This window comes from Mycobacterium lehmannii (genome assembly GCF_001499925.1).
Taxonomy (GTDB): Bacteria; Actinomycetota; Actinomycetes; order Mycobacteriales; family Mycobacteriaceae; genus Mycobacterium; species Mycobacterium lehmannii.
Genome location: NZ_LQIR01000012.1, coordinates 54302 through 167181, shown reverse-complemented (window position 1 = coordinate 167181; position 112880 = coordinate 54302). Strand labels below are relative to the sequence as shown.

At 66.6% G+C, this 112880-nt stretch carries 117 protein-coding genes, 4 tRNA genes and 3 pseudogenes (1 of these 124 cut by a window edge); 58 read left to right on the top strand and 66 right to left on the bottom strand.

Annotated elements, in window-relative coordinates:
• On the bottom strand, window positions 1-484 hold the 5' portion of the coding sequence (locus tag AU192_RS08770) for an Rv2578c family radical SAM protein (RefSeq protein ID WP_064395390.1). Its footprint begins 536 nt before the window's first position; only the first 484 of its 1020 coding nucleotides appear in the window; its start codon is at window positions 482-484; the stop codon falls past the left edge of the window.
• An 81-nt stretch (window positions 485-565) separates the two neighbouring features.
• Here AU192_RS08770 and helR point away from each other — a divergent pair, with 81 nt between their 5' ends.
• Window positions 566-2740, top strand: a complete 2175-nt coding sequence (gene helR, locus AU192_RS08765; protein WP_242656920.1) for an RNA polymerase recycling motor ATPase HelR — start codon at window positions 566-568, stop codon at window positions 2738-2740.
• Between the two features lie 27 nt (window positions 2741-2767).
• Here the strand turns inward: helR and AU192_RS08760 are convergent, their stop codons facing one another.
• A complete protein-coding gene (locus AU192_RS08760) occupies window positions 2768-3187 on the bottom strand; it encodes a hypothetical protein (protein WP_120275537.1) in 420 nt (139 codons plus the stop codon).
• Window positions 3188-3443: 256 nt separating this feature from the next.
• Between AU192_RS08760 and urtA the strand changes: the two genes are divergently transcribed.
• The 7 genes from urtA to AU192_RS25915 all read left to right on the top strand — a co-directional run bounded on the left by urtA (window position 3444) and on the right by AU192_RS25915 (window position 9422).
• Entirely contained in the window at window positions 3444-4709 is a 1266-nt protein-coding gene (gene urtA / locus AU192_RS08755) for an urea ABC transporter substrate-binding protein (RefSeq protein WP_064395388.1), read from the top strand.
• Between the two features lie 36 nt (window positions 4710-4745).
• On the top strand, window positions 4746-5630 hold the full coding sequence (urtB, locus tag AU192_RS08750) for an urea ABC transporter permease subunit UrtB (RefSeq protein WP_064395387.1): 885 nt from the start codon (window positions 4746-4748) through the stop codon (window positions 5628-5630).
• On the top strand, window positions 5627-6745 hold the full coding sequence (gene urtC, locus AU192_RS08745) for an urea ABC transporter permease subunit UrtC (protein ID WP_064395386.1): 1119 nt from the start codon (window positions 5627-5629) through the stop codon (window positions 6743-6745). Before urtB ends, urtC begins: the two co-directional genes overlap by 4 nt.
• A complete protein-coding gene (urtD, locus tag AU192_RS08740; protein ID WP_064395385.1) occupies window positions 6742-7560 on the top strand; it encodes an urea ABC transporter ATP-binding protein UrtD in 819 nt (272 codons plus the stop codon). Before urtC ends, urtD begins: the two co-directional genes overlap by 4 nt.
• Window positions 7560-8252, top strand: coding sequence for an urea ABC transporter ATP-binding subunit UrtE (urtE, locus tag AU192_RS08735; protein ID WP_064395384.1), 693 nt, complete (start codon window positions 7560-7562; stop codon window positions 8250-8252). The genes urtD and urtE overlap by 1 nt, the downstream gene beginning before the upstream one ends.
• A 100-nt stretch (window positions 8253-8352) precedes the next feature.
• Window positions 8353-8883: a hypothetical protein gene (locus AU192_RS25785; protein WP_174522772.1), complete on the top strand. Its 531-nt coding sequence runs from the start codon at window positions 8353-8355 to the stop codon at window positions 8881-8883.
• Entirely contained in the window at window positions 8880-9422 is a 543-nt protein-coding gene (locus tag AU192_RS25915) for a hypothetical protein (protein ID WP_064395383.1), read from the top strand. The genes AU192_RS25785 and AU192_RS25915 overlap by 4 nt, the downstream gene beginning before the upstream one ends.
• A 94-nt stretch (window positions 9423-9516) precedes the next feature.
• Here the strand turns inward: AU192_RS25915 and hisS are convergent, their stop codons facing one another.
• The gene (gene hisS, locus AU192_RS08720; protein ID WP_064395382.1) at window positions 9517-10782 is read right to left on the bottom strand and encodes a histidine--tRNA ligase; all 1266 of its coding nucleotides are present in this window, start codon (window positions 10780-10782) and stop codon (window positions 9517-9519) included.
• A gap of 9 nt (window positions 10783-10791) precedes the next feature.
• A complete protein-coding gene (locus AU192_RS08715; protein ID WP_064395619.1) occupies window positions 10792-11478 on the bottom strand; it encodes an MBL fold metallo-hydrolase in 687 nt (228 codons plus the stop codon).
• Window positions 11479-11581: 103 nt separating this feature from the next.
• Between AU192_RS08715 and AU192_RS08710 the strand changes: the two genes are divergently transcribed.
• Window positions 11582-12451: a peptidylprolyl isomerase gene (locus tag AU192_RS08710; RefSeq protein WP_064395381.1), complete on the top strand. Its 870-nt coding sequence runs from the start codon at window positions 11582-11584 to the stop codon at window positions 12449-12451.
• Window positions 12452-12455: 4 nt separating this feature from the next.
• Window positions 12456-13451, top strand: a complete 996-nt coding sequence (locus AU192_RS08705; protein WP_064395380.1) for a peptidylprolyl isomerase — start codon at window positions 12456-12458, stop codon at window positions 13449-13451.
• A 4-nt stretch (window positions 13452-13455) separates the two neighbouring features.
• On the opposite strand, the gene AU192_RS08700 is transcribed toward AU192_RS08705, so the two are convergent.
• The 7 genes from AU192_RS08700 to yajC all read right to left on the bottom strand — a co-directional run bounded on the left by AU192_RS08700 (window position 13456) and on the right by yajC (window position 22005).
• Entirely contained in the window at window positions 13456-13749 is a 294-nt protein-coding gene (locus tag AU192_RS08700) for a DUF4333 domain-containing protein (protein WP_064395379.1), read from the bottom strand.
• Window positions 13750-13839: 90 nt separating this feature from the next.
• On the bottom strand, window positions 13840-16194 hold the full coding sequence (locus AU192_RS08695) for a RelA/SpoT family protein (RefSeq protein ID WP_064395618.1): 2355 nt from the start codon (window positions 16192-16194) through the stop codon (window positions 13840-13842).
• Window positions 16195-16277: 83 nt separating this feature from the next.
• The gene (locus AU192_RS08690; RefSeq protein WP_064395378.1) at window positions 16278-16844 is read right to left on the bottom strand and encodes an adenine phosphoribosyltransferase; all 567 of its coding nucleotides are present in this window, start codon (window positions 16842-16844) and stop codon (window positions 16278-16280) included.
• Window positions 16811-18502: an ABC transporter substrate-binding protein gene (locus AU192_RS08685; protein WP_082694951.1), complete on the bottom strand. Its 1692-nt coding sequence runs from the start codon at window positions 18500-18502 to the stop codon at window positions 16811-16813. Before AU192_RS08685 ends, AU192_RS08690 begins: the two co-directional genes overlap by 34 nt.
• Before the next feature lie 4 nt (window positions 18503-18506).
• Window positions 18507-19778 carry a protein translocase subunit SecF gene (secF, locus tag AU192_RS08680; protein ID WP_064395377.1) on the bottom strand — a complete coding sequence of 424 codons (1272 nt, stop codon included), beginning with the start codon at window positions 19776-19778 and terminating at the stop codon, window positions 18507-18509.
• A 3-nt stretch (window positions 19779-19781) separates the two neighbouring features.
• Window positions 19782-21590 (bottom strand): protein translocase subunit SecD, encoded by a 1809-nt coding sequence (gene secD, locus AU192_RS08675; protein WP_064395376.1) that lies wholly within the window; start codon window positions 21588-21590, stop codon window positions 19782-19784.
• 79 nt (window positions 21591-21669) lie between these two features.
• A complete protein-coding gene (yajC, locus tag AU192_RS08670) occupies window positions 21670-22005 on the bottom strand; it encodes a preprotein translocase subunit YajC (protein ID WP_064395375.1) in 336 nt (111 codons plus the stop codon).
• A 372-nt stretch (window positions 22006-22377) separates the two neighbouring features.
• Between yajC and AU192_RS08665 the strand changes: the two genes are divergently transcribed.
• Entirely contained in the window at window positions 22378-23820 is a 1443-nt protein-coding gene (locus tag AU192_RS08665) for a gamma-aminobutyraldehyde dehydrogenase (RefSeq protein WP_064395374.1), read from the top strand.
• A gap of 24 nt (window positions 23821-23844) precedes the next feature.
• Here AU192_RS08665 and AU192_RS08660 read toward each other — a convergent pair whose 3' ends face one another.
• Window positions 23845-24153, bottom strand: a complete 309-nt coding sequence (locus AU192_RS08660; RefSeq protein WP_064395373.1) for a cytochrome P450 family protein — start codon at window positions 24151-24153, stop codon at window positions 23845-23847.
• 340 nt (window positions 24154-24493) lie between these two features.
• Window positions 24494-25234 (bottom strand): hypothetical protein, encoded by a 741-nt coding sequence (locus tag AU192_RS08655; protein ID WP_064395372.1) that lies wholly within the window; start codon window positions 25232-25234, stop codon window positions 24494-24496.
• 73 nt (window positions 25235-25307) lie between these two features.
• On the opposite strand from AU192_RS08655, the gene AU192_RS08650 reads away from it, so the two are divergent.
• Together AU192_RS08650 and AU192_RS25035 are read left to right on the top strand one after the other, a co-directional pair.
• On the top strand, window positions 25308-25934 hold the full coding sequence (locus tag AU192_RS08650; RefSeq protein ID WP_064395371.1) for a maleylpyruvate isomerase N-terminal domain-containing protein: 627 nt from the start codon (window positions 25308-25310) through the stop codon (window positions 25932-25934).
• Window positions 25935-25952: 18 nt separating this feature from the next.
• Window positions 25953-26532: pseudogene (locus AU192_RS25035) on the top strand (carboxylic acid reductase); the annotation flags it as partial.
• A 34-nt stretch (window positions 26533-26566) separates the two neighbouring features.
• Here AU192_RS25035 and AU192_RS08635 read toward each other — a convergent pair.
• From AU192_RS08635 to AU192_RS08610, 6 genes are all read right to left on the bottom strand, one after another.
• On the bottom strand, window positions 26567-26953 hold the full coding sequence (locus AU192_RS08635; RefSeq protein WP_064395368.1) for a DUF1304 domain-containing protein: 387 nt from the start codon (window positions 26951-26953) through the stop codon (window positions 26567-26569).
• On the bottom strand, window positions 26953-27591 hold the full coding sequence (locus AU192_RS08630) for a hypothetical protein (protein ID WP_064395367.1): 639 nt from the start codon (window positions 27589-27591) through the stop codon (window positions 26953-26955). Before AU192_RS08630 ends, AU192_RS08635 begins: the two co-directional genes overlap by 1 nt.
• A gap of 12 nt (window positions 27592-27603) precedes the next feature.
• Window positions 27604-28668, bottom strand: a complete 1065-nt coding sequence (gene ruvB, locus AU192_RS08625) for a Holliday junction branch migration DNA helicase RuvB (RefSeq protein WP_064395366.1) — start codon at window positions 28666-28668, stop codon at window positions 27604-27606.
• The gene (ruvA, locus tag AU192_RS08620; RefSeq protein ID WP_064395365.1) at window positions 28665-29252 is read right to left on the bottom strand and encodes a Holliday junction branch migration protein RuvA; all 588 of its coding nucleotides are present in this window, start codon (window positions 29250-29252) and stop codon (window positions 28665-28667) included. The genes ruvB and ruvA overlap by 4 nt, the downstream gene beginning before the upstream one ends.
• Complete coding sequence (gene ruvC, locus AU192_RS08615; protein WP_064395616.1) at window positions 29249-29815, bottom strand: crossover junction endodeoxyribonuclease RuvC; 567 nt, start codon at window positions 29813-29815, stop codon at window positions 29249-29251. Before ruvC ends, ruvA begins: the two co-directional genes overlap by 4 nt.
• A gap of 75 nt (window positions 29816-29890) precedes the next feature.
• On the bottom strand, window positions 29891-30199 hold the full coding sequence (locus AU192_RS08610; protein WP_082694950.1) for a hypothetical protein: 309 nt from the start codon (window positions 30197-30199) through the stop codon (window positions 29891-29893).
• Between the two features lie 128 nt (window positions 30200-30327).
• Between AU192_RS08610 and AU192_RS08605 the strand changes: the two genes are divergently transcribed.
• Window positions 30328-31554 carry a mechanosensitive ion channel family protein gene (locus tag AU192_RS08605; RefSeq protein ID WP_064395364.1) on the top strand — a complete coding sequence of 409 codons (1227 nt, stop codon included), beginning with the start codon at window positions 30328-30330 and terminating at the stop codon, window positions 31552-31554.
• 6 nt (window positions 31555-31560) lie between these two features.
• Here AU192_RS08605 and AU192_RS08600 read toward each other — a convergent pair whose 3' ends face one another.
• Window positions 31561-31878, bottom strand: a complete 318-nt coding sequence (locus AU192_RS08600) for a hypothetical protein (RefSeq protein WP_233151224.1) — start codon at window positions 31876-31878, stop codon at window positions 31561-31563.
• Window positions 31879-31939: 61 nt separating this feature from the next.
• Here AU192_RS08600 and AU192_RS08595 point away from each other — a divergent pair, with 61 nt between their 5' ends.
• Complete coding sequence (locus AU192_RS08595; protein ID WP_064395362.1) at window positions 31940-32341, top strand: YybH family protein; 402 nt, start codon at window positions 31940-31942, stop codon at window positions 32339-32341.
• Here AU192_RS08595 and AU192_RS08590 read toward each other — a convergent pair.
• Together AU192_RS08590 and AU192_RS08585 are read right to left on the bottom strand one after the other, a co-directional pair.
• Window positions 32338-33096, bottom strand: a complete 759-nt coding sequence (locus AU192_RS08590; protein WP_064395361.1) for a YebC/PmpR family DNA-binding transcriptional regulator — start codon at window positions 33094-33096, stop codon at window positions 32338-32340. The genes AU192_RS08595 and AU192_RS08590 overlap by 4 nt on opposite strands.
• Window positions 33097-33181: 85 nt before the next feature.
• Complete coding sequence (locus AU192_RS08585; RefSeq protein WP_064395360.1) at window positions 33182-33616, bottom strand: hypothetical protein; 435 nt, start codon at window positions 33614-33616, stop codon at window positions 33182-33184.
• An 80-nt stretch (window positions 33617-33696) separates the two neighbouring features.
• On the opposite strand from AU192_RS08585, the gene AU192_RS08580 reads away from it, so the two are divergent.
• The gene (locus tag AU192_RS08580) at window positions 33697-34908 is read left to right on the top strand and encodes an acyl-CoA dehydrogenase family protein (protein ID WP_064395359.1); all 1212 of its coding nucleotides are present in this window, start codon (window positions 33697-33699) and stop codon (window positions 34906-34908) included.
• A 60-nt stretch (window positions 34909-34968) separates the two neighbouring features.
• Here AU192_RS08580 and pdxT read toward each other — a convergent pair whose 3' ends face one another.
• Genes pdxT through pdxS form a run of 3 tightly spaced genes read right to left on the bottom strand, consistent with a single transcriptional unit; the run spans window position 34969 to window position 37321 of the window.
• Window positions 34969-35559, bottom strand: coding sequence for a pyridoxal 5'-phosphate synthase glutaminase subunit PdxT (gene pdxT, locus AU192_RS08575; protein WP_064395358.1), 591 nt, complete (start codon window positions 35557-35559; stop codon window positions 34969-34971).
• Window positions 35556-36392, bottom strand: coding sequence for an acyl-CoA thioesterase II (tesB, locus tag AU192_RS08570; protein ID WP_064395357.1), 837 nt, complete (start codon window positions 36390-36392; stop codon window positions 35556-35558). Before tesB ends, pdxT begins: the two co-directional genes overlap by 4 nt.
• An 8-nt stretch (window positions 36393-36400) precedes the next feature.
• On the bottom strand, window positions 36401-37321 hold the full coding sequence (pdxS, locus tag AU192_RS08565) for a pyridoxal 5'-phosphate synthase lyase subunit PdxS (RefSeq protein WP_064417048.1): 921 nt from the start codon (window positions 37319-37321) through the stop codon (window positions 36401-36403).
• 369 nt (window positions 37322-37690) lie between these two features.
• Between pdxS and AU192_RS08560 the strand changes: the two genes are divergently transcribed.
• Window positions 37691-38410: a cysteine peptidase family C39 domain-containing protein gene (locus AU192_RS08560; RefSeq protein ID WP_064395356.1), complete on the top strand. Its 720-nt coding sequence runs from the start codon at window positions 37691-37693 to the stop codon at window positions 38408-38410.
• A gap of 7 nt (window positions 38411-38417) precedes the next feature.
• On the opposite strand, the pseudogene AU192_RS08555 reads toward AU192_RS08560, so the two are convergent.
• The 9 genes and pseudogenes from AU192_RS08555 to AU192_RS08515 form a co-directional block, all read right to left on the bottom strand.
• Window positions 38418-39442: pseudogene (locus tag AU192_RS08555) on the bottom strand (NUDIX hydrolase).
• Window positions 39442-40629: a glycosyltransferase family 4 protein gene (locus tag AU192_RS08550; RefSeq protein WP_064395355.1), complete on the bottom strand. Its 1188-nt coding sequence runs from the start codon at window positions 40627-40629 to the stop codon at window positions 39442-39444. The pseudogene AU192_RS08555 and the gene AU192_RS08550 overlap by 1 nt, the downstream one beginning before the upstream one ends.
• A complete protein-coding gene (locus tag AU192_RS08545; protein WP_082694949.1) occupies window positions 40626-41564 on the bottom strand; it encodes a phosphatidylinositol mannoside acyltransferase in 939 nt (312 codons plus the stop codon). The genes AU192_RS08550 and AU192_RS08545 overlap by 4 nt, the downstream gene beginning before the upstream one ends.
• Complete coding sequence (gene pgsA / locus AU192_RS08540; protein WP_064395354.1) at window positions 41561-42238, bottom strand: phosphatidylinositol phosphate synthase; 678 nt, start codon at window positions 42236-42238, stop codon at window positions 41561-41563. Before pgsA ends, AU192_RS08545 begins: the two co-directional genes overlap by 4 nt.
• Window positions 42235-42822 (bottom strand): ATP adenylyltransferase, encoded by a 588-nt coding sequence (locus AU192_RS08535; protein ID WP_064395353.1) that lies wholly within the window; start codon window positions 42820-42822, stop codon window positions 42235-42237. Before AU192_RS08535 ends, pgsA begins: the two co-directional genes overlap by 4 nt.
• Window positions 42819-44873, bottom strand: coding sequence for a threonine--tRNA ligase (gene thrS, locus AU192_RS08530; RefSeq protein WP_064395352.1), 2055 nt, complete (start codon window positions 44871-44873; stop codon window positions 42819-42821). The genes AU192_RS08535 and thrS overlap by 4 nt, the downstream gene beginning before the upstream one ends.
• A gap of 77 nt (window positions 44874-44950) precedes the next feature.
• The gene (locus tag AU192_RS08525; RefSeq protein ID WP_064395351.1) at window positions 44951-45370 is read right to left on the bottom strand and encodes a TIGR02611 family protein; all 420 of its coding nucleotides are present in this window, start codon (window positions 45368-45370) and stop codon (window positions 44951-44953) included.
• A complete protein-coding gene (locus AU192_RS08520; protein ID WP_064395350.1) occupies window positions 45367-45984 on the bottom strand; it encodes a PaaI family thioesterase in 618 nt (205 codons plus the stop codon). Before AU192_RS08520 ends, AU192_RS08525 begins: the two co-directional genes overlap by 4 nt.
• A 21-nt stretch (window positions 45985-46005) precedes the next feature.
• Entirely contained in the window at window positions 46006-46872 is an 867-nt protein-coding gene (locus AU192_RS08515) for an aldo/keto reductase (protein WP_064395349.1), read from the bottom strand.
• Window positions 46873-46910: 38 nt separating this feature from the next.
• On the opposite strand from AU192_RS08515, the gene AU192_RS08510 reads away from it, so the two are divergent.
• Window positions 46911-47408, top strand: a complete 498-nt coding sequence (locus AU192_RS08510) for a DUF1990 family protein (RefSeq protein WP_064395348.1) — start codon at window positions 46911-46913, stop codon at window positions 47406-47408.
• Window positions 47409-47538: 130 nt separating this feature from the next.
• On the top strand, window positions 47539-48234 hold the full coding sequence (locus AU192_RS08505; RefSeq protein ID WP_064395613.1) for a GAF and ANTAR domain-containing protein: 696 nt from the start codon (window positions 47539-47541) through the stop codon (window positions 48232-48234).
• A 13-nt stretch (window positions 48235-48247) separates the two neighbouring features.
• Here the strand turns inward: AU192_RS08505 and AU192_RS08500 are convergent, their stop codons facing one another.
• Together AU192_RS08500 and AU192_RS26265 are read right to left on the bottom strand one after the other, a co-directional pair.
• Window positions 48248-49114, bottom strand: a complete 867-nt coding sequence (locus AU192_RS08500; RefSeq protein WP_064395347.1) for a L,D-transpeptidase — start codon at window positions 49112-49114, stop codon at window positions 48248-48250.
• Window positions 49115-49341: 227 nt separating this feature from the next.
• A complete protein-coding gene (locus tag AU192_RS26265; protein ID WP_423202678.1) occupies window positions 49342-49647 on the bottom strand; it encodes a hypothetical protein in 306 nt (101 codons plus the stop codon).
• Window positions 49648-50183: 536 nt separating this feature from the next.
• On the opposite strand from AU192_RS26265, the gene AU192_RS08495 reads away from it, so the two are divergent.
• The gene (locus AU192_RS08495) at window positions 50184-50585 is read left to right on the top strand and encodes a phage holin family protein (RefSeq protein WP_207544917.1); all 402 of its coding nucleotides are present in this window, start codon (window positions 50184-50186) and stop codon (window positions 50583-50585) included.
• Window positions 50582-50911, top strand: a complete 330-nt coding sequence (locus AU192_RS08490; RefSeq protein WP_064395345.1) for a DUF3618 domain-containing protein — start codon at window positions 50582-50584, stop codon at window positions 50909-50911. The genes AU192_RS08495 and AU192_RS08490 overlap by 4 nt, the downstream gene beginning before the upstream one ends.
• A gap of 8 nt (window positions 50912-50919) precedes the next feature.
• Here AU192_RS08490 and AU192_RS08485 read toward each other — a convergent pair whose 3' ends face one another.
• Window positions 50920-51327 carry a pyridoxamine 5'-phosphate oxidase family protein gene (locus AU192_RS08485; protein WP_064395344.1) on the bottom strand — a complete coding sequence of 136 codons (408 nt, stop codon included), beginning with the start codon at window positions 51325-51327 and terminating at the stop codon, window positions 50920-50922.
• Between the two features lie 83 nt (window positions 51328-51410).
• Window positions 51411-51482: transfer RNA gene (locus AU192_RS08480), tRNA-Val, on the bottom strand.
• A 140-nt stretch (window positions 51483-51622) separates the two neighbouring features.
• Here AU192_RS08480 and AU192_RS08470 point away from each other — a divergent pair.
• The 5 genes from AU192_RS08470 (at window position 51623) to AU192_RS08450 (ending at window position 53914) form a co-directional block, all read left to right on the top strand.
• Entirely contained in the window at window positions 51623-52147 is a 525-nt protein-coding gene (locus AU192_RS08470; RefSeq protein WP_233151222.1) for a DUF6636 domain-containing protein, read from the top strand.
• A gap of 105 nt (window positions 52148-52252) precedes the next feature.
• Window positions 52253-52325 (top strand) — tRNA-Gly (locus AU192_RS08465).
• A 27-nt stretch (window positions 52326-52352) separates the two neighbouring features.
• A tRNA-Cys gene (locus tag AU192_RS08460) sits at window positions 52353-52423 on the top strand.
• 13 nt (window positions 52424-52436) lie between these two features.
• Window positions 52437-52511 (top strand) — tRNA-Val (locus AU192_RS08455).
• A gap of 968 nt (window positions 52512-53479) precedes the next feature.
• On the top strand, window positions 53480-53914 hold the full coding sequence (locus tag AU192_RS08450) for a hypothetical protein (RefSeq protein WP_064395341.1): 435 nt from the start codon (window positions 53480-53482) through the stop codon (window positions 53912-53914).
• A 1369-nt stretch (window positions 53915-55283) separates the two neighbouring features.
• Here the strand turns inward: AU192_RS08450 and AU192_RS08445 are convergent.
• The gene (locus tag AU192_RS08445) at window positions 55284-55946 is read right to left on the bottom strand and encodes a hypothetical protein (protein ID WP_064395340.1); all 663 of its coding nucleotides are present in this window, start codon (window positions 55944-55946) and stop codon (window positions 55284-55286) included.
• An 83-nt stretch (window positions 55947-56029) separates the two neighbouring features.
• Window positions 56030-56338, bottom strand: coding sequence for a hypothetical protein (locus tag AU192_RS08440; RefSeq protein WP_064395339.1), 309 nt, complete (start codon window positions 56336-56338; stop codon window positions 56030-56032).
• Between the two features lie 324 nt (window positions 56339-56662).
• Between AU192_RS08440 and AU192_RS08435 the strand changes: the two genes are divergently transcribed.
• Window positions 56663-57088: a hypothetical protein gene (locus tag AU192_RS08435; RefSeq protein ID WP_064395338.1), complete on the top strand. Its 426-nt coding sequence runs from the start codon at window positions 56663-56665 to the stop codon at window positions 57086-57088.
• A gap of 3 nt (window positions 57089-57091) precedes the next feature.
• On the opposite strand, the gene AU192_RS08430 is transcribed toward AU192_RS08435, so the two are convergent.
• The gene (locus AU192_RS08430) at window positions 57092-57445 is read right to left on the bottom strand and encodes a helix-turn-helix transcriptional regulator (RefSeq protein WP_064395337.1); all 354 of its coding nucleotides are present in this window, start codon (window positions 57443-57445) and stop codon (window positions 57092-57094) included.
• A 76-nt stretch (window positions 57446-57521) separates the two neighbouring features.
• Here AU192_RS08430 and AU192_RS08425 point away from each other — a divergent pair, with 76 nt between their 5' ends.
• The 6 genes from AU192_RS08425 to AU192_RS08400 all read left to right on the top strand — a co-directional run bounded on the left by AU192_RS08425 (window position 57522) and on the right by AU192_RS08400 (window position 60968).
• Complete coding sequence (locus AU192_RS08425; protein WP_064395336.1) at window positions 57522-58010, top strand: SRPBCC family protein; 489 nt, start codon at window positions 57522-57524, stop codon at window positions 58008-58010.
• Between the two features lie 33 nt (window positions 58011-58043).
• Entirely contained in the window at window positions 58044-58769 is a 726-nt protein-coding gene (locus tag AU192_RS08420; RefSeq protein WP_064395335.1) for a Clp protease N-terminal domain-containing protein, read from the top strand.
• Window positions 58770-58810: 41 nt separating this feature from the next.
• Window positions 58811-59284, top strand: coding sequence for an RNA polymerase sigma factor (locus AU192_RS08415; RefSeq protein ID WP_064395334.1), 474 nt, complete (start codon window positions 58811-58813; stop codon window positions 59282-59284).
• The gene (locus AU192_RS08410) at window positions 59281-59874 is read left to right on the top strand and encodes a methylated-DNA--[protein]-cysteine S-methyltransferase (RefSeq protein WP_064395333.1); all 594 of its coding nucleotides are present in this window, start codon (window positions 59281-59283) and stop codon (window positions 59872-59874) included. The genes AU192_RS08415 and AU192_RS08410 overlap by 4 nt, the downstream gene beginning before the upstream one ends.
• Before the next feature lie 65 nt (window positions 59875-59939).
• Window positions 59940-60431 carry a hypothetical protein gene (locus AU192_RS08405; RefSeq protein ID WP_064395332.1) on the top strand — a complete coding sequence of 164 codons (492 nt, stop codon included), beginning with the start codon at window positions 59940-59942 and terminating at the stop codon, window positions 60429-60431.
• Between the two features lie 6 nt (window positions 60432-60437).
• Window positions 60438-60968 (top strand): GNAT family N-acetyltransferase, encoded by a 531-nt coding sequence (locus AU192_RS08400; RefSeq protein ID WP_064395331.1) that lies wholly within the window; start codon window positions 60438-60440, stop codon window positions 60966-60968.
• Between the two features lie 67 nt (window positions 60969-61035).
• Here AU192_RS08400 and zapE read toward each other — a convergent pair whose 3' ends face one another.
• Window positions 61036-62055 carry a cell division protein ZapE gene (gene zapE, locus AU192_RS08395; RefSeq protein WP_064395330.1) on the bottom strand — a complete coding sequence of 340 codons (1020 nt, stop codon included), beginning with the start codon at window positions 62053-62055 and terminating at the stop codon, window positions 61036-61038.
• A gap of 34 nt (window positions 62056-62089) precedes the next feature.
• Between zapE and AU192_RS08390 the strand changes: the two genes are divergently transcribed.
• The 6 genes from AU192_RS08390 to msrB all read left to right on the top strand — a co-directional run bounded on the left by AU192_RS08390 (window position 62090) and on the right by msrB (window position 75644).
• Window positions 62090-62872: a pyrimidine reductase family protein gene (locus AU192_RS08390; RefSeq protein ID WP_120275523.1), complete on the top strand. Its 783-nt coding sequence runs from the start codon at window positions 62090-62092 to the stop codon at window positions 62870-62872.
• A gap of 25 nt (window positions 62873-62897) precedes the next feature.
• Window positions 62898-64463, top strand: coding sequence for an alpha/beta fold hydrolase (locus AU192_RS08385; RefSeq protein WP_064395611.1), 1566 nt, complete (start codon window positions 62898-62900; stop codon window positions 64461-64463).
• A 36-nt stretch (window positions 64464-64499) separates the two neighbouring features.
• Window positions 64500-65813, top strand: a complete 1314-nt coding sequence (gene aftC, locus AU192_RS08380) for an arabinofuranan 3-O-arabinosyltransferase (RefSeq protein WP_082693875.1) — start codon at window positions 64500-64502, stop codon at window positions 65811-65813.
• A 130-nt stretch (window positions 65814-65943) separates the two neighbouring features.
• Window positions 65944-67011: an oxidoreductase family protein gene (locus AU192_RS08375; RefSeq protein WP_064395329.1), complete on the top strand. Its 1068-nt coding sequence runs from the start codon at window positions 65944-65946 to the stop codon at window positions 67009-67011.
• A gap of 2 nt (window positions 67012-67013) precedes the next feature.
• Window positions 67014-75221: an AAA family ATPase gene (locus tag AU192_RS08370; protein WP_064395328.1), complete on the top strand. Its 8208-nt coding sequence runs from the start codon at window positions 67014-67016 to the stop codon at window positions 75219-75221.
• A 9-nt stretch (window positions 75222-75230) separates the two neighbouring features.
• The gene (gene msrB, locus AU192_RS08365) at window positions 75231-75644 is read left to right on the top strand and encodes a peptide-methionine (R)-S-oxide reductase MsrB (RefSeq protein ID WP_064395327.1); all 414 of its coding nucleotides are present in this window, start codon (window positions 75231-75233) and stop codon (window positions 75642-75644) included.
• Between the two features lie 82 nt (window positions 75645-75726).
• Here the strand turns inward: msrB and AU192_RS08360 are convergent, their stop codons facing one another.
• Genes AU192_RS08360 through hemE form a run of 4 tightly spaced genes read right to left on the bottom strand, consistent with a single transcriptional unit; the run spans window position 75727 to window position 79182 of the window.
• Window positions 75727-76038: a hypothetical protein gene (locus tag AU192_RS08360; RefSeq protein WP_099047989.1), complete on the bottom strand. Its 312-nt coding sequence runs from the start codon at window positions 76036-76038 to the stop codon at window positions 75727-75729.
• Window positions 76039-76065: 27 nt separating this feature from the next.
• Window positions 76066-76761 (bottom strand): hydrogen peroxide-dependent heme synthase, encoded by a 696-nt coding sequence (gene hemQ / locus AU192_RS08355; RefSeq protein WP_064395326.1) that lies wholly within the window; start codon window positions 76759-76761, stop codon window positions 76066-76068.
• A gap of 4 nt (window positions 76762-76765) precedes the next feature.
• On the bottom strand, window positions 76766-78121 hold the full coding sequence (locus tag AU192_RS08350) for a protoporphyrinogen oxidase (RefSeq protein ID WP_064395325.1): 1356 nt from the start codon (window positions 78119-78121) through the stop codon (window positions 76766-76768).
• On the bottom strand, window positions 78118-79182 hold the full coding sequence (hemE, locus tag AU192_RS08345; RefSeq protein ID WP_064395324.1) for a uroporphyrinogen decarboxylase: 1065 nt from the start codon (window positions 79180-79182) through the stop codon (window positions 78118-78120). The genes AU192_RS08350 and hemE overlap by 4 nt, the downstream gene beginning before the upstream one ends.
• A 164-nt stretch (window positions 79183-79346) precedes the next feature.
• On the opposite strand from hemE, the gene AU192_RS08340 reads away from it, so the two are divergent.
• Both AU192_RS08340 and AU192_RS08335 read left to right on the top strand, forming a co-directional pair.
• On the top strand, window positions 79347-79883 hold the full coding sequence (locus AU192_RS08340; RefSeq protein WP_231744895.1) for a DUF3000 domain-containing protein: 537 nt from the start codon (window positions 79347-79349) through the stop codon (window positions 79881-79883).
• 2 nt (window positions 79884-79885) lie between these two features.
• Complete coding sequence (locus tag AU192_RS08335) at window positions 79886-81184, top strand: HRDC domain-containing protein (RefSeq protein ID WP_064395322.1); 1299 nt, start codon at window positions 79886-79888, stop codon at window positions 81182-81184.
• On the opposite strand, the gene AU192_RS08330 is transcribed toward AU192_RS08335, so the two are convergent.
• The 3 genes from AU192_RS08330 to nhaA are packed head-to-tail and all read right to left on the bottom strand — an operon-like array spanning window position 81181 to window position 85409.
• A complete protein-coding gene (locus AU192_RS08330) occupies window positions 81181-82095 on the bottom strand; it encodes an alpha/beta fold hydrolase (RefSeq protein WP_064395321.1) in 915 nt (304 codons plus the stop codon). The genes AU192_RS08335 and AU192_RS08330 overlap by 4 nt on opposite strands.
• A 43-nt stretch (window positions 82096-82138) precedes the next feature.
• Window positions 82139-84052 carry a 1-deoxy-D-xylulose-5-phosphate synthase gene (dxs, locus tag AU192_RS08325; RefSeq protein WP_064395320.1) on the bottom strand — a complete coding sequence of 638 codons (1914 nt, stop codon included), beginning with the start codon at window positions 84050-84052 and terminating at the stop codon, window positions 82139-82141.
• A gap of 28 nt (window positions 84053-84080) precedes the next feature.
• On the bottom strand, window positions 84081-85409 hold the full coding sequence (gene nhaA / locus AU192_RS08320) for a Na+/H+ antiporter NhaA (protein ID WP_064395319.1): 1329 nt from the start codon (window positions 85407-85409) through the stop codon (window positions 84081-84083).
• Between the two features lie 205 nt (window positions 85410-85614).
• Between nhaA and AU192_RS08315 the strand changes: the two genes are divergently transcribed.
• Together AU192_RS08315 and AU192_RS08310 are read left to right on the top strand one after the other, a co-directional pair.
• Window positions 85615-86538 (top strand): ABC transporter ATP-binding protein, encoded by a 924-nt coding sequence (locus AU192_RS08315; RefSeq protein ID WP_064395318.1) that lies wholly within the window; start codon window positions 85615-85617, stop codon window positions 86536-86538.
• A complete protein-coding gene (locus AU192_RS08310) occupies window positions 86535-88166 on the top strand; it encodes a hypothetical protein (protein ID WP_064395317.1) in 1632 nt (543 codons plus the stop codon). Before AU192_RS08315 ends, AU192_RS08310 begins: the two co-directional genes overlap by 4 nt.
• A gap of 29 nt (window positions 88167-88195) precedes the next feature.
• On the opposite strand, the gene AU192_RS08305 is transcribed toward AU192_RS08310, so the two are convergent.
• The 3 genes from AU192_RS08305 to AU192_RS08295 are packed head-to-tail and all read right to left on the bottom strand — an operon-like array spanning window position 88196 to window position 90566.
• Window positions 88196-88951, bottom strand: coding sequence for a hypothetical protein (locus tag AU192_RS08305; protein ID WP_064395316.1), 756 nt, complete (start codon window positions 88949-88951; stop codon window positions 88196-88198).
• A complete protein-coding gene (locus AU192_RS08300) occupies window positions 88951-89664 on the bottom strand; it encodes a fluoroquinolone export ABC transporter permease subunit (RefSeq protein WP_064395315.1) in 714 nt (237 codons plus the stop codon). The genes AU192_RS08305 and AU192_RS08300 overlap by 1 nt, the downstream gene beginning before the upstream one ends.
• Window positions 89661-90566 (bottom strand): ABC transporter ATP-binding protein, encoded by a 906-nt coding sequence (locus tag AU192_RS08295; RefSeq protein ID WP_064395314.1) that lies wholly within the window; start codon window positions 90564-90566, stop codon window positions 89661-89663. Before AU192_RS08295 ends, AU192_RS08300 begins: the two co-directional genes overlap by 4 nt.
• A gap of 179 nt (window positions 90567-90745) precedes the next feature.
• Here AU192_RS08295 and AU192_RS08290 point away from each other — a divergent pair, with 179 nt between their 5' ends.
• Both AU192_RS08290 and AU192_RS08285 read left to right on the top strand, forming a co-directional pair.
• A complete protein-coding gene (locus tag AU192_RS08290; protein ID WP_082694958.1) occupies window positions 90746-91150 on the top strand; it encodes a GbsR/MarR family transcriptional regulator in 405 nt (134 codons plus the stop codon).
• Window positions 91147-91449, top strand: a pseudogene (locus AU192_RS08285) (hypothetical protein); the annotation flags it as partial. The gene AU192_RS08290 and the pseudogene AU192_RS08285, both read left to right, overlap by 4 nt.
• A gap of 12 nt (window positions 91450-91461) precedes the next feature.
• On the opposite strand, the gene AU192_RS08280 reads toward AU192_RS08285, so the two are convergent.
• Complete coding sequence (locus AU192_RS08280) at window positions 91462-92685, bottom strand: ISL3 family transposase (protein ID WP_120275504.1); 1224 nt, start codon at window positions 92683-92685, stop codon at window positions 91462-91464.
• Window positions 92686-92858: 173 nt separating this feature from the next.
• Here AU192_RS08280 and AU192_RS25660 point away from each other — a divergent pair, with 173 nt between their 5' ends.
• On the top strand, window positions 92859-93002 hold the full coding sequence (locus AU192_RS25660; protein WP_165593281.1) for a hypothetical protein: 144 nt from the start codon (window positions 92859-92861) through the stop codon (window positions 93000-93002).
• Window positions 93003-93004: 2 nt separating this feature from the next.
• On the opposite strand, the gene AU192_RS08275 is transcribed toward AU192_RS25660, so the two are convergent.
• Genes AU192_RS08275 through AU192_RS08265 form a run of 3 tightly spaced genes read right to left on the bottom strand, consistent with a single transcriptional unit; the run spans window position 93005 to window position 96714 of the window.
• Window positions 93005-93484 carry an MSMEG_6728 family protein gene (locus AU192_RS08275; RefSeq protein ID WP_064395312.1) on the bottom strand — a complete coding sequence of 160 codons (480 nt, stop codon included), beginning with the start codon at window positions 93482-93484 and terminating at the stop codon, window positions 93005-93007.
• Window positions 93485-93502: 18 nt separating this feature from the next.
• On the bottom strand, window positions 93503-94693 hold the full coding sequence (locus AU192_RS08270; protein WP_242656923.1) for a class I SAM-dependent RNA methyltransferase: 1191 nt from the start codon (window positions 94691-94693) through the stop codon (window positions 93503-93505).
• A 26-nt stretch (window positions 94694-94719) separates the two neighbouring features.
• Complete coding sequence (locus tag AU192_RS08265) at window positions 94720-96714, bottom strand: APC family permease (RefSeq protein ID WP_064395310.1); 1995 nt, start codon at window positions 96712-96714, stop codon at window positions 94720-94722.
• An 85-nt stretch (window positions 96715-96799) separates the two neighbouring features.
• On the opposite strand from AU192_RS08265, the gene AU192_RS08260 reads away from it, so the two are divergent.
• Together AU192_RS08260 and AU192_RS08255 are read left to right on the top strand one after the other, a co-directional pair.
• A complete protein-coding gene (locus tag AU192_RS08260; protein ID WP_082694947.1) occupies window positions 96800-97471 on the top strand; it encodes a potassium channel family protein in 672 nt (223 codons plus the stop codon).
• Window positions 97468-98133, top strand: a complete 666-nt coding sequence (locus tag AU192_RS08255; RefSeq protein WP_064395309.1) for a potassium channel family protein — start codon at window positions 97468-97470, stop codon at window positions 98131-98133. Before AU192_RS08260 ends, AU192_RS08255 begins: the two co-directional genes overlap by 4 nt.
• A 2-nt stretch (window positions 98134-98135) precedes the next feature.
• Here AU192_RS08255 and AU192_RS08250 read toward each other — a convergent pair whose 3' ends face one another.
• On the bottom strand, window positions 98136-98819 hold the full coding sequence (locus AU192_RS08250; RefSeq protein WP_064395308.1) for a DUF3159 domain-containing protein: 684 nt from the start codon (window positions 98817-98819) through the stop codon (window positions 98136-98138).
• Window positions 98816-99187: an OB-fold nucleic acid binding domain-containing protein gene (locus AU192_RS08245; RefSeq protein ID WP_064395307.1), complete on the bottom strand. Its 372-nt coding sequence runs from the start codon at window positions 99185-99187 to the stop codon at window positions 98816-98818. The genes AU192_RS08250 and AU192_RS08245 overlap by 4 nt, the downstream gene beginning before the upstream one ends.
• A gap of 135 nt (window positions 99188-99322) precedes the next feature.
• Here AU192_RS08245 and AU192_RS08240 point away from each other — a divergent pair, with 135 nt between their 5' ends.
• Window positions 99323-100021 carry a serine aminopeptidase domain-containing protein gene (locus AU192_RS08240; RefSeq protein WP_064395306.1) on the top strand — a complete coding sequence of 233 codons (699 nt, stop codon included), beginning with the start codon at window positions 99323-99325 and terminating at the stop codon, window positions 100019-100021.
• An 85-nt stretch (window positions 100022-100106) separates the two neighbouring features.
• Here the strand turns inward: AU192_RS08240 and AU192_RS08235 are convergent, their stop codons facing one another.
• Together AU192_RS08235 and dut are read right to left on the bottom strand one after the other, a co-directional pair.
• A complete protein-coding gene (locus AU192_RS08235; RefSeq protein ID WP_064395305.1) occupies window positions 100107-100883 on the bottom strand; it encodes a DUF3710 domain-containing protein in 777 nt (258 codons plus the stop codon).
• Between the two features lies 1 nt (window position 100884).
• Window positions 100885-101349: a dUTP diphosphatase gene (dut, locus tag AU192_RS08230; RefSeq protein WP_064395304.1), complete on the bottom strand. Its 465-nt coding sequence runs from the start codon at window positions 101347-101349 to the stop codon at window positions 100885-100887.
• Between the two features lie 25 nt (window positions 101350-101374).
• On the opposite strand from dut, the gene AU192_RS08225 reads away from it, so the two are divergent.
• Window positions 101375-101851: a DUF3093 domain-containing protein gene (locus tag AU192_RS08225; protein ID WP_064395303.1), complete on the top strand. Its 477-nt coding sequence runs from the start codon at window positions 101375-101377 to the stop codon at window positions 101849-101851.
• Between the two features lie 17 nt (window positions 101852-101868).
• On the opposite strand, the gene AU192_RS08220 is transcribed toward AU192_RS08225, so the two are convergent.
• On the bottom strand, window positions 101869-102171 hold the full coding sequence (locus AU192_RS08220) for a DUF4193 domain-containing protein (protein WP_064350907.1): 303 nt from the start codon (window positions 102169-102171) through the stop codon (window positions 101869-101871).
• 165 nt (window positions 102172-102336) lie between these two features.
• Between AU192_RS08220 and cei the strand changes: the two genes are divergently transcribed.
• Complete coding sequence (gene cei, locus AU192_RS08215; protein WP_064395302.1) at window positions 102337-102993, top strand: envelope integrity protein Cei; 657 nt, start codon at window positions 102337-102339, stop codon at window positions 102991-102993.
• Between the two features lie 22 nt (window positions 102994-103015).
• Here cei and AU192_RS08210 read toward each other — a convergent pair whose 3' ends face one another.
• On the bottom strand, window positions 103016-103864 hold the full coding sequence (locus AU192_RS08210) for an inositol monophosphatase family protein (RefSeq protein WP_064395301.1): 849 nt from the start codon (window positions 103862-103864) through the stop codon (window positions 103016-103018).
• A gap of 135 nt (window positions 103865-103999) precedes the next feature.
• Between AU192_RS08210 and ppgK the strand changes: the two genes are divergently transcribed.
• Together ppgK and AU192_RS08200 are read left to right on the top strand one after the other, a co-directional pair.
• Entirely contained in the window at window positions 104000-104806 is an 807-nt protein-coding gene (ppgK, locus tag AU192_RS08205) for a polyphosphate--glucose phosphotransferase (protein WP_064395300.1), read from the top strand.
• A gap of 172 nt (window positions 104807-104978) precedes the next feature.
• Entirely contained in the window at window positions 104979-106475 is a 1497-nt protein-coding gene (locus AU192_RS08200; RefSeq protein WP_082694957.1) for an RNA polymerase sigma factor, read from the top strand.
• 3 nt (window positions 106476-106478) lie between these two features.
• Here the strand turns inward: AU192_RS08200 and AU192_RS08195 are convergent, their stop codons facing one another.
• On the bottom strand, window positions 106479-106967 hold the full coding sequence (locus AU192_RS08195) for a hypothetical protein (RefSeq protein WP_133148016.1): 489 nt from the start codon (window positions 106965-106967) through the stop codon (window positions 106479-106481).
• A gap of 245 nt (window positions 106968-107212) precedes the next feature.
• Here AU192_RS08195 and AU192_RS08190 point away from each other — a divergent pair, with 245 nt between their 5' ends.
• Window positions 107213-108277 carry a methyltransferase gene (locus AU192_RS08190; RefSeq protein WP_082694263.1) on the top strand — a complete coding sequence of 355 codons (1065 nt, stop codon included), beginning with the start codon at window positions 107213-107215 and terminating at the stop codon, window positions 108275-108277.
• 13 nt (window positions 108278-108290) lie between these two features.
• Here the strand turns inward: AU192_RS08190 and AU192_RS08185 are convergent, their stop codons facing one another.
• Both AU192_RS08185 and AU192_RS08180 read right to left on the bottom strand, forming a co-directional pair.
• The gene (locus AU192_RS08185) at window positions 108291-109073 is read right to left on the bottom strand and encodes a hypothetical protein (RefSeq protein WP_064395297.1); all 783 of its coding nucleotides are present in this window, start codon (window positions 109071-109073) and stop codon (window positions 108291-108293) included.
• Between the two features lie 109 nt (window positions 109074-109182).
• Entirely contained in the window at window positions 109183-109542 is a 360-nt protein-coding gene (locus tag AU192_RS08180; RefSeq protein WP_064395296.1) for a DUF952 domain-containing protein, read from the bottom strand.
• Window positions 109543-109672: 130 nt separating this feature from the next.
• On the opposite strand from AU192_RS08180, the gene AU192_RS08175 reads away from it, so the two are divergent.
• Together AU192_RS08175 and AU192_RS08170 are read left to right on the top strand one after the other, a co-directional pair.
• A complete protein-coding gene (locus tag AU192_RS08175) occupies window positions 109673-109867 on the top strand; it encodes a DUF7455 domain-containing protein (RefSeq protein WP_064395295.1) in 195 nt (64 codons plus the stop codon).
• A 64-nt stretch (window positions 109868-109931) separates the two neighbouring features.
• The gene (locus AU192_RS08170) at window positions 109932-110948 is read left to right on the top strand and encodes a YihY/virulence factor BrkB family protein (protein ID WP_064395294.1); all 1017 of its coding nucleotides are present in this window, start codon (window positions 109932-109934) and stop codon (window positions 110946-110948) included.
• Here the strand turns inward: AU192_RS08170 and AU192_RS08165 are convergent.
• Window positions 110938-111174: a DUF3039 domain-containing protein gene (locus tag AU192_RS08165; RefSeq protein WP_064350987.1), complete on the bottom strand. Its 237-nt coding sequence runs from the start codon at window positions 111172-111174 to the stop codon at window positions 110938-110940. The genes AU192_RS08170 and AU192_RS08165 overlap by 11 nt on opposite strands.
• Window positions 111175-111240: 66 nt before the next feature.
• Here AU192_RS08165 and AU192_RS08160 point away from each other — a divergent pair, with 66 nt between their 5' ends.
• Window positions 111241-111642 (top strand): DUF3099 domain-containing protein, encoded by a 402-nt coding sequence (locus AU192_RS08160; protein ID WP_094285826.1) that lies wholly within the window; start codon window positions 111241-111243, stop codon window positions 111640-111642.
• Between the two features lie 147 nt (window positions 111643-111789).
• The gene (gene sigB / locus AU192_RS08155) at window positions 111790-112749 is read left to right on the top strand and encodes a sigma-70 family RNA polymerase sigma factor SigB (protein WP_064395292.1); all 960 of its coding nucleotides are present in this window, start codon (window positions 111790-111792) and stop codon (window positions 112747-112749) included.
• Window positions 112750-112880 lie beyond the last annotated feature (131 nt).

The following is a 112880-nucleotide window of genomic DNA, read 5'->3' as shown; positions in this document are numbered from 1 at the left end:
GCAGCAGCGTGCCCTTGGTGAGGATGGAGAACGGGGTGCGGGAATCGGTCAGGGCCGAGATGATCCCGGGCATGAGCGCATAGCGGCCCTCGGCCCGCTGGTAGGGATCGGTGTTGGTGCCCAACGCCACCGTCTCACGCTGCCACGACCGCCGCGACAGTTCGCGGCGTAGCACGTCGGCCACGTTGGTCTTGACCACGACCTGACTGTCGAAGTCGCTGCCGGAGTCCAGATCGAGATATTCGTGGGTGGGCCGCGCGAAGCAGTAGCGACAGGCGTGCGAGCATCCGCGGTAGCCGTTGACCGTGAACCGGAACGGCAGCATGGCCCCGTTGGGCACCTTGTTGAGCGCCGATTTGCACAGCACTTCGTGGAATGTGATGCCCTCGAACTGCGGCGTCCGCACGCTGCGCACGAAACCGATACGCTGCAGGCCGGGCAGCGCACCGTCGTCGACGCCGACACCCTGACCATCCCACCGCATACACTCGATTCGAACTCACGTTCGATGGGTTGTCAAGGTCGACGCGCGCGAGCGCTTTGCAGGACAGAAATTGGGGGCGATGTGGCGAGCGAGAGCCACGAGGACGAGCTGCGCTCCGAGCAGCGCTACATCGACGGGTTGTACGCGCGACTCGACGCCGAACGCGCAGGGGTGCGGGCGCACTACGACGCGGCGCTGCGCGGTGACGGCGGCTCACTGGTCGACCGTGATGCCGAGGTGCGCGCGGTGGCCAAGCGGATGAACCGGCTCAACGTGGCCGACCACGGGCTGTGCTTCGGTCGGCTGGACAGCGTCACGGGCGATCGTCTCTACATCGGTCGTATCGGGTTGCTGGACGAGGCCAACGAGTACGAGCCGCTGCTTCTCGACTGGCGGGCTCCCGCGGCGCGCCCGTTCTACGTCGCCACCGCGGCCCACCCCGAGGGCATGCGCCGCCGGCGCCAGTTCCACTCCATCGGGCGTCGCATCACCGATTTCACCGACGAGACCCTGGGCAGGCCCACCGAAGGTGCGCAGGGTGACGCCGCGTTACTCGCAGCGGTCAACGCGCCCCGCGGCGAGGGCATGCGCGACATCGTCGCGACCATCCAGTCCGAACAGGACGAGATCATCCGGCTCGAGCACCCGGGCGTCCTGGTGATCGAGGGCGGCCCGGGCACGGGCAAGACCGTCGTCGCACTGCACCGTGTCGCCTACCTGCTCTACACGCAGCGGGAGCGGATGGAACGCCACGGCGTGCTGGTGATCGGCCCGAACACCGCGTTCCTACGGCACATCGACCGGGTGCTGCCCTCGCTCGGTGAGACCAACGTCGTGTTCATGACGACCGGTGACCTCGTTCCCGGCCTGCGGGTCACCGCCGAGGACACTCCCGACGCGGCACGGGCGAAGGGGTCGCTGACGATCTTGGACGTGCTGGCCGCGGCGATCGCCGACCGGCAACGGGTCCCCGAAGAACCGGTGCCGATCAAGCTGGCCGACGTCACGGTGCGGATCGATGCCGAGACGGCCGAGTGGGCGATCCAGGAAGCCCGCGACAGCGGCTTGCCGCACAACGACGCGCGCGCGGTGTTCGTCGACGTCATCACCTGGGCGCTCACCGAGCGGGCGATCGCCCGCATCGGCAAGGGCTGGCTGACCCGCGACGACAAGGCGGCGTGGGAACACCTGCGCGCCGAGCTTCTCGACGAACTCGGTGACCACGACGCGTTCAACACCGCCCTCGACGAGCTGTGGCCGCAGCTGACACCGGAGGCCTTGCTGGCCGGGCTCTACGAATCGGTTGAACGACTCAGCGCGGTAGGCGCCGACGAGTCCCTGCTGCGCGCCCAAGGCGATGCCTGGACGGTGTCGGACGTGCCGCTGCTCGACGAGCTGGTCGACATGCTGGGCGGCATCAAACCGGACCCCGCGGCCGAGACTCAGCGGCAGGAGGAGGCCGCGTACGCCGCCGGCGTGCTGGACCTGATGGTGGCCCGCGAGGACCTGATGGCCGACGAGGATCACCTGCTCGCCACCGACCTCATCGGCGCCGAAGACCTCGCCGACCGGTTCGTCGAGCGCGACAACCGTGACCTCGCTGAACGTGCTGCGGCAGACCGTGATTGGACATACCGGCACGTCGTCGTCGACGAGGCGCAGGAGCTTTCGGAGATGGACTGGCGGGTGCTGATGCGTCGGTGTCCCAGCAAGTCCTTCACCGTGGTGGGCGATCTGGCGCAACGCCGATCAGCAGCGGGCGCCACGTCGTGGGGCTCGATGCTCGATCCGTATGTGCCCGGGCGCTGGGTGTATCGGCCGCTGTCGGTGAACTACCGCACGCCCGCCGAGATCATGGACATCGCCGCGGGCCTGCTCGCCGAGTTCGCGCCCGACGTGCGGCCACCCGAATCCGTTCGCGCATGCGGTGTTCGGCCATGGGCGCGCCTCATCGAAACCGACGAACTACCCGGCGCGATCGAGGAGTTCCGGCGCGACGAAGACAGCCGCGACGGGACCAGCATCGTGATCGGGCCTGCGGGAATGGCGGGGACCATGTCACCGTCGGAGATCAAAGGATTGGAGTTCGACGCGGTTCTCGTCGTCGAGCCGGGCCGAATCCTGGCCGACGGTCCTCGCGGGGCGGCCGACCTCTACGTCGCGCTCACCCGCGCGACACAGCGGCTCGGTGTGCTGCACACCGAGCCGCTGCCACCCACGTTGAAATTGTCCGAGCTCCAGAGCGTGGCCGACTGAGCGGCCGCGATACCTACCGCGGTGCGGTCACCACTGGCTGAGCTGGCACTGCACCGTGTACGTGCCGTCCTGCTGCACCGCCACCTCACCGTCGATCGCGATCTCGCAGTGTGGGTTCGGGGAGGCTTGCATGGCGTGGACGCCCGTGCTCGCGGTGAGGATCGCCCACTGCGGGTCGGCCATCGTCGTCTCGAACACCCACGGCACGCCCGGCTGCAAGACCACTTCTTCCTTCTTCAGGTACGCATACGCGTCGGCGTTGTAGGCCTCCTTGTTCGGAGGCTGAGCCGTCAGATAGTTGAGTTGGAAGTCGGCAGGAGCCGTTGACGTCAGCGTGTACCGGACCACGTGGCCTTCCGACTGGGCATTCGCCGTCGCATGGCTGACCGCGACTGACGCCGCCGCCACCATGAGAGCCGCCCCGACCTTGGTTGTAGCTGTTCGCATGTTCGTCACATCGCCGGACGGTACCAAACCGTTACAGCCGCGGCGGCACCGCGACCGAGCGCCGTTTGTGCGCCGCTTAACGGCGAACGACCTGCGGAGAAGTCACAGGTTAATTTGTTCGTCACACGCAGACATTTCCCAGAAACACCGTCGCTCTAACGTCCCGATTCGACAACCACGCGACGTCGGGACCCTCGCGCCCGACTCGACGCTCATCGACCGATGTGCGCTGCGGATATATAGGGAAAGGCTGTTCATGCGACTACCACGACGGTCCTCCGTGAGACGTTCAGCCCTTGTTGCCGGCGGAATCGTCGCCGCGACAAGCTTGGTGCTGGCCGGCTGCGGAAGCAAGGCGACCGAGTCGGATTCGACGAACGCCCAATCGTGCGTCGACACCTCGGGCCCGACGATCAAAGTGGGTGCGCTGAACTCGTTGTCGGGCACGATGGCCATCTCCGAAGTGACCGTCCGCAACGCCATCGACCTCGCGGTGGAGCAGATAAACGCCTCCGGCGGTGTGATGGGCAAGCAGATCCAGCTCGTCGGCGAGGACGGCGCGTCCGAGCCGACGGTGTTCGCTGAGAAGGCCGAAAAGCTCATCAGCAGTGACTGCGTCGCAGCGGTGTTCGGCGGGTGGACCTCGTCGTCGCGCAAGGCGATGCTGCCGGTCTTCGAGAGCGCCAACTCGCTGCTGTATTACCCCGTGCAGTACGAAGGCCTGGAGTCGTCGAAGAACATCTTCTACACCGGCGCTACCACCAATCAACAGATCGTGCCCGCGCTGGACTACCTCAAAGAAAAGGGCGTCAAGTCGCTTTATCTGGTCGGCAGCGACTACGTGTTCCCGCAGACCGCCAACCGGATCATCAAGGCATACGCGGGCGCCAACGGCATCGAGATCAAGGGCGAGGACTACACGCCGCTGGGCTCGACGGATTTCTCGACCATCGTCAACAAGGTCCGCACCGCCAATGCCGACGCCGTGTTCAACACGCTCAACGGGGATTCGAACGTGGCCTTCTTCCGGGAGTACCGCAACGTCGGCCTGACCCCGGAGGCGATGCCGGTGGTGTCGGTGTCGATCGCCGAGGAAGAGGTCGGCGGCATCGGCATCGGCAACATCACCGGCCAACTCACCGCCTGGAACTACTACGAGACCGTCGACAACCCGGTCAACAAGGCGTTCGTCAAGGCCTACAAGGACAAGTACGGCGCCAACAAGCCGACGTCGGATCCGATGGAGGCCGCCTACGTCTCGGTGTACCTGTGGAAGAACACGGTGGAGAAGGCGAAGTCGTTCGACGTCAAGGCGATTCAGGACAATGCGGGTGGCGTGACGTTCGACGCCCCGGAGGGCCTGGTCACCATCGACGGGGAGAACCACCACATCACCAAGACCGCGCGTATCGGCGAGATCCGGCCCGACGGGCTGATCTACACGGTCTGGGAGTCGCCGGGACCGATCGAACCCGACCCCTATCTCAAGTCGTATCCGTGGGCGGCCGGCCTGTCCAGCTGAGGCTCCGGGCGAGCGAAGCGACGGGAGTATGTCGTAGTGGATGTCCTGATCGGGCAGCTGGCAACGGGATTGAGCCTCGGCTCGATCCTGTTGCTGGCCGCGCTGGGGTTGTCGCTGACGTTCGGCCAGATGGGCGTCATCAACATGGCGCACGGCGAGTTCATCATGGCCGGTTGCTACACCGCCTACGTGGTGCAGCAGATCGTGTCGAGCGCCGGTGCGTCGCTGTTGATCTCGCTGGCTGTCGGATTTGTGATCGGTGGCGCGATGGGTGCGCTTCTGGAGACCACGCTGATCCGCCGGATGTATCACCGGCCGCTGGACACACTGCTGGTCACCTTCGGTGTCGGGTTGATTCTTCAGCAGGTCGCTCGCGACGTCTTCGGGGCTCCCGCGGTCAACGTGGTGGCGCCGGCGTGGTTGTCGGGCGGGGTGGAGATGTTCGGGGCGGTGGTGCCCAAGACCCGGATTTTCATCCTGGTGCTGGCCGTCGTCTGCGTCGCGACGCTGGCCGCCGCGCTCAAGGCCAGCCCGATGGGCCGGCGGATCCGGGCGGTCGTCCAGAACCGCGACCTCGCCGAAACCAGCGGAATTTCGTCCCGGAAGACCGACATCACAACGTTTTTCATCGGTTCGGGGCTGGCCGCGGTGGCCGGTGTCGCGTTGACGCTGATCGGGTCGACCAGCCCGACCATCGGGCAGAGCTATCTGATCGACGCCTTCCTGGTGGTCGTGGTCGGCGGACTCGGCCAGATCAAGGGCACGGTGATCGCGGCGTTCGCGCTGGGCTTCTTGAACTCGTTCATCGAATACAACACCACCGCGTCGCTGGCCAAGGTGATCGTGTTCGTGATCATCGTGATCTTCCTGCAGGCTCGGCCGCAGGGCCTGTTCACCGTCCGGACAAGGAGTCTCGCGTGAGAACCTTCGTTGGCCGCTGGCAGACCTGGGCCGGTTTCGCGGTGGCCGCGGTGCTGCTGTTCGCCGTGGCGCCCGCGGTGCTGTCGGATTTTCGGCTCAGCCTGCTGGGCAAGTTTCTGTGCTTCGCGATCGTCGCGGTGGGGATCGGACTGGCCTGGGGCCGCGGCGGCATGCTCGTGTTGGGTCAGGGCGTGTTCTTCGGGCTCGGCGGCTACATGATGGGCATGCATCTGAAGATCGCCGACGCGCAGATATTCGGCAACGACGTGCCGGACTTCATGCAGATCGCCGGTGTGCGCGAATTGCCCGGCTACTGGCAGCCGTTCGCCTCCCCCGTCTTCACCCTGGCGGCAATCGTGGTGGTGCCGACGGCGATCGCGGCTGCGCTCGGGCTCGGCGTGTTCAAGCGCCGCGTCAAGGGTGCCTATTTCGCCATCCTGTCGCAGGCGCTGGCCGCCGCGCTGGCGATTCTGCTCGTCGGGCAGACCAGCCTGGGTGGCAGCAACGGGCTCAACAGGTTTCGCACGTTCTTCGGGTTCACGCTCAACGACCCGGCCAACCGGCGCATGCTGTACTTCATCGCCGCCGGCGTGTTGCTCGCCGTCGTCGCGGTGGTCGGCCAACTGATGCAGAGCCGGTACGGCGAGCTGCTGGTCGCGGTTCGCGACGGTGAGGAGCGTGTCCGCTTCCTCGGCTACGACCCGGCGAACATCAAGGTGGTCGCCTACACCGTGGCGGCGTTGTTCGCCAGTATCGCGGGCGCGTTGTTCGCCCCGATCGTCGGGTTCATCGCACCCTCGCAGGTGGGCATCCTGCCCTCGATCGCGTTCCTGATCGGCGTGGCGATCGGCGGGCGCACCACGCTGCTGGGGCCGGTGCTCGGCGCGATCGGGGTCGCGTGGGCGCAGACGCTGTTCTCCGAACGCTTCCCCTCGGAATGGACCTACGCACAGGGCCTGCTGTTCATCGTCGTGGTCGGCTTCTTCCCGGCCGGGCTGGCCGGTCTGGGCGTGCTGTTGAAACGGCGCCGGATCCGCAGGCGCCCGAAACCCGCCGCCGTCGAACCCCTACCGCAGGCCGATCCCGACACCGAGAAGGTGGGTGCAGCCACATGACGCTGGAAGCGGAACCGATTGCCGGCGGCAACGTCGGCATGGGCACCGAGTACCTCGAAGTACGCGGACTCACAGTGGATTTCGATGGCTTCAAGGCGGTCAGCGATGTCGACTTGACGCTGTTTCAGGGCGACCTGCGCTTCCTGATCGGCCCGAACGGTGCGGGCAAGACGACGGTCATCGACGCGATCACCGGCCTGGTCGACGCCGCCGGGTCGGTCAACAAATCCGGCGTCGAACTGCTCGGCAAGAAGGTGCATCAGATTGCCCGGCTCGGGGTGGGGCGCACGTTCCAAACGGCCACCGTCTTCGAACAGCTGACCGTGCTGCAGAACCTCGACATCGCGGCGGGTGCCGGACGGTCGGCGTGGACGTTGTTGCGGCGCCGCAAGGGTGTGCTTCCCGCGATCGAAGAGGCGCTCGACACCATCGGGTTGAACGACCTGGCCGACAAGCCGGCCGGGGTGCTGGCCCACGGGCAGAAGCAGTGGCTGGAGATCGGCATGCTGCTCGTGCAGAACGCCGACGTGCTGCTGCTCGACGAACCCGTCGCGGGCATGAGCCACGAGGAACGCGAGGAGACTGGAAAGCTGTTGCGCCGCATCGGGGCCCAGCGCACAGTGGTCGTCGTCGAACACGACATGGACTTCATGCGCGCGTTCGCCACGTCGGTGAGCGTGCTCGCGCGCGGACAGGTGATCGCCGAGGGCTCTGTCGCCGAGGTGCAGGCCAACCCCAAGGTGCAAGAGGTCTACCTCGGCACCGCCGCGGCGGGCACTGCCGATGTCCCCGCCGAACTCATCGAGGAGTCCTGATGCTGTCACTGGTCGACGTGCGTTGCGGGTACGGCCGGTCCGAGGTCATCCACGGGGCCAGCGTCGACGTGCCCTCCGACGGGGTGGCCGCGGTGATGGGCCACAACGGAGCGGGTAAGACCACGCTGCTGCGTGCCGCGGTCGGATTGTTGCGATGCAGTGCGGGCAAGGTGCTCTTCGACGGCGACGACATCAGCAGGCTGCGCCCGAGTGCGCGCGTCGCGCGTGGACTGGCCTACGTGCCGCAGGGCCAGCAGTCGTTCGGCCAGCTCACCACGATGGAGAATTTGCAAGTCGTCGCGGACGGGCGCAAGAACGGTAAGCGGCTCATCGACGAACAACTCGACCTGTTTCCCGCGCTGAAGGAGTTGTTGACGCGCCGCGCCGGTCTGCTGTCGGGGGGTCAGCGCCAGCAGTTGGCGATCGCCCGCGCGCTGATCACCACGCCGAAGTGCCTGATCCTCGACGAGCCGACCGAGGGCATCCAGCCGTCGGTGGTCGCCGAGATCGAGGCCGCGATCACGTCGCTGACCCAGCGGGGTGACATGGGCGTGCTGCTGGTCGAACAGCACATCGGTTTCGCGCTGGAGTCCTCACAGCACTACTACGTCCTCGAGTCGGGCCGGGTGACGTCCAGCGGCGCGGGCGGCTCGTCCTCTGAAGCCGACGTCCGCGCCGCGATGGCCATCTAGTGCTGTCTCCTTCCGCGAGCGCGCGCGTCTGCCTACGACACGCCGCGCATTTCCAGCAGTTTGCGCACGCTCGCGGCCACCGAAGTGGCACAGTGCACCCGTGAACACAGCTTCGGAGCCGCAGGTACTGGCCGACACCGGCGGTCTTGTCGTCACCGACGACGGTCGTCGGGTGCTGGTCGTGGACCGAGGCACCGGGGCGCTGACGGTGCTGGCGTTCGTGCTCGGCGTCTTGACGCTCGTCGTCGGCGGGTTCGGGCTGATCACGCTGATCGGCGGTGCCCCGTCGCGGGCGCTGGGTGCCGTCTTCCTCGCCGTGGGCGTGGTACTGGCGGTATCCGCATTTCTCGTCGTCCGCAGGATCCGCAAGTACCGCAGCCGACCGCTGAACGAGTGCCGGCCCGCCGCGGTGCTCGACCGCAAGCTCGAGCTGTTCAGCTATCGCGGCGGCGCACTGGTACAGCTGGATCAGGTGCGTTTCGCCCGCAAGTTCCAAATCGGTTCCAGCTCACCGAAGCTCGTCGCCGTCACACCCGGGGGCACGAAAACACTCAAACGCGGCAACCCGTTCGACGGCGGTGTCGGGCATATCGACGAACTCTTGAACTCGGTCGCCCGCGGCTCTGCGTGAGCGCCCCGCTCGAGCCGATACCGCTGGCGGATCAGGGGCCTGTCGTCGTGGCCGAGCGCGGTTTTGAGGTCCTGCTGATCGACCGAGGACGCGCGCCGACGGAGATGACGGTGCTGCTGTTGACGATGTCGGCGCTGATCTTCGGCGGCTTCGGCGTCGTGTCGATCTTCTACGCGTTCGCGTATTCGATGGTGTGGCCCTCGGCGGCGATCGGGGTGACGCTGCTCGTCATCGGCCTCGTGGCGTTCCGGGCAATGATCCGCGGCGGCGCAGCACTTCGACACATGCGGATGACACCGCTGAGCGCGTATCCCGCAGTGGCCGTCTTCGACCGCCGGAACCAGACCTACCGCGACGGCACCGGTGAGATCGTGGCACCGCTGAACCAGGTGCAGTTCGAGCGGCGGTCGCGGTTGCTGACGTCGACTCTGGTCGCGGTCACCCCGTCATCGACGCGAGTCCTCATGCGCGGCAACGTGTTCAGCGGGGGCGTCGGGATGCTCGACCGGGTGCTCGCCGACGCCGTACACCGCGCTTGAGCACGCTCGATAGGCAGCCAGTGTGCGCAAACTGCCGAAAATTCGCGGTGTGTCGTGTGCAGACCCGCACGCTCGCGCCACCAGGGGCAAGGAGTCAGGCGCGGTTGAGGCGGGCCAGCACCTCGGCCAGCACGTCGTCCACCGCTACGTCCGTCTGCTGCCCGGTCGCCAGATTCTTCACACCGATGGTGCCCGCCTCGATGTCGCGGTCACCAGCGACCAGCGCAAGCGCCGCACCCGAACGGTCCGCGGCGCGCATCGCCCCCTTGATCCCGCGGTCGCCGTAGGCAAGGTCGACGCGCACACCTGCGGCACGCAGTCGCGCGCCCAGCACCGACAGCGTCACCTTGGCCTGTTCGCCCAGCGGCACGCCGAAGACATCGACCCGCGCCGTCCCGCCGACGGTCTTGCTCTCGGCTTTCAACGCCAGCAACGTGCGGTCGACACCCAGGCCGAACCCGATGCCCGACAGGTCTTTTCCGCCGAGCTGTGCCATCAGGCCGTCGTAGCGTCCGCCCCCGCCGATACCCGACTGTGCGCCGAGCCCGTCGTGGACGAACTCGAAGGTGGTCTTGGTGTAGTAGTCCAGCCCGCGCACCATCCGCGGGTTGATGACATACGGCACCGCCAACGCGTCCAGATGCGCCAGCACGGTGTCGAAGTGCTGTTTGGCGACGTCGGAGAGGTGGTCGAGCATCACCGGCGCATCGGCGGTCATCTCACGCATCTTCGGGCGCTTGTCGTCGAGCACCCGCAGCGGGTTGATCTCCGCGCGCCGCCGAGTCTCGTCGTCGAGGTCCAGCTTGAACAGGAAGTCCTGCAACAATTCCCGGTACTGCGGACGGCAGGTCTCGTCACCCAGCGAGGTGATCTCCAGCCGGAAACCGTCGAGTCCCAGCGATCGGAAGCCCGCATCGGCGATCGCGATCACCTCGGCGTCCAGGGCCGGGTCGTCGACGCCGATGGCCTCCACCCCGACCTGCTGCAGCTGACGGTAGCGGCCGGCCTGCGGTCGCTCGTACCGGAAGAAGGGCCCCGAGTAGCACAGCTTCACCGGAAGCGGCCCGCGGTCCAGGCCGTGCTCGATGACGGCGCGCATCACCCCCGCGGTGCCCTCCGGCCGCAACGTGACCGAGCGGTCACCGCGGTCGGAGAACGTGTACATCTCCTTCGACACCACATCGGTCGACTCCCCGACCCCGCGCGCGAACAACGCGGTGTCCTCGAAGATCGGCAGTTCGACGTCGCCGTAGCCGGCCCGCCGGGCGGTGTCGAGCAGACCGTCGCGCACCCCGACGAATTGCGCCGAGTCGGGCGGCAGGTAGTCCGGGACGCCCTTGGGCGCCTGAAATTCACTCACTGGAACTCACTAGATCAAGCCTTCGAGAAACGGGTTGGTGCGGCGTTCGACACCGATCGTGGACTTCGGGCCGTGCCCCGGTAGTACCACGGTGTCGTCGTCGAGCACCAACAGTTTGTTGACGATCGAGCCGAGCAGGTCTCGACCACTGCCGCCCGGCAGGTCCGTCCGGCCCACCGACTGCCGGAACAGGGTATCGCCCGTGAACGCGACCGAACCCGGCCCGGACCCGATGGCCTCATCGACGCGGAAAACCACCGACCCGCGGGTGTGTCCGGGCGTGTGGTCGACGGTGACCGTCACACCGCCCAACTCCACCTTGTCGCCGTCCTTGTCCAGTTCGAGCACCTGCTTGGGCTCGCGGAACAACGCGCCGAACGCCGAGCTGGCCAGGCCCCCGAGGAACCCCCGCCCGAAGTCCTTGATCGGGTCGGTCAGCATGAAGCGGTCCTCGGGATGGATGTAGGCCGGGCAGCCGTACATGTCGGCCACCTTCTGGGCCGACCAGATGTGGTCAATGTGGCCGTGGGTGAGCAGCACCGCCGCAGGTGTCAGCCGGTTCTCGTCCAGGATTCGGCGCAACGGCCCCATCGCCCGCTGGCCGGGGTCGACGACGATGGCGTCGCCCCCGGCCCGTGGGGCCAGCACGTAGCAGTTGCACGCCAGCATGCCGGCGGCAAACCCGGTGATGAACACGACGTCCAGTTTCCCACCACCCGATGGCGTGGGTCGCGGCGCCACACTCAGCAATGCCTGGCACACTCGTTGCCGATCGACCGACAAGAGGAGGACATCAGCGGTGCCGACCAACGAACAGCGGCGGGCGACGGCGAAGCGCAAGCTCGAGCGGCAGTTGGAGCGTCGCGCGGAGAAGGCACGCAAGCGGCGCCAGTACGCGATCATCGGCTCGGTGGCCGGCGCGATCGTCGTGGTCGCCGCGGTGGTCGCGCTCGTCGTCACCAACCGCGACTCCGACAGCCAGACCGCCGCCGCCACCGAGACCTCGCCCACGTCGGCGGCCCCGTCGGCGCCCGGATCGCTTCCGGCGTTCGTAGCACCGGCCGGGCTCGGCGAGAATTGCCAGTACCCGGCGTCCGCCGAGCAGGCCAGCAAGCCGGTTGATCCGCCCCGCGCAGGCAAGGTGCCCACCGAACCCGCCGAGATCAGCGCCAGCATGTCCACCGACCAGGGCAACCTCGGCCTGCTGCTCGACAACGGCAAGGCGCCGTGCACGGTGAACAGCTTCGCTAGCCTCGCCCAGCAGGGCTACTTCGACAACACCCCTTGCCACCGGTTGACCACCGCCGAACAGCTCAAGGTGCTGCAGTGCGGCGACCCGACCGGCGAGGGCACCGGCGGCCCGGGCTACTCGTTCGCCAATGAGTACCCGACCAACCAGTACCAGCCCGACGACCCCAAGCTCCAAGAGCCGGTCACCTATCCGCGCGGCACCCTGGCCATGGCCAACGCCGGCCCGAATACCAATGGCAGCCAGTTCTTCCTCGTCTACGAGGACTCCAAGCTGCCGCCGAACTACACGGTGTTCGGCAGGGTCGACGACACGGGGCTGGCCACGCTGGACAAGGTCGCGCAGGGCGGGGTCGCCGGCGGCGGCCAGGATGGTGCGCCGGCCACGCCGGTCACCGTGAAGTCGATCCTGTTGGACTGACGCCGTGACCGCGCCGCCGCCGTACGGCGGTCCCCCACCGCCGTACGGCTATCCGGCGCAGCAGCACTCGTACGGCTATCCGCCGCCCAGGCAGACCAACACGCTGGCCGTCGCGGCGCTGGTGTGCGCGTTCGTCTTCGCGCCGCTGGGCATCGTGTTTGGCCACGTGTCGCTGTCGCAGATCAAGAAGACCGGCGAGGAGGGTCGCGGGCTGGCCATCGCGGGTCTGGTCATCGGATACCTGGTGTCGGTGTTGACGGTGCTGGTGGTCGTCATCAGCGTCGTCTTCCTGGCGGCGTTGGGCCGTGAACTCGAGAGGTTTGACGGTGCGGTTCCCGACGGCGCGACCGGCGGTCTGGCGGTCGACGAACTGCCGAAGTTCGATCGGCCCGCGACGCTCGGCTCGAATTGCCAGTACCCGCGCACCGCAGAGCCGTCGAGCAAGCCGGCCAAGCTGCCGCGCACCGGACGCGTACCCACGGACCCCGCGCTTGTCAGCGCCAGCATGACCACCAGCAAGGGCGACATTGGTCTGCAATTGGACAACGCCAAGGCCCCGTGCACGGTCAACAGCTTCGCCAACCTGGCCCAGCAGGGCTTCTTCGACGACACCCCCTGCCACCGGCTGACGACGGCAGTGCATCTCGGGGTGTTGCAGTGCGGCGACCCCAGCGGAACCGGCATCGGCGGCCCCGGGTATCAGTTCCCGAACGAATACCCGACCAACCAGTACCGGTTGAGCGATCCGGCGCTGCGCTCGCCGGTGCGCTATCCGCGCGGGACTCTGGCGATGGCCAACGCCGGCGTCGGCACCAACGGCAGCCAGTTCTTCCTCGTTTACGAGGACTCGCAGCTGCCGCCGACGTACACGGTGTTCGGCACGATCGACCAGACCGGTCTGGCGACACTGGACAAGATCGCGGCCGAGGGTGTGGCCGACGGCGGCGAGGACGGCAAGCCCGTCGCCGACGTCGTCGTCGAGTCGATCCGCTTGGATTGAGCGACTACTCGGCCGGGGCGGTCTCGATGTAGAACTCGACGTCCTCGCCCTCGACCTTGGTCACCCGCATCTTCGCGGTGTACGCCATACCTTCGGGTCCAGTGAACGTGCACTCGAACTTCGCGCCCTCTTCGGCCTCGACGTCCTCGGGGCATTTCACGTCGGTCGGTGTGAACCCGGTCTGCTCGGAGACGAGGTCGACGACGGACTGCGCAGCTGCGTCGGGTTTGATCGTCGACCCGCAACCGACGACGGCGACTCCGAGGGAGACGAGGAGGACGACTACGGCGGGCCGCATCGTCGCAGTATCCCAGAACGAGCAAAAATTGACGGGCTTCAGCGGAATTTGCCGCTGCGCCAGCTCACGCCGCCTCTGCCCCATTGCGGCTCACGCCGCGGACGTGACCCGGTAGACGTCGTAGACGCCCTCCACATTGCGCACCACGTTGAGCACGTGGCCCAGATGCTTGGGGTCGCCCATCTCGAAGGTGAACCGACTGATGGCCACCCGGTCGTTGGACGTCGTCACCGACGCGCTCAGGATGTTGACCTTCTCGTCGGCCAACACCCGCGTGACGTCCGACAGCAACCGGTGTCGATCGAGCGCCTCGACCTGAATGGCGACCAGGAACACCGACGACGGCGACGGCGCCCACTTCACGTCGATGATCCGCTCCGACTGCTGCTGCAGCGACCCGGCGTTCGTGCAGTCGGTGCGGTGCACGCTGACCCCGCCGCCGCGGGTGACGAAACCCATGATGTTGTCGCCGGGCACCGGCGTGCAGCATTTGGCGAGCTTGGTCAGCACACCGGGAGCACCCGGCACGGCCACCCCGACGTCGTCGCTGGTGCGTTGGCGCACCGGCATCGTCGCGGGCGTCGACCGCTCGGCGAGTTCGTCGGAGGCCTCCTCGTCGCCACCGACCTGAGCGACCAGCCGCTGCACCACATGCCGCGCCGAGACGTGGCCCTCACCGACCGCGGTGTAGAGCGCCGAGACGTCGACGTACCGCAGTTCGCGGGCCAGCGCGCCCATCGACTCGGCGTTCATCAAGCGCTGCAACGGAAGTCCGCCCCGCCGAACCTCACGGGCGATGGCATCCTTACCGGCTTCCAGCGCCTCCTCGCGGCGTTCCTTGGCGAACCACTGCCTGATCTTGGCCTTGGCGCGCGGTGAGACCACGAAGGTCTGCCAGTCGCGCGACGGTCCGGCATTCATCGCCTTGGACGTGAAAACCTCGACGACTTCGCCGTTTTCGAGTTTGCGCTCCAAAGCGACGAGGCGGCCGTTCACCCGTGCGCCGATACAGCGGTGACCGACCTCGGTGTGCACCGCATAGGCGAAGTCGACCGGAGTCGACCCGGTGGGCAGCGTGATGACATCACCCTTGGGGGTGAAGACGAAGATCTCCTGCACCGCAAGGTCGTAACGCAGCGATTCGAGGAACTCGCCAGGGTCGGCGGCCTCCCGCTGCCAGTCCAGAAGCTGTCGCATCCAAGCCATGTCGTCGATCTCGGCCGACGAGTGCTGATTGGGAACGGCGTTGCGGCCCTTGGTTTCCTTGTAGCGCCAGTGCGCGGCGATCCCCAGCTCTGCCGTCTTGTGCATGTCGTGGGTGCGGATTTGCACCTCCAGGGGTTTGCCCTCGGGCCCGACGACGGTGGTGTGCAACGACTGGTACACGCCGTAGCGCGGCTGGGCGATGTAGTCCTTGAAGCGCCCGGCCATCGGCTGCCACAGCGAGTGGACCACGCCCAATGCCGCGTAGCAGTCCCGGATCTCGTCGCAGAGAATGCGTACGCCGACGAGGTCGTGGATGTCGTCGAAGTCGCGGCCCTTGACGATCATCTTCTGGTAGATCGACCAGTAGTGCTTGGGCCGGCCCTCCACGATCGCGGTGATCTTCGACGCGTTCAGCGTCGCGGTGATCTCGGCGCGCACCTTGGCCAGGTAGGTGTCGCGTGACGGCGCGCGGTCGGCGACCAGTCGCACGATCTCTTCGTACTTCTTGGGGTGCAGGATCGCGAAGGCGAGATCTTCCAGTTCCCACTTGACCGTCGCCATGCCCAGCCGATGCGCAAGCGGCGCAATGACTTCCAGCGTCTCGCGTGCCTTGCGTTGCTGCTTCTCGGGCGGCAGGAACCGCATCGTGCGCATGTTGTGCAGCCGGTCGGCGACCTTGATCACCAGCACGCGTGCGTCGCGTGCCATCGCGATGATCATCTTGCGGATGGTCTCGCCCTCCGCGGCGGTGCCCAGCGCGACCTTGTCCAGCTTGGTGACGCCGTCGACCAGATGGCCGACCTCGGTGCCGAACTCCTCGGTCAGCGCTTCCAGGGTGTATCCCGTGTCCTCGACCGTGTCGTGCAGCAGCGCCGCGATCAGCGTGGTGGTGTCCATGCCGAGCTCGGCCAGGATGTTGGCCACCGCCAACGGATGCGTGATGTAGGGATCACCAGACCGGCGAAGCTGATCGGCGTGCCGTCGCTCGGCCACCTCGTAGGCCCGCTGCAGCAACTGCAGATTGGCCTTCGGGTAGATCTCCTTGTGGACGGCCACCAGCGGCTCGAGTACGGGATTGATCGCGCTGCGCTGCGACGTCATCCGGCGCGCCAGCCGGGCACGCACGCGGCGCGACGCGCTCGCGGAGGGCTTCGGCATCTCCAGCGGCTGCGTCTCGGGAATCTGGGCACCGGGCGGCGCTGACTGCACGGCCTGGCCCGTGCCGGGTTCTTCAGCCATGGTCACCTCCCGGTCTGGTCCGTCGCAAAGCGCTCATCGGTCTGGTACAGCTGCGTCACAACACGCGCCTTCGAGGATATCCCTCAGACGGTGTACAGCGAGGTGACCGGCAGCGGTTCGAGCGCTTCACGGCCGCCCAGCGCGGTCAACTCGAGCAGCACCGCGGCCCCCGGCACGGAGGCCCCCGCGTTCTGCAGCAGTTTGACCGCCGCGGCCGCGGTGCCGCCGGTAGCCAGCACATCATCGATGATGAGCACACTGCGGCCGCCGAGGTCGATCCCGTCGGCCGGGATCTCCAGTTTGGCCGTGCCGTACTCGAGCGCATAGGTCTCGCTGAACACCGGCGGCGGCAGCTTGCCGCCCTTGCGGATCGCCAACACGCCCGTGCCCAGCCGCAATGCGACCGCCGCACCGAGCAGGAAGCCGCGCGCGTCGATCCCCGCCACGAGGTCCGCGCCGCGGGCGACCTCGGCGAACGCGTCGGTCACCGCGGCCAGCCCGTGCGCGTCGGCCAACAACGGGGTGAGGTCCTTGAACGCGACGCCCGGCTCCGGAAAGTCGGGCACCTCGCGCATCATCCTCGCGATCAGCGACGAGATGTCTTCGCCACCGCCACTCACCGGTCCAACACCCAACGGTCCATGTTCCATCCCGCGCCCCACCGCGTCGGGTTGGTGCTCACAGCGAACATCTTCTTCGATGTCAGCACCGTCCGCTGCTGTCGGTACAGCGGCAGCGTCGGCATGTCGGCCCACAGCACCGGGCCGCCCTCGCTGAGCAGCCGGGCCATTTCCTTGGGGTCGCTGGTGATCGCGATCGCGGAGATGACCCGGTCCACCTGCGGGTTGGAGTAGCGCGGCAGGTTGTTGCCGTTTCCGGTGTGGAACTGGTAGGCGTCCATCGCCGACGAGCCGGACGACCCGCTGCCGGCAGCACCACCGGTGCTGGCGATCAGCACGTCGATCTCGTTGTTGCGCAACGACAGTGGGCCCACGGTGTCGCTTGCAGCCTCTTCGACGATGATGCCGGCGGGCGCACACGCCTTGGCGATGGCGCCGACGGTGGCCGCCAGTCGCGCGTTGGGGCTCTGATACCCCATGCGGACGGTCAGGGGACGCGCGTTGAGCGCGGCGCGGGCGGCGTCGGGGTTGGCGGCGACGAACTGCCCTGGCTCCGGACCGGCCTCGGCGCCGCTGTAGGCATCCTGTGTGGCGGGGTTGAGCCGCGAGTTGGCGATGGGTTGCTCGGCGTTGCGGGCGATCACATCGCGCGGCGTGCAGAGGGCCAGCGCGCGGCGCGCGGGCGGTGCAGCCAAGGGCCCTTCCGGCGCGAAGATCACCTGTTGGATGCCGGCCGACGGGGCATCGGTTCGCACGTAGTCATCGGGCATGTTCAGCGTGCCCGACGATCCGGTGGCGATGTCGACGACGTCGTAGGCGCCCTGATTGACGCGCTCCTGGATGTCGGCGCCGCGCGGCCACACGGTGACCTTCTTGGTGACCGGTTCGGCGCCCCACCATTTGTCGTTGGCGACCAGCACGACGGCCCCGTCCTCGGTCACCGATTCCAGCTTGTAGGGCCCCGACGAAGGGAACCGCTTCAGGTCGAGATCGGGTTTGAGGTCCCAACCGGTGTTCCAGACCTGAGCGATGCGCTCCACCGCGGCGCCGTCGTTCTCGAGGATGGCCCGGGTGACTCCGCCGTCGCCGAGACCCAGCTGGTCGGCGATGACGTGCGACGGCATCATCGACGTCGCGGAGAACAGCTGCCCGAAGTCGACGAACCCACGATCGGGCGCGAACGAAACCCGCGCCTTCTTCTGCCCCGGCGTGCAGTCCACGGTGGCGATATCGCTGTAGCCCCCGCGGCTGGCGGCGTCGAAGTTCGGGAACCGCCCGGACTGCGACGCCCACGCCAACACGACGTCGTCGCAGGTGATCGGTTTACCGTCGGAGTACACCGCGTTCGCGTTGACCTCGTAGTCGAGGACCAGCGGTTGCCTGCCGACGACCGAGATGGTCCCGAAGTCGTGATCGCCGACGATCTGGCCGTCGGGTCCGTGGTAGTTGAAACCCGTCAGCACCCGGGCGAACGCCTGCGGACCGGCCGACGCGGCACCCGCGACGGTGTTGGTGTTGTAGGTGATCAGCGTGCCGTCGACGGCGTAGTCGATGCTGTCGGCGGGGCTGCGCGTGCAGGCCGACGCCAACGACGCGGCGAGCACCAGCACGGCCGCCAGGACACCGCAACGCCGGATCGGGTTCACTGCCCTCGCGGGCTGTGTGCCCGCCCGCTTGCCGGCGCTCATCCCCCTACCGCCGCCGCGTGTCGCGCTTACCCGACGGGCGTCCGGTTCGGCTGCTGGTCGGCCGCACCGGACGTGCCCCCGGCGCGGGTTTGTCCGGCGGCAGAGCAGTCCGCGGCGCGGCGTCGGCACGCGCCGTCGCGGCCGCGCCGACCGTCTCGGGTTCGTCGGCATCCTCGTCGGCTTGGGAGGCGCGTGCCGACGCGTTCTTGCGGCGGTTCATCACCCGGCGGGTGTGGTTGCGCACGAGATCCGTGCGCTCGCGCAGCGTTACCAGGAGGGGGGTCGCGAAGAAGATCGACGAGTAGGTCCCGACGATGACGCCGACCAACTGCACCAGCGCCAGGTCCATCAGCGTGCCCACACCCAACAGCCACACCGCCACGACCATCAACGCCACGATCGGCAGCACGGAGATGAGGCTGGTGTTGATGGACCGCATGAAGGTCTGGTTGACCGCGAGGTTGGCGTGTTCGGCAAAGGTGCGTCTCGTGGTGTGCTCGAAGCCGTGGGTGTTCTCCTCGACCTTGTCGAACACGATGACGGTGTCATAGAGCGAGAAGCCGAGGATCGTGAGCAGGCCGATCACCGTGGCCGGGGTGACCTCGAAGCCGACGAGTGAGTACACACCGGCGGTGACCACGAGGTCGAACACCAGCGTCGCCATAGCCGCGATCGACATGTAGCGCTCATAGCGCAGCATGATGTAGACCGTCGCCAGCACGAGGAACACCACCAGCGCGATCAGCGCCTTCTGGGTGATCTGGCCGCCCCACGTCTCCGACACCGCGGAGTCGCTGATGGCCTGCTTGCTGGGCGCCCCGTTCGCCCCCCTCGGCTTGAACGCGTCGAACAGCGCGGTGCGCAGTTGCTCGGTCTCCTCGTTGGTCAGCGTCTCGGACCGGATCTGCACGGTGGCCGATCCGCCGCTGCCGACCACGACCACCGACTCGGGGCTCTTACCCAGCGTCTTGCTGAAGACGTCCTCGACCTGCTGGACGGTCACGGTGCCCGATTCGGTCGCGGTCGGCATCGACACCTTGGTGCCGCCCTCGAAGTCGATGCCGAATGTGAAGCCGCGCAGCACCATGCTGAGCAGGCACACCAGCACGATCGCACCGCTGACCGCGTACCACAGCTTGCGCTTGCCGATGACCTCGAAGGCACCGGTGCCGGTGTAGAGGCGGACGAAGAAGCCGTGCTGAGGCGCGGTCGACTCGAGGTTCGGCGCCTCCACGGCGCTGGTCTGCTGTTCTTCCGATGACTGTTTGGGCGCCATATGTCAGTCCCGTCCCGTCGCGTGCGCGGCCGCTCGTCGCTCCCTGGCGATCTGTTGCACCGCACCGAGTCCGTTCAACGAAGGCTTGGCCAGTGTCGGCGACTTCGACGCCAGATACACCAGCGGCCACGTCACCAGGAAGACCACGACCACGTCGAGGATCGTGGTCAGGCCCAGGGTGAACGCGAAGCCCTTGACCTGCCCGACGGCGAGTACGTAGAGCACCGCCGCGGCGAGCAGCGTCACCGCGTTGCCGGACACGATCGTTTTGCGGGCCCTCGCCCAACCGCGCGGCACCGCCGACCGGAACGAACGCCCTTCGCGTATCTCGTCTTTGATGCGTTCGAAGAACACCACGAACGAGTCGGCCGTCATACCGATACCGATGATCAGACCGGCGATTCCGGCCAGGTCCAGCGTGTACCCGATCCATCTGCCCAGAAGCACCAGGATCGCGTAAACCATTGCGCCGGAAGCGACCAGCGACAGGGCGGTCAACACGCCCAGCATCCGGTAGTAGAGCAGCGAATAGGCCAGCACCAGCGCCAGGCCGACCGCACCGGCGATCAAGCCCGCACGCAGGGACGACAGACCCAGTGTGGCCGAGACGGTTTCAGCCTCCGACGACTCGAAGGACAACGGCAGCGAGCCGTACTTCAGCACGTTGGCCAACTCGCGGGCCGTCTGCTGGGTGAACTGGCCGCTGATCTGCGTGCGTCCGCCCGGGATCGGCTCGCGGATCTCGGGTGCGCTCATCACCTTTGTGTCGAGCACGAACGCGGTCTGCGTTCCGACGTTGGCGGCGGTGAAATCCGCCCAGGTCTTCGCGCCATCGCTTTTGAACTGGACGTCGACGACGTACTCACCGCGCTGCTGGTCGAGACCGGAGGTGGCGTCCTGGATCTGCTCGCCGTTGATGATCGCCTTGTCCAGCAGGTACACCTCGTTGCCGTCCGCCGAGCAGGTGATGAGCGGAAGATTCGGGTCGTCGTTGCCCGCGAGGACGTCATCCTCGCCGCAGCGCGTGGCCTGGAACTGCAACGCCAGGATCTGGATCTGCTGATCGGTGCTCTGCCGCAGTTGCTTCTCGTCGGCGATGCGCTGCGCGAGCGGAACGTCTTCGGGTGACGTGGGCGTCGGTTCCGAAGCACCCGGTCCCGGAGCGTCCGGTGACGGTGCGGGGCTACCCGGCGCCGGCGTCGGAGGCGGCTCCGGTGCGGGCTGGGCAGGCGGGTCGTGGGGATAGGGACGCGGCTGCGGGGCCGGAGGAGCGGCGGGCTCGGCAGGCGGCTGGCCGGCGGGAGGCTGCTGGCCGGCGGGCCCCTCGGGTCCCGGCATACCGGGGATCATCCCGCCCGGCATCCCCGGAATCGGACCGCCGGGAGGCATACCGGCAGGTCCCTCGGTCGGCGGCTGCTGGCCGGGCACCTCGGCGGGCATCACATGCACGACGGGGCGGATGTACAGGCGTGCCGTCTGGCCGAGGTTGCGAGCGTCGCTGCTCTCGCTGCCCGGCACCGTGATGACAAGGTTGTTGCCGTCGATGATCACCTCGGATCCGGACACACCGAGACCGTTGACCCGGTCGTTGATGATCTGCTGCGCCTGGCCCAGCGCCTCGCGGGTGGGCGGCGACCCGTCGGGCGTGCGGGCGGTGAGGGTGACGCGGGTACCGCCCTGCAGATCAATGCCGAGCTTGGGTTCGGGCTTCTTGTCTCCGGTCAGGAAGACCAGGCAGTAGGCGCCGACCAGCAACACCAGAAACAGCGAGAGGTAGCGGGCAGGGTGCACCGGCGTCGAAGACGATGCCACGTTTTGTCAGGTCTCCTCGGAATCGGTTCGTCAGCACCGCAGAGACTACGGGCTTCAGCTGTGAAGATCGCCCGCGGACTCAGCCGTCGGTCTTGGTGTTCGGGCTTTCGGTGAGTTCGGTCGCGGTCGACCCGGGCTCGTCGTCTTCGAACTCGTCATCGTCGGTGATGCGGTCACGCACCGCGAGCTTCATCCAGGTGGTGACGACGCCCGGGGCGATCTCGAGCTCCACCTCATCGTCAGTGATGCCCTTGATGGTCCCGACCAGACCGGACGTGGTGTGCACGCGGTCGTCGATCTGAAGAGATTCATGCAGGTCGATGGTGGCCTGCATGGCTTTCTTCTGTCGGCGGGACGCGAAGAACATGAATGCGCCCAGCACGATGAGCAGGGGAAGGAAGACAACCAAATCCATGGCGACAAAGTCTTTCGTTAGGTCATATGGTCACGGCGCAGCGCGGTCGGGGCGCGCACCCATAAGTGACCAGTGTGCCATTGCGGGCTTCGGCAGCGACCAGCCCACCGCAATGAGATCACGAAATCGCCGGGTCGCGGGCAAGCCAAGGCACGTCCGGGCCGCGGTGATCAACGGATTCCGTCGTCCTTGCGCTAAATGAGCGCGGATCACACCGCACTCCCCCGTTGTTATCGACCGGATCGGTGCGGTCTTGGTTAGGCTTTTGCTCGATGAGCACCGTCGAGCAGAGCCGGTGGGCGTGTGGCGGTGTCCGGCGGACAGTCGGCGACGCGCTGCGCTGCCTCCCATTCCTGACGAAGAAAGGGTCGAATGGCCAGCGACTTCAAGGTCCAGAACTTCATCGGCGGCGAAGGCGTCGACTCGGTCAGCGGCGCCACCATGGCGCTCGTCGATCCGTCGACCGGTGAGCGGTACGGCACCGCGCCGATCTCCACCGGGGCCGACATCGACAACGCGTACACGGCCGCGTCGAAAGCGTTCGCTGACTGGAAGCGCACCACGCCGTCGGTCCGGCAGAAGGCACTGCTCGACTTCGCCGACGACGTCGAGCGAAGCGCCCAGGCGCTCGTCGCGGCAGAGGGACGCAACACCGGCAAGCCCAACCACGTCACGATGGCCGAAGAGATTCCCCCGATGGTGGACCAGATCCGCTTCTTCGCGGGAGCAGCGCGGATGCTGGAGGGCAAGTCGGCCGGCGAATACATGGAGGACCACACCTCGTGGATCCGCCGCGAACCGGTCGGCGTCATCGGGCAGGTGGCGCCGTGGAACTACCCGATGATGATGGCGATCTGGAAGTTCGTGCCCGCGGTCGCAGCGGGAAACACCGTCGTCATCAAGCCTAGCGACACCACGCCGGTGACGACGGTGATGCTGGCCGAGATCGCCGCCAGGCATTTTCCGCCCGGAGTGCTGAATGTCGTTTGCGGAGACCGGGAAACGGGCGCAGCGGTCGTGGCACATCCGACTCCGCAGATGGTGTCGATCACCGGTTCCGTCGCGGCGGGCCGTGCGGTGGCGGTCAGCGCGGGCGGACATCTCAAGCGCACACACCTCGAGTTGGGCGGCAAGGCGCCGGTGATCGTGTTCGACGACAACGACATCGCGTCGGCAGCCGAAGGCATCGCCACGGCGGGCTATTTCAACGCCGGACAGGACTGCACGGCGGCAACGCGCGTGCTCGCGACGTCCCGGGTGGCCTCGGACCTGACCGAGGCGCTGGCCGAGCAGGCGCGCGCTGCCACCACGACGTACGGCAAGCCGGTCGATGACGAAGACGCGTGGGTGCCGCCGGTGAACAACTCCACTCAGTTGGAGAGGGTGCTGGCGTTCCTGGGAGACGTCCCGTCACACGCCTCCGTCGCGGTCGGTGGAGGACGCCAGGGCAACAAGGGTTTTTACGTCGAACCGACGGTGATCGGCGGCCTTCGGCAGGACGACAGGCTGGTTCAGCAGGAGATCTTCGGGCCGGTCATCACCGTCCAGGCGTTCACCGACGAGAACGAGGCGATCGCGTGGGCCAACGGCACCGAATACGGGTTGGCGTCGTCGGTGTGGACCCGCGATGTGTCACGAGCACTACGGGTGTCGGCTGCCCTTGATTTCGGCTGTGTCTGGATCAACACCCACATTCCGCTGGTGGCCGAGATGCCGCATGGCGGGTTCAAGTCGTCGGGCCACGGTAAGGACCTGTCGATGTATGGGTTCGAGGATTACACCCGCATCAAGCACGTCATGGCCTACACGGGCTGAATTCCCGCGCGCTTTCGCTATTGGTCAGAAGACCCTGATGCCGATCAGCGTGGAGACAAAGCGGTAGATGTCGTCGACGGTCAGCTCGACGCCGCCCACCTCGACGTCGATCAGGTTGGACAACAGGTCGTCGGTCGGCTTCCAGCAACGTTCAGCGATCTTGACGTCGATGTACTGATACAGCGCCTCTTCGTCGTGGGGCGTCATCGGGCCGCTGGCCAACCGCGCGAAGAGCGGCCAGTCCTCTTGCGGGAAACCGAACGCCTCGCAGACTGCGGTGGCCGAATTCCGGCGCGCGACAATGGAATCGGTGATACCAGGCCTGTCGGACATGGTTGGCCTCCTGACAAGGACTTAAAGTCGTCTATCGAATGCCCCCGCGCGAAGTTCATCCGCCGAGGCGCGCAAATCGAATGAATTAGATAGCCAGGCTATCTTCGGTCGGGCTGCGCGGCAGTCACGCAGGTCACAAAGACACCGTGAATCTCGTCCCATGAGATGGCCAGTAGAGATGCACGTCACCTGCGCGGGGGCGTGGCGTGCAGGGCGAAGGATCAACATGCGCGAACATGCGCCCGAAGTGCTTTCGAAGCAGGCCGCCATCGCGAGCAATGCGCACGACGAAACGCGAAGCGCCCCACAACCTGTGGGGCGCCTTGCGATCTGCTAACGCTTACCGGTGTGCGAGCTTGCCGCCACGATGGCCGCGAGAGCGGAACCTGTCGAGCAAGCCGCGGCGACGCGGTTGTTGTGCGGCCTCGGCCGTGGGGCCGATGACCTCGGTTCGCTGCTCCGCCATTGCCGGCTGCCCGGCGGTGTGGGGAGTGTGACCGGCGACCGGAGCGGGGTCGGCCGCAGTAACCGGAGCGCCAGTGGCCGGCGCGTGTTCGTCGGCGACGGTGTGTGCGGCCACGGGGCGATCTGCCCACTCGACGTCGCGCACGCTTCGCACCGAGATGCGGCCAAGCGCCGCTGCGCCCAGGAACACGATCAGTGCGCCCAGACCGTAGAAATACGTCAGCTCCAGCGCGATGCGCTTGCCCTCGGTGGCGGCGACCGGTACACCCGCGTCACCCATACCCAACGGGCCCGCCATAGCGCGGCCGATGATGAACCACACGCCACCTGCCACGGCGAGCCATCCGCCGAGCGAGGCCGTCGCACGGTTTCGTGACATCAGCAGGAGCAGGCCGCCCAGTACGGTCACCACGCCCGGCAGTACCTGAAGCCAGCCTCGGCCGGTGGTCCACGTCCAGGCCTGGTCGGGGCTGTACGCGAAGTTGAACAGGGGCCCGATGAAGGGAGCCAGTGCGCCCCACGCGCCCAGCAGGATCAACAGGAATCCACTTGTGGCGCCGCGACTGCGCGGCATCCGCAGACGTCCACCACGGGGGTGTACACGCGTATCGGTCATGATGCCTCCTTGGTTGTAATGCGTGATTACCCAGGCTGGCGATCTGTAACCCGTCCTTGGCAAGGTTGGCGCCATGAGACTCGACGGTGACTCGGCCCGCCGCGTCCTGGCTGACGCGTGGGAGCGGTGGGCACGACGGTGCGAGCAGATGACGACGCAAGAGTGGTCGACACCAACGCGCTGTGGAGGCTGGAATGTGGCCGCGCTGCTCGCCCACGTCTGTCCCGAACCGTCGATGTTCGACCGTCTCACCGCAGCGGTCGTCGACGGACCCGCCGCCGTCGTGGATGCGGCGACCATGTTGCGCCGCTTCAACGAACCCGACGGTGTTGCCAACACCAACGCCGGAAGCCTTGCCGAGCAAGCGGTTTCGCAGGCCGTGGCCCTGACGCCGCGCACGGCCGCCCAGCGGTTCGCCGAAAGTGCCCTGGTTCTACGTGACACGCCGATGTCCGCCGCGACAACGATCGCGTATCCGGTCGTCGGCAGCACGACGCTGGCAGTCGTCGCCGAGACCGCCCTGATGGAGGCGACGGTGCATCTGCTCGACCTCGCCGATGCGGTCGGCGGTGTTGAACCCTCGACAGAGGCGTTGTGCGCCACCCGGGACCTCTTGATCTGTGTGCCCGATGCATTGTCAGCAGTCGAGGTGCTTTCCGGACGCGCCGCCCCCGAGACCGCGATACCGGCGATTCGCTGACCAGGCACCTCGAACCCGATTTTGGCCGACACCACATACGCCGGTCAGCTCAACGTGCCGGACATGTTCACGCGGTTGGTCCTGAGCCTCGTCGCGACCGGCGTCGCGCCGTTCTCGTTCTACGAGGTCGACGAGGGCGGCAACCGCCAACGCACACTACGACGGGCTTCCCGTCGAGTTCATCGCCGAGGCCATCTCGACGCTTGGTGCACAGGTCGGCCATGACGGCGGACCGGGTTTCGAGACGTACCACGTCATGAACCCCTATGACGACGGCATCGGGCTTGACCAGTTCGTCGACTGGCTGATCGATGCGGGGTATCCGGTCGAACGCGTCGGTGACTACGCCACGTGGCTGCAGCGATTCGACACCGCGATGCGCGGGTTGCCCGAGCTGCAGCGACAGGCGTCGCTGCTCCCGCTGCTGCACAACTACCAGCGGCCGGAGACCCCGATCCAGGGTTCGATCGCCCCCACGGAGCGGTTCCGCACGGCGGTGCAGGATGCGAAGATCGGTCCAGACAAGGACATTCCGCATGTGACGCGCGAGGTCATCGTCAAGTACGCCACTGATCTGGAACTGTTGGGGCTGCTGTAAGACGACGGCGAGCGTGCGTTCGGCGCTACGCACGCTACAGCGTGACGGCCACCGCCAACAGCACGATCGCGATCAGCGGGAAGATGCCCTGAGCGAGGGCGGCCTTCGCCTTGTCCGGTGACGACAACAACAGCACCAGCGCCGCCGCCAGCATCGATCCGACACCGGCGAACATCAATGCGATGCCAACCCAGTTGTAGCCGATGCCGCCGATGACGATTCCAGCGAGCGTGATGATGGCCAGAAAGAGGTTGTAGAAGCCCTGGTTGAAGGCTAACTCCTTGGTGGCCAGCGCTTCTTCTTCGGTGAGACCGAACGTCGCTCTGGTGCGCGCCGACGTCCACGTCAGCGACTCCATCACCCAGATGTAGATGTGCAGGAGGGCGGCGAGACCCGCGAAGAACAATCCGACGAAACCCATTACGCGACCATGCTTTCCACTCGTACCACCGGCGGAACGGCCAACATCACCAGACCGGTCAACGCGATCCAAACCAGCACGCTGTATGCACCGGGCAGACCGATCCAGGTGTGCAGCAGCGCGGGAATCCCGAGCACCGCCAGAAACGCCGACCACTTCGGTAGCACGCCCGTGCGCCACACGATGTAGGCGGTGGCGAATATCATTGCGGCCGAACCGATATGGCTGTAGTGATAAAGCCATACCGCCAGGCCGAGGAACGGCTGCGAGTACGACGTCACGGTGAGGTCGTCGAACCGCACGATGGCGGCGGGCACGGCCACCTCGGCAGCCAGACCGGCCGCGGTCAGTGCGAAAAACACCGTCCCACCGATCGCCGCGGTGTACACCGCACCCGTCGGCCCGGCCGCCGACCGCAGCGTCGACACGAGCACGCCGAGGAAGAGCAAGCCGAAGAGCAGATGCAGTAGCGGCAGCGTGCCGTTCAGCGTGAGAAACGTTGCCGCGCTATCGAAATAGGCGCCCAGCCCGCCGGCGTCGTTCGGCGTCTCCGGCGAGCCGACCAGATACGCCGGTACCACCACGCCGGCGCAGGCCACGCCGAGCAGCCCGCCCAGCCTGATCGTGCCGCTGCCCATCGCCGCTCCTCCTCAGTCGAAAAGACCCACCTGCCCCAGGCCGGTGACTCCGCTCGGCGGGGTCAGGCCGAGGTGCGTCCAGGCCTGCGCGGTGGCCACCCGTCCCCTCGGCGTGCGCGCGATCATCCCGGCGCGCACCAGGAACGGCTCACACACCTCTTCGACGGTCGTCGCCTCCTCGCCGACCGCGACCGCAAGCGTGGAGACACCGACCGGTCCCCCGCCGAAACTGCGTGTCAGCGCGGACAACACCGCGCGGTCGAGGCGGTCGAGGCCGAGCTCGTCGACGTCGTAGACCTCGAGCGCCGCCTTGGCGATATCGCGGGTGATCACGCCGTCGGCACGGACCTCGGCGTAGTCGCGGACCCGGCGCAACAGCCGGTTGGCGATGCGCGGCGTACCGCGCGAGCGGCGCGCGATCTCGGCGCCCGCGTCCGCGCCCAACTCGATACCGAGAATTCCCGCCGAACGGGCCAACACCCGCTCCAGTTCGGCGGGCTCGTAGAAGTCCATGTGGGCGGTGAACCCGAACCGGTCACGCAACGGCCCCGTCAGCGCGCCCGAGCGGGTGGTCGCCCCCACGAGCGTGAACGGCGCGACATCCAGCGGAATCGACGTCGCGCCGGGGCCCTTCCCGACCACGACGTCGACGCGGAAGTCCTCCATCGCCAGGTACAACATCTCCTCGGCAGGCCGGGCGATGCGGTGGATCTCGTCGATGAACAGCACGTCGTGCTCGATGAGGTTGGACAGCATCGCGGCGAGATCACCGGCACGCTCGAGCGCCGGCCCGGACGTCACCCGCAGGGAGGAACCGAGTTCGGCCGCGATGATCATGGCCAGCGACGTCTTGCCCAACCCGGGCGGGCCCGACAGCAGGATGTGATCCGGTGTGCCGCCGCGGTTCTTGGCGCCCTCGATGACCAGTTGCAGTTGCTCGCGGACGCGCGGTTGCCCGATGAACTCGTGGAGCGACCGCGGCCGCAGGCTCGCGTCGATGTCGCCCTCACCGACCGTCAGCGCCGGCGAGACCTCGCGCTCGTCGGCGTCGCCGTCGTCGTCGGTGAATCGGCTCATTTGTTACCCAGCATCGACAACGCCGCTCGCAACGCACTCGACTGATTGGCTTCGGGGTCGTTGGCCAACACCTTGTCGGTGGCTTCTTCGGCCTGTTTGGCCGCGAATCCGAGTCCAATGAGCGCTTCCACCACCGGGCCCCGCACCGTATGGCCCGTCGCGGTCGCCGCACCGGACGGCGAGACCGCGCCCACCTTGTCGCGCAGGCTCAACGCCATCAACTCGGCGGTTTTCTTGCCCACCTTGGGAATCCGGGTCAGCGCGGTGATGTCGGCGTCGCCGATGGCCTGGCGCAAGGTCGGCCCGTCGTACATCGCCAGCGCGCCCAACGCGATGCTGGGACCGATTCCGGACACCCCGAGCAGGGTGAGAAACAGGTCGCGGGCGTCGCCGTCGGCGAAGCCGTAGAGCGTTTGGGAGTCCTCGCGCACGATCATCGCGGTGATCAGGCGCGCCTCGGCGCCGCGGCGCAGGGTTGCCAACGTCGACGGGGTGGCCATCACCTTGTAACCGACCCCGCCCGCCTCGATCACGACGTGGTCGAGTGCGATGTCGAGAACCTCACCGCGAACGGATGCGATCATCGTGCCGCCCTCGCTTTCGCCTTGAGCGTGGCCTTGTACTTGCGTTGTTGTTCGGCGGCCAGCGCCTCGGCCGCCGCCATCCGGGCGATCATCGGTGCCCGCCAACAATGGCAGATCGCAAGGGCCAACGCGTCGGCCGCGTCGGCCGGAGTCGGCTTGGCCTGCAGCGCAAGGATTCTGGTCACCATCGCGGTCACCTGCGCCTTGTCGGCGTTGCCGTTGCCGGTGACCGCCGCCTTGACCTCGCTGGGTGTGTGGAAGTGCACGTCGATATCGCGGCGCGCGGCCGCGAGCGCGATCACTCCGCCGGCCTGGGCGGTGCCCATCACGGTGGAGACGTTCTGCTGGGAGAACACCCGCTCGATCGCGATCACGTCGGGTCTGTGAGTGTCCATCCAGTACTCCACGGCCTCGCTGATCGCCAACAGGCGCCGGTGCAGCGGATCGCCCGACGGGGTGCGAACGACGTCGACGTCGAGCGCGGTGACCTGCCGACCCGTACCGCCCTCGATGACCGACAGGCCGCAGCGCGTCAACCCGGGGTCGACTCCCATCACCCGCACGTCCGGCCCTTCTGTGAACACTTGTTCGAGAGCTTAGCCGCCCGAAGGCTCGCCACTCGGCAGGGACACGCCCGCTCAGATCACGAACTGACCTCCGCGGCCGCCCGCGGTGATCTCCAGCGCGATCTCGCTCATGCGGCCCTTCGACCTGCTCCACCCGCGGACAAGTTCGCGGCCCACCTGATGCCCGTCGCGCTCGACGGTGATCACCCAGCGCACACCGCAGAACTTGCCGAGCAACCAGAACGGCCACAGCACCACAAACAGCGCGCCGACGAGAATCTCCAGCCAGCCGAATGTTAGATCGAGGGCGTCGCCCGGAAACGGCCACCACCGTCTGCTGATCTGCCACTCGGTGCCGAATGTGTCGCGTACCACTGCCACCCGCCAATTGTGCTTGCGAGAAGGCAGGATCCGCGTTCGACGCCCCGGAGCCGATGTTTCCTCACGCGGCAACAGGGCTACCGTCGATTGAGGACCTGATCCCGATTCGTGGAGTTGACCTCATTCCCATGCCCGACGAAACCGAACTGCAGACCGCAAGCAACCTCGCCGTCACCCTTGCCTGGGCAGCCGGAGCGATCGCCGCCGTGTACGTGTTCGGGGTGGTGCTGACCTGGGTGATGGCACGCGTCAGTCGCCGCAGCGCGCTGATCAAGGACATCGAGGTGCTCACGCGCAAGCCCGTACGCATGCTGCTGATGGTGATCGCGGCGACGGTCGCGGTGCGACGGACGTCGGAGACCACGGACTCGTGGCGTGGGTGGGTGGACCACTGGCTTCTCATTCTGATGATCGTCTCGATCACCTGGCTGGTCACGGGCTTTGTCCGCGTCGCCGAGCGGCGCATGATCGCCCGTTACGGCGGGGGCGGTGAGGAGATCTCGGACGCCGACCGGCTGTGGCGCCGAGTTCGGACGCAGGTGACCGTGCTGCGCAGGCTGGCAATCGCGGTCGTCGTCATCCTCGGCGGTGCCGCGATCCTGATGACGTTCCCGTCGTTCTCCGACATCGGCACCACGGTGTTCGCCTCCGCGGGTGTGTTGTCGGTGGTCGCGGGCCTGGCCGCGCAGACGTCGCTGGGCGCGGTGTTCGCCGGGATGCAGATCGCGTTCTCCGGGGCGATCCGCGTGGGCGACATCGTCCAGCTCGAGAACGGTCAGTGGTGGGGTCGCATCGAGGAGATCACGCTGACCTACGTCGTCGTGCGGATCTGGGACGAGCGCCGGCTCGTGTTGCCTTCCACCTATTTCACCACCGAGCCGTTCGAGAACTGGACCCGCAGCGCCACCGAGATCATGGGCTCCGTGGAACTCGACGTCGACTTCACGGTGTCGTTCCACGACATGCGCGCCGAATTGGACCGGTTGCTGGCCGAGAGTGATCAGTGGGACGGCCGGATGGGCGTACTACAGACGACCAGTGCGGTCGGCGGCTTCGTCCAGGTGCGGATCACCGTGAGCGCGCCCAACTCGGGCGCTCTTTGGGATCTGCGGTGCAGCGTGCGCGAGGGCATGGTCGACTGGCTGCGCCGCACGCAGAATGGTCTGCCGATGCACCGCATCGGACCCGCCCCTGCCCCAACCAAACCGGCCATCCGGCCGAGCGGTTCCGGGGAGACCGATCGTGTCGCGTCCGGCATATTCTCCGGCAGCCCCGAGGCCGACGAGCGCGCGCGGGCATTCGATGAAACTTCCGATTACGACGACCAGTTCGCTCGATCGAACGGGAGGAACTAGGGGCCCTCAGGGCGCCGTGGGCTGGTCGACCTGATCGACTGGGTACGTACCCGCCTGCACGGACGCCGCGATTTCGTAGATGCGCTCGCCCGATCGGCGCCAGCCGCGCACGCGTTCGCGTCCGATCCGCTCGCCGTCGCGTTCGATGACGATCTTCCACGACACGCCGAGCCACTTCAGCAACAACCAGAACGGCCACATCACCATGAACGGCAGGACGAGCAGGAAGATGACCGCGTCCAGTGTGGAAAACCCGGTCTCCCATGGGATCGTGCGCCACCACCAGCGCCGCACCGTCACCGTCTCCCCCTCGGGATCGGTCACCGTCACCCTGGCCAAACCCGCGGCCTCCGCTCGTTGAAGTCGTCATCCCGATAATGAGCCAATGACGTTCAGCGGGCACGCCGAAGACAGACAACTCATCCGAGAGCGCCTCGAAATCTACAGCGACGCGGTCATGCGCAAGGACCTCGACGCGTATCTGGCGTGCTGGACCGAGGACGGCCGCAGAACCGGTTCGGGCGGGGAGTGCCGCGGCAAGAGCGAACTGCGCGACCACTGGGACGGCATCTTCGGAGCCATCGAGCAGATGGCGTTCTTTACCCAGATGGCATCGCTGACCGTGTGCGACGACCGGGCCGACGCACGGTCGTACTGCCTGGAAGTCATGAAGTTGCGCGATCAACCGGATCGCCAACTGGTCGGCGAGTATGTCGATGAACTGGTGCGCGTCGACGGGAACTGGTTGTTCGCCCACCGCCACTACCGCGTGGCGATGACGATCTAGTCCTCAGCGTCGAGTTCGGCGGCGACCTCTTCGGGAATGTCGATGTTGGTGTAGACGTCCTGGACGTCGTCGAGGTCTTCGAGCGCGTCGACCAGCTTCATGATCTTGCGCGCACCGTCGGCGTCCAGCGGCACCGTCACGGAGGGCACGAACCCTGCCTCGGCCGACTCGTAGTCGATGCCAGCATCCTGAAGCGCCGTGCGTACAGCAACGAGATCGGTTGGCTCGCAGATGATCTCGAACGAATCATCGAGGTCGTTGACGTCCTCTGCCCCGGCGTCGAGCACCGCCATCAACACGTCGTCTTCGGTGAGGTCGTTCTTGTCGAGGGTGACGACGCCCTTGCGGGAGAAGAGGTAGGACACCGAACCCGGGTCGGCCATGCTGCCGCCGTTGCGGGTCATCGCCACGCGCACCTCGCCGGCCGCCCGGTTGCGGTTGTCGGTCAAACATTCGATCAGCACCGCAACGCCGTTGGGCCCGTAGCCCTCATAGGTGATGTTCTGATACTCGGCGCCGCCGGCTTCCTCGCCGCTGCCGCGCTTGCGGGCGCGTTCGATGTTGTCGTTGGGCACCGACGACTTCTTGGCCTTCTGGATCGCGTCGTACAGCGTGGGGTTGCCCGCCGGGTCGCCGCCGCCCACACGCGCCGCGACCTCGACGTTTTTGATCAATTTGGCGAACATCTTGCCCCGGCGGGCGTCGATGACGGCTTTCTTGTGCTTGGTGGTGGCCCACTTGGAATGGCCGCTCATGCAGGTTGTACCTCTCCGTGCGCTTTCGTGCGCCAAGTTTTCGTGCGCTGAGTCCGCCCGACGAGTCTACGTGGACGTTTGCGCCCTACCGAACTGCGTCGGGCGACGTCAGCGCGATGACGCGGTAGCCGACGGCGGCCGGCCAGCCGATGTGACCCTGCACGTGCAGCTGCAGCCACGTCGGTGCGCCCGACGGGTCGTCGGTGAAGGTCACGGCCGCGTCGACGATCGCGCCGATCTCGCCGGAGGCCTGCAGGACGACCGACACCGACAACGTCGCGCTGCTCAGCGTGGCCCGGTTGTACGGGAGGCTGTCGGGGAGGAAGAACGACGCCGAGAAGTTCGGCGTCCGGATGCCCTTGGGCGCGTTCGGTGCTCTGCGCAGCGCCAGACCGGACACGAGGGGTTTCCCGTCGAACCAGGCGGTGCCGGTGTACTCGGTGCGCCGCGCGTCACCGCCATTGGCAAGCGTGACCAAGGTGTCGATGCGCGGTTGGGGCTCGACTTCGACCATCGTCATCGCGGCGTTCCCGTCCTGCCGGCGCTGTTAGGTCTGCCACAATACTTCGTCGCTATCTTACTCCGCAGTAAGATAGCGGCATGTCCTTCTCGCTTGAGCTCTCGCCGGATCTCGTCCACGTCCGGGACTGGGTGCACGAATTCGCCGCCGACGTCGTCCGCCCTGCCGCCGCGGAGTGGGACGAACGCGAAGAGACGCCGTGGCCGATCATCCAGGAGGCCGCGAAGGTCGGCCTGTACTCGATGGAGTTCTTCGCCGAGCAGGCCGGCGAACCGTCCGGTCTGGGCATGCTCGTCGCGTTCGAGGAGATGTTCTGGGGCGACGCCGGTATCGCGCTGTCGATCCTGGGCACCGGCCTGGCCGCGGCGTCACTGGCCGCCAACGGCACCCCCGAGCAGATGGGCGAATGGCTGCCGCAGATGTTCGGCACCGTCAACGAGCCGAAGGTCGCGTCGTTCTGCTCGTCGGAGCCCGGCGCCGGTTCCGACGTCGGCGCCATCCTCACCCGCGCCCGTTACGACGAGGCCAAAGACGAGTGGGTGCTCAACGGCACCAAGACCTGGGCCACCAACGGCGGTATCGCCGAGGTGCACATCGTGGTCGCGTCGGTGTACCCCGAACTCGGCACGCGCGGGCAGGCGACGTTCATCATCCCGCCGAACACCCCCGGCTTCCGGCAGGGACAGAAGTTCCTCAAGCACGGCATCCGCGCATCGCATACCGCCGAGGTGGTGCTCGAGGATGTGCGCATTCCTGGCGGGCTGATCGTCGGCGGCAGGGACAAGTTCGAGGAGCGCATCGCGCGGGTGCGCGAGGGCAAGAGGGCCAAGAGCCAGGCCGCGTTGGCGACGTTCGAGCGCACGCGGCCCACCGTCGGCGCCATGGCGGTCGGCGTGGCTCGCGCCGCGTATGAGTACGCGCTCGACTACGCCCGCCAGCGTGAGCAGTTCGGCCGCAAGATCGGCGAATTCCAGGCCATCGCATTCAAGTTGGCCGATATGAAGGCCCGCATCGACGCCGCCCGGATGCTGGTCTGGCGGGCCGGCTGGATGGCGCGCAACGGCAAGGCGTTCGAGAACGCCGAGGGCTCGATGGCCAAGCTGGTGGCCAGCGAGACCGCGGTGTACGTCACCGATGAGGCGATCCAGATCCTCGGCGGCAACGGCTACACCCGGGAGTATCCGGTCGAGCGCATGCACCGCGACGCCAAGATCTTCACGATTTTCGAGGGCACCAGCGAGATTCAGCGCCTGGTGATCGGCCGCGCCGTCACGGGTCTCGAAATCCGCTAGCCCTTCTGGCGATTTGTGCACCGCTAGGAGCGCTCACCGCTCCTCAGTGTGCACAAATCGCTACTCGGAGAGCATCGAAACGAACAGTTTGTGGATGCGGCGGTCGCCGGTCATCTCCGGGTGGAACGCCGTTGCGAGCCGGTTGCCCTGTCGCACCGCAACGATGTGACCGGCGGCCTCGGCGAGCACCTCGACCTCGGGTCCGACGCGTTCGACCCACGGTGCCCGGATGAACACGGCGTGCACCGGCCCGTCGACGCCGCCGAAGGTGATGTCGTCTTCGAACGAGTCGACCTGGCGACCAAACGCGTTGCGCCGCACCGTCATATCGATCCCCTTTAGCGGCGTGGCCTCCCGGCCCGCCGACCCGGCATCCAGGATCTCCGAGGCCAGCAGGATCATCCCCGCACACGAGCCGTACGCAGGCATACCGTCGGCCAGGCGCGACCGCAGGGGTTCGAGCAGATCGAGTTCGCGCAGCAGGTGGCTCATCGCCGTGGACTCCCCGCCGGGGATCACCAGCGCGTCGACGGCCTCCAGTTCGCGCACCCGTCGCACGGTCGACGCCTCCGCCCCGGCCTCGCGCAGCGCCGCCAGGTGTTCGCGGGTGTCGCCCTGTAGCGCAAGGACACCGACATGCGCAGTGCTCACGGTGTGTGGTCGCGTTTGAAGCGGGTCAGCCCCTCCTGCATGACCGCCGCCACCATCTCGCCGTACTGGTTGAAGATCTTGCCCTGACACAGCGATCGGCCGCCGGAGGCCGACGGCGACGACTGGTCGTAGAGCAGCCACTCGTCGGCGCGAAACGAGCGCATGAACCACATCGCGTGATCGAGCGAGGCGACCTGCAGATGCTGACGCTCCCCGGCGTGGTGCACCTGCGCAGAACCCAACAGCGTCAGATCGCTCATGTAGGCCAGCGCGCAGATGTGCAGCACATAGTCGTCGGGCAGCGGGTCGCGATGACGGAACCACACCTGCTGCTGAGAAGCCTTGCCGGGCAACCGGGTCAGCTTCTCCTGCGGCACGATGCGGACGTCCCACTCGGCGAACTGGTTGAAGCCCGCGTCGTCGAACGCCTTGATCTCGGTCAGTCCCGGACAGTCGTCGGGTGGCGGCGCCACCGGCATCGCGTCCTGATGCTCGATTCCGCTCTGGTCGGTCTGGAAGGACGCCGACATCGAGAAGATGGTCTCGCCGTGCTGGATCGCATTGACGCGGCGGGTGATGAACGACCCCCCGTCGCGCAGCCGCTCGACGATGTAGACCGTCGGCGTCTTGGCATCGCCCGGGCGCAGGAAGTAGCCGTGCAGCGAATGCACCTGAAACGTCGGGTCGACCGTGCGTACCGCAGACACCAGCGACTGGCCCGCCACGTGTCCGCCGAAAGTGCGCTGCAGGAAACCGGATTCGGGGCTGAACACGCTTCCGCGGTAGATGTTGACCTCGAGCTGTTCGAGATCGAGGATCTGTTCGATCGCCATTCGGCCGGTTACCAGCCGCGTTCGGCGAGCCGGTGTGGCGCTGCGACACCCTCCACGTTGATGCCGACCATCGGCTCACCCAACCCGCGCGACACCTTGGCCAGCACATCGGGATCGTCGTAGAACGTGGTGGCCTTGACGATGGCCGCGGCGCGCGCTGCGGGGTCGCCGGACTTGAAAATGCCCGATCCGACGAACACGCCCTCGGCGCCGAGTTGCATCATCATCGCCGCGTCGGCCGGGGTCGCGATGCCGCCTGCGGTGAACAGCGTCACCGGCAGCTTGCCTGCCCGAGCCACCTCGACCACCAGGTCGTATGGAGCCTGCAATTCCTTGGCCGCCACGTACAGCTCGTCCTCCGACAGCGACGTCAGCCGACGGATCTCACCGCCGATCTGACGCATGTGGGTGGTCGCGTTGGACACGTCGCCGGTGCCGGCCTCGCCCTTCGAGCGGATCATCGCCGCGCCCTCGGTGATGCGGCGCAGCGCCTCGCCCAGGTTTGTCGCACCGCACACGAACGGCACGGTGAACTTCCACTTGTCGATGTGGTGGGTGTAGTCGGCGGGCGTCAGCACCTCGGACTCGTCGATGTAGTCGACGCCGAGGCTCTGCAGGATCTGCGCCTCCACGAAGTGGCCGATGCGGACCTTGGCCATGACCGGGATGGTGACCGACGAGATGATCCCTTCGATGAGGTCGGGATCACTCATGCGCGCGACGCCACCCTGGGCGCGGATGTCGGCGGGCACCCGTTCGAGCGCCATGACCGCCACCGCACCGGCACCCTCGGCGATCTTGGCCTGCTCGGGAGTGACTACGTCCATGATCACGCCGCCCTTGAGCATCTCGGCCATGCCGCGCTTCACCCGGGCTGTTCCGGTATGGCCAGAGCCGTTGTGGTGCGAGCCGTTCGCTGCGGTTTCCACTGCTATCTCCTCCGAATTGCTACCGATCCAGTGTAGTGGGGCCGCCAAATCAATTGAATCCGCAGTTCGCGGGCGGTGACTTGCGAACCGCTGCCGTGACGGCTCCCCCACCGGGAATCAGTTCAGGTGCCATTGTCTCATCACACCGGCGATAGCCGACAATCCAGCAGCGCCCCAGTGACCCACGCTGCATGGGAGAGACCTGAAGCCGCGCGATTCGGCCGCCGCCGCCATCGGGTGCCCACACCCCGCTGAACATCTCCGATGCTCTGACGCCGGCGATCCGTGGACGATAAGCTGCCCGCGCGAAGCTGGGAGCCGACTGGCTGTCCGCTGATTCCGGGTCCAGGCAACGACAGGAGCGGGCAGATGAAGAGCACTCCCATCGGGTTCACATCGCTGGTGGCCGCACTAGCACTGGGCGTCTGGGGGGTTGGGGCCGTAGACGTCACGCATGAGGTCGCGTTCGCCTCAGTGGGGACACCCGGTGTCGCGGAGAGTCCGATGCTTCCGACGGAGATGCACGGTGACCCAGACGAAGCGAGCAATTACTGGAGCCAGCAGAACTTCCAGGATTGCGGGCTGATGGCGGTCGCCACCGTCGTGGGCCTGAGCACTGGGAAGGCACCCACCGAGCAGGAAATCGTTGCGGTGGCCTCGAACCTCAAGAGTCCCGGCAGCGACCGGCCGATCTACACACCCCCCAATCCCAACGATCCGAACTCGGACAACGGAACCGACTCCGACGACCAGGTGCTTCTCCTGAAGCACTACGGCGTCAACGCCACCGCCACCGACGATGATCTGGCCGCCCAAACCGGCTTGGCCACCGGCATTCCCGCGCTCATCACATACCTCGACAGCGGACGTCGACTGATCGCGGGGGTCAACTCCGAGACGATCTGGGCGGAGGACGGCAGCCACACCGACGACGACCACTCCGTCGTCGTGAGCGGTGTGGACCCGGAGGCCGGAATCGTCTACCTCTCCGACAGCGGGAGCGAGGACGGTGACGGCGAACAAGTGCCCATTGACGTCTTCGAGAAGGCATGGGCGCCCGGGGCGCACGATTTGATCGTGGCCGGCTGACGACTCGTCAGCGAATCTGCACTGTCGGCCTGGCGGGGCGGGTCGGCCCGTCGGCCAGAACGGCGGCCTGATCGAGCAGTTCGCCGAGTTGCAGCGGGTAGACGGTCTCGCCACCGGCGACCAACTCTTGAATCACCGTCCCATCACACCAGCGGTAGCCGTGAATCATGCGCCGTTCCAGCGCTGTGTGACCGCCCATCGTCGGCTCGAATCGTGTTGTGCGGTGCACGAAGAACAGCTCTTGGCTGCGGATCACCGAACCGTCGAACTCGAAGACCGCCTGACGGCGCCACAGCGGGCCGACCAGGTCGTCGGCGGCCACCCGCAGACCGGTCTCCTCGCCGACCTCCCGTGCTGCGGCGGCAGCGAGCTCCTCCCCCGCCTCCACGGCACCGCCGACGGTGAACCACCAGCGCGGTGCGTCGGGCAGCGCCGGGTCCGAACCGCGAAACAGCAGCACGGCGCCGGCTTCGTCGAGCAGAACCACCCGCGCCGACGTGCGCCAGCTCACCTCCGACCGCCCTCCGGTACCGTCTCGGGCCGTTCGACGATCTCGAAATATGTTGGCAACGCGGCGGTTCCACCGAGCCGCAACATGCGCACCACCGGCCGTTCGCGCAGGGCGAGCGTGTCGCGCACCGCGTCGTTGTGGAATCGCCTGGCCAGCACCACCCGCGCTTCGGCGTCGGCCAGTTCGGCGACAAGAGCCTGCGGCACGGACCCCGGATCCACCTGGGCCAGCGCCGCGGACAGGTCGTTCTCGGCGCCCTCGCGGGCAGATTTCGGGGCCCGTTCGGCGGCGTCGGCCAGCACGGCCAGCCGGGTGGCTTCCGGCCCGTCCCCGTAGGCATCGACCGCGACGGCGCGGGCGACGACGGCGCGGCGGGCCAATGCTCCGTCGAGCGCCTGCCAGGACAGGTCGTATCGCACATGCAGCCGGTCGAGCCGGTTGGCGGTCTGCAGCGCCCACGCGCCGACCGCCAGGATGACCACGGCCAGCACCGCCAGCGCGATCACGACGATCCAGGTGATCACCGGACGCCTCCGGTCGCCTTCCTGGTCCTCGCCGTCGCCGTGGCCTTGGCTGAGCTGTCTCCGCCGGAGACCGTCACCGTGGTGCCCGACCCGGAGACGGTCTCGTACACCCGCATGATCTGTCGGGCCACCACCGACCAGTCGTAGGGCCGGACCGCGTGGGTCGCGGCGGTGACGTAGCGTTCGCGCACCGCATCGTCGGCGAGCACCTCGATCAACCCTTCGGCCAGCGCCGCCGCGTCGTCGACCGGGACGAGGCGGCCGGCCCTCCCATCGTCGAGCACCTGCCGAAACGCGTCCAGGTCGCTGGCGACCACGGCGGTGCCTGCCGCCATTGCCTCGACGAGCACGATGCCGAAGCTTTCGCCGCCGGTGTGGGGGGCGCAGTACACGTCGGCGCTGCGCATCGCCGACGCCTTGGCCGCGTCATCGACCTGACCGAGGAAACGCAGATGCGAGGCGAGGTCGCCGGCATCGTCGCGCAATTCATCCTCGTCACCGCGGCCGACGACGAGGATCTCGACCTCGGGGAACCGTTCGACCAGCGTGGGCAGCGCACGCAGCAGCACCGCCATGCCCTTGCGGGGTTCGTCGAAACGGCCCAGAAACAGCACCGACCTACCCGGGCGGGGATAGCCGTCGAGCAGCGGCGCGGACGCGAACGCCGCCACGTCCACCCCGTTGGGGATGACGACGGCATCGCTGCCCAACGCCTCCATCTGCCAGCGGCGGGCCAGGTCCGAAACCGCGATGCGCCCGACGATCTTCTCGTGCATCGGCCGCAGGATCGGCTCGAAAACGGTCAGCGTCAACGACTTTGTGGTCGACGTGTGGAACGTCGCGATGATCGGGCCCTCGGCGATGTTGAGGGCGAGCATCGACAGGCTGGGGGCGTTGGGCTCGTGCAGGTGCAGCACGTCGAAGTCGCCGTCGGCCAGCCACCGCTTGACCAGGCGGTGTGTGGCCGGCCCGAACCGGAGGCGCGCGATCGATCCGTTGTACGGAATCGGCACGGCCTTGCCGCCGGAGACGACGTAATCGGGCAGCTGCGCGCCCGGCGATGACGGCGCCAGGACGCTGACGTGGTGGCCCAGCCCGTGCATCACCTCCGCCAGCTGCAACACGTGCGACTGCACTCCACCCGGCACATCGAATGAGTACGGGCAGACCATGCCGATCCTCACGGGCTGGCCTCCAGCCTCGCCCGTCGCTCCGCCGACAGGTCGGCCAGCCACTGCGGTTGCATCATGTGCCAGTCGGCCGGGTGGGCGGCGATGTTGCGGGCGAACCGGTCAGCCAACGCTTGGGTGATGACGGTGACGTCGCTCGATGACGTGTCGATCTCGGGAAACACCCGCATGCCCCACCCATCGCCTTCGAACCAGCAGTGCACCGGAAACAGCGCCGCCCCGGTCTCGATGGCGAGTTTGGCCGAGCCCGCGGGCATGCGCGTGGGTTCGCCGAAGAAATCGACCTCGACCCCGCTGCGGCTGAGGTCACGGTCGGCCATCAGACATACCGGCCGGTTGTCGCGTAACCGCTCGGCAAGCACCTCGAACGGCGGCCGGTCACCGCCGGTCAGCGGGACGACTTCGAATCCCAGACCCTCGCGGTACGCGACGAAGCGGTTGTACAGCGACTCGGGCTTGAGGCGTTCGGCCACCGTGGTGAACGTGCCGTAGTTCTGAGCCAGCCAGACCCCTGCCATGTCCCAGTTGCCGCTGTGCGGTAAGGACAGGACCGCGCCGCGGCCGGCGCCCAACGCGGCCCACAGCAGGTCGACGTCGTCGACGACCAGTTCGCGGGCGATCGCCTCGTGGTCCATCGTCGGCAACCGGAAAGCCTCCCGCCAGTATCGGGCGTAAGAGGCAAGCGAAGTACGAATCAGGCCGTCGGGCACCTGCTCGGGCGGTACACCGACGACACGGGCCAGGTTCTTGCGCAGCTGTTCGGGACCACCGCCGCGCGCCGCGAAGTGAGCACCGGCATCAAATGTGTTGCGCGCGACGAATTCCGGCATCGCGCGCACCATCCGCCAGCCCGCCGCGTACCCCCAGTCCGCCAACCGGCCACCCAGCGGGTTGGCAATGGCCGACGGTCCCGAGGGGCTGGTGGTCACGGCTCGTCCGCCTCCGGTTCGTCCCCGCCCGCGTCGGTGGCGTCGGGTTTGGCGATCCGGTCCATCGCTCCGGGGGAGGTCCGCACGCTGTGCACACGCTGACCCAGCGTCACCAAGCTGGTCACCGCGAGCACCCACATCGCGATGTGCAGCAGCCACACCACCCCGAACAGACCCGACAGTCCCGCGCCCAGCAGCACGATGATCAGCCGCTCCGGACGTTCGATCAGACCGCCCTCCCCCGACAGTCCGCTGGCTTCGGCCCTTGCCTTGATGTAGGAGATGACCTGCGAGGTCACCAGGCAGATAGCCGTCGCGACCACCAGTGATGCGCTCTGCAGCCCGAACGCCGCCCACCACAGCAGCCCGCAGAAGATGGCGCCGTCGCTGATGCGGTCGCAGGTGGCGTCCAGCACCGCCCCGAATCGGGTGCCTCCGCCGCGTTGGCGGGCCATCGCACCGTCGAGCATGTCGGCAAGCACGAAGAGCCACACGACGAACGAGCCCCACCACAGATGACCGATCGGGTACAGCGTCAACGCCCCCAGCACCGACCCCGCGGTGCCCAGGATCGTGATGCTGTCCGGGGTGAACCCCGCGCGCAGCGCACCCTTGGCAATTGGCGTGCTGATCTTCTCGTACGCCGCGCGGGTCATCAGGTAGAAGTTGCTCACTGCTGTCTCGCCCATTCGGTGGCCAGCAGTTCACGGGTCTCACGCAGCAACTGCGGCACCGCTTTCGAGCCGCCGATGATCGTGATGAAGTTCGCGTCGCCGCTCCAGCGCGGCACCACGTGCATGTGCAGATGATCGGCCAGCGAGCCGCCAGCGGACTGACCCAGGTTGAGCCCGACATTGAAACCGTGCGGGTGAGAGACCGACTTGATCACGCGAATCAGCTTCTGCGTGAACGAGATCAGCTCGAAGCTCTCGTCGGGATTGAGGTCCTCCAACTCCGACACCCTTCGATAGGGCACCACCATCGAGTGCCCCGGGTTGTACGGGTAGAGGTTGAGCACGATGTAGACGGACTCGCCGCGCGCGACGACCAGTCCCTCCTCGTCGGGCATCGTGGGGATGTCGGTGAACGGCTGGCGGGACTTGCCCGAACCCGCCGACCCGCCCTTCATGGGCGCTTCGGCGATGTAGCTCATCCGGTGCGGCGTCCAGAGCCGCTGCAGATGGTCGGGGTCGCCGGCGCCGCGGTCGACCACCGTGTGCTCGTCGATGCCGCTGTCGGCTTGCTCTTCGGCGCTCACTTGGCTGTACCCGCCTCGAGCAGTTCGGCTGTGGGAGCAGCGTTTCGACGGCTGGCGATCCAGTCGGTGATCGCGGCGACGGCCTTGTCGCGCGGTACGCCGTTGATCTGGGTGCGGTCACCGAAGCGGAAGCTGACGGCGTCGGCTTCGACGTCGCGGTCCCCCGCCACCAACATGAACGGCACCTTCTGGTTGGTGTGGTTGACGATCTTCTTGGCCATCCGGTCGTCGCTGGCGTCCACCTCAGCCCGGACACCTTTCATCTTCAGTTGCGTCGCAAGGCCGTTCAGGTAGGGAACGTGGTCGTCGGCGACGGGGATGCCAACCACCTGCACGGGCGCCAGCCAGGCCGGGAAGGCTCCTGCGTAGTGCTCGGTGAGGATGCCGAAGAACCGCTCGATCGAGCCGAACAGCGCGCGGTGGATCATCACGGGCCGCTGTCGCGATCCGTCTGCGGCGGTGTACTCCAGCTCGAAGCGCTCCGGGAAGTTGAAGTCCAGCTGAATGGTCGACATCTGCCAGCTGCGGCCGAGCGCGTCTTTGACCTGCACCGAGATCTTCGGACCGTAGAAGGCCGCGCCGCCGGGATCGGGCACGAGGTCGAGCCCCGAGGCGGCGCCGACTTCGGCCAGCACGTTGGTGGCCTCCTCCCACAGTTCGTCGGAGCCGACGAACTTCTCGGGGTCCTTCGTCGACAGCTCGAGATAGAAGTCGGTCAGGCCGTAGTCGGCGAGTAGGTCGAGGATGAAGCGCAGCAGCGAGGTCAGCTCGTCGCGCATCTGTTCGCGGGTGCAGTAGATGTGCGAGTCGTCCATCGTCAGCCCGCGCACCCGCGTCAACCCGTGTATGACGCCGGAGAGCTCATAGCGGTACACCGTGCCGAATTCGAAGAGCCGCAACGGAAGTTCGCGGTACGAACGCCCACGCGACCGGAAGATCAGGCAGTGCATGGGGCAGTTCATCGGCTTGAGGTAGTAGTCCTGGCCGGGCTTGCGCACCGTGCCGTCGGGGTCGAGTTCCGCGTCGAGGTGCATGGGCGGAAACATGCCGTCGGCATACCAATCGAGGTGTCCGGAGATCTTGAACAGCTCGGCCTTGGTGATGTGCGGGGTGTTGACGAACTGGTAGCCGGCCTCGATGTGCTTGCGCCGCGAGTAGTCCTCGAGCTCGCGCCGGATGATCCCACCCTTGGGGTGGAAAACCGCCAGCCCCGAACCGATTTCGTCGGGAAAGCTGAACAGGTCGAGCTCGGCGCCGAGCTTGCGATGGTCGCGGCGTTGCGCCTCCTCGATGAGCTCGAGGTGCTTGTCGAGCGCTTCTTGCGACTCCCAGGCGGTGCCGTAGATCCGTTGCAGGCTGGCGTTGTTCTGGTTACCGCGCCAGTAGGCCGCCGAGCTGCGGGTGAGCTTGAACGCCGGGATGTACTTCGTCGTCGGGATATGCGGACCGCGGCACAGATCGCCCCAAACACGATCGCGGGTACGGGGATTGAGGTTGTCGTAGGCGGTCAGCTCGTCGCCACCGACCTCCATCACGTCGGGGTCGCCGGACTTGTCGTCCACCAGCTCGAGCTTGTAAGGCTCGTTGGCGAGTTCTTCGCGCGCTTGGTCTTTCGACTCGTAGACGCGCCGGGAGAACAGCTGGCCTTCCTTGACGATCTGGCGCATGCGCTTCTCCAGCGCAGCGAGGTCTTCGGGCGTGAACGCGCGCTCGACGTCGAAGTCGTAGTAGAACCCGTCGGCGATCGGCGGACCGATGCCGAGCTTGGCCTGCGGGAAGAGGTCCTGCACGGCCTGTGCGAGCACGTGCGCGGTGGAGTGCCGGAGCACGCTGCGGCCGTCGTCGGTGTCGGCGGCCACGGGAGTCACCTCGACGTCGGTGTCGGGCGCCCACGACAGGTCGCGCAGCCGGCCCTCGGCGTCGCGGACGACGACGATCGCGTCGGATGCGCCCCGGCTCGGCAGGCCCGCCCCGCGCACCGCCTCCCCCGCAGTCGTCCCGGCAGCGACCCGGATCAGGGCTGCTGGGGTGCGGTTGGTGGCGGCGCTCATCGGTGACTCTCCAGTTTCATTGTCAACAGACTCGAGGACGCGACCATGCTATCGGTGCCCACCTGCGATCGGCCCCGTCAGGACCCGATGCCCAGAGGGCTCTGAAGCAGCTTGTGCTCCAGCCCGACGAGGTCGCCGAAGAACTGGACCGCGCCCAACAGCCACAGCGTGGCGAACACCACCAGCGCGGTGAACACCCCGCCGAGGATCTGCACGATGCTGTGTTGACGATGAAACCAGTCCATCGCCTTGTCGTAGCGCTCCTTGGCGTAGCCCAGCAGCCGTCGCGCCCACTCGAACTCGGTGGCCAAGATGCCGAGGCCGACGAACACGATTGCCCAACCCGGGCCCGGGTACGGGATGGCCAGGATGCCCAGCCCCAGGACCACGGCACCGACGACGCCCACCCCGATGCGGTACGCGAAGTTGATCGAGCGTCGATCCCGGACCCGGTCGCGCCACCGCCCGAGGCGCCGCTTCACGTCTGCGGCGTTCACGGCTGACCCGGTTTGAGTTTGACGAACAACGCCTGTGCCTCGGCCAGCACGGTGTCGCCGTCGAGCAATCGCCCCGAGACGAAGATCTTGCGGCCCTCGATCCGGTCGATCCCCGCCTGCACCTGGAACTGCTTCTCGACGTGCGCGATGTGCCGGTAGTCGACGTGCAGGAATGCCGTGCGCTGGGCCCGACTGCCGCTGAGCTTGAACGCGGTGAAACCCAGCAGTGCGTCGAACAGCTGCGCGACGCTGCCGCCGTGCGCCGCACCGTTGCGGCCGAGGTGGAAGCGGCGGAACTCGGCGGTGCCTTCGATGCGCTGATCGTCGATGACGTGCACGTCGAGCGGGATCGACAACACGTTGCCGCGGTTGGGCAGGTCCAGCCGTCGGCCAGAGGGCGAAGACCATTCGTCGGCGTAGTAGGGGGCGAGCAGCTGCGAGACCTTCTCGATCTGGTCGGCGGCTTCGCTGATCACATCGTCGGGGGCATCGGCTGCGCGGGCATGATCCTGCAACGTGCGGACCGCTTCGATGAAACGGCCGTAGTCGGGTCCACCGCTATCGGTGGCCACCGGCGGGTTGAAGCCACCACCGGGCGGCCGCTCAGAGCTCACCCGTCCACCGTATTGCCTCGCTCAGTCGCCGGCGGCTCCGGCTTTGCTCAATGTCTCGAACTCGTCGTCGGACAACTCGATCTCGGCGGCGGCGACGTTCTCCTCCAGATGGGGCACCTTGGAGGTGCCGGGGATCGGCAGCATCACCGGCGAGCGTTTGAGCAGCCACGCCAGCGCCAACTGCGAGGCCGTGGCGTGATGATCGGCGGCGATGCGCTGCAGTGGCCCGTCGGGCGCGGCCAACGGCCCGGCGGCCAACGGAAACCACGGGATGAACCCGATGTCGCGGGCTTCGCACGCATCGAGCACCGGTTCGGCGGAGCGCACGCTGAGGTTGTACATGTTCTGCACGGTGACGATCGGGGCCACCTTCTGCGCGGCCTCGAGCTGGTCGACGGTGACCTCGGACAGGCCGATATGGCGGATCTTGCCCTCCCGCTGCAGCTTGAGCAGTTCGCCGACCTGGTCCTCGGCGGGGAACTTGGTGTCGATGCGGTGCAGCTGGAACAGGTCGATGGTCTCGACGCCGAGGCGGCGCAGGCTCATCTCGCACTCCTGGCGCAGGTACTCCGGGTAGCCGAGCACCGGCCACACGTCTGGCCCGGTGCGCAGCAACCCGGCCTTGGTCGCAACGACGACACCGTCGTAGGGGTGCAGCGCCTCGCGGATCAGCTCCTCAGAGACGTAGGGGCCGTACGAGTTGGCGGTGTCGATGAAGTTGACCCCGAGGTCGACGGCGCGTCGCAGGACCCGCAGACACTCGTCGCGGTCCTGGGGAGGACCCCAGACTCCCTTGCCGGTCAGCCGCATCGCGCCGAAGCCGAGACGGTTGACCGTCAGGTCGCCGATGGTGAAGGTGCCGGACGCCTGTGCGACGGGAGTGGTCATGTCACCGACCGTACGCCGACGATGGCAAGGTAGCGCGGATGAGGCTCAGCGATCTCGCCGCGCTCCCGCTGACGTATCCCGAGGTGGGTGCCACTGCCGGCACGCTGCCGCCCGGTTACCAGCACGTGCACAAGACGGCGGTCATCGGCCACGGCCGCGACCGCTTCGACGAAGCCGCGGCGGCCGGCATGCGCTGGGGCATGCTGCGCGGCGCAGGGGTGCGAGTCGAGGCGACGACGGAGGTCGCCGAGGTCGGCTCGGAGGTCCTCGTGCACCTCGGCCCGGTCGCGGCCCCGTGTCGCGTCGTCTACGTGGTCGACGACCGCCACGCCCGCGGATTCGCTTACGGCACCTTGCCCGGTCACGCGGAGTCGGGCGAAGAGCTGTTCCTGGTCCGCTACGACCCGGCTTTCGACGAAGTCTCGGCCGTGGTGACGGCGTTCTCCCGGCATGCGACCTGGTGGAGTCGCCTCGGGTCGCCCGTGACGTCGCTGGTCCAGCGCGTGGTCACCGACCGGTATCTCAGGGCGCTGTAGCGCGCGGATCCGCAGTGCAGATGAAAATGCACTGGCGGCGGCTTTCGTCACCGATAATTACGAGCTGTCGGCAGGTCGATCTTGAACTTGCCCGCGTAATCTGGACGACTGTGAAGGACTCCGAATGGTGATGGCGAACAGACCCGACGAACGCGAAGATGCGCACCTGCGCATCGCCGAACTGGTGCGCGGGCTCTACAGCCGACCCGATGCGGACACCGTGATCGCAGAGTTGGCCGAACATGCGGCCGTCGAGATCCCCGGGGCCCGGTACGCCGGTATCACCATCACCCGCAAGCCCAAGAGCGTCGAGACGCCTGCGGCCACGCACATGTACCCGATGCTGTTGGACAAGATTCAGCAGCGCCACCAGGAGGGTCCGTGCCTGACCGCGGCGTGGGACAAGAAGGTCGTCTATGTCGCCGATCTCCACACCGACGACCGTTTCCCGCTCTATCGCCGGGATGCCCTGGCGGAGACGCCAATTCGCTCGATCATGGCGTTCCAGTTGTTCATCGAGGGCGAGACAATGGGCGCGCTCAACGTCTATTCCGAGGAACCCGACGCCTTCGGCGAGGACTCCAGGAGCCTGGGACTGGTGTTCGCCGCGCATTCGTCGGTGGCCTGGAACGCCGCGCGCCGCGACGAACAGTTCAGGCAGGCCCTGGCCAGCCGCGACACCATCGGACAGGCCAAGGGCATGATGATGGAACGCTACGGCGTCGACGCCGTGCAGGCCTTCGATCTGCTCCGCAAGCTGTCGCAGGACTCCAATGTGCCGCTGCTCAAGATCGCCAAGGAGATCGTGGACAAGTCGCGTCCTTGAACGCGAAGTCCCGTTACCGTGCGATCACCCGGGGAACCTCAGGATTCGCCGGTTCCACCCGCGGCCGCGGCACCTCAATGTTGTTCTCCTGCACCAGAACCGGGTCTCCGACCTTGACGTGGTCGAAGTACCACTCGGCGTCTGCAGGACTGAGGCTGATGCATCCGTGGCTGACGTTCTCGTGGCCCAGCGAGTTGATCGCCCACGGTGCCGAATGCACGAAGATACCACGTCTGGTGAGCCGTACAGCCCATTCCACGTCGAGCAGATAGCCGTCGTCCGCGGTCACGGGGATGCCGACGCTGCTCGAATCCATCTTCACTTCGCGTTCCTTGGCCAACACGGGGAACGTCCCCACCGGCGACGGGTATTCGGGCCTTCCCATCGAGGCCGGAAAGACCCCGGGCTCACCGAAGAAGGGCCGGTGGTGCGGCGAAGGCAGTTTGTCGGGCGGAACCCCGTCGACCGTGACCGTGAAGGTGTGGTCGGCGATATTGGCAACGCCGACAACTGCGGCGCCGGTGGCGATGTTCGTCTTGAAGCCGCCGACAGACAGCGCAATTGTGCTGTGGGCGGGCCAGAATTCGTCGGGCGCCCAATGGACGGTCTTGGCGTCGAGCCACTCGAACGTGCCCGTCATCGGGGGCGTCGAGGTGATGTCGAGCAACCGCTCGGCCGCATCCCTGTCGACGACGGAGTGCTTGAACGTCACGATCACGGGATGTGCGATCCCCACGACCTGCCCCTCGGCAGGCAATATGGAGGCGATGGCACTTCTCACCGCCTGGCTAGCGGCCGCCGCACCTTCGCCGGCCGGCCCAACGACCACACTGGTAGCGACGACAACGGCGGCGAGAACAAACCGAAGTACAGCACGCAATCTTGGTGCCTCCCTTGAAATTACAACGATGTCAATAATGGTAGGTCAGCCGGAGCGCTTTAAGACCAAGAGCGCATAGGCAATTCGATTAAGTCTCCGTCACGGTTCGGCCACAGCGGTCCACCGGCGGAAACCACGTCAGATTTATTGGCCGCCAATGAATTTGGCCCGGCAGCGAGACTTGCTCGCCGCCGGGCCAAACCGGAGGGACTATCCTCGGTGGGTCGTCAGGTCACCGGCCCTGGCGGAGTGGGCTGACCCGGGACGGGCGCTCCGGGCGCCGGCGGACGGGATGGGTCTCCCTTGCCCTTTCCGGCCAGTCCACCCATCTCCGTGAGCGGAGCGCCGACCACTGCGGGAGCGCCGCCCACGATCGGAGCTCCGGCCACCGGCGGCACCAGTGGCGGGGGCACAAGCGGTGGCACCAGCGGCGGCGGTACCAGAGGCGGCACCAGGGGCGGAGGCACGACGGGAGGCACCAAAGGCGGCGCGATAGGAGGCGGGCCGGGAAGTGCCATCGGCACGCCGGCCATATCTGTCAGCGGAGCACAGACGGGCGCCCCGGGTGCGCCGGCAGGTGCGCCGCCCTTCGATGGGACACATTCATATCCCCCGGCCAAGGCAGTCGGGCTCAGTGCGATGGCCACCCCAATGGCCGCACCTATGAGTCCAGCCCCCACAGCTGCCGCGATGTTGACTCCTTTAAAGGTCGTCATCGACGTTGATCCCTCCACTCACGCTCACACTTTCGTTCAACCGAGGCAGCACACCTTGCATGCCGTACCGAGGTCGCGTCCATACGACCGCGTTAATATCAGCAGGCGGTTGTCAAGGACACGCCACGCCGCACCGCGCCGTTTCCAAACGGTGACCGCTTCGGCATGGTAGAGCCGCATTTGAGATCGGCCGCGGCTTCGATCTCCGGTCTCACCTGCGGTTCTGCCGCGCCTCCCGCCGTCGCTCAGATAACGGTCAGCGAATGCATTCAAAGGGGCATCGGTGTTTCGGGCGTGTTGACCACGGGCATCACTGTCGCGACACGTCAAGACAAGTCAGAGGTTGGTATGTGATGACGGTGGAATCCAGACCTGGCGCCGACGCGTCGGTCGGCGAGTTGATGAGCCAGTTGTCGACGCAGACGTCGCGGTTGATCCGCGACGAAATGCGGTTGGCGCAGAAGGAATTTCAGGAATCGGCCCGGCATGCCGGGATCGGCGCGGGCTTGTTCAGCGTGGCGGGCCTGCTGGCCTTTTTCGGCGCGGCGACGTTGATCGCGGCGGGGGTGGCGGCGCTGTCTCTCGTGTTGCCGGTTTGGGCCGCGGCGCTGATCGTCGCGGCAGTGCTGTTCGTGATCGCGGGCATCGCGGCTCTGATGGGACGCAGCCAGGCTCGGGAGGTCACACCGGCGGCGCCGAAGACCGTCGAGACGGTGAAAGCAGACATCCAAGAACTGAAGGACGCCCGGTCATGACCGCACCGAATCCACGCCCCGAGCCCGGACCGGATGCGGGCGTCGACGACATCGAGGCCGACATCGAGCAGACCCGCCAGGAGCTCGGCGAGACGGTCGAGGCGCTGCAGGCCAAGTTGGATGTGAAGACGCGCGCCAAGGAGAAGGTCGACGAGACCAAGGAGAACGCCAAGGACAAGGCGGCCGAGACCAAGGAACGCGTCGTCGAGAAGGCGGACACGCTCCGGCATACCGCCACCGACAATCCGAAGCAGACGGTGCCGATCGCAGCGATCGTCGCCGTGCTCGCCGTTGTCGGGATCATCGTGTGGCGACGCAGGCGCTAGGCCGGCCGCTACGAACCGAAGCGGAAGCGACGGCCAGTGACGCGTCGCGGAAGCACGCGGATGTAGTGGTCCTTGGCGTGCGCGGTCCAGGGCAGTAATTGCGCCCGCTCGGCCTCCGCACGGTCGTCGTCGTCGTGCACGGTCCGCGCGACGCCCCGCACGATGACGCTCCATCCTTCGCCGACGTTGTGATCGTCGGCTTCGAAGAGCACGTCGCGGTTGACCGCTGTGCTCACCAGCTTGGTGCCCTGCGCGGTGCGAAACAGGAGCGTCTTGCGCTGGACGACGAAGTTCACCGGAAAGATCTCGGGAATCCCATCAGCGCTGGTGACCAGGCGCCCCAACGACACACTGCCCAACAGGTTCCAGCATTCGCTTTCCGGAAGGATCTCGCCGGGCGGTTTCTCTTCAGACATGACGACCTGCGAACCGCGAAGTGATCACCAGGGGCATGAGTTGAGTCTAGGGAGACGGGGCGCAACGCGCGCTAGTGAAGGGGTGGTCCCGGCTGGGTTCGAACCAGCGACCTTCCGCGTGTGAGGCGGACGCTCTCCCACTGAGCTACGAGACCGGAGAGTCGACCGAATGGCCGAACGACGTCGAAGACTAGCACGATCGAGGGCCGCGTCCCGAATCCGCCCGACAGGTATCCACGGCGCCGGCTTCCTCATTTCAGGCGGTCGAAGCGGCATGTCGGGCTACGGTCACGCGATGGCCGATATGCGGAGTTGGGTCTTGTTGGTCACCTGCGGTGCGGTGCTGACGGTGGTCGCCGGCTGCGGCGAATCACCACCCGCCGAAGTGGCGCCGGCGCCAAGCCCGAACCAGAACAAGGTGGTGGCCAAGCCTGGGGCTTCGTCGTCGACGCCTTCGCTTGCGCCGGTGCGCGAGGTCACCGAGTTGACCGGCTTCATCTCGCCGTCGGGGAACGTCGGCTGCATGATCGACACCGATTTTGTTCGCTGCGACATTATCGACCGGCAGTGGTCTCCCCCGCCGCGGCCTGCCGACTGCGAGTTCGACTACGGCCAGGGCATCTCACTGGCGCGTGGTGAGCGGCCCGAGTTCGTCTGCGCGGGCGACACGGCGTTCGGCGCCGACGAGGAACTTGCGTACGGCGAAGCGATCCGCGCGGGCGCGCTGCAATGCGAGAGTGCCGAGGCGGGGGTCACATGCCGCGACGACGGTTCCGGGCGCGGATTCTTCGTTTCACGCCAGTCGTACCAGCTGTTTTGAGATGTGAACGGGCAGAGACGCACCGGCGAACGTCGGGATTTGTGCAGCTACACTTTGGTGGACTATCGTCGTCCTTCGCGACGGGCGACGAGTCGTTCGTGGCGCGCGGATGTAGCGCAGTTGGTAGCGCATCACCTTGCCAAGGTGAGGGTCGCGGGTTCGAATCCCGTCATCCGCTCGAAGGTGCAGTGGCATCAACCCCAGCGGTGGAGTGGCCGAGTGGTGAGGCAACGGCCTGCAAAGCCGTGCACACGGGTTCGATTCCCGTCTCCACCTCTACGAAGGTTCGGCGCGATTAGCTCAGCGGGAGAGCGCTTCCCTGACACGGAAGAGGTCACTGGTTCAATCCCAGTATCGCGCACCAGAGTTTGTACAGGTCAGACCCGATTTTTCCCGGGTCTTCGCCGTTTTCGCCTCACTTCCGTGCGACTGAGCGGCGTCATCTGGGACAAGCAACTTCCCTGGCCCCTCCGCGCACTGCAGCTGCTAGGACCGCGCGGAGACGACAGAGTGTAGGCCGGCGGACGGTACGAGCACGGACATCTCCATCGAGTCGTATCGCTGCAGCGGGAACGCCAGGGGAAACCCTGTTTCCCCGAGCTGGCGAGCGGTCCACCCTGATCACATGTTGATTTGGACGAAAATGGCGGTGACGTTGCTCCTCGCCGGGCTCACACTGGTGCTGTCGGGGTGCATTACATTCCCTCCAGGAACCTTCTGCACGGCGCCCTTCGGTTGCGGTTAAGCCAACCCAAGACCGTAGTGACACTGTCGGTATAGCTGCGGACGTTCACGCCACCCGAGGACATCTACTTCACGCCGACGGCGCAGGCTCCCTCGCCAGTTTTCAGTGCGCTGCCGTTCTCTTTCCGGCATGCGCCTCGCTGACGCAGGCGATATATTTGCCCCCGACTCGATAACCTGCACCAGGGGGCTCTCGCATGAAGCGATTACTCACTGGTCCCAATGCAGCCCAATCCCTCCCTTCCACACCGCCTGAGGACCCCGGCCGCAGCATGGTAGGCCATGGCGCGGTGAGTCGATCGGCCACCGTCCACGCGGTCAGCGACGGCACGCTCGACTGGCCAGCCTTTCGAACGGCACCCCTTGCGAGTGAGGACAATCCGACGGCTCAAGCCGGTCCCAGCAACAACACCGGAAGGGCGGCTGCCGCAGGGCAGCCTTGATGGGCATGCGTGCAGTGAAATCCGGGTACTACCGACTTGCTTCGGCGGCCGACCACCTCGTAACTAGACACTTCTGCAGCCCGCCACTGCGCTGCCGACGATCAGTTGACCTATGAAGAAGCATTAGCCAGGAAGGAATCCGCACATGAAGAAAATCGCCATCGTCACCGGAGGGATGGCCGTCACCGGTCTCATCGCAGCCGCGCCGGCGTCCGCCGAACCGGGCCAAGTGAGCTGCTCACCATGTGCCTTCACCACCACTGGAAACAGCTATGTTGGCGAGCTCGTCGGAGGCTGGGCCGCTGCGCCCGGTCAGATTCTCGAGGGCTGGGCCTCGGCACCCGGTGAACTCGTCCAGGGCTGGGCCGAAGCACCGGGCAAGCTCGTCCGAGGATGGGCCGAAGCGCCCGGAAAGCTCGTCCAGGGCTGGGCCGAAGCACCCGGAAAGCTCGTCTCAGGGTGGGCCTCCATCCCCAGCAAGCTCGGGCCGCAAAGCTGGGAAAGTAACACCCCAGATGAGGGCGAGGAAACTGAGGCGACGGCTCCCGCGCCTTCGACGGACTCGTCGGACACCGAGTAACCGAAGACTTCCGGATAGCAGCTTTACCTCGATCTTCGGGCGCGCCGCTGCCACATCGGGTCACGACGACCCGGTTGGTGCTGTCGCCGACTCAGCTCAAATGCACACCGGCGCTACGCCATCCGTAACACAGATGCAGCTCGACGTCGTCAGTGGGATGAAGGTCAGCATTAGGACTATCGCGATTTTCTTCACCATGCGCTCGTTCCTTGGTAGAAGTCTTCGTCAAGATTGCCCGGCCCGAAGAGTGTCGTCGTGAAGCCGACGGGCTGCGGCTCCTAGCAGATCGCCGAATAGCGATGTGCCCCATCGCCGTTCTGACGTGGCCGGCGCCGCGACACCGATGGCCTGCTGCCGCACTGGGCAGGGACCGACGACAGCGCCTGAAGCCGCGGTTCATTGCGGCAGACGTGCCAAGGTCTACGGCGCATCCCCGAAACGCACACGTGCGCAACGCAGACGGCGGCCCGAAAGCAGATTCGGTTCAGCTTCGACCAAGATCTGACTATCGGAAACTGCCGTCATGTGCCGCCGGTCGGCCGAGAGCACGCTCCGCTCCGAACCAGAGCCTTGGCCTGGCCGAGCGGTCAGCATCGATGCCATCGCGTCAGCGCGAGGGCGTCGGCGGCCGAATTACGTTTTCGGAAGACGCAAACCGGCTAGATCCATGTCCACGCCGGCGGACCGTGGCTTATCCGACGCCGATGGCGACCAGCGAGAAGATCGGCGTGCATCCCGTCGCCGTCAGTGCAACCACGCCGAGCGCTGACGCAACGCTGACCTTCCGGAGGAACCCCGACATTTGATACTCCCATCGTGTCGTGTTACCCCCCATAGATCGTGATGCTACACAGAAATTGACGTCATCGGCAGTTGCAAGTTCGCCGTATCTCTTTTTGCTGAATGTGCATGCGCCCGTTCGATTTCGCTGGCGTCCACTCGGGTCCATGATTAGCCGATCAAGACAGGTAGCGGTATCCCATGCTGCTGGCTAAAGGCCCGCGTCCGCAATTCATGCGGGCAGTTTCGAAGCAAACTTCGCTGATATCGGTTGTACTGCAATGCCATTGAGGCGCACAATTGAATTCGACGACCCTTCGTCCCGCGAAGCGACCAGCAAGCGCTGAAATCGGCGGTTGACACATCCGCCGCCGAGTGTCAACTGTCCGCGAGGCGGCGCAGACATGTTCGCCCAGCTTTCATCGAACTCGTAAAAATTTGCGAAAACTGCACGTTCACGCACGAAACTTGCGCAACAGCTGTCACAGAACCGGAACAAAGGCTTGGTTACACCACTCGAAAGATCGGGATGAGGCGCCACGTGTGGGCAGCTCCCGCACACGCCCCACGCGCCCGCCGAACCATCGCGCTAATCCGTTTCCACTCCGTAGCCACCACGGAGGTCTTTATGGGCGGCTTTCAACGTCTGCTTGCAGAGTTCCACCAGTGCTTCGACGTCAAGCTCCGACTCGTCACCGAGCCTTTTGAGCCATGCGCCTTCTTCTTCTTTGAGCTCGTCCCATTTGCGCTCCGCATAGATCGCTTGTTCGTCGGTCGGCGCCAGGTCGCCTGCCGTCTGGACGAGTCGCCTCTTGCAGGCATCCAACTGAGCCAAAGAGTAGCCGTGCTCACGGAACTGGCGGTCCCACTCGTCGAGCATCAACTCCGTGAGGTCACGAACCGGTTCCGCGGCGTAAATCATCAACTCAGCTATTCCGTCATCCATACCCAGCCGAACACGGAACTCGTACAGTTGTCTGATCGCCTCGGCCCGCCGCTGGCTGAGGCTGTGTTCGGTGCCAGCGAGCTGTTCGGCTCCGCGCTTGAGGTGCAGGGTCGCTGAGATCAAACGCTTCAACGCAGCCTTCTTGTCCTCACCAGCCCGCTTCTCGTAGTCGAGGACGAGAGCGTGATCTCGTTCTTCTTTCTTGGTCCTCGCGTCGATGCGCTTGGTCCAGATCGCCACGGCCGCAGTGGATGTCACAGAGGCGAACGGCACCAACGTGCTCGTCACCGTGGTGGCCCAACTCATGTCGGTCAGTCTGCCCGACTGCCCGGATCACAGGGAAGGTTTCGACCTATCGTCGCTATCCGACCAGCACCTCAGCGGCGTCGCTACACCATGGCGGTGACGAATGACAGCAGCGCGAGTACCAGGACGATGATCCCCACCAGGACGCAAAAGGCGCCGGCCGCGGTCAACTTCTGGGGCCGCCTTGCGTCCTCATTCAGAATGTCTCCGACCGACGTCTTCATCCGCGCGAACAGGTCGCTCCATGAGACGCGCCGCAGACCCTCCCGGGTGGCCGCCGGCTCGCGGCCAGGCTCGTCGGGAACCGTGCCGACGCCGTTGCCGTAGAGCACCACGCCGAACAGGATCAAAACAGCTGCCGAAACCAGTAGCACCACCGCGATTGCAATCACTTGCCCCGTTCCTCACCGAGTCGAAAATCGTTCCAAGCCGAACTGCCCTCCGCGCCGACATGCGCATGACGTGAAGCCGCTTGTAAGCGCATGTCAATGAGGCTTCCCGGTAATCGCGCAGTTGAATCCGCGACGTCAGGACTTCGCCGCACCTGGGCAGCAGGCTTTCGACACGCCGTCGCCGTGCGGGCTACACGGGCGAGAACACCCCCGCGCCCTCCACAATCGCCGGTTCTGCGTGCAGTGATGGGAAAAGGGTCGGCCGCCGCGTCGCACCTACTACGCTTTGCGGAGACCGACCGGTCCTGACATCGAGGGTGGGACATGATTCGCCAACTGCTCGCCGCCGCCGCGATCGCCGGCGCCGCCATCTGTGCGGCCCCGCTCGCTTCCGCTGATGACACCGACTACCCCGACACTCCAGGCCGCTACGCCTCCGACGTGCCGGGCATGAACTACGACGCCCACCTCACTGGGCCGTGCTTCAACCTCGAGCGGTTCACCTTCGGGCGCGGACCAGGCGGCGAAGTTCTGCAGTGCCGCTGGATCGAGAACCAGTGGCCGCCGATCCCGACCACCCAGGGCTTCTGGCAAGCCTCGTACGAACTGTTCGGCGTCCAAGACGTCGGAGCGCCCTGCCCCAAGCCTCAAGCCGCCGCCCAGACGCCCGACGGCCGCCCGATGCTCTGCCTCGGCGCACGCGGATGGCAGCCCGGCTTCTTCACCCGCGAAGGCTTCTTCCCGAGATAACCGTCAGGCCCGCAACGTCTCGCTCGGCGGAGTCCCGTAGGTGCGTTTGTACACGCCGCTGAACCGGCCTGCGTGAGTGAATCCCCACCGTCCCGCGATCGCCATCACGGTGTCGCTGCGCGGGTCCGCTGTTTGCAGTTCGCGGTGGGCTCGGTCGAGTCGCACGCGCCGGAGATACTCCAGCGGCGTGGTGCCCAGATGTCGCCGGAACGCGTACTGCACCGAGCGTGGCGTCACATTGACGGCAGTGGCAATATCCCTGAGTGTTATTTCCCTGTGGGCGTTCTCGTTGATGAACGTGATCGCGCGCCGCAGCAGGGCGGACTGAACGCGAGCGGGGTCCACGTGGTTGCGCATAGCAACTGGCGAATACCCCGACCGCTATGACCGAAACGACTTCCGCGACGTTTCACATTCGGGGCATGATTTGCTGATGACTGATCGCATCGAAGTCCAGCGGACCATCGCCGCACCCGCACCCGATATCTTCGCCGTGCTGACCGATCCTCAGGGTCATGTGGCAATCGACGCGAGCGGCATGCTGCAGGACGCCGAAGGCGAACCGGTTCGCGCCGCCGGAGACAGTTTCGTCGTGCACATGGACCGCGAAGCGCTCAACGACTTCCCCATGGGCAAGTACGACGTCACCGTCTCGATCCGCGACTTCGAACAGGACAGCTTGATCTCCTGGACGATCCTGGGCCGGATCCGCCCGCAGATCGGTCATGTCTACGGCTACCGCCTCGAACCCGCCGACGACGGCACGCTCGTGACGTCGTTCTACGACTGGTCCGACATCGACCAGCACTGGCGCGACGCGGGCATCTTCCCCGTCATTTCCGAAAGCGCGTTGCGCGCGACGCTGGGCATCCTCGACCGCACGGTCCGACGCGGATATCCGCGATCGTCAACCAACGGTTGACGCACAATCGGCCGTCAACCTAGGGTTGACGCCATGACGCAGCCCGCCAAGATCACCAACCCGGTCCGGCTCGACGACCTCATCGACGTCATCAAGACCGTGCACTCCGAACCCCTTGACCAGCTCACCGACGCGGTGCTGGCCGCGGAGTCACTCGGCGAGATCGCCGACCACCTGATCGGCCATTTCGTCGATCAGGCCCGCCGCTCGGGAGCGTCGTGGACCGACATCGGCAAGTGCATGGGCGTCACCAAACAGGCCGCGCAGAAGCGCTTCGTCCCCAAGACACCCACCGACGCCGATCTTCTCGACCCCAATGCGGGCTTCGGCCGGTTCACCCCCCGCGCCCGCAACGTCGTCGTCGAGGCCCAGAACATCGCACACGCGGCCGGCAATCCCGAGATCGGGGCGGATCATCTCCTGCTGGCGTTGTTCAAGGATCCCGACGGACTGGCCGCCAAGCTGCTCGCCGGCCAGGGCGTCGGCTCGGACGCGGTGTCGCAGGTGGTGTCGTTGCCGTCGCCGGCCGACGGGGAGCTTCCCACGCTGATCCCGTTCGACAGCGCCGCCAAAAAGGTGCTCGAACTGACGTTCCGTCAAGCACTTCGCCTGGGGCACAACTACGTCGGGACCGAGCACATCCTGCTGGCGCTGTGGGAAGCCGAGGCCGACGACGGGCCGCTGCACCGCGCCGGTGTCGACAAGGACCGCTTCGAAAGCGAACTCCTCGACGCTCTGCGGGCGTTCACCAAGGACTGATCTCACACCTGTCCGCCTTTCGACGTCTACATGATGTGGGGGTGCGACCGTTCGAAGACGTGGTGGCCGAGCACGGCCCAACCGTGCTGCGGGTCTGCCGCGCAATCGTCGGTCCCGTCGACGCCGAGGACGCCTGGTCGGAGACGTTCTTATCCGCGTTGCGCGCCTACCCGCAGTTGCCGGCCGACGCCAATGTCGAGGCGTGGCTCGTCACGATCGCGCACCGGCGCGCCCTCGACGTCGGGCGGGCGCGCTCCCGCAGACCCACGCCCACCGACTCGATGCCGGAACGGCCGGCACCGGGGGCGGACCCTGCCTCCCGCGACCCCGATTTGTGGGATGCGCTGGCGCGGCTGCCCGCCAAGCAGCGCCAGGCCGTGGCCTACCACCACATCGCAGGCCTGCCGTTCGCCGAGATCGCCGGGCTGCTCCGCAACTCCCCCGACGCCGCCCGCCGCGCCGCGGCCGACGGCCTCAAGACCCTGCGCAAGATCTACCGTGAGGAAAGCCGATGACTACCAACCTTTTCGATGAACTGAGCCCCGATACCGCAACGCTCGACCGGTTGCACCGACAGCTGGAACGCGCCGCCGACGACCAGGGCGTGCTCGACGTCGCCTACCGCATGATCGACAGCCCCGTGGGCCCGCTCCTGCTGGCGGCCACCACCGTCGGACTGGTCCGCGTCGCCTTTGATATCGAGGGCCACGACGCGGTGCTCACCCGGCTGGCCGAGGTCGTCAGTCCGCGTGTCCTGCAAGCACCCGCCCGACTCGACACCGTCGCCCGCCAACTCGACGAGTACTTCGCCAAGAAACGCACCGCGTTCGAGGTGCCAATCGACCTACGGCTGGCCGCGGGCTTCCGCCTCAGTGTGATCGAACATCTCCGCGACATCGGCTACGGACAACGCGCGAGCTATGCGAGCGTCGCCGCCGCCGTCGGCAACCCCCGCGCCGTGCGGGCGGTGGGAAGCGCGTGCGCCCGCAATCCCCTGCCGGTGGTGATTCCCTGCCATCGCGTCGTGCGCTCGGACGGGACGTCCGGACAGTACGTCGGCGGCCCGCAGGCGAAGTCGACGCTGCTGAGCCTCGAGGCCGCCTGAGGTCTCGCCCGTGGTCCTGCCTGGAAGCATCTGTAACAGGTTTCAGTCTGTGCGATCATTCGGAGATGCGTCGCTGGTTCGTGCTCCTCGTGGTCGCCGTGGCGACTGCCGCCGGGATCGTCGCTGCGCCCGCATCGGCGGTGACCGCCCCGATCGGCAGGCTCGGCGACACCTTGCAAGTGAAGTTCAAGGGTCTGGTCGCCGACATCACCGTGCACAGCGTCGATCCGTCGCCGATCCCGCCCGGGTTCGGCTATGCCCCACGCCCCCCGCGCCAGCAGGTCTGGCGAGCCTGGGTGACCGTTCATTCCGTCCAGGTGCCGACGCCGTACGCGCAGTCGATCACGTACAGCTTCCGCGGTGTGACGCCGACCGGCGACAGCTACGAACCGCGCAACACCGACGCTCCCGATGCGCTGCAACCTCAGCTGGGGAACGCACCCGCCGGGTCCACGGTCAGTGGCGCGGTGTTCTGGGACTGCTACCGCGACCTGGTGTCCAACGTGGTGCTGCTCGACAAGATCACCGGCGAGCACCTGGCTCAGTGGAACGTGTAGTCGCCGTTGGGCATTGACGTCACGGCGGCCGTCGACGCCGACCTGCCCGAACTCGCCGACGTCGCCGCCCGCACGTTTCCGCTCGCCTGTCCCCCGGCGGTGACTCCCGACAACATCGCAGCGTTCGTCGAGGAGAACCTGTCGCAATCGCGCTTCCGCGACTACCTCGTCGACCCCGACCGCGTGGTGCTCGTCGCGCGCACCGGCGCGTCAATCACCGGCTACGCCATGCTGATTCGGGGTGTGCCCGACGACCCCGACGTCCAGCGCGCGGTCGAGCCCCGCCCGGCGGTCGAGGTGTCGAAGATCTATGTGCTGCCCGAGCACCACGGGTCCGGGGTGGCGACCGCGCTGATGTCCGAGGCGGTGCGCAAGGCCGACGAACTGGGCGCCGCCGCGGTGTGGCTGGGCGTCAACCAGCAGAACCAGCGCGCGCAGCGGTTCTACGCCAAGCACGGGTTCGTGGTCAGCGGCACGAAGACCTTCCGGTTGGGCGCGGCCATCGAGAACGACTACGTGATGGTGCGCACGTTCTAGCGGGGCCGAGTGTGGGCTCGACGCACGTGGCGGCCGCGAAAGGCGTGCGGGTAACCCACGTTCGCGATCAAAGGGGCTCCCGCGACAGCGCGAGCAACCGGGACGTCGCGCGCAAGTACTTCTTGCGGAACCCGCCGGCCAGCATCTCGTCGCTGAAGATGGTGTCGAGCTTGGCGCCCGACGCCACGACCGGGATCCCCGCGTCGTACAGCCGGTCGGTCAGCGACACCAGGCGCAGGGCCACATTCTGGTCGTCGACCGTGTGCACGCCGGTGAGGAAGACCGTCGCGACACCTTCGATCAACGTCAGGTACCGCGACGGGTGCATGGTCGCCAGATGCGCCCACAGTGCGTCGAAGTCGTCGAGCGTCGCCCCCGGTGACCGCGCGGCGCGCTCGCGGACCTCGGCGTCTGCAAGCGGTTCGGGAGCGGGCGGCAGATCCCGGTGGCGATAGTCCGGCCCGTCGATGCGCACCGTCTCGAAAATGGCTGCCAGCGTGTTGATCTCACGCAGAAAATCCTGGGCCGCGAACCGCCCCTCCCCCAGTTGCTCGGGCAGCGTGTTCGACGTGGCGGCCACCGACACCCCGCGCTCGACAAGCTGTGAGAGCAGCCGCGAAATCAGCGTCGTGTTGCCCGGGTCGTCGAGTTCGAACTCGTCGATGCAGACCACGACGTAGTCGGCCAGCAATTCGATGCACTCGGCGAATCCGAAAACGCTTGCCAGTTGAGTCAATTCGCCGAAGGTGGCGAACGCCTTCGGTCCCGGTAACCGGTAGTACGACGAAGCCAGCAGGTGCGTCTTGCCGACGCCGAAGCCCCCGTCCAGATACAGCCCGACACCAGGCAACACTTCACGGCGGCCGAACAGCTTCTTCTTACCCGCGCGGCGCTGCTGTGCCTGATCGCAGAACCGCAGGCATGACTGCACCGCCGCGGCCTGGGACGGTTCGGCGGGATCGGGGATGTAGGTGTCGAAACTGACGTCGGAGAACGTGGGTGGCGGCGCAAGTTGGGCGATCAATCGGTCCGGAGTGACGGCGGGGTGGCGGTCGACGAGATGCTGCACCGCTTCGGACCCGTCCATGCACGCACCCTATCGACGTGCTGCAATCATCTTCATGCCCGATACCGCCCCTGCGGCGCAGTTCACAGTGCTCGGGCCCGACGGCGCACCGATCAACGGCACCGACGGGCGGCTCAGCGACTTCTATGCCTACCCGGCCGACCTGGGCAGGTGCTGGGTGCGCGGCAACATGATCGCCAGCATCGACGGCGGAGCGACCGCCAGCGGCAAGACCGCGGCGCTCGGAGCGGCCGGCGACCGCAGCGTCTTCGAGCAGATGCGCTACGCCGCCGACGTCATCCTCGTCGGTGCAGCCACCGTGCGCACCGAGAACTACTCCGGCGCGCAGGTACCCGTCCCGCAGCGGGGGGCCCGCCAGGCGCGCGGCCAGGCGGAGGTGCCGCCGATCGCCGTCATCACAAGATCCGGCGACCTCGACCCCGGCGCCCGGTTCTTCACCCGCACCGATGTGCCGCCGCTGATCCTGACCTGCTCTGCGGCCTGTGATGCCACCCGCAGACGCCTCGGCGGGGTGGCCGAGGTGATCGACGCCTCGGGCCCCCGGCCCGACGAAGTTGACGCAGCGACCGCGCTGCAGGCGCTGGCCGAACGCAAGTTGTTGCGGGTGCTCTCCGAGGGCGGCCCGCTGATCCTGAGCCTGCTCATCGAGAACGACCTGCTCGACGAGCTGTGCCTGACGGTGGCCCCGTTCCTGGTCGGCGGCAAGGCGCCCCGCATCGCTTCCGGCCCTGGCGAGGTGCTGACGCGGATGCGCCCGGCGCATGTGCTGAGCGACGACGACGGCTATCTCTACACCCGCTACGTGCGGCTCGACTGAACCGCGCATCAGTACTGTGGTCGGCATGCATCGGCGTGGTCAGCTGGTTCGGCTTCTCAGCCTGGCGACCGTTGCGGCGTTCGTCGCGGCGTGCGCGCCGGGTCTTGCGGCCAATCCCCGCTTCGCCACCGACTCCGGGGCTGGGCCTCAGGGCGAGCCACAAACGACCCAAGCCGCTGACGGCCCGCCGGCCATCGAAGCACCCAAAAACGACCTGGCGTGGCGCGACTGCACATCGCGGGTGTTCAGCGACGCTGCCCTGCCCTCCGTGCCGGGTGTGACGCTGGACTGCGCCACCTACGACGCCGACCTCGACCCGATCAACGGTGCGTCGGGCTCGGTCAGCATCGGTGTGGTGCGCGCCCGCGGACCGCAGACCCCCCAGGACGCCGGCCCCGTGGTGATGACGACCGGCTCGGACCTGCCGTCGTCGCTGCAGCTGCCGGTGTGGCTGTCGCGCGCGGGCACCGACGTGCTCAACAGCCACCCGATCGTCGCCGTCGACCGCCGCGGCATGGGCATGTCCGGGGCGCTGGACTGCCGCGACCTGTTCGATCGCCAGGAAATGCTCGACCAGGCGCAGTTCCAGTCCGGCGACGACCCGGTGGCAAACCTGGGCGCCATCGTGCAGACCGCGACGACAAGCTGCACCGACACCATCGCCCCCGGTGATTCGGCCTACGACAACTCCCACGCCGCCGAGGACATCGAGCGGCTGCGCAGCACCTGGGATGTGCCCACCCTCGCACTGCTGGGCGTCGGGAACGGCGCGCAGGTGGCGCTCGCGTACGCCGGGTCGCATCCCAACAAGGTCGCGCGCCTGGTGCTCGATTCTCCTCTGCCGCTGGGCATTGCCGCCGAAGCCGCGATGGAGCAGCGGGTCAAGGGCGAGCAGGCCGCGCTGGACGCCTGGGCCGCCCAGTGCGCCGCGACCAACTGCGCGCTGGGCCCGGATCCGAAGGGCGCGGTGGACGCGCTGCTGTCGGCCGCACGCCAGGGCCGTGGACCCAACGGCGCCGCCGTTGCGACCGTGGCCAACGCGATCTCGACCGCGCTGGCCTACCCCCGCGGGGACCGCATCGAGTCGAGCAATGCGCTGGCAAGCGCGATCGCGGCCGCGCAGTCGGGTGATCCCGCGCCGTTCACCGATCTGATCGCGCGGGCCGAGAGCCTGCGTAACACCGACGGCCAGTTCGTCAACGGCTGCAGTGACTCGCTGAACCGGCCCACTCCGAACCGGGTGCGCGAATTAGTCGTGGCCTGGAACAAGTTGTATCCGCAGTTCGGCACGGTGGGCGCGCTGAACCTGGTCGATTGCCTGAACTGGCCCAGCGGTGCGACACCCCAGCAGCCCGAGAACCTCAAGATTCCCGTTCTGCTGCTCGGCACCCAGAACGACCCGATCGTCGGCAACGAGGGCGTCGCCGCGGTTGCCGCCACGGTGATCAACGCCGGGTCGGCCAACAGGCGGGTGATGTGGCAGGGCATCGGGCACGGCGCCGCGATCTATTCACCGTGCGCGCTGCCGCCGGTCCTGGGTTACCTCGATAGCGGCAACCTGCCCGACACCGATACGTTCTGCCCTGCCTGACGCCTGACCTCGACTGCGGTCGGGTACCGTGCGGTCGTGCGCGATCTTGTGGCCAGTTCGTTGACGACGCCCTTCCGGCCCCGGACCTCCCCACCCAGCGTTGCGTCGGTGTTGAAGGTGATCCTGTGGCCGCTGGCGATCCTGTTCATCATCCACCGCAGCTACGTGCTGGCGACCAACGGCTACATCACCGACGACTACGGACCCGTCTACCGGGCGGTCGTCAATTTCAAGATGGGCTGGGACATCTACAACGAGCACTTCAACCACGTCGACCCGCACTATCTGTATCCGCCGGGCGGGACGTTGTTGATGGCGCCGTTTGGCTACCTGCCCGTCGACGCATCGCGGTACTGGTTCATCACGTTCAACACGATCGCGATCGTGTTGGCCGCCTACTTTCTGGTGCGGCTGTTCGGTTACGGCTTCCGCTCGGTCGCTCTGCCCGCCCTGCTGGCCGCGATGTTCTGCACCGAAAGCGTGATCAACACACTGGTTTTCGGCAACATCAACGGGTGCATCCTGCTGGCCGAGGTGCTGTTCTTCCGCTGGCTGCTGGACGGTAAGCGCAACCACCAATGGCTGGCAGGTGCGGCGATCGGATTGACGTTGGTGGTCAAACCGCTTCTGGCGCCACTGCTGTTGCTGCCGCTCCTGAACCGCCAGTGGCGCGCGGTGGTCGCCGCCATCGCGGTGCCGCTGGTCTTCAACGCCGCTGCATGGCCGTTGATCAGCGACCCGATGAGCTTCTTCACGCGGACAGTGCCTTACATCCTCACGACCCGCGACTACTTCAACAGCTCGATTGCCGGTAACGGCATCTACTACGGCCTGCCTACGTGGCTGATCCTGTTGTTGCGCATCGCATTTGCGGTGATCGCCGTGATCTCGCTGTGGCTGCTGTACAAGTACTACCGCACCCGCGACCCGCTGTTCTGGATGACGACATCGTCCGGCGTGCTGCTGATCACCTCGTTCTTGGTGCTGTCGCTCGGCCAGGGCTACTACTCGATGATGCTGTTCCCGTTCCTGATGACGGTGGTGCTACCGAACTCGGTGCTGCGCAATTGGCCTGCCTGGCTGGCGATCTACGGGTTCATGAGTGCCGACCGCTGGCTGCTCGGACACTGGCCCACGACCGGGCGGTTCCTCGAGTACATGAAGTTCACCTACGGGTGGGGGCTGATGCTCGTGGTCGTCTTCTCTGTGCTGTACTTCCGCTATCTGGACGCCAAGGCAGAGGGCCGACTCGACGACGGGATCGACCCGACGTGGCTGAAGGAGCCGCGGCCGGCCGAGCGCGACAGTGCGGGAGAACCGGCGAGACCCGTCGCGCCGCCGATCAGCTGATAGTTGACGGCTCCGACAGTATTTGCCAAAGCAAGTTCATGCCGCACGCTGTCGCTCTTATAACCAGTGCTGATGCGCTCCTGATCTCGTACGATTGATTCGCTCACGGGATCGACTGGGGAGGCGCAATATGCCGACAATCCCGGTGGATCCGCAATCCATCACCCCCGAATGGCTCAGCGAGGTCCTGCAGGCCGAGGTCCGAGTGTGCAAGCTCGAGCAGTTCGGGATCGGCGTCGGCTTGCTCGGCCGCCTCTATCGGGTCCACCTCGACGGCAGCCCCGACGTGCCGCCGACGGTCGTGGTCAAGCTCCCGACGCTGGACACGATCGCGAGGACCAACCTGTGCGAGGACCTCGAGTTCTACCGACGAGAAGTCCGGTTCTACCAAGAGATCGGCGTCGCTAATCCGCTGCCGCCCGCCCGGCCATACTTCACGGCCTTCGACGAATCGTCCCACGATTTCGTGTTGGTCCTCGAAGATCTTGCTCGTCTCCGAAACGTCGACCAACTCGTCGGCTGTTCCGTCGCCGACGCCGAAACCGTCATCGACGCCATCGCCCGGCACCACGCCTACTGGTGGGAGAACGATCGTCTCGCGTCGCTGCCATGGCTGAAACCGCACACCACCCCGCCGTTTCCCGAGGTGATCATCAGCAATTTCCGCGCCGCATGGCCAAGATGTGTGGAGCGCCTGGGCTCGGACCTGGCGCCGACCACCCGTGACTACGGCAACCGATTCCCGGCGCTGATGCCGTGGCTCCTCGACGAGATCTCGCGGGAGCCCCACACTTTCCTGCACGGCGACCTTCGGCTCGACCAGGTGTTCTTCGCCACCGGCGCCGGTGACCCGCCGGTGACGGTGCTGGACTGGCAAGTCAGCAGTAAAGGCCGGGGCGCCTACGACGTCGGCTACTTCTTGAGCCAAAGCCTCACGCCCGACACGCGCCGCAGCTGTGAGGAAGAATTGCTGGCTCGCTATCGCGAGCGCCTCGCCGAGCACGGAATCGACTACCCCACAGCTGAACTGAGACGAGATTACCGGATTGCCACCGCATGGTGCTTCATCTATCCCGTCGCGGCGGAGGGCCGAATCAAAGTCGTCAACGACCGCAATCGACGTCTGGTCCGCACGATGTTCACCCGTGCCGTGGCCGCCCTCGAGGACCACGACGCGTTCTCGCTGAGTCCGGACTGACCATGGCTGAGAGCCGCCGCACCTGCGCCTCCTGCGGGACGACGAACGAAGAGGACGCGCGCTTCTGCGAGGGCTGCGGCGGATCATTGGCGCGTGTGTGCGCGACGTGCGGCCTGGAGGCACGGGCGACCGCGCGCTACTGCCGCGGCTGCGGCGCTCCGCTCGAAGGACAGACCGCCCCAGCGGACCTGCCAGGGGCGGGTCCGGCGCGCAAGACCGTGACCGTGATGTTCGCCGATCTTGCCGGGTCGACCACCTTCGAGGAGCGGGTCGATGCGGAGACGGCCCGCGATGTGATCGCCAGATACCACGAACTGCTGCGGTCGACCGCCCAGCGACACCGGGCGGGTGTCACCAAGTACATCGGTGACGGGTTCATGGCCGTCTGGGGTGTCCCCGAGATCGGTCCCGAAGACGCCGTCAGCGCCGTCGATGCCGCGGTCGAGCTTCAGGAACGATTTATCGGCTTGGCCGCCCAGGTCATCAAGACACACGGCACGGAATTGGCGCTACGTGTCGCCGTCAACACGGGCGAGGTTGTCGTCGGGGCGGGCGACGCCGACTTGGTGGGCGACGCATTGAACGTCGGAGCCCGCCTCGAGGCCGAATGTCCGCGTGGGCGCGTCGTCGTCGGCGAGGAGACCTGGCGGGCGACGCGAAGTCGACACGGCTATGAGTCACTCGGCCGTATGCAGGTGAAAGGCCGTAACGCGCCCGTAGCGGTATACCAGTGGCTCGGACGGCATTTGGACACAGCGGATGCCGTTCCGTTTGTCGGCCGATCGCAGGAGGTGCAGCGGCTCCGAAGTGTGCTCGCCGACGCGATTTCGGCGCGTGCCGCTCGGCTGGTGACCGTCACCGGCGATCCCGGCGTCGGCAAGAGTCGACTAGCCACGGAATTCATTGGCGCTCTGGATAGTGACCGCGTGATCCAGTCGCGATGCGCGGTCGACGGAACTGTCGCGCTTGCACCGATCGTCGAGATGTTGCGTTCTCGCGACCTCGCAACCGATATCCCGGCGGGGGTTTCGGAGCGGGATCGCCTCCTGCGCGTCCTCAACGGGCTGGCCACCGGCGTAGCCGGCTCGGTCGAGGAGAACTTCTGGGCATTGCGCAGATTCGTCGAGGTGCTGGCAGGCAGCGGTCCGGTCGTGTTCGTGCTCGATGACATCCAGTGGGCCGACAGCTTGCTGCTCGACTTCATCGAGCATCTCGTCGAGTGGATCAAGGAAGTGCCGGTACTTGTCCTGGCTCTGGCACGACCCGAGCTGCGCGAGCTTCGTCCCGATTTCGTCGCCGCAAGCCGTTGGGTCGCCGACACCATCCATCTCGATGGCCTCGACGCCGGCGCGACCGCGGAACTCGCCGCGAGGGTTCTGGGCGCCGCCAAGTTGCCTTCCGAGCTACTTCATCGGCTGCCTACCTCCACCGGCGGCAACCCCCTGTTCGTGCGGGAACTCGTCGGAATGCTTGCCCACGATGGGGTTCTCGTCGAGCAGCCGTCCGGCTGGGAACTGACGATCGACGTCGACGCCATCACCATCCCACCGACGATTCACGCCCTGCTCGCGTCGCGACTGGAACGTCTCGACCCTGCCGACCGGCGCGTACTGGAGATCGCCTCGGTGGTGGGGAGCGACTTCTCGGTCGGCACGGTGCGCGCGCTCGCCGGTGGTCAGGCGGATGCGATCACGATGTCGCTCAACCGACTTCGCCGTTTGGAACTCGCCCAGCCCACTGGCACCTACGTCGGCGACGAAGCTGTATGGGGATTCCACCATGTGCTGGTCCGCGACGTCGCCTACCGGCGACTGTTGAAGTCGGACCGAGCGGACCTGCATGTACGCCTGGCCGACTGGGTGGAGGCGGGCGGACCCAGCGTCGCGTTCGAAGCCGACGAGATGATCGCAAGACATTTGGAAGCCGCTCACGCCTATCGTCATGAACTCGGCGAGTTCACCGAGCACACGAGTGATCTGGCTTTGCGTGCCGCACGCCATTACTCGGTTTCGGCGCGGCGGGCGCTCGACCGCGACGAGTTGATATCCGCGGGCACCCAGGCGGCACGAGGCTCGGCTCTTGCGGCGGCCGACAACACGGTGGACGCCGAGCTCTTACTGACAGCCTGCGAAGCGTTTCTGTCCGCCGGCGACGTCACCGCCGGAGCCGGACTTGTCGACGAGCTCGAGCGTATTGCAGGAGAAGCGTTGGCTCCATGGGCGACGTGCTACCGGTGCCAGCACGGAATCTATACAGACCCTGAGCGGTTACTGGAGTACGACAGCCTCCTCCAGGGCGCGATCGACGAATTCGCCCGCCGCGCCGACGCCGCCGGGCTAGCCAAGGCGCATCGCGTACGAGCGAGCGCACGGCTGCGTCTTGGCCGGGTCGGCGACGGTGAACTCGACCTGTTCGAGGCGTTGATCGCGGCGCGCCGAAGTGGGGACCACCGGCAGATCACGGCGGCGCTGGGTGCGGCGCCGGGTGCGGCGCTGTGGGGGCCGAGTCCGGTGCCGAAGGCCGGCGGTCGTTGTCTTGACGTGGTGCGGATGCAGCGCATGACGACCGCCGCACCCTCGCTGGAGGCGACGTCGTTGCGGCATCTGGCCGTCCTGGAACTGCTGCGCGGACGACCGGACAACGCGCGCAAAATGCTCGGCGATGCTCGCCAGATCGTCGCCGACCTCGGCCTGCGGCACGGGCTGATGGAGACGGAGCTGTTCGCCGGAATCATCGAGTTGATGGAGGGCGATGAGGTCGCCGCGGAGCCGCACTTCCGGACAGCGCTCAAGGGCCTGGACGCACTGGGCGTGGGTGCCGATGCGGGCCAAGCTGCCGCCCTGTTGGCGAGATCGGTTCTTGCGCAAGGCCGTATCGACGAAGCGGATCGTTACGCAACCGAAAGCGAGCGCCTCGCGGGCCATAATCTCAAGACTGCGATCGCCTGGCGCGCAGTACGGGCAGAGATTCTCTCGGCGCAGGGTCGGCATGATCAGGCCGTAGCGATGGCCGAGGACGCGGTAGCCGTCGCGAGCGGGACAGACATCGTGCTCGACCACGCTGAGGCGTGCCTCGCGTTGAGTCGTGTGCTCACCGCGGCCGGAGATATCAGAGGAGCCAGAGCCGCCGGTGACGATGCCGCGACGCTGTATGCGGCGAAAGAGGTGTCCATTTCGATTGGACTCGTAGATGAACCCGTAGTCGGGCCTCCGGAGGAACCCACCCCAGCAGCATCCGGTTCCGCGAACCAGTGCAGCGCGCAGGTCGTCGGCAAGCTCGCGGTGGCCAACGAGTCGTGCCGTTACCTACCCGCATTCATCAAGGCGGTTGAGGAACACGACACGGAGGGCGCCCTCGCCTGGTTCTCGGACGCGTTCGTCTATGACGACCGCCGACGGCTGAGCGGAGACCCCGTCATCGGCTTGGGTGCGATGCGGGCTGCAATAGAACGTGTTTCAGAGCAGTACACGCGGTTTGAATTTCGTGTCCTCGCCGTCCGCGGCCGGCGCCTACATCTTCTGTGGAGCCGGTGGTCAGACAACTATGGAAACGTCGCGACCTCCTTCTACGTCAATGAGACCGGTGACGACGACCGCCTCCGCTACCACATCCGCTTCGACGAGGAAGATTTCGAAGGTGCCTACCGTGAACTCGAACGGCGCTACTACGCCGGCGAGGGCGCGGAGTTCGCCGAGGCGTGTGCTGTGACGACTGAGATAGTCCTCGCCATGAACCGACGAGACTACGACCGCGTTTTCGGTGAACTCCTCGTTGACGGCTTCAGGCTCGAGAATCGTTCCCACGCGGCGCGTCCCGACCTCTCGGCCAATGAGTTCCGCGGCACTCTGGAAGAACTTGACGCGATTGTCGTCTCTTCTCGTGTATGGACGTCAGCGATCCAGTGGCTGTCACCGAACTGGCTCGTTCTCCGCTTCTCGCGCGAAGCTACGGGACGGGAGGACGAGAACTACGAGTGGGACAGTATCCATGCAGCCGAGATCCGGGACGGGCGGCTGTTATCGATATGTCAATTCGAAATCGACGATGAGGCCGCCGCTTTCGCGTATGCCGAGGAGCGGGTGCGGGCCGCTACCAGCCGGCTAGCACTCGCGAACCGAGCAACCGAGTTGTTACCGCAAGTGTTCGAGGCGCTACGGTCCCACGACATCGACGGCGTTGTTGGCGCCTATGCGGATGGATTCGTGTATGACGATCGGAGACGACTCAGCGGTGACGCCATCGTCGGTCGGGAAGCCATGCGGACGGCCGTGACACAAATTTGCAGGCAGTACACCGTGTTCGACTTTCACGTGTTCGCGGTGCGCGGTGATCGCCTGGTCCTGGTACGGAGTCGATGGTCCGACGAGGCTGGGAACGCGACGGCGTATATGCACGTCTTCGAGGTTGACGATGCGGCGTGTGTTCTCTATGACGGTCGCTTTGACGAGGATGACTTCGAAGGTGCCTACCGCGAACTCGAACGGCGCTACTACGCCGGAGAGGGCGCCGCGTTCGCCGAATTGGGGGCTGTCACGACCGAATGGATCACTGCGCTAAATCAACGCGACTACGGCCGATTGATCGGGGAGCTCACGGCTCCCTCCTATCGTCTCGAGAACCGGTCGAGTTCTGTGTTCGGCCACCGCACCGCAACCGATGTCAGAAGCTCCTTTGAAGACTTAGACGCCGCGGTGGGCTCGTCGCGGTCGTGGGAGGCCGCCGTGCGCTTCCTGTCGCCGACAATTGCCGTCTTTCGCTTCGAGCGCGAGGCAATGGGCCACGACGGCGAGTCTTATTCGTGGACTTGGCTTGATGTCTGCGAGGTTCGTGACGGACGGGTCGCCGCCGCCTGTCGGTTCGACCTCGACGATGAGGATGCAGCGTTCGCTTACGCCGACGAGCGGGTGCGGGCCACCACCAGTCGACTCGCAGTCACGAACCGGGCCAGTGAGCGGGTCGACAACGCCTGGCGCCAAGGGACGGCCGGTTACGTTGACAGCGCGATGGCGTTGTACTCGGATCGGTTTGTATACGACGATCGTCGACGCCTGAGCGGCCACCCGATCGAGGGTCACACTGGATTGCGGGCCGCCGCAGCGCGCATCAACGAGCAGTACCCACACTCCCAATGGCGAACTCTGGCGGTCCGCGGCGAGCGACTGGAGCTGCGCTGGAGTCGCTGGTGGGATGACGCCGGGAACGAAACGGTCAGTCTGAACCTCCACGAGATCGACGACGACGGGCGCGTCGCCTATCACGGCCGGTTCGATGAAGACGATTTCGAGGGTGCCTACCGCGAACTCTGCCATCGGTATTGGACCGCCGAAGGTGCTGCGGTCGCCGAATCAGCCTCTCTGGTAGCCGAATTCATGCTTGCTACCGACAAAGGAGACTTCGACCTGGCGTTCCGGCAGCTGGCCAGTCCTGAGCTGCGCACATACAACAAGTCAAGCTCAGTCTTCGCGGACCGGTCGGCAGGCGATCTGCGCGCCAGCTTGGAACAACTCAAGTCGATGGTGGCCTCCAATCGCTCGTGGATTGCGGTCGAGTGTTACCTGTCGCCGGAGGTCGGGCTTGCCCGTCACGAACGTGAAGCCATCGGCCACGACGGCGAGTTGTACTCCTGGACGAGGATCATGGCCGGAGAGGTCCGCGACGGTCGACTTCTATCGATGTGCCAGTTCGAGTTGGACGATGAGCGGGCGGCGTTCGCACATGCCGAGGATCTGCTGCGTGCGTCCGCCAGTCGGCTAGCCATCAGCAACCAGGCCAGCCGGGCGTGGCACTCCGTGAGGGCGGCGATGGAGGCTGGTGACGCCGATCGCGCCGCGGCATTGTTCGCCGACTCGTATGTCTACGACGACCGATGGGCGATGGCGGGCACCCCTCCGACGGACGTCCGCGCTGCCTGTGAGGAAATCCTCGCGCAGTACTCGATCTTCGAGGGCGAGGCCCTGGCGGTACGGGGTGAATCGCTGCAGCTGTCACGAACGCGATGGGCGAACGACGCCGGATTCGAGACGAGATACCTGCACGTCATCGAGACCGACGAAGATGGCCTCGTCTGCTACTACGGCCGATTCGGCGACGACGACTTCGACGGCGCGTATCGGGAGCTCGAACGCCGGTACTTCGCCGGCGAGGGAGCTGCATTCGCTGAAGCCGGCCAGATGACCAACGAGTATGCCTCCGCGCTGAACAACCACGAATGGGACCGACTCTTCGGCGAGCTCAGCGCGGACGGAATGCGCATCGAGAACCGGTCACGGTCTGGGTTCCCCAATCGTTCCGCCCACGAGCTTCGCGCGACCATCGAAGACCTCGACGGGATGTACGCGTCGGTGCGCCAGTGGCATTCATCGACATGCTGGCTGTCGTCGACTGTCTGCGTCGGCCGTCACGAGCGGGAGGCGGTCGGGCGTGACGGTGAGCGCTATTCGTGGACACGGCTCCTCGCCTTCGAAGTTCGCAACGGACAGATGGCATCGATGTGCGTGTTCGAGATCGACGACGAGGAAGCGGCCTTCGCGTACGCCGACGAGTTACTGCGATCTGCGAACAGCCGACTCACAGTGAGCAATCTGGCGACCAGGACGTCCGACGACCTGTGGAAGACGATGGAAGCACGAGAAGTCGATGCCGCTGCAGCACTTTTCGCGGACTCTTTCGTCTACGACGATCGTCGACGCCTTGCCGGGAACCCTCTCGGGGAGACTCGCGCTGCTCTGGAGCGGATCCTCGAGGATTATTCGACATTCGAAAGCAAGACCTTAGCGGTGCGCGGTGAATCACTGGCCCTCGGTTTGATGCATTGGGCAAATGATGACGGCTTCGAGGTTCGGTATCTGACGGTTCACGAGGTCGATGACAACGGGCGCATCGTCTACCACGGTCGCTTCGATGAAGACGATTTCGAGGGTGCCTATCGTGAACTTGAGCGACGGTACTACTTCGATGAGGGCGCTTCATTCGCCGACGCAGGTGCCACACAGACCGAGTGGATCGTCGCGCTCAACCGCGGCGACCTCGACCGGTTGTTCGGCGAACTCATGGAACCCGGGATGCGCTTCGAGATGCATTCCAGCTCAGCATTTCCCGACAGTTCGCTCACAGAGGCGCGCGCCGCTATCGAGGACTTCAATGCGCGTGTCGACTGGGCACGAACATGGCTATCAGCTCTCTGTTGGATATCGCCGACATGTTGCGTCAACCGCACCGAGCGCGAGGCCATCGGTCCCGACGGCGAGCGGTACACCTGGACGCGACTCAGCGTTGTGGAGTTTCGCGACGGGCGGATGGCCTCGGAGTGCGAGTTCGACGCCGATGACGAGGACGCCGCCTTCGCCTGCGCCGAGGAGCGCATCCACGCCGTCGGCAGCCGGTTGCCGTTGACCAACAGATCGTGCGATACCGTCGCCGCGCTGCAGAACGCCATGCGGGCCAAGGATCTTGAAGGGGGTATCGGCTGCTACGCAATCCCATGCGTATACGACGATCGACGCCGGGTCAGCGGGGATCCCGTTCGTAATGCCGCCGGGCTGCGGCTGGCCGGGAAACGGATCTTGGCTCAGTACAACAACTTCGAGTGGCGAACTCTAGCGGTCCGCGGCGACTTTCTGAGTATGCACTCCAGCGTCTGGTCGGACGACGCCGGCAACACAACGTCTTACCTCCACGTCTACGAGGTCGACGACGCTGGACATTTCGTCTACGAGGGCCGCTTCGACGAGGACGACTTCGAGAACGCCTACCAAGAACTCACGCGGCGGTACTGCGTCGGCGAAGGAGCGGCCGTCGCAGAGGGTGCGACCCACATCGCCAAGTACCTGATGGCCATCAACCGTCGGGAGTGGGACCGGGTGTTCGGGGAGATGGCTACCGCCGACATGCACGCCGTCAGCCGTTCGCGATCCGGGTTCCCCGACCGGTCAGTCGCCGACTTACGAGCCAGCTACGAGGACCTGTGCGCAATGGTCTCCTCGGTACGTTCGTGGCACTCGATCGAACGATGGATTTCACCGACGGTCGCGGTGACTCTGCACGAACGCGAGGCCACAGGTCACGACGGCGAGCGATACGAATGGACCCGCATCATCGTGGGCGAGTTCCGCGCGGGACGTACCACGCATCTTTCGGAGTTCGACGTAGACGACGAGGCTGCCGCGTTCGCCTACGCCGAGGAGCGGGTGCGTCGCACAGAAAATCGCTAGCGTGGAGGCATGACCACACCGGCCCCCAAACTGCAGCTGACCGATGACGAGTGGCGCAAGAAGCTGACCCCCGAGGAGTTCCACGTCCTTCGCCAGGCCGGCACCGAGCGCCCGTTCACCGGCGAGTACACCGACACCAAGACCGAGGGCATCTACGAGTGTCGCGCCTGCGGTGCCGAGCTGTTCCGCAGCAGCGAGAAGTTCGAATCGCACTGCGGCTGGCCGTCGTTCTTCGACCCCGCCGACTCCGACGCCGTCATCTTGCGGTCCGACGACTCGCTGGGCATGCGCCGCGTCGAAGTGATCTGCGCCAACTGCCACAGCCACCTGGGCCACGTCTTCGAGGGCGAGGGCTACCCCACGCCGACCGACCAGCGCTACTGCATCAACTCGATCTCGCTGCGGCTCAAGCCGACCTCCTGACGCGAAATTGCATTCCAGCAGGGCTTTCACTCGAAAAAGTTCTGCTGGAATGCCATTTCGGCGCGATTAGGCGCCCAAAAAGCTACGCCGGGTAGACGGCGAACTCGGCGCGGTCCTCGGTGTCGGCGACGCACTGGAACAGCAGCGGCGCGGTCATCGCGTTACCCGAGTAACACGTGAACGGGCCGATGACCTGGTATTTGTCGCCGTTGGGGTCGTACTTCACGGCGTAGTCCGATGCAGTGATGCAGTCGATGTCGCCGGCCGTGATGTCGATGACCTGACCGAAGCGCGGCGCACACTTCTCGCTGTCTGGAGCCTGCGCCAACCCCGTCGGCGCCGCCGCCAGCGCCCCGATCGACATCGCCGCACAGAGCAGCACCTTCATCCTCATCGGTCAATGATGACCGAGCCCCGCCGGTTACGGCAGGCGATCGATCAACTGCTCCGCGCTGATCCGCGGACCGGTGAAGAACGGCGTCTCCTCGCGCACATGTCGACGCGCGTCGGTGGCACGCAGATCACGCATCAGGTCGACGATGCGGTGCAGTTCCGGCGCCTCGAACGCCAGGATCCACTCGTAGTCGCCCAACGCGAACGCCGGGACGGTGTTGGCTCGCACGTCCTTGTAGCCGCGCGCCGCCATGCCGTGTTCGGAGAGCATGCGGCGGCGCTCCTCGTCGGGCAGCAGATACCAGTCCAGCGACCGCACGAAGGGATACACGCAGATGTAGTTCCCCGGCTCCTCACCCGCCAGGAACGCCGGGATGTGGCTCTTGTTGAACTCCGCGGGACGGTGCAGCGCGACGTTGCTCCACACCGGATTGCTCGCACGCCCCAAGGCGGTGGTGCGACGGAAATCGGCGTAGGTGGCCTGCAGCGCCTCGACGTTGTCGGCGTGTGTCCAGATCATGAAGTCGGCATCGGCGCGCATACCCGCGATGTCGTACAGGCCGCGCACGACGACGCCGCGCTCCTCCTGCTGTTTGAGGAACGTCGCGGTCTCGTCGACGACCGCGCCACGCTCCTCTCCCAGTTCTCCGGGCCGCACGGCGAACACCGAGAACATCAGGTAGCGAAGGGTCGCGTTGAGCGTGTCGAAGTCGAGCTTGGCCATAGCTCTATCGTGCCACGCGCGTGGTGACCAGCGACGCCACCGCCCTGGTGGCCGCCGACACACACGCCGGTACGCCGATGCCGTCCAGATAACCGCCCGCGACCGCGATCGTCGGCGGCAGTCCCGAGCGCAACTCGGCGACCAGCGCACCGTGACCGGGCCCGTATTGCGGCATCGCGTCGATCCACCGCTGCACGTGGTAGTCGACGGGCTCGGTCCTGACACCGAAGAGCGTGGCGAGATCCTCGGCCGCCCACGTGAGCAGTTCCTCGTCGCCCACGCTGCGGGCCAGGTTGTCGCCGAACCGCCCGAAGGAGAGCCGGACCAACTCGACGCTGCCGCGTTGACCCCATTTGCGCGACGTCAGCGTGACCGCCTTCGACCGCAGACGTTCACCGCTTGCCACGAGCACGCCGGACTGCTGCGGTAACGGCGTACCGCCCGGCAACCCCAACGCCACCAACGCCGTCGACGCCACCGCAATGCGCCCAGCCGCGGCCGCACTTCGGGGAGCGACCTCCGCGACCAGCCGCGCCAGCCGGGGCGCAGGCACGGCGAGCACGACCGCGTCGGCGTGGTGGCGGGCGCCCTCGTCGTCGACGAGTTCCCAGCCCCGCGCGCCGCGGTGCAGCCCTTCGACGGTGACCTGCTGCCACTGTGCCCCGGCGCGCCGGACGAGTTCGTCGATCAGCACCCGGTAGCCGCCGTCGACCGCGCCGAAGACCGACCCGGTGACCGGCGGCGGCGCCGCGTCCCGAACAGCCTCGGTGAGATTTCTCGCGCCGCGGTCAAGGGCCACAGCCAGCGTCGGCGCCGCCGAACGAACCCCGATCGTCGCCGCGTTGCCTGCGTAAACACCGGCCAGCAAGGGTTCGACCGAACGGGTGATCACCTGCTCACCGAACCGGTCGCCGACCAGCTCGGCAACGGACGGGTCGGCGCCCGGGCGCCACGAGAACGGGCGATTGGGTTCGCCGTGCATCCAGGCGATCGTCGCCTCGTCCACCAGCCCCGCCACCGCCGACGGCTGCGCCGGTATCCCCTGCAGCGTGCCGGCGGGCAGCGGATGCAGCTTGCCTTGGCTGTAGATCAGCGGGCGCGCGCCGGTCGTGCCGATCTGGCGGTTCGCCAGGCCCAGCTCGGCCAGCAAGGCAGGGACTTCGGGTCGACGCGCGACGAACGCCTCAGCACCCACGTCCATCGGTTGGCCGCCGATCCGCTCGGTGCGCAGCACGCCACCAAGGCGGTCGGCGGGGTCGAACAGCGTGATCGACGCGTCGGGCCCCGCGGCGACGCGCAGGCGGTATGCGGCGACGAGACCTGAGATCCCTCCGCCGACAACGCAATACGATGCACTCACAGCGAATGCACCAGCGCCACCACTTCAGTGATCACCTCGGGATCGGTGGCCGGGAGCACGCCGTGCCCGAGGTTGAACACATGCCCGGCGGCGCCCGCATCGATCGCCCGCCTGCCGTCGTCGACGACCGCACGCGCAGCGCGTTCAGCCACCGGCAGGCCGGCCAGCAGCACCACCGGGTCCAGGTTGCCCTGCAACGCCGTCCCCGGGACCACCCGGGCGGCGGCATCGGACAGCGACGTGCGCCAGTCGACCCCGACCACCGCCGGGGCGCCGTGGCCGGAGGCCGCCTGCGACATCGCGCCCAGCAGTTCGGCGGTACCGACACCGAAGTGGGTCATCGGCACTCCGGCGGCGGCCAGCGTCGCGAACACCCGGGTGCTGTGCGGCAGTACATAGCTGCGGTAGTCGGCCAGCGACAGCGTCCCCGCCCATGAGTCGAACACCTGGATCGCATCGACACCCGCGTCCACCTGCACCTGCAGGAACGCGATCGTCACCTCGGTCAGGGCGGTCATCAGCGCGTGCCACGTCTCGGGTTCTCCGAGCATCATCGCCTTGGTGCGTTCGTGGTTGCGGCTCGGTCCGCCCTCGACCAGATAGGAAGCCAGAGTGAAGGGCGCGCCCGCGAACCCGATCAGCGGCACGTCACCGAGTTCGGACACCAGCGTCGCGACGGCCTGAGCGACCGGCGCGAACTGCTCCCGCTCCAGCGGTCTCATCGCGGCGACGTCGGCGGCGGTGCGAATCGGGTGCTCTATCACCGGGCCGACGTCGGGAACGATGTCGAGGTCGATGCCCGAGGCCCGCAACGGCACCACGATGTCGGAGAACAGGATCGCGGCGTCGACGCCGTGCCTGCGGATCGGCTGCAGGGTGATCTCGGTGATCAGCTCGGCATCGAAGCAGGCCTGCATCATCGTGTTCTTTGCCCGCAGTGCGCGGTACTCGGGTAGCGAACGGCCCGCCTGCCGCATGAACCACACCGGCACGCGGCCGGGCTTGCGGCCGCAGGCGGCGGCCAGATAGGCGGAGTCGGGCAGCTCACGGCGTGTGTTCATCGCTGTCAATGCTGCCATGCGGACCGGGCGGCGCCCGTTTCGCCTCGACCGGATCGGTGCCTAACAAGATCGGCGCGCCACGCGCACAGACCTGCTCGAATGGTCTAGCGTCAAACGTCGTGACCACCGCCGAACCGGCTCAGTTCCGTGAAGCGGTGGCGGCGATGAATGCCACCACCGTCCGCCCGGAGATCGAGCTCGGCCCGATCCGCCCGCCGCAGCGGCTGGCACCGTTCAGCTATGCGCTGGGCGCAGAGGTCCGCCATCCCGAGACGGCGATCGTGCCGGAGCGCTCCGAAGGTGACGCGTTCGGCCGCCTGATCCTGCTGCACGACCCCGAGGGCGCCGACGCCTGGGACGGCACGATGCGCCTGGTCGCCTACATCCAGGCCGATCTGGACTCCAGCGAAGCCGTCGACCCGCTGCTGCCCGAAGTCGCGTGGAGCTGGCTCGTCGACGCCCTTGCCGAGCGCGCCGAGCACGTCACCGCCCTGGGCGGCACCGTCACCGCCACCACGTCGGTGCGCTACGGCGACATCTCCGGCCCGCCCCGGGCCCACCAGTTGGAACTGCGTGCCTCCTGGACGGCGACGACGCTGGAGTTGGGCCCGCACGTCGAGGCGTTCTGTGAGGTGCTCGAGCACGCCGCCGGGCTGCCGCCGCAGGGCGTCACCGACCTCGGCTCGCGCACCCGCGCTTGACGATGCCCGATCCCGACGAGGCCATCCCGCAGGCGGTCGCGCCCGAAGAGGCCGAGCCGGAGGCGACGCCGCTGCTGGTGCCCCGCGACGGCGTCCCCGCACTGTCGACCAGTGTCAGTGAGATCCGCAAGGCCGCCGAGTTGCTGGCGTCCGGCCACGGCCCATTCGCGGTCGACGCCGAGCGCGCCTCGGGGTTCCGCTACTCCAACCGCGCCTACCTCGTCCAGATCCGACGCGACGGCGCCGGCACCGTGTTGATCGACCCGGTGAGCCACGGCGCCGATCCGCTCGAAGCGCTGGCCCCCGTGGCAGAGGTGCTGGCCACCGACGAATGGGTGCTGCACGCCGCCGACCAGGATCTGCCGTGTCTGGCCGAACTCGGCATCCGGCCGGTCCGCCTGTACGACACGGAGTTGGCGGGCCGACTCGCCGGCTACGACAAGGTCAACCTCGCCGCGATGGTGCAGCGGCTGCTGGGCCTGCAGCTCACGAAGGGCCACGGCGCCGCCGACTGGTCGAAGCGGCCGCTGCCCGACGAATGGCTCAACTATGCCGCTCTCGATGTGGAGGTGCTCGTCGACCTGCGCGACGCGGTCGCCGCGGTACTCGAGGAACAGGGCAAAACCAATTGGGCGGCGCAGGAATTCGAGCACCTCAGGAAGTTCGAGGCGACACCAACCCGCCGGGACCGCTGGCGACGCACGTCGGGCATCCACAAGATCCGCGACGCCCGCGCGCTGGCCGCCGTGCGCGAACTGTGGACCACCCGAGACCACATCGCGCAGCGCCGCGACATCGCGCCGGGCCGGATCCTGCCGGACTCGGCCATCATCAACGCCGCGACCACCGACCCCGACACCGTCGAGAAGTTGACGGCGCTGCCGATATTCGGCGGCAACCGGCAGCGTCGCAGCGCCAAGGTCTGGCTCGACGCGCTCGCCCGGGCCCGCACCACGCAGGATCTGCCGACATCGCAGGAGCCGCCGAACGGTCCTCCGCCCGCGTCCCGGTGGGCCAGGCGCAAACCCGAAGCCGCCGCTCGACTGGACGCGGTGCGCGCCGCGCTCACCGATGTGTCGCAACGGGTTTCCGTGCCCACCGAGAATCTGCTCTCCCCCGATACCGTGCGCCGGTTGTGTTGGGACTGGGAGCCGGTCGATGACCGGACGAACGTGATCGAGTCGTTTCTGCGTGACGCGGGCGCGCGGCCATGGCAACGCGAGTTGACGGTGCCTCCGCTGGCCGACGCGCTGACCAAGGCCGACGCTGCGCTCGCCGAGCAGGGATCCGCCGGAGGCTAGGCGGTCACCTTCTCGATGTGAATCAGGAAGTGGCGCAACACTTCCTCGGGAGCTTCGAGTTGCGGCCAGTGTCCGATGTCGTCGGCGAGCATCACCACGTCGGCGTCGGGGATCACTTCGGCGTACCGACGCGCCATGTGTGCCCCGGAGTTCGGGTCGACGGGTCCGTCGATCAGGCGCATGGGAACCGTGGTTCGGCGCATGGCGCGCACCCATCGGTTGCGGTGCGTGTACCGGTCGCCCAGGAATCGACCGACCTTGTGCAGCACGCGCTTACCGTCGTTGTATTCGAGAATCTGATGAAAGCGGTCCATCAGCTCGCGTGAGGGCTTCGTGTTCGGCCCGAACAGTTCGTCGAGTGTTCGCTCGAGCATCTTTCGCGACAGCGAACTGCGTCCCTGCAGAGGACTCATCAAGTCGCCCAGCGGAGTTCCCGACATGAGCTTCTGCATGGTGCGCGGAGTGTAGGCCTCGTTGAACAGCCCACCGTTGAGCCAGGTGGTCGACTGATAACGCACCGACCCGTACGACTGCTGGCCGAACTCGCTGCGGGCCAGGAGTTCTTGGCCGACCGAATCGCCGAGATCGTGCGCCAGCACGTGACATTGGCCGACGTTCAGGTGCTCCAGCAGCGCCTCGTGGACGTCGGCATGATCGAGAACCGAGTATTCGTAGGCGACGGGTTTCGCCGAGAAGCCCATGCCGATCATGTCCGGTGCGATGACGGTGAAGCGATCGGTCAGCGTCGGCCACATCAGTGACCAGTCCGACGAGTTGAACGGATAGCCATGAATGGCCAGCAGCGGCGGCGACTCACCCAGCGGCGGGCCGTCGATCCGATAGAAGATCTCGAAGCCCAGGTAATCGAAGTAGCGACCCGCGGCCTTCCAGCGCTCCAACTCGGCATCCATCGCCGCAGCCTAACCGGATTGCTGACGCACGCGGGATGGGGCGCTAGTCGAGCTGCTCGCTGACCTCGGCTTCGCTGACGGCGGCGCCCTGAGCCGCGACCCAGCCGGTGATCTGGCGGGCCACGGTGCGATCGGTCAAGCCGACTTCGGCGAGTACCTCGCCCCGGGACGCCTGAGCGAAAAACTCCTGCGGCAGGCCGACGTCGCGGCACGGCACGTCGATCTCGGCGCGGCGCAACGCCGCCGACACCGCAGACCCGACGCCGCCGTTGACGCCGTTGTCCTCGAGCGTGACGACGAGCTTGTGTTCGCGGGCCAGGGCGGTGACCGGCTCGGGCACCGGCAGCACCCAGCGCGGGTCGACGACCGTCACACCGATGCCCTGGTTGCGCAGGAGCTCGGCGACCGCCAACGCCATCGACGCGAACGGCCCGACCGCCACCAACAGCACGTCGCCGGTGAGCCCGTCGGCCGGCACGGCCAGCACGTCGACGCCGTCACGCCGTTCGACAGCCGGAATGTCCTCGCCGACATCGCCTTTCGGGAACCGGATGGCGGTGGGACCGTCGTTGACGTCGAGCGCCTCGCCGAGTTCCTCCCGCAGCCGGACGCCGTCCCGCGGTGCGGCCACCCGCATGCCGGGCACGATGCCCAGTATCGAGAGGTCCCACATGCCGTTGTGGCTGGCGCCGTCGGGGCCGGTGATGCCCGAGCGGTCCAACACCATCGTCACCGGCAGCTTGTGCAATGCCACATCCATCATGACCTGGTCGAACGCGCGGTTCAGGAAGGTCGAGTAGACCGCGACGACCGGATGCAGGCCGCCCATCGCCAGCCCGGCCGCCGACGTCATCGCGTGCTGTTCGGCGATGCCGACGTCGAAGAACCGGTCCGGGAAGCGCTGGCGGAATGCCGTCAGACCCGTCGGGCCTGGCATCGCAGCGGTGATCGCGACCACGTCGCGGCGGCGTGCTGCATAGCCGATCAGCGCCTCGGAGAACGTCGACGTCCAACCGGGGCCGGGGACCGACGTCGCCAGCCCGGTCTCGGGGTCGATGACACCACACGCGTGCATCTGGTCGGCCTCATCGTTCTCCGCCGGCGCGTAACCCATACCTTTGCGGGTGACGACGTGCACGACCACGGGCATGTTGAAGCCCCGCGCCCGGCGCAGCGCGACCTCGACGGCGTGCTCGTCATGGCCGTCGATGGGCCCGACGTACTTCAGGCCCAGGTCGGTGAACATCACCTGCGGCGCCAACGCGTCCTTGATGCCGGCCTTGATGGAGTGCATGCACTGGTAGCAGACCTCGCCGATGACCGGGACGCCGCGCACCGCCTTGCGGCCCTCTTCGAGCACGCGTTCGTAGCCGGGCTGCAGCCGCAGGCCGGCCAGGTGTTCGGCGAACCCGCCGATCGTCGGCGCGTAGCTGCGGCCGTTGTCGTTGACGACGATCACCACCGGCCGTCGCGCCGCGGCGATGTTGTTCAGCGCCTCCCAGCACATACCGCCCGTCAGCGCGCCGTCACCGACGACGGCGACCACATGGCGATTGCGGTGTCCGGACAGCTCGAACGCCTTGGCCAGCCCGTCGGCATAGGACAGCGCCGAGCTGGCATGGCTGGACTCCACCCAGTCGTGTTCGCTCTCCTCGCGTGAGGGATAGCCGGACAAGCCGCCCTTCTTGCGCAGGGTGTCGAACTCGTGGCTGCGGCCCGTCAGCATCTTGTGCACGTAGGACTGGTGTCCGGTGTCGAAGATGATCGGATCGTGTGGTGAATCGAACACCCGGTGCAGCGCGAGCGTCAGCTCGACGACGCCGAGGTTCGGGCCGAGATGCCCGCCGGTGGCAGCCACCTTGTGGATCAGGAATTCGCGGATCTCACGTGCTAGATCGCTCAGTTGCGACTGCGTCAGGTGCTGCAGATCTGCGGGCCCGCGGATCTGTTCAAGCATTCGTTCAGTCTACGCACGGCCGTCGTAGTCAGTCCTGTCGAGCTTGGTAGATGTCGGGCACACCGTCGTGGTCGTAATCGGCAGTTTCCTGTTCGTGGATGGCCCGATAACGCCTGTTCCGAAGCCGTAACAGCACCGCGGCCAGGGCAGCCGAGGCCAGCGATCCGGTCAGCACCCCGATCTTCACGAAATCGTCACGTTCGGATCCGATGCCGTACGCGAGGTCGCCGATGAGCAGGGACACGGTGAATCCGATACCCGCCAGCATGGCGATGCCGAGCACGTCGATCCACCGGATCGCGGAGTCCAGATCGGCCCGGGTGACCGACGCCAGCACCCGCGTGGTCAGGAAGATGCCGACCGGTTTCCCGACCACCAGACCCAACACGATGCCGAGCGCGATCGGGTCGGTCATCGCCTCGGCGAACCCCGTGTAGCCGCCGATGCTCACCCCAGCGGCGAAGAAGGCGAACACCGGGACCGCGAAACCCGCCGACAGCGGGCGCAAGCGGTGTTCGAAGTGTTCGGCCAGCCCCGGCCCGGCCTCCGGCCCGCCCGCCGCCTGCGAACGCACGACCGGCACGGTGAAGCCGAGCAGCACACCGGCCACGGTGGCGTGGATACCCGACTCGTGCATCAGCGCCCAGGTGGCCAGCGCGAGCGGAACCAACAGCCACCACGACCGGATGCGGCGCTGCACGCACAGCGCGAAAAGTGCCAGCGGCGCCAGGGCCGCCAACAGCGCGACCCAGTTGATGCCCTCGGTGTAGAAGACGGCGATCACCAGCACCGCGAGGAGGTCGTCGACGACAGCCAGCGTCAGCAAGAACGTGCGCAGGGCCGAGGGCAGGTGCGTGGAGATGACCGCGAGAACCGCGACGGCGAACGCGATGTCGGTCGCGGTCGGGATGGCCCAGCCGCGTAGGGCTCCGTCGCCGACGTGAGCGGTCACCGCGACGAAGATCAGGGCAGGCGCCACCATGCCGCCGACGGCGGCCGCGATGGGCAGCGCCGCGCGGGCGGGGTCACGTAGGTCGCCGGCGACGAACTCGCGCTTGAGCTCCAGCCCGACCACAAAGAAGAACAGGGCCAGCAACCCATCGGCCGCCCAAGTGCCGAGCGCGAGGTCCAGGTGCAGGCCGAACGGTTCGCCGCCGGCCTTCAGATCGCGCAGGGCGAAGTAGCTTTCCGACCACGGCGAGTTCGCCCAAACGAGCGCGACGGCCGCAGCCAGCAGCAGGAGCGCGCCCCCGACGGTCTCCTTGCGCAGGATCGTGGAGACACGGTTTGTCTCGGCCCACGACCCCCGCGAGAGCAGCGTCCGTCGCGCGGACCGGTGGGGTGGGTTGGCAGTCACGGCAAGTCCCGATCTGTGGCTAGCGGTCGACAAAGAATCGCCGACCAGACTTCCCGGCACACCTTGGGCTCAACCCTATGCCACCGATTCGGGGGACGCGCCACGCCGGGTCTGGTGCGCGGAACGGTCCGCGAGTAGATTTCTCCACAGGTGCGCCGGGAAGCCTGGTCGGCTATCGATTTTGCCGACTTCGGAAAGGGACCCGATGCACGACATGCCGCACGCGCCGGCGCGCGCGCAATTTCAGCCCGCTATTCACATCGATGGCCTGACCAAGAGTTTCGGGCGGATCGTCGCGGTAGATGACCTCGACCTGACGGTGCAGAGTGGTGAGGTATTCGGCTTCCTCGGCCCCAACGGCGCCGGCAAGTCGACGACCATTCGCATGATGCTCGGCCTCATCCGGCCCGATGCCGGGCGGGTAACCGTTCTCGGCAGCGACGCCGCTGACGTACGTCGAGCCCACCGATGTCTCGCGTATGTGCCCGCCGACGTCAGTCTCTGGCCGTCCCTGACCGGGGCGGAAATCCTCGAATTGATGGCGAATGTGGGTCCACCGGTCGACCTCGAGTACCGGGCCGAGCTGGTCGAGCGTTTCGCGCTGGATCTCGACCGGCCGGCCAAGGCCTATTCCACGGGCAACCGGCAGAAGGTGGCGATCGTCGCGGCGTTCGCGACGCGGGCACCATTGCTGATCCTCGACGAACCGACCAGTGGCCTGGATCCGTTGATGGAGCTCGAGTTCAGGCGCTGCATCCGGGAGGCGAGACAGCGTGGACAAACGGTCTTCCTGAGCTCGCATCAACTCACCGAGGTGGAAGCGGTGTGCGACCGGGTGGCCATCCTGCGCTCGGGCCGGCTCGTCGAGATCGACACGATCGCCGACCTGCGGCGGCTGCGCCGAACGGTGGTCGAGGTGTCGTACCGCGACGACGCACCACTGCTCACCGACCTGCCGGGTGTCACCGACGTCGAGTGGCTCGGCGCGAACCGGTTGCGGTTCAACATGTCCGGGTCGCCGACGGCCGCACTGCGCGCCCTGGCCGCCGTCGAGATCACCACGGTCGCAATGCGTGAACCGAATCTGGAGGAGATCTTCCTCGACTACTACGGCGAGCTGTCGCGATGAGCACCGGCACGGTTGTCGCCAGGCACGCCGCCGCTGCACTTCCCTCGCCGAGACGAGCGGCCATCGGGCTCGCCGTCCGCCAGATTCGCCGCGGCACGCTGATCGTGGCGGCGGTGGCCGCAGGAATGTCGTTCCTCGTCGCCGCACAGTATCAATCGACGTTTCAGGCCGAGTTGAGCCAGGATGCTCTTCGAGCACTCGCCGAGAATCCCGCTATCCGGGTGCTTTTCGGCACGCCGCTGGCATTGGATGACGCGGGCGGATTCACCGTCTGGCGAACGGGCACTCCGCTGCTGGTGATAGCCGGCGTGTGGATCATGCTGGCCGCTGTCCGCATCACCCGCGGCGAGGAGGACGCCGGACGGTGGGACGTCCTGTTGGCCGGCGCCCTTCGCACCTCCGATGCGCTACTGAGTTGCGTACTCGCGTTGACAGGCAGCGCTCTGCTGATCAGCACAGCAGTCTGGGGTGCGATGCTGGCCGCAGGCACCACTCCCCTCGGCGCCACCCTCTACGCCGGCGGATTTCTCGGCGTGACTTCGACATTCGCCGCGGTGGGGTTCGCGGCGGGCCAGTTGATGCCGAGCAGAGCGTCGGCGGTGGGCTTGGCGGTGGCGCTCCTCGGCACTGCCCTTCTGGTGCGGATGATGTCGGACGCCTTCGCGGCCTTGGCGGGGTTGGCCTGGGTCAGCCCATTCGGGCTCATCGCGCGGGTGGCGCCTTTTGCCGACAACAGGATCGCACCGCTGGCCGTGTTGGCCTGCTACCCGGTCATGCTGGGGGCTGCCGCCGTGTCCATGGCCAAATCGCGGGACCTGGGAAGCGGACTACTGGCGGTTTCCGGCAGTCGTCCGCCGCGCACGAGGCTGCTCGGCTCGATACACCTGTTCGCAATGCGCCGTGCCATGCGGCCGACGCTGGGCTGGGCCGCCGCGATCGCGACCTACTTCGTGATCATCGGGGCGACGATCGCGTCCATCCTCGAATTCTTCGAGCAGAACCCGCGTTTCGCCACGCTGGCCGCCAGCGCCGGCTTCGCGGGCTTGAACTCAGCGGAAGGTTTCGCCGCGGCATTGTTCAGTCTCTCGGCGGTGGCGACAGGGATGTACGCCGCCACCCGCCTCGGCGCGTTCGTCGCCGACGAGCAGGCGCGCCGCTGGACCATCCTTTTCACCTCCCCCGTTTCGCGCGCCGGCCTGCTGGGCGCCGAAGTGGTGGTGGTAGCGGCAGGCGTTGTCGCACTGCACGTCACCGCGGCAGTCGGTATCACCGTCGGGGCCGCGGCGACGGGCGCTCCGCTCGGCCACTTTGATGCGCTCGCGGGCGCGCTGAACACCGCGCCGATCGCCCTGCTCGCGATGGGAGCGGCAGTTCTGGGCGCCGGGTGGTTGCCGTCAGCGGTCATCGCCGTCGGCGCAGTGCCCGTGGTGGGCGGCTTCCTAGTCGATGTCGTCGCCGAAACTGCGCACGCGCCCCAATGGGTGCGGGACGGCTCGCCGTTCGTCCATGTGAGGGCGGTACCCTTGGCTGCGCCGGATTGGCAGGCGTTGGGCGTGATTCTCGCCGTGGCAGCAGTTTTCACAGTGGTTGGGGTGGCCGGGTACCACCGCCGCGACCTGGTGTCCTGAGGATTGCACCCGTTTGCGCGCGATGCGCCTCAGGTGTTCTTGGCGACGAAGCGCTTGAACAGCGGCCAGGCGATCGCGGCGTTGTACACGACACCGCCGACGAAGTACGGCCACCACATGGCACCGTCGCTGGCCAGCCAGAAGGCCTTCGCCGCCCAGAACGGCGGCAATATGCCGAAAGCCAATGCCCACGCCGAATCGATGAACCACGGCAGGCACGGCAGGCCGGCGATCAGCATGCCCAGCGCGCGGACCATCGCGATGCCCTGGATCTTGTTGCTCGCCAACGCGAGTATCAGGAGCATCGTGACGATCGCGGAGAGCCCGGCGAGCAGTCCGATCGGCACCAGGGCGGGTAGGAGTCCGGGTTCGAGCAGTCCGCTGAACGACAGTGTCGTCACGACGTAGACCGTCGTCACCCCCAACACTGTGCCCGCGCGGTAGGCGAAGAACGTCGACAACGGCACGGGGGTCACCCGAAGAGCGACCAACGTTTCCGCATCGACCTCGTCGAGCACCAGGAACGCGGCCAGTCCTCCCGCGATGATGATGCTCGTCAGCAAGAGGAAGGCGGTCAACACCAGCGGGTAGTACGGTACCAGGTCGAAGTCGTAACGTGCGGCGAGCATCTCGGTGAAAAGAGGTGTCAGGACGCGAACACCCACCGTCCAGATGACCGGAGCTACGACGATCATCACGAGCAGGGGATCACGGTACGTACCGCGAATATCGTTGCGGCCAAAAGCCGCCAGAGCACTGCCGTGAGCCCTGGCCAAAGTAGACATCACAATCCTCCCGACTTCGCGATGACGTATCGGCCGAACAACGCCTTCGCCAGGTAGCTCAGCATGACAACGGACAGCACGGGATAGAGCAACGCATACGCCAGTTGCCATGGCGCCAGCGACACCTGGTCGAACGCCTCGCCCAGTAACAACAGCGGTCCCAGGGTGGGAACGAGATACAGAATCGGCGTGGACCACACCTCCGAGAAATGCAGTACCGGAAGACCCGTCATGACCGCCAGCGGAACCGTCGCCGACATGAACCAATCGCTGACGGAAGTGAACGGCAACGACGTGATGAAGCCGACCAGCAGCATCAGCAACGTGCCGAGCAACACGCCGACGATCATAGGTGCGGGGCGGTACGCGAAGCCGTGCGCAATGGAGACTACCGTGAGTGCCACCAGCAGTGAAATAGTCAGCAGCACGACGAGTTTCGCGGTCAAGTACTCCCAGAACCGAAGCGGTGTTGAGATGACCGCGCTCAAGGTTCGTTCCTGCTTCTCGAAGAACACCGATCCGCCGACGAAGAAGAACCCGATGATCGCGATGTCTCCCAGAAGGACATAGGGCTCCGCCATCTGACGCAGCCGGTGCGGCATCGGCAGCAGCACCGCAAGCCATATCAAGCCGGAGAAGACGGCCGCGTACAGGAACTTCTGCCGAATCTGCAGTGTGATCTCCAGATGCAGTGCGCTCGCCAGCCTGCTCATGTCAGTTGCCTTCCGGTGGCCTCGACGAACACATCGTCGAGCGTCGCCTCCCGGCTATGAATGGTTTCGACGTGGTGGTCGCGCAACACCGCGTGGAACGCGGAATCGTCTGCCAGGCCGTCCATCCCGAATTCGGCCGCCCGCAGCGCCCCGTCGTTGCCCCGATACTCCACTCGCACGCGCCGTTGACTGCGTGCGATCTTCAATTCGGCCGGCGTATCCATGGCGACGATCCGGCCGTCGACCACGAAGGCAACCCGGTCACAGAGCTCGTCGGCGACGCGCATGTCATGCGTGGTCAGAAAGACTGTGCGGCCGCGTGCCTTCAGGTCGAGGACCATGTCCTTGACCTTTCGGGCGTTGACCGGGTCCAACCCCGACGTCGGTTCGTCGAGGAACAAGAGCTCGGGATCGTTGAGCAGCGCGCGGATGAACGTCAGCCGCATCTGCATGCCCTTGGAGTAGTTGGCGACTCGCGTGTCGGCGGCATCGGCCAATCCGACCGCGGCAAGGAGTTCCATCGGGTCGATGGTGTCGACCCCGTATAACGACGCGAAGAACCGCAGGTTCTCCAGTCCGGTGAGCTTCTGGTAGTGGTTCGGCAGCTCGAACGACACCCCGATGCGCTCGTAGTAGTCCGCGCCCCAGGCGGCGGGATCTCTTCCGAACACGGTTGCCTCGCCGCCGTGACCGCGGAGCAGTCCGATGAGCAGCTTCTGCGTCGTGGACTTTCCTGCGCCGCTCGGACCGAGGAATCCGAGAATCTCGCCCCGGGCGACGCTGAAGTCCATCCCCCGCACTGCGGGAGTGGAGGATTTCGGATAGGTGAACGTCAGCCCGCGCACCCGAATCACTTCGGTAGCGGCTGGCGGGCGCACTGCTGTCGACGCAACGCTCTGCATTCCCGTGCCTTCCAGGTAGCCGGATATCGATCTCCGACCAGACTTCCCGGAACGCCGCCCGTCACTATACTGAGTTTTCAGAAATTACTGAAGTCTCTGAATCGGAGAGTTTGTTGGACGGCAAGCCCGAGGGACGCGCCGCCGCCGAAGAATTGGCGAGCGTGCTGTCCACCCATGGGATGCAACGCATGACAGCGCGCGTCCTTGCGGCGCTCGTGTTCACCGAGCAACCCGCCATGTCGATGAGAGAACTCGCCGAGCAGCTGCAGGCTAGTTCTGGCGCTATCTCCGGTGCACTGAAAATGCTCGTCGCAGTCGGTGTGGTGGAGCGGGCACCGGCACCCGGTAGCCGGCGCGACCATTTCCGCCTTCGCGACGACGCGTGGGCGGTGCAATACACCAAACACAACGAAGCACTGTCCAGCGTCCTGGTGGCGGCCGAGGCCGGTATCGCCGCCACCGAGGAGGGCACGCTGTCGCGGCACCGGATCACCCAGATGCGCGATTTTTACGTGTTTCTGATGCAGGAGATCCCGGCCGTCCTTGATCGCTGGCGCGCACGATCGGATGCTGGAGCGAAATGATCGTCGAACGACAGAGGGCCATCGATGCGTCGGCCGAGCAGGTTTGGGAGCGCATCGTCACGCCCGAGGGCATCAACGACGAGTTGCGGCCGTGGATGACCATGTCGATGCCGCGAGGTCGCAAGGATCTCACCGTCGAGACCATTCCCGTCGGCGAGCCCGTCGGGCGCTGCTGGATGCGGCTATTCGGGGTGCTGCCCTTTGACTACGACCATCTGACGATCGCCGAATTGTGGCCCGGCCGTGGGTTTCTTGAGGAATCGACGATGTTGAGCATGCGGCTGTGGCGGCACGAACGCATGTGCGGCTCCTCACGTTCTCGTGGGTAGCTGAGGGTGTAATCCGCCGAGGCAGAGGTAGATCATTGAGCTCAGTGTTTGGGCGGAGTGGTGGCCGTAGCCGCGAGCGTTGATGAGTCGGATTTTGGCGTTGATGCCTTCGATGAGGGCGTTGGAGATGCCCAGTTCGATCGCGGCGATGACTTCTTCGAAGTAGACCTCGAGCCGCTTAGCCAGATGAACGAAGCCGTTGATGCGGCTGCGTTTGGCAGCAGTGATCCACCGGCGCAAGCGCTGGCGAGCGCCGCCGGGTGGGTGGTTGATGCGGTAGACGTCGCGCAGTTGTTCTTTGAGTGTCCAGGCCCGGCCGATGTGTCGGTTGGTTCGCGCGATCTGGTTGACCAGGGCGCGTTCTTGCTCGGTGAGTTTGTTTTCTCCGGTGCGCAATGCCCAGCGAGTGGCCTTCCAGTCTGGGGTGCTCATCGAAGCCCGGCCGGGTCCGGTGGCTGCTTGGGCATAGACCCGGTCTAGTGCGCGGTTGACCCATTGCATGATGTGGAACGGGTCATAACAGATGGTGGCCTGCGGGGCATGGGTGCGGGTGGCGCCGGTGTAGGCCTTGGAGACGTCCATGCTGACCACCTCGATGGATGAAGTGATCGAATCCGGTTGGGATTGATAGAAATTCGCCAGCGATGCCTCGCTGCGGCCGGGCTGAATGTCGATGACGGTGCCGGTGTCGTGATCACCGACGATGGTCAGATAGCGGTGCGGGTGGCGGTAGCACACTTCGTCAACCCCGATCCGATAGAGGGTGTCGAGCCGGCGGGCGTCGAGCAGTTCAGCCACCCCGCGGTTGATGATCGCGGTCACCGTTTCCCAGGCGCAGCGCATCAGGGTGGCCACTGAAGTGCGGTCGGTGCGTTGAGCCAGCCACAGCACGGTGTCCTCGAAGTCGCGGGTATGCCGGGCACCCGGGCGCGCCCAGGGCAGCACCTCGGTACGGATCCCGCACTCCGGGCAGTCCAGCCTGCGGATCTCATAAACCAGCCATAGCCGACATCGGCCCAGGTCGAGGTGTCGCCAGCGGCGCCGTCGCCGGTCATAGACCGCGGTGGCCAACATCCCGCACGGGCAGGTCAGCAGCCGGGCCCGCGGCCGCAGCGTGACTTCGACGTCGCGGTCGTCAATGACGACATCGGTCACCCACGCCCCGGGGATCTGCAGCAGACGGTTAAATGCAGTACTGACGCGCACGTGGTGCCTCCGGGATCGGTTGGTGTGGTAACCCCGAAACTAGAGCCACACCACGTGCGCGTCCCGCATTTCACTCCCGCAGCACCGACAACCCTGCACCGCAACAAAAATCAGCTCTGATCAGCACGAAAGCGCCCACGAAAACACGTGGAGCGCCACGCACGCTCGAACCGGTGGGCGAAGGGCGAACCGTGGTGCGCGACCGGCTCACCTTCGAACTGCGGACCCCGCTGCGAGTGCTGACACCCGCCATCGCGGCTGCTGTCGGGGCGCTGTTCGGACACCGACAGCGTCGGCTTGCCCGGTATTTCGGCTGACGTCAGATCGCGATGCGGCGCGGCCGGTCGGAGGCGGGCCAGACATAGTCGAGGTCGTCGGGCACGTCTGGAAAGAACTGGCGGTAGTGCAACGGGTCCTTGCGGACGAGGACCGACTGATGGCTGCGGTGAAACGCCGGATCGCCCAGCCACGGTGGCACCTCCCCCGCGGCCGCCAAATCGTCCTGGGTACGCGGGGTGGCGATGCCGGTCGTGCGGGTCAGGTCGGAGACCATGGTGGTCGCACACGTGTCGGCGTGGCCCAGCCGGCACCATGCGGCGCAGATGTCGAGCCCGTAGCGGACCAGGGCTTCCTCGTAGCCGGCCCACATCGCCGCTGCGGGGTGATGACGCCAGCCATAGCCCGGCACGGTCAGCGCGCGAACCACTTGGATGGTCTCGACCCGCTGCTTGCCGAGCCGCTTCGTGTCGAGGACGCTGGCGGTGTCGTCGAAACCCGGGCAGGGCAAAAACGTCTGCATCCCCCGCCGGATACCCGTTTAGCGGCTCAACACCGCCACGCACTCGACGTGGTGCGTGAGCGGGAACGAGTCGAAGACACGCAACTCCTCGACCGTGTATCCGTGTCCGCGGTAGAGACCAACATCGCGCGCGAACGACGCCGCCTCACAACCGATATGGATGACGCGTGGTACCCCGGCGGCCGCCAGCAGGTCGATCACCTCGCGACCGGCTCCCGTCCGCGGCGGATCGAGCACCGCGACATCGGCCCGCGTCCGCTGGGCGGCAACCGCTCGGCGTACCGAGTCGGTGACCACCGACACCCATCTCATGTCGCCCAGCGCGGCGCGCGCCGCCCGCGATGCTCCCCGCGAGGTGTCCACCGTGACGACCTTGCCTGTCTCCCCGACCGCTTCGGCGAGCACGGCCGCGAATACTCCTGCCCCGCCGTACAAATCCCACGCCGTCATCCCGGGGCTCAGCTGCGCCCAGCCGGCCACCAACTCGCTGTATAGCCGCGCCGCGTCCCGATGCGACTGCCAGAAGGCGGTCACGGGCACCCGCCACGTCCGGCCCGCGACCCGCTGGACGGCTTCGTAGTCACCCTCGATCACCTGCGTGGCGGCCCTGCCCTTGGGCCCCGACTTGGGTCCGGACTGCACGACGTGGCGCGTGCCCTCGTCGTCGATCGCGACGTGCAGGTGCGCGCCCGGCGGCCAGGCCCGCTCGGCCAGCCCGTCGACCATTCCTTCGGGCAGCTGCGCGCAGTTCAAGTCGGTGATCAGCTCGGGGCTGTGGAACCGGTGGAATCCGGGTTCCCCTGCGGCGGTGGTGTCCAACCGAACCCGCGTCCGCCACCCGGTTGCGCCCACGTCCCCGACCGGGTCGGCGGCGGCGTCGGCTTCGTCGCGCCAGTGATACCCGCCCAACCGCATCAACTGGTTGGCGACGACGGCGCCCTTGAGTCTGCGGACCGCCGCGGGCTCGGCGAACGCCATATCGCAGCAGCCGGCGCCGTCCGCACCCGCGATCGGGCAGATCGATTCGACGCGGTCTGCCGACGGTTCGATGACCTCGACGGTGTCGGCGTGCAGATACTTCCCACGATCGGCGACGACCCGGACCCTGACCCGCTCCCCGGGCAGCGCGTAGCGGACGAACACGACGCGGCCGTCGTCGCGCGCCACACAGCTGCCGCCGTTGGCGGGCGGCCCAGCGGTCACAGTCAGTTCCGACGGCACAGCCGCGACACCGGTCACTCCAGGAATCCCCTGCGTGCGTCGCCGGGCGCCGACTGTGGCTGAAGCGTCTTGAGCCGCTCCGAGGAACTCAATTGCCACGGCACCGACGTCACCATCACGTTCGGTTCGAACAGCAGGCGGCCCTTGAGCCGCAACGCACTCTGGTTGTGCAGCAACTGTTCCCACCAGTGACCCACGACGTACTCAGGGATGAACACCGTGACGACGGTGCGCGGCGACTCCCTGCTGATCCGCTTGACGTACTCGAGGACCGGCCGGGTGACCTCACGGTACGGCGAGGCGATGACCTTCAGCGGAACGCTGATATCGCTGTCCTCCCACTTGTCCATCAGGGCACGCGTCTCGCCTTCGTCGACGCTGACCGTGATGGCTTCCAGCGTGTCCGGGCGAATGGCCCTGGCATAGGCCAGCGCGCGCATCGTGGGCAGATGCAGTTTGGACACCAACACGATGGCGTGGTTGCGGCTGGGCAGCACCATGTCACTCGCCGCGGCGGCCTGCTCCTCGAGTTCGCGTGCCACCGTGTCGTAGTGCCGGTGGATCAGTTTCATGATCCCGAAGAGAAGCCCCATCGCCAGGATCGCAATCCAGGCTCCAGCAAGGAATTTCGTCACCACCACGATCACCAGCACAGTGGCGGTGCAGGCGCAACCGATCGCGTTGATCACGCGAGAACGCATCATCTTGCGCCGGAACATCGGCTCGGTTTCGGTGCGTAGCAGCCGCGTCCAGTGCCGCACCATGCCGATCTGGCTCAGTGTGAATGCCACGAAGACACCGACGATGTAGAGCTGGATCAGCGCGGTGACCTCGGCGCGGAATGCCACGACGAACGCGATCGCGGCGAACGCCAGGAACAGGATTCCGTTGGAGAACGCGAGCCTGTCTCCGCGCGTGTGCAGTTGGCGCGGCAGGTACCGGTCCTGCGCCAGGATGTCGCCGAGTACGGGAAACCCGTTGAACGCCGTGTTGGCGGCCAGCAACAGAATCAGCGCCGTGACACCGGCGATCAGGAAGAGCCCGACGCTGAAGTCGTGGAAGACCGCGTCGGCCAACTGCGCGATCAGCGTCTTCTGGTGGTAGTCCGCCGGAGCCCCGACGAGTTGTTCGTGCGGTCGCTCCGCGATCTTCACGCCGGTTGCCTTGGCCAACATGATGATGCCCATGAACAGGGTCACCGCGAACAGACCGAGTAGCGCCAGGGTGGTCGCGGCGTTGCGCGACTTCGGCTTGCGGAACGCCGGCACCCCGTTGCTGACCGCCTCCACACCCGTCAGCGCCGCACTGCCAGACGAGAATGCCCGTGCCACAAGGAAAACCAGCGCGAAGCCGAGAATCTCCCCGTGTTCGGAATGCATCTCGAAACCCGCTGATTCGGCCTGCAACGGTTCGTCGAGCACATAGATTTGGAAGAAGCCCCAGCCGAGCATGATGAACATCCCGACCATGAATGCGTACGTCGGGATCGCGAAAGCGGTTCCGGACTCTCTGATGCCGCGCAGGTTGATCGCCGCCATCAGCAGAATCGCGACCACCGCGAACAGCACCTTGTGCTGGTTGACGAACGGCACGGCCGAGCCGATGTTCGACATCGCCGAAGACATCGACACCGCGACCGTGAGCACGTAATCGACCAATAGCGCGCTCGCCACGGTCAGGCCGGCCGTCGGCCCGAGGTTGGTGGTGACCACCTCGTAATCTCCGCCCCCGGACGGATAGGCATGCACGTTCTGCCGGTAGCTGGCGATGACGATCACCATGACCCCGGCCACCGCCAGGCCGATCCACGGCGTCATCGAGTAGGCGGCCAGGCCGGCGACCGACAGCACCAGAAAGATCTCTTCGGGCGCGTAGGCCACCGACGACAGGGCATCGGAAGCGAAGACGGGAAGGGCTATCCGCTTCGGCAGCAGAGTGTGCGAAATCCTGTCGCTGCGAAACGGCCTGCCGAGAACCACCCGCCGCGCGAACCTGGATAGCTTGGACACGAGTGCCAAGACTAAGCCCAGCAGCAATTGCCCGTCGGAAAGCTGTAGCGTTCGACTGCACGGGTTCGACAGAAAGGACCGTGGAGTGCGTGTAGTGGTGATGGGCTGCGGCCGGGTAGGCGCGTTGCTCTCGGACAGCCTCTCCCGGATCGGCCACGACGTCGCGGTCATCGACCGCGAGGGCACGGCATTTCACCGGCTCTCACCCGAGTTCAACGGGGAGCGGGTGCTCGGCATGGGCTTCGACCGCGACGTGTTGCTGCGGGCGGGCATCGAAGAGGCCGGCGCGTTCGCCGCCGTGTCCTCGGGTGACAATTCGAACATCATCTCCGCGCGTGTCGCCCGCGAGACCTTCGGTGTCGAGCGTGTGGTCGCCCGGATCTACGACGCCAAGCGTGCCGCGGTCTACGAACGGCTGGGCATCCCGACGGTGGCCACCGTGCCCTGGACGACCGACCGTCTACTCAATGTGCTGACCCGCGAGACCGAAACCACCAAGTGGCGCGACCCCACCGGCAATGTCGGTGTCACCGAACTGGCGCTGCACGAGGCGTGGGTGGGCCGCCGCATCACCGACCTCGAGACGGCCACCGGCGGCCGGGTGGCGTTCCTGATCCGGTTCGGCGCCGGATTGCTGCCCGATGCGAAGACCGTCATCCAGGCCAGCGACCAGGTGTTCATGGCCGCGATCGCCGGCCATATCGCCGAGGCTCTGGCCATCGCGGCCCTGCCACCGAGCGAGGATCTCGAGGGATGAAGGTCGCCATCGCCGGGGCCGGCGCCGTCGGCCGGTCCATCGCCCGTGAGCTGGTCGACACCCACGAAGTCACGCTGCTGGAACGCAATCCCGACCACATCGACGTCGACGCCATACCTTCGGCGCAGTGGCGGCTGGGCGACGCCTGCGAGCTGACCCTGCTCGAATCCGTCCAGCTCGAGCAGTTCGACGTGGTGATCGCGGCCACCGGCGACGATAAGGTCAACGTCGTGGTCAGCCTCCTGGCCAAGACCGAGTTCGCCGTGCCGCGGGTGGTCGCCCGCGTCAACGACCCGCGCAACGAGTGGTTGTTCGACGAGAGCTGGGGCGTCGACGTGGCCGTGTCCACGCCGCGCATGCTGGCCTCCCTCGTGGAGGAAGCGGTGGCGGTCGGCGACCTGGTGCGGCTGATGGAGTTCCGCAAGGGGCAGGCCAACCTCGTCGAAATCACGCTGCCCGACGACACTCCGTGGGGCGGCAAGCCGGTCAAGCGCCTCGAACTGCCCCGCGACTGCACGCTGGTGGCGATCCTGCGCGGCCCGCGCGTGATCGTGCCCGAGTCGGACGAACCGCTCGAGGGTGGCGACGAATTGCTGTTCGTGGCCGTCGCCGAGGCCGAAGACCAGTTGCAGGACCTGCTGCTGCACCCGCAGCTGCGCTGACTTCAGCCGCCGGTCGGGGCGCCGACGTCGTCGGAGGACTCGCGCGCGTTGATGGCTTTCTGCGCGGTCCGGATCGCCAGATAGGTCACCACCGCCGCGACCGCCGTCAACGGCCAGCCCATCGAGATTCGCGCGACACCCAGCCACCCGGTCTGATCGGCGTCGTAGAGATGCCGCTGAACGATGAAGCGGGAGGCGAACACCGCCGCCCAGAACAGCGTCGCGACGTCGAACGCCGTCACCGCCCTGCGTACCCCGCGCCAGTCCCGGCCGTGTCCGTTGACCCAGCCCCAGACATAACCGACGACGGGCCTGCGGACCACCACCGACACGGTGAACACCGCCGCCCAGAACAGCGATGTCCAAATACCAAGCAGGAAGTAGCCTTTCGACTCCCCCATCACGTAGGCGATCAACGCGCAGATGCCGACACCGAAGAAGCCGGAGATCGCGGGCTGGGCGGACTCGCGTCGCGCCAGCCGCCACGCGAGGATGATGCCGGCCACGCCGAGCGCGGCGACGATCGCGGGGATGAGCCCGACGGTCTGGGAGATCGGAACGAACGCCACGACCGGCAACGTCGAGTAGATCAGACCGCTGACCCCGCCCATCTGGTCGAGGACGGCGTTGGCCTTCGTCGACTGCTGGGTTTTCGGCTGTCCCGGTTCGGTTCCGGGGTCGCTCACTTCTGGATCTCGTAGTGCGGGTTGTAGATGGCCTTGGCGCCGTTGTCGAGCTTGCCGACGCGGCCGTGCACCTTGAGGGTGCGGCCCGACTCGATACCCGGGATGCGGCGCTGACCGAGCCAGACCAGCATCACCGAATCGGTGCCGTCAAACAGCTCGGCCTTCACGCCACCGGCGCATGCCTTGCCGTTGCATTCGACGCTGCGCAGGGTGCCGATCATCGTCACTTCCTGACCGCGTTCGCAGTCGATCGCTCTCTGGGCGCCGGTCGAGGCGGCTTCGTCGCTGAGCTCTTCGACGTCGAGTTGCTCGGGGTCGTCTGTCAACCGTCGCGTGAGCCGGCGCAGATACCCTTCGGCCGTTGCCATGGCCTCTCCTGACCTATCCGCAGATGCACCTTGGACCTACCCAAGTAATCGCCACGTTAACCCTGTGAGTTACGAGATGCCACGTGGGGTCACCTCGCCACGCCGGGCGCATTTCGACCAAGGCACGATCAGGTCATGACGGTCTCTCTGCGCGGCGTCACGACGGTGCTGCTACCGGGCACCGGATCCGACGACGACTTCGTCTACCGGGCGTTTTCCGCCGCTTTGCACGCCCAGGGTGCGACGCTCGTCACACCGGCGCCTCAGCCGCACCGGCTCGTCGCCGGTTACCGGGACGCACTCGACGACGCCGCGCGCAGCGGACCCATCGCCGTCGGCGGCGTGTCGATCGGCGCGGCGGTCGCCACGGCGTGGGCGCTGGCGCATCCGGGCCGGACGGTTGCGGTGCTCGCGGCACTTCCGGCGTGGAGCGGCTCCCCGCAGCACGCACCCGCGGCGGCCGCCGCGCGTCACTCCGCCGAACTGCTGCGCCGCGACGGGCTCGCGGCCACCAGCGCGGCGATGCGGGCGTCGAGCCCGCGGTGGCTGGGCGATGAGCTGACCCGGTCGTGGCTCGGGCAATGGCCGGCCCTGCCGGAGGCGATGGAGGAGGCGGCGAATTACGTCGCACCCACCCGCGCCGAATTGGCGCGGTTGGCCGTCCCGCTGGGCGTCGCGGCCGCCAGCGACGATCCCGTGCATCCGATCGAGGTGGCCGCCGAATGGGTGACCGCGGCACCGCAGGCGGCGCTGCGGACCGTCACGCTCGACGAATTCGGCGCCGATCCGGCGGTGCTGGGAGCCGCGTGCGTGGCCGCCCTACTGGAGGCCTGACGGCGGGGTCAGGCGTGGCACGCGTTAACCGGTGGATAGCACGCACCTGGTGCGTGGAAGCAACCCCTTAAGGCAATACGGCGAATCAGCCGCCGGTGATCGTCCGCAACTGCTGCATCGCCGATCCTTGTTCGCTGCGGCGCGCGACCGGTGCCTGCTGACCGGGCTGCTGGTCTTGTTGCGCCTGCTGTGCGGCCTGCTGCGCCGCGGCGGCCTCGCGCAGCTGGTTCGCCATCGGCTCCGGCAGCTCGACCGCCAGCGGCGTGCGCACCGGCAGCGGAGTCTCTCCGCGACGAACAACGGTGTCGGCCAATGCTTCTCGCGCTTCGGCGGCCAGTGTGTCGATGTGTTCCTGCGGGCCGTTGACGACGCAGCGGATCATCCACCGGTAACCGTCGACGCCGATGAAGCGCACCACACCGGGTTGCCCCTGCTGCGCTGCCTGGCCCTGCTGCGCGGCGGCCACGCCGACGACCTCGCGACCCCACGGCCCGTCCTTGATCGACACCTGGGCGCCGTCCTTGCGCAGCGAGTCGGCGAGTTCTGCGGCGATCTCGCGCCACAGGCCGCTGCTCTTAGGAGCGGCGTACGCGGCAACGGTGAACCGGCCGTGCGGAGTGACGACCCATATCGCGCTCGGCACGCCCTGCGGCGTCAGCTCGACCTGTACCTGACCACCCGCGGGCAAGGGGATCAGGACCGAGCCCAGATCCAGCCGGCCAGCGGCGGCCGTCTCGGCGTCGTCGAAGTCTTCGATGTCGAACGGGCCTTCCAGTTCGTCGTCGATCGCGTCGCCCGTCGCCTGCCCGGCGACATCGTCGACGTCACCGATCTCGTTGTCTTTGCGTTTACCGAATGCCATTTCACAAACTCGCATGTCCGCCGGAGGAACCGTGGCCACCTTCGCCACGGGTGCTTTCACCAAGACCAGCCTCGTCGAAAGATGTGACCTCGACCAGCTCGGGCAGTTCTACCCGCTGGACCAGCAACTGAGCGATGCGGTCCCCGCGGTTCACGACGATCGGTGCCTGCGGATCGAGGTTTATCAGCGAAACCTTGATCTCGCCGCGGTAGCCGGCGTCGATGGTGCCCGGGCTGTTGACTATCGAAAGCCCCACGCGGGCAGCCAAACCCGAGCGGGGATGCACCAGGCCGACCATCCCGTGCGGGATCGCCACCGCGATACCCGTCGGAACCAGCGCGCGTTCACCGGGCGCCAGTTCGACGTCGAGCGCGCTGAAGAGGTCGACGCCCGCATCGCCGTCATGGGCGCGGCTGGGCATCGGCAGATCAGGATCGAGGCGCACGACCGCCAGAGAAGTGGGCACGACGTCAGAGATTACTCTTGGCCGCGTGTCCGACACGCGCGCCACGACGCAATCCGTTCGCTACCGCGAGCGGCTCTGGGTGCCGTGGTGGTGGTGGCCGCCCGGTCTGGGTCTCGCGGCGCTCATCGCGCTCGAGATCAACATGGGCATTCCCGGCATACCCGAATGGTTGCCGTACGCAGTGCTGTTGCCTGTCGCCGCCGTTGTCTTGTTATGGCTGGGCCGTACGGAGGTGCGGGTCGTCAGCGGGCCCGGCGGCACTGAGCTGTGGGCTGGTCCCGCGCATCTGCCCGCCAACGTGATCACCCGGTCGGCCAAGGTGCCGCGCAGCGCGAAGTCCGCGGCGCTGGGGCGCCAACTGGATCCGGCCGCCTACGTCGTTCATCGGGCATGGGTGGGCCCGATGGTTCTGGTGGTGCTCGACGATCCGGACGATCCGACGCCGTATTGGCTGGTCAGTTGCCGTCAGCCGGAGAGGGTGCTGGCGGCGCTGAACAGCTGAACCGCTCGGCAGCGCTGTCAGGCAGCGCAGTCCGAACAGATCATCATGCCGTTCTTCTCGCTGGCCAGACGGCTGCGGTGGTGGACAAGGAAGCAGCTCGAGCAGGTGAACTCGTCGGCTTGCTTGGGGACCACGCGTACCGACAGCTCTTCGCCGGACAGGTCGGCGCCGGGCAATTCGAAGGACTCGGCGGACTCCGACTCGTCGACGTCGACGACCGCCGACTGGGCCTCGTTACGCCGCGCCTTCAACTCTTCGAGCGAATCTTCCGAGACGTCATCGGTCTCGGTGCGCCGTGGGGCGTCGTAATCGGTAGCCATCGTGTCCCCTCCGAATAAACCTTGTGCAGCAGAGCTTTGTACCAGCGTCGAACGCATCCGCCAAACGATTCGTGCCCGTATGAGTACCCGTTGCACTGTGATTTATGTCACAGAAGGCCTCGTACCATGCGCGGAACGCAAGAACAGGGGCTTTAGAGTGCAGGCGTGGTCGCGCAAATCACAGAGGGAACCGCGTTCGACGAACACGGTCGCCCCTTCCGGCGGCGGAACCTTCTGCCCGCCATCCTGTTGTTCGTCGCCCTCTCGGTGGTGACGTTGATGGTGTGGGTCATCGCCCTGAACCGCCCCGCCGACGTGCCGGAGGCCGCGGTGTGCAATCCGCCGCCTGCGCCCAGTGATCCCAACGCCCCCGCTCCGACGCTGGGTGAGCAGGTGTCGCGCGCCGACATGGTCGACGTGAGTCCAGCCCGCCTCGCCGACACAAAGATCAGGGTCCTCAACGCCAGCGGTCAGGGTGGTCAGGCCGCCGAGGTGGCCAGCGCGCTGAAGGACCTCGGCTTCGCCGAACCGACCGCGGCGAACGATCCGATCTACGCGACCGCGCGGCTGGACTGCCAGGGCCAAATCCGGTTCGGCGAAGCCGGACGGGCCGCGGCCGCCGCGGTGTGGCTGGTGGCGCCGTGCACCGAACTTTTCCAGGACGAGCGCGGCGACGACAGCGTCGATCTGGCTCTCGGCACCGAGTTCACGGAGTTGAGCAGCAGCGACGACATCGAGGCCGTGCTGGCGAGCCTGCGTCCCGACGCCACGCAGGCGTCCGACTCGTCGCTGCTGTCGAAGATCCACTCGGGAACCTGCTGAGCCGCGATCGCGCAGCCGGTTCCTACGGTGCGCCCGCGCCGCGCAGTACGTCGTCCAGGGCGGCCGCAACGCCCGGTGCGGCGGCTGTGATGAACCCCGGCCCGCCCGTCGCCCCGCTCCCCTGCGGCAACTGCAGCGTGGCCCCGGCCTCGGCGGCGATCAGCGCTCCGGCCGCCCAGTCCCACAGGTGAACACCGTCCTCGTAGTAGGCGTCCAGTTGACCCGCCGCCACCATGCACAGGTCCAGTGCGCACGACCCGATCCGGCGCACGTCGCGCACTTCGGGAAGGACCCGCGTCAACACCGCGGCCTGCCGGGCCCGCTGTTCGCGGTCGTACGAAAAACCCGTACCCAGCAACGACATTGACAGATCGTCGGCGTCGCTGGTGTGCAGTGGTGCGGTGCCGTCGGCGTTGTGCAGAAAAGCCCCGTGCCCGAGAGCAGCCGAGTACACCGCACCGGCGGGCACATTCGCGACCGCACCGGCCACCGACCTGCCGCCGCGCTGCACGGCCACCGACACCGCGTAGGCCTCCAGTCCGTAGACGAAGTTGACCGTGCCGTCGATCGGATCGAGCACCCAGGTGAGGTCGTCCCCGTGCGCGGGGGTTCCGCCCTCCTCTTCGCCGAGCACATGCTCACCGGGCCGCAGCTCTGCCAGCCTGTCGCGGATCAGTCGCTCGGTTTCGGTGTCGACGACGGTGACGGGGTCGGTGGGCGAGCTCTTGGTCCGCAGCCCCGAATCGTCGCTCGACGAGCCGGGGCCGCCGAAAACCTCAGCACGGCGCTGCCGTACGAAGGCAGCCGCTTCGGTGGCCAGCTGCTCGGCGACCGAGCGCAGCAGGATGGGATCGGCGTCGTTGTCGGGCATGCCCCCATCGCAGCACGTTTCGGTCGTCGCTGTCGCCGACTGTCTCCGACAGGCCCGCGCAGCCACTTTCGAACCACTAAGGTGTGGGGCGCATGACGTGGCTGCGGCACGCCTGCCCGGAGTAGAGGAGCGCTCATGACCGCGACCAATTCACCACCCGTCACCCAGAGCGCAAACGGGAGCCAGCGACGCGGATTCGGAATCGACGTCGGTGGCAGCGGCGTCAAGGGCGGAATCGTCGACCTGAACACCGGCCAGTTGATCGGCGAGCGATTCAAGCTGGCGACCCCCCAGCCCGCGACTCCCGAGGCGGTCAGCAAGACGGTCGCGGCCGTGGTCCGGGAATTCGGCTGGACCGAGAAGGTCGGCGTCACCTACCCCGGCGTGGTCACCGACGGGATCGTGCGCACCGCGGCCAACGTCGACAAAGAATGGATCGGCAGCAACGCCAGCGAGTTCTACAGCAACGCGCTCGACGGACAGCCGGTCACGGTTCTCAACGACGCCGACGCGGCCGGGCTGGCCGAGGAGAAGTTCGGCGCGGGCCGGGACAACACCGGGGTGATCGTGCTGCTGACCTTCGGCACCGGAATCGGTTCGGCGGTGATCCACAACGGCGCGCTGCTGCCCAACACCGAGTTCGGTCATCTCGAGGTCGGCGGCAAGGAAGCCGAGCATCGCGCCGCGTCGTCGGTGAAGGAACGCAAGGGCTGGAACTACGAGCGCTGGACCGTCGAGGTGACGAAGGTGCTGGTAGCGGTCGAAAACGCGATCTGGCCGGACCTGTTCATCGCCGGCGGCGGCATCAGCCGCAAGGCCGATAAATGGATTCCGCTGCTCAAGAACCGCACGCCGGTGGTGGCCGCGGCTCTGCAGAACACGGCGGGCATCGTGGGCGCCGCGATGGCCGCTGAGGTGGATGTCACAGCTACCGCCAAGTAGCCACGCCCGGGATTTGCCGCTGGAGGCGGCGTTCTCGCACACTGTCGTTACAATGGTCGACGGCGGCCGCAGCCTGGATAGCGACGATTATCAACCGCCATTATTCGACAGCCGACGCTCATCGATGGGGCTTACCCTGCCCGTGATGAGGTAGCACAAGGAAAGGGTGTACGTGGCAGCGACAAAGGCAAGCCCGGCAACCGATGAGCCGGTGAAGCGCACCGCTACCAAAACCGCCCCCGCCAAGAAGACCGCGGCGAAGTCGGCTAACGGGACGGCGCCGGCCAAGAAGGCCGCCAAGACCCGCGCCACCAAGGCGCCCGCCAAGACCGCCGCCAAGGCAAGCACGACAGGCAAGGCACCGGCCAAGGCTTCGAAGGCCGCCAAGACCGCCGCACCCCGCGGTCGCGCCAAGAAGGCCACCGCTGCCGAGCCCGACAACACCAAGGTCGACGCCGAGGCCGACGACCTCGAGACCGACGACATCGAAGCCGAGCCCGGCGAGGACCTCGCGGTCGAAGACACCGATATCGACCTGGGGGATCTCGAGGTCGAGGAGGAACCCGCCGAGGAGAGTGCGGAGGCCGCCGAGGGCGACGCCCCCGCCGCAGAAGCCGACGCCGAGGCCGTCGCGGAGGACGACGAGATCGCCGAGCCGTCGGAGAAGGACAAGGCATCCGGCGACTTCGTCTGGGACGAAGAGGAATCCGAGGCGCTCCGGCAGGCCCGTAAGGACGCCGAACTGACCGCATCGGCCGACTCGGTGCGCGCCTACCTCAAGCAGATCGGCAAGGTCGCGCTGCTGAACGCCGAGGAAGAGGTCGAGCTCGCCAAGCGCATCGAGGCCGGGTTGTACGCGACTCAGTTGATGGCCGAACTCGCCGAGAAGGGCGAGAAGCTGCCCGCCGCGCAGCGCCGCGACATGATGTGGATCTGCCGCGACGGCGACCGCGCGAAAAACCATCTGCTGGAAGCGAACCTGCGTCTGGTGGTATCGCTGGCCAAGCGTTACACGGGTCGCGGCATGGCGTTCCTCGACCTCATTCAGGAAGGCAACCTGGGCCTGATCCGCGCCGTCGAGAAGTTCGACTACACCAAGGGCTACAAGTTCTCCACCTATGCCACCTGGTGGATCCGCCAGGCGATCACCCGCGCGATGGCCGACCAGGCCCGCACCATCCGCATCCCCGTGCATATGGTCGAGGTGATCAACAAGCTCGGCCGCATCCAGCGTGAGCTGCTCCAGGACCTGGGCCGCGAGCCCACTCCCGAAGAGCTGGCCAAGGAGATGGACATCACGCCGGAGAAGGTGCTGGAGATCCAGCAGTACGCCCGTGAGCCGATCTCGTTGGACCAGACCATCGGCGACGAGGGCGATTCGCAGCTGGGCGATTTCATCGAGGACTCCGAGGCCGTGGTGGCCGTGGACGCGGTGTCGTTCACGCTGCTGCAGGATCAGCTGCAGTCGGTGCTGGAGACGCTGTCCGAGCGTGAAGCCGGCGTGGTGCGGCTGCGGTTCGGGCTCACCGACGGTCAGCCGCGCACGCTCGACGAGATCGGTCAGGTGTACGGGGTTACGCGCGAGCGCATCCGCCAGATCGAGTCGAAGACCATGTCAAAGTTGCGCCACCCGAGCCGTTCTCAGGTTCTGCGCGACTACCTGGACTGACGCCTACGCAGGTAGCGGCGGCGGTGGTGGCGGCGGGCCGATCCTGTGGAGCGTGAATTCATTGGCGCCGTTTCCGGCCTCACCGCACAGGCCGGGGTCGTGGAAGGACCGGATCGCCTTCCCGCTCGCGGCGTCCCACGCGTAGTTCATGACCAGGTCGTGTTGCGAGCCGTCTTCGCACGTGACCGCGTTTCGGTCCAACACTCCCCTCATGATCCACCAGCCGACCTGCCAATACGCGTTCCCGCTCCATGACGGCGACTTCCGCTCGACGTCGTCGGCGTGGTACTGGGTGACGTACACACACTGGAAGGCATCGCCGTCGCAGGGGGTGACCACCCACGTCCTGGTGCCCCACTCGTAGACAGCGTCGTACGTGCCGACCGCGTTGGCCGTGATCTGGTCGGTGCCGTACGCGGGGGCCGCAAGCCCCACCGCGACCATGCCTGCCGCGAGGACGGACGCCGCCGCGGTCACCCCCCTGCTTTTCATTGGCACTCCTTTGTGTCCGGCTCGCGTCTTAGGCAGTATGCCTCGCATCGGAATGCCGCTGACTCGATTTGCGGTCAACGAGCGTTCGCGAGTGTCGGGTTGTTCGACGCGATCTCGCGTTGAGCCGTGTGTCGAACCGACACTCGCTTCGCTGCGATCGCGCCAGTTGCCGGACAGCAACCAGCGGTAACACGAAACCTGTAGTGTTTCGCGCCGTGCCGAACAAACCCGCGAAGGTTCCGCCCATGCCTGTGGTCCGCGTCGTCGACCGACTGCGGGCGGCTCTGCAATCCGTTCATCGCTCAACGGTGCCAGCCAGTGTCGCCATCCTCGAGATGGTGACCGGTGCGTGGACGACGCAAACGATGTTCGTCGCCGCGAAGCTCGGTGTCGCCGACGAACTCGCGAACGGACCGGCGCGCGCCGCAGACATCGCCGAGCGGGTTGGTGCTGACCCCGATGCCCTGTACCGGCTGATGCGGGCGCTGACGTCCAAAGGTCTGCTCGACCATCGCCGCGACGACACCTTCAGCCTGACGAAAGTCGGGGACGCCTTGCGCTCCGATCACCCGGAGTCGATGCGCGACATGGTGCTGTTCATCGGCCACCAGGCCCGCTGGGAGGACTGGGGCAGCCTGCTGCATTCGGTGCAGACCGGCGAACCGTCAGTCATCAAGCTGCGCGGGATGCCGTATTTCGACTACTTGGAAACCGATCCCGAACTGGCCCAGGTGTTCAACAAAGCGATGACCGCGACGAGCGGCATCACCAACGAAATAGCGCTCAGCCAATACGATTTCAGCGCCTTCAAACTGATCGTGGACGTCGGCGGCGGCCACGGCCTGCTGCTCTCGACGATTCTGAATCGGGCGCCGGGCGCCCACGGCATCGTGTACGACCTGCCCTCGGTGGTCAGCGACGCCGCAACCACATTCAAGGCCGCCGGAGTGACGGACCGCTGCACGGCAGAAGGCGGATCGTTCCTGGAGAGGGTGCCCGAGGGCGGTGACGCCTACGTGCTGAAGAACATCATCCACGACTGGGACGACGCCACGTCGCTGACGATCCTGCGCAACATCCGCACCGCGATCGCACCGCACGGCAAACTGCTCCTACTGGAAATGGTTCTGCCCCAACGGGCGACTCCGTTCATCGGATTCCAACTCGACCTGGAGATGCTCGTCACCGTGGGCGGCAGAGAACGCACCCGCACCGACTACGCAGAACTGTTGCGCGGCGCGGGTTTCCGGCTCGACCGCGTCGTCAACACCATCACACCGATCTCGATCGTGGAAGCAACGCCGATCTAGCGCGGCCGGGAGGTCACCGCTTCTTGTCGCGCACCTTGTACGTGGAGGGCCACGATTCGCGCGTCTCGTCGCCGGTCAACGGAATGCCCTTGCTCCCGATCTTGATGTCGTAGGCCTCCTTGCCGGGGCCCACCTCCCGGTTGGCGTGCTCGGTGGCCAGGTAGATCAACTGGTCGATCTCGGCTTCGGCGAATGCGACGAACGACGTCTTGCGGACGATGTCGTCCGCGCCCGCTGCGATGCGGTCTGGCAGCACCCGCGTCGCGAACGCCGCACCGGCCAACAACACGGACGGGATGACCCAATAGCAGAGGAACGACAGCGGTGATTCGGTGTCATGAATCGTCGCGTCGCGGTCGACGATCGGCGGGATCACCGACGACAACGTCATGCCGCCGAACACCGCCACCCAGATCCACGTCAACACAGAGGTGACACGAGCGAACAGGTCGCTCTTGACCACGTGGGGCTGCTGGCCGGCCTCGGCGAACTCCCGCACGAACGGCTTGCCGGTCATCACACCGGTGAGCGCGACGAGCAAGATGCCCGCGTTGCTCAGCGGCAGCATCCACCGTTCCGAAAACGATTCGTCGAGCGCGAAGGTCAGTACCGTCAAGACCAAAAACGTTGCTACTGCCCCGATTCCGAGTATCCGCCCAGGACCGCCGCGCATCTGCCCCAGCGCGAATGCGCCAAGCGCGACAGCCAGCGCGATCAGGGCCGCGACGATGACCGGACCATTACCGACGAGCACCCAGTAGACGATCCACGGTGCGAGACCTAACAAAATGCCCACGATTTGTAAGTGTACGTAGACCCCTCCCGCGGGTGGAAGTGATCTAGTTTGAGGCGATGCGAGAGCGGCGCAACGTGTCGCGGGGATTGGCGTACGAGGGAGCAGTCGGTCAGAGTCCCGGCGGTGCGAACCGGCCCTCGGAGTCCGGCGAATAAGACGTGACGCGGATCACAGCTCCGATTGGCAAAGGGCCGTAGAGATGTGGGAACTCCATTCCCACGGGATCAGCGGGCACACCGGGTTCCCAGCGAACCGGAGAGGACAGTCGTGCGGGGTCGATGTGGAGCAGCACCAGGTCGGTACGACCGGCGTAGAGCTGGTTGGCCGGGAGGTGCACCTGCTCGGGTGTCGACAGATGCACGAAGCCGCTCGCGGTCAACGAAGCGGGGCAATGCTCGCCGCGTGCTTGAGCAGACTGCCATTCGTCTTTGCTACACAGGTGGACCAGTACGGTGGGCGGCGGGCTCATATAGCCAGCCTGCCGCACCGGCAACTCGAGGTAACGGTGAGACACGACACACCGGTAGAGCCTCTGGGAACAACGCCGAAAGCCAAAACGTCTGAGACAGTAGATGCACGCGACAGTACGGAGGTCCGCAATGACGAACGCAACGCTCACCAGTCCCCCACTGACCCGGGCTGACCGCTGCGATCGTTGCGGCGCCGCGGCACGGGTGCGCGCGAAGCTCCCCTCGGGTGCGGAGTTGCTCTTCTGCCAGCACCACGCCAATGAGCACGAGGCCAAGCTGATCGAGGCGGCGGCCGTTCTCGAAGTCAGCCCGGTGGAGGCATAGCGTCCGACACGGCTGAGAGCCGCTCTGGGCAGGATCACCTTCCGTCAGTAATGCTGGGCTGGTCATGAATGACCAGCCCCGGCCGCTGCCGACGAAGCCGTCGCGCCACCACATCCGGCACATCGTATCAATAAAAAAAAAAAAGAGCTGGGACGACTCGATTTTCTCGGAGTCCGCGCAGGCCGCGTTCTGGTCGGCGCTGTCACTTCCCCCGCTGCTGTTGGGGATGCTCGGCAGCCTGGCCTACATCGCTCCGCTGTTCGGACCCGACACGCTTCCGATGATCGAAACCCAGATCGTCGACACGGCTGCGCGATTCTTCTCCACCAATGTGGTGACCGAGATCATCGAGCCAACGGTCCGCGACATCGTCCAGGGCGCCCGCGGTGAGGTGGTCTCGCTGGGCTTCGTGATCTCGCTGTGGGCTGGATCGTCGGCCATCTCGGCATTCGTCGACTCGATCACCGAGGCGCACGGCCAGACGCCGCTACGCCATCCGGTCCGTCAGCGGTTCTACGCGCTGGGCCTCTACGTGGTGATGTTGGTCGGCGCCATCCTCGCGGCCCCGTTCATCGCGTTGGGGCCGCGCAAGATCGCCACGTACATCCCGGACAGCTGGGACCACATTCTGCGGTTCGGCTACTACCCGGTGCTGATACTGGCGCTAATCGTGTCCGTCAACGTGCTCTACCGGGTCTCGCTGCCCAAGCCGCTACCGTCGCACCGATTGCTGCTCGGCTCGATCCTGGCCACCGCGGTGTTCCTGTTGGCGACGTTCGGCCTGCGCTTCTACCTGACCTGGATCACCGCGACCGGCTACACGTACGGCGCGTTGGCGACGCCGATCGCCTTCTTGTTGTTCGCGTTCTTCCTCGGGTTCGCGATCATGATCGGCGCGGAACTCAATGCCGCGATCCAGGAGGAGTGGCCGGCGGCCGACACGCACGCCAAGCGGTTCGGTTGGTGGTTGAAGGGAAAAGCCGAGTCACTCAACGGCGTCGCGACCGAAGATGCACCGACAGCCGCTCCGCCGTCGCCGGCAGGAGCTGCGGGGGCGGTGACCGACCGGGCTACTTCTTGAGCTTCTCGTAGATGCGCTTGCACTCCGGGCACACCGGCGAGCCGGGTTTGGCCGACTTCGTCACCGGAAACACCTCGCCGCACAGCGCGACGACGTGGGTGCCCATCACCGCGCTCTCGGCGATCTTGTCCTTCTTGACATAGTGGAAGAACTTCGGGGTATCGCTGTCAGTCCCGTCGTCGACGCGTTCGTCGGTGTCGGTGCGCTCGATCGTCTGGGTTTGCATGACAACCATTTTGCCCGTAAGAAAACCGACCCGTACAGCGGAGCCACAATGTGGGACAGTGAAGGTATGAAACAAAGCCCCGAGCTGAGTTTCGACGACGACGGCCGGCCCGTCCTGATCACTCGCGCCGCCCCCGCCTACGAGGAACAGCACCGCCAACGGGTTCGCAAGTACTTGACGCTCATGTCGTTTCGTATTCCGGCCCTCGTACTGGCCGCGGTCGCCTACGGCATCTGGCACAACGGCCTGATCTCGTTGGCGATTCTCGTCGGCTCGATTCCCTTGCCGTGGATCGCCGTGCTCATCGCCAACGACCGTCCGCCGCGGCGTCCCGAAGAGCCGCGTCGGTTCGAAAACCGCCGTCACTCCTCCGAGGTGCTGACCGCCGAACGGCCGACGCTCGAGCAGCGCACGGTCACGCCGCCGCAACCCGAGGGGCGTGGCTCGAATGGCGATGTTCCCAGCTGAGGCGCTTCTATCCCTTTTCTAAGGACATTCTCAGGTCGGGCCCGAGAAACCGCTGATCAGAAGGTGTGAACCAGCCAATGGCTGGGAACTCTTTGGACCTCGTGGGCGTTGTAGCTCATGACAGTTCGACTTGATCAGGAGGCCGTCATGGCAAATGCCAGCACCATCCGCGTCGACCAGGACCTGGACGCCCAGAGTCCAGCGGCTGACCTCGTGCGCGTGTATCTCAATGGTATTGGCAAAACTGCCTTGCTCAACGCCGCCGATGAGGTGGAACTCGCAAAGCGCATCGAGGCAGGGCTATACGCCAAGCACCTGCTCGACACGCGGAAGCGCTTGGGCGAGAACCGCAAACGTGATCTTGCCGCCGTGGTCCGCGATGGTGAGGCCGCGCGTAGGCACCTTCTCGAGGCCAACCTGCGCCTCGTCGTCTCGCTGGCGAAGCGCTACACCGGTCGCGGCATGCCGCTGCTCGACCTGATCCAGGAAGGCAACCTGGGCCTGATCCGGGCGATGGAAAAGTTCGACTACGCCAAGGGATTCAAGTTCTCGACGTACGCCACGTGGTGGATTCGTCAGGCGATCACCCGCGGCATGGCCGACCAGAGCCGGACGATCCGGCTGCCGGTGCACCTCGTCGAGCAGGTCAACAAGCTGGCTCGGATCAAGCGCGAGATGCACCAGAACCTCGGTCGTGAAGCCACCGACGAGGAACTGGCTGCCGAGTCCGGGATCCCGGTGGAGAAGATCAACGATCTGCTCGAGCACAGCCGCGACCCGGTGAGCCTCGACATGCCGGTGGGCAGCGACGAGGAGGCCCCGCTGGGTGACTTCATCGAGGACGCTGAGGCGATGTCGGCTGAGAACGCGGTGATCTCCGAACTGCTGCACACCGACATCCGGCACGTACTGGCCACGCTCGACGAGCGCGAGCAGCAGGTGATCCGGCTGCGGTTCGGCCTCGACGACGGCCAGCCCCGCACCCTCGACCAGATCGGCAAGCTGTTCGGGCTCTCCCGCGAGCGGGTGCGCCAGATCGAGCGCGAGGTCATGGCCAAGCTGCGCAACGGAGAACGTGCGGACCGCCTCCGCTCGTACGCCAGCTAGAACCCCCGACACGATCCCCGCCGCTTTCGACCGGCGGGGATCGTGTCGTATCAGCAAGTGCCGGTGTCGCAGACGTAACAACGCAGTTCAGACCCTTTAGCCGGTAGACTCGACCTCTGACGGAGGGTTAG

Coding starts and splice junctions, on each gene's coding strand:
- AU192_RS08760 (WP_120275537.1), bottom strand. CDS start 3,187: ATGCGAACAGCTACAACCAAGGTCGGGGCGGCTCTCATGGTGGCGGCG.
- urtA (WP_064395388.1), top strand. CDS start 3,444: ATGCGACTACCACGACGGTCCTCCGTGAGACGTTCAGCCCTTGTTGCC.
- urtD (WP_064395385.1), top strand. CDS start 6,742: ATGACGCTGGAAGCGGAACCGATTGCCGGCGGCAACGTCGGCATGGGC.
- urtE (WP_064395384.1), top strand. CDS start 7,560: ATGCTGTCACTGGTCGACGTGCGTTGCGGGTACGGCCGGTCCGAGGTC.
- AU192_RS08700 (WP_064395379.1), bottom strand. CDS start 13,749: ATGCGGCCCGCCGTAGTCGTCCTCCTCGTCTCCCTCGGAGTCGCCGTC.
- AU192_RS08695 (WP_064395618.1), bottom strand. CDS start 16,194: ATGGCTGAAGAACCCGGCACGGGCCAGGCCGTGCAGTCAGCGCCGCCC.
- AU192_RS08690 (WP_064395378.1), bottom strand. CDS start 16,844: ATGGAACATGGACCGTTGGGTGTTGGACCGGTGAGTGGCGGTGGCGAA.
- AU192_RS08685 (WP_082694951.1), bottom strand. CDS start 18,502: ATGAGCGCCGGCAAGCGGGCGGGCACACAGCCCGCGAGGGCAGTGAAC.
- secF (WP_064395377.1), bottom strand. CDS start 19,778: ATGGCGCCCAAACAGTCATCGGAAGAACAGCAGACCAGCGCCGTGGAG.
- yajC (WP_064395375.1), bottom strand. CDS start 22,005: ATGGATTTGGTTGTCTTCCTTCCCCTGCTCATCGTGCTGGGCGCATTC.
- AU192_RS08665 (WP_064395374.1), top strand. CDS start 22,378: ATGGCCAGCGACTTCAAGGTCCAGAACTTCATCGGCGGCGAAGGCGTC.
- AU192_RS08660 (WP_064395373.1), bottom strand. CDS start 24,153: ATGTCCGACAGGCCTGGTATCACCGATTCCATTGTCGCGCGCCGGAAT.
- AU192_RS08655 (WP_064395372.1), bottom strand. CDS start 25,234: ATGACCGATACGCGTGTACACCCCCGTGGTGGACGTCTGCGGATGCCG.
- AU192_RS08650 (WP_064395371.1), top strand. CDS start 25,308: ATGAGACTCGACGGTGACTCGGCCCGCCGCGTCCTGGCTGACGCGTGG.
- AU192_RS08635 (WP_064395368.1), bottom strand. CDS start 26,953: ATGGGTTTCGTCGGATTGTTCTTCGCGGGTCTCGCCGCCCTCCTGCAC.
- AU192_RS08630 (WP_064395367.1), bottom strand. CDS start 27,591: ATGGGCAGCGGCACGATCAGGCTGGGCGGGCTGCTCGGCGTGGCCTGC.
- ruvB (WP_064395366.1), bottom strand. CDS start 28,668: ATGAGCCGATTCACCGACGACGACGGCGACGCCGACGAGCGCGAGGTC.
- ruvA (WP_064395365.1), bottom strand. CDS start 29,252: ATGATCGCATCCGTTCGCGGTGAGGTTCTCGACATCGCACTCGACCAC.
- AU192_RS08605 (WP_064395364.1), top strand. CDS start 30,328: ATGCCCGACGAAACCGAACTGCAGACCGCAAGCAACCTCGCCGTCACC.
- AU192_RS08595 (WP_064395362.1), top strand. CDS start 31,940: ATGACGTTCAGCGGGCACGCCGAAGACAGACAACTCATCCGAGAGCGC.
- AU192_RS08590 (WP_064395361.1), bottom strand. CDS start 33,096: ATGAGCGGCCATTCCAAGTGGGCCACCACCAAGCACAAGAAAGCCGTC.
- AU192_RS08585 (WP_064395360.1), bottom strand. CDS start 33,616: ATGACGATGGTCGAAGTCGAGCCCCAACCGCGCATCGACACCTTGGTC.
- AU192_RS08580 (WP_064395359.1), top strand. CDS start 33,697: ATGTCCTTCTCGCTTGAGCTCTCGCCGGATCTCGTCCACGTCCGGGAC.
- tesB (WP_064395357.1), bottom strand. CDS start 36,392: ATGGCGATCGAACAGATCCTCGATCTCGAACAGCTCGAGGTCAACATC.
- AU192_RS08560 (WP_064395356.1), top strand. CDS start 37,691: ATGAAGAGCACTCCCATCGGGTTCACATCGCTGGTGGCCGCACTAGCA.
- thrS (WP_064395352.1), bottom strand. CDS start 44,873: ATGAGCGCCGCCACCAACCGCACCCCAGCAGCCCTGATCCGGGTCGCT.
- AU192_RS08515 (WP_064395349.1), bottom strand. CDS start 46,872: ATGACCACTCCCGTCGCACAGGCGTCCGGCACCTTCACCATCGGCGAC.
- AU192_RS08510 (WP_064395348.1), top strand. CDS start 46,911: ATGAGGCTCAGCGATCTCGCCGCGCTCCCGCTGACGTATCCCGAGGTG.
- AU192_RS08505 (WP_064395613.1), top strand. CDS start 47,539: ATGGCGAACAGACCCGACGAACGCGAAGATGCGCACCTGCGCATCGCC.
- AU192_RS26265 (WP_423202678.1), bottom strand. CDS start 49,647: ATGGCCGGCGTGCCGATGGCACTTCCCGGCCCGCCTCCTATCGCGCCG.
- AU192_RS08495 (WP_207544917.1), top strand. CDS start 50,184: ATGACGGTGGAATCCAGACCTGGCGCCGACGCGTCGGTCGGCGAGTTG.
- AU192_RS08490 (WP_064395345.1), top strand. CDS start 50,582: ATGACCGCACCGAATCCACGCCCCGAGCCCGGACCGGATGCGGGCGTC.
- AU192_RS08485 (WP_064395344.1), bottom strand. CDS start 51,327: ATGTCTGAAGAGAAACCGCCCGGCGAGATCCTTCCGGAAAGCGAATGC.
- AU192_RS08470 (WP_233151222.1), top strand. CDS start 51,623: ATGGCCGATATGCGGAGTTGGGTCTTGTTGGTCACCTGCGGTGCGGTG.
- AU192_RS08450 (WP_064395341.1), top strand. CDS start 53,480: ATGAAGAAAATCGCCATCGTCACCGGAGGGATGGCCGTCACCGGTCTC.
- AU192_RS08445 (WP_064395340.1), bottom strand. CDS start 55,946: ATGAGTTGGGCCACCACGGTGACGAGCACGTTGGTGCCGTTCGCCTCT.
- AU192_RS08435 (WP_064395338.1), top strand. CDS start 56,663: ATGATTCGCCAACTGCTCGCCGCCGCCGCGATCGCCGGCGCCGCCATC.
- AU192_RS08430 (WP_064395337.1), bottom strand. CDS start 57,445: ATGCGCAACCACGTGGACCCCGCTCGCGTTCAGTCCGCCCTGCTGCGG.
- AU192_RS08425 (WP_064395336.1), top strand. CDS start 57,522: ATGACTGATCGCATCGAAGTCCAGCGGACCATCGCCGCACCCGCACCC.
- AU192_RS08420 (WP_064395335.1), top strand. CDS start 58,044: ATGACGCAGCCCGCCAAGATCACCAACCCGGTCCGGCTCGACGACCTC.
- AU192_RS08410 (WP_064395333.1), top strand. CDS start 59,281: ATGACTACCAACCTTTTCGATGAACTGAGCCCCGATACCGCAACGCTC.
- AU192_RS08405 (WP_064395332.1), top strand. CDS start 59,940: ATGCGTCGCTGGTTCGTGCTCCTCGTGGTCGCCGTGGCGACTGCCGCC.
- zapE (WP_064395330.1), bottom strand. CDS start 62,055: ATGGACGGGTCCGAAGCGGTGCAGCATCTCGTCGACCGCCACCCCGCC.
- AU192_RS08390 (WP_120275523.1), top strand. CDS start 62,090: ATGCCCGATACCGCCCCTGCGGCGCAGTTCACAGTGCTCGGGCCCGAC.
- AU192_RS08385 (WP_064395611.1), top strand. CDS start 62,898: ATGCATCGGCGTGGTCAGCTGGTTCGGCTTCTCAGCCTGGCGACCGTT.
- AU192_RS08375 (WP_064395329.1), top strand. CDS start 65,944: ATGCCGACAATCCCGGTGGATCCGCAATCCATCACCCCCGAATGGCTC.
- AU192_RS08370 (WP_064395328.1), top strand. CDS start 67,014: ATGGCTGAGAGCCGCCGCACCTGCGCCTCCTGCGGGACGACGAACGAA.
- msrB (WP_064395327.1), top strand. CDS start 75,231: ATGACCACACCGGCCCCCAAACTGCAGCTGACCGATGACGAGTGGCGC.
- AU192_RS08360 (WP_099047989.1), bottom strand. CDS start 76,038: ATGAGGATGAAGGTGCTGCTCTGTGCGGCGATGTCGATCGGGGCGCTG.
- hemQ (WP_064395326.1), bottom strand. CDS start 76,761: ATGGCCAAGCTCGACTTCGACACGCTCAACGCGACCCTTCGCTACCTG.
- hemE (WP_064395324.1), bottom strand. CDS start 79,182: ATGAACACACGCCGTGAGCTGCCCGACTCCGCCTATCTGGCCGCCGCC.
- AU192_RS08340 (WP_231744895.1), top strand. CDS start 79,347: ATGAATGCCACCACCGTCCGCCCGGAGATCGAGCTCGGCCCGATCCGC.
- AU192_RS08335 (WP_064395322.1), top strand. CDS start 79,886: ATGCCCGATCCCGACGAGGCCATCCCGCAGGCGGTCGCGCCCGAAGAG.
- AU192_RS08330 (WP_064395321.1), bottom strand. CDS start 82,095: ATGGATGCCGAGTTGGAGCGCTGGAAGGCCGCGGGTCGCTACTTCGAT.
- dxs (WP_064395320.1), bottom strand. CDS start 84,052: ATGCTTGAACAGATCCGCGGGCCCGCAGATCTGCAGCACCTGACGCAG.
- AU192_RS08315 (WP_064395318.1), top strand. CDS start 85,615: ATGCACGACATGCCGCACGCGCCGGCGCGCGCGCAATTTCAGCCCGCT.
- AU192_RS08310 (WP_064395317.1), top strand. CDS start 86,535: ATGAGCACCGGCACGGTTGTCGCCAGGCACGCCGCCGCTGCACTTCCC.
- AU192_RS08305 (WP_064395316.1), bottom strand. CDS start 88,951: ATGTCTACTTTGGCCAGGGCTCACGGCAGTGCTCTGGCGGCTTTTGGC.
- AU192_RS08300 (WP_064395315.1), bottom strand. CDS start 89,664: ATGAGCAGGCTGGCGAGCGCACTGCATCTGGAGATCACACTGCAGATT.
- AU192_RS08295 (WP_064395314.1), bottom strand. CDS start 90,566: ATGCAGAGCGTTGCGTCGACAGCAGTGCGCCCGCCAGCCGCTACCGAA.
- AU192_RS08290 (WP_082694958.1), top strand. CDS start 90,746: ATGCAACGCATGACAGCGCGCGTCCTTGCGGCGCTCGTGTTCACCGAG.
- AU192_RS08275 (WP_064395312.1), bottom strand. CDS start 93,484: ATGCAGACGTTTTTGCCCTGCCCGGGTTTCGACGACACCGCCAGCGTC.
- AU192_RS08255 (WP_064395309.1), top strand. CDS start 97,468: ATGAAGGTCGCCATCGCCGGGGCCGGCGCCGTCGGCCGGTCCATCGCC.
- AU192_RS08245 (WP_064395307.1), bottom strand. CDS start 99,187: ATGGCAACGGCCGAAGGGTATCTGCGCCGGCTCACGCGACGGTTGACA.
- AU192_RS08240 (WP_064395306.1), top strand. CDS start 99,323: ATGACGGTCTCTCTGCGCGGCGTCACGACGGTGCTGCTACCGGGCACC.
- AU192_RS08235 (WP_064395305.1), bottom strand. CDS start 100,883: ATGGCATTCGGTAAACGCAAAGACAACGAGATCGGTGACGTCGACGAT.
- AU192_RS08220 (WP_064350907.1), bottom strand. CDS start 102,171: ATGGCTACCGATTACGACGCCCCACGGCGCACCGAGACCGATGACGTC.
- AU192_RS08210 (WP_064395301.1), bottom strand. CDS start 103,864: ATGCCCGACAACGACGCCGATCCCATCCTGCTGCGCTCGGTCGCCGAG.
- ppgK (WP_064395300.1), top strand. CDS start 104,000: ATGACCGCGACCAATTCACCACCCGTCACCCAGAGCGCAAACGGGAGC.
- AU192_RS08195 (WP_133148016.1), bottom strand. CDS start 106,967: ATGAAAAGCAGGGGGGTGACCGCGGCGGCGTCCGTCCTCGCGGCAGGC.
- AU192_RS08190 (WP_082694263.1), top strand. CDS start 107,213: ATGCCTGTGGTCCGCGTCGTCGACCGACTGCGGGCGGCTCTGCAATCC.
- AU192_RS08180 (WP_064395296.1), bottom strand. CDS start 109,542: ATGAGCCCGCCGCCCACCGTACTGGTCCACCTGTGTAGCAAAGACGAA.
- AU192_RS08175 (WP_064395295.1), top strand. CDS start 109,673: ATGACGAACGCAACGCTCACCAGTCCCCCACTGACCCGGGCTGACCGC.
- AU192_RS08170 (WP_064395294.1), top strand. CDS start 109,932: ATGAATGACCAGCCCCGGCCGCTGCCGACGAAGCCGTCGCGCCACCAC.
- AU192_RS08165 (WP_064350987.1), bottom strand. CDS start 111,174: ATGCAAACCCAGACGATCGAGCGCACCGACACCGACGAACGCGTCGAC.
- AU192_RS08160 (WP_094285826.1), top strand. CDS start 111,241: ATGAAACAAAGCCCCGAGCTGAGTTTCGACGACGACGGCCGGCCCGTC.
- sigB (WP_064395292.1), top strand. CDS start 111,790: ATGGCAAATGCCAGCACCATCCGCGTCGACCAGGACCTGGACGCCCAG.